The organism is Paenibacillus sp. B2(2019) (genome assembly GCF_008370385.1).
Lineage (GTDB): Bacteria > Bacillota > Bacilli > Paenibacillales > Paenibacillaceae > Paenibacillus_AQ.
Map to the genome: position 1 here is coordinate 230,687 of NZ_VTZR01000002.1, position 115,343 is coordinate 346,029.

At 43.1% G+C, this 115,343-nt stretch carries 86 protein-coding genes and 1 pseudogene (2 of these 87 running past the window's edge); 62 read left to right on the forward strand and 25 right to left on the reverse strand.

What is annotated here, in order from left to right:
- Positions 1 to 1,681, forward strand: partial view of an adenosylcobalamin-dependent ribonucleoside-diphosphate reductase gene (locus PAENI_RS01405; protein WP_149644001.1) — the 3' portion only. Its footprint begins 950 nt before the window's first position; 1,681 of the gene's 2,631 nt are visible here — the last part of the coding sequence; its start codon lies beyond the left edge, outside the window; the stop codon is at positions 1,679 to 1,681.
- A 199-nt stretch (positions 1,682 to 1,880) separates the two neighbouring features.
- Positions 1,881 to 2,255, forward strand: a complete 375-nt coding sequence (locus PAENI_RS01410) for a hypothetical protein (protein ID WP_149644002.1) — start codon at positions 1,881 to 1,883, stop codon at positions 2,253 to 2,255.
- A gap of 134 nt (positions 2,256 to 2,389) precedes the next feature.
- Here PAENI_RS01410 and PAENI_RS01415 read toward each other — a convergent pair whose 3' ends face one another.
- Positions 2,390 to 2,788 carry a cytidine deaminase gene (locus tag PAENI_RS01415; protein ID WP_094875058.1) on the reverse strand — a complete coding sequence of 133 codons (399 nt, stop codon included), beginning with the start codon at positions 2,786 to 2,788 and terminating at the stop codon, positions 2,390 to 2,392.
- Positions 2,789 to 3,055: 267 nt separating this feature from the next.
- Here PAENI_RS01415 and PAENI_RS01420 point away from each other — a divergent pair, with 267 nt between their 5' ends.
- Entirely contained in the window at positions 3,056 to 4,015 is a 960-nt protein-coding gene (locus PAENI_RS01420) for a methylenetetrahydrofolate reductase (RefSeq protein ID WP_262495469.1), read from the forward strand.
- 360 nt (positions 4,016 to 4,375) lie between these two features.
- Complete coding sequence (locus PAENI_RS01425; protein ID WP_149644003.1) at positions 4,376 to 6,364, forward strand: elongation factor G; 1,989 nt, start codon at positions 4,376 to 4,378, stop codon at positions 6,362 to 6,364.
- A gap of 15 nt (positions 6,365 to 6,379) precedes the next feature.
- Here the strand turns inward: PAENI_RS01425 and PAENI_RS01430 are convergent, their stop codons facing one another.
- Positions 6,380 to 6,718 (reverse strand): winged helix-turn-helix transcriptional regulator, encoded by a 339-nt coding sequence (locus PAENI_RS01430; RefSeq protein ID WP_149644004.1) that lies wholly within the window; start codon positions 6,716 to 6,718, stop codon positions 6,380 to 6,382.
- 152 nt (positions 6,719 to 6,870) lie between these two features.
- Here PAENI_RS01430 and PAENI_RS01435 point away from each other — a divergent pair, with 152 nt between their 5' ends.
- Positions 6,871 to 7,782, forward strand: coding sequence for a DsbA family oxidoreductase (locus tag PAENI_RS01435; protein ID WP_149644005.1), 912 nt, complete (start codon positions 6,871 to 6,873; stop codon positions 7,780 to 7,782).
- A 146-nt stretch (positions 7,783 to 7,928) separates the two neighbouring features.
- Here the strand turns inward: PAENI_RS01435 and PAENI_RS01440 are convergent, their stop codons facing one another.
- Positions 7,929 to 8,825 (reverse strand): AraC family transcriptional regulator, encoded by an 897-nt coding sequence (locus PAENI_RS01440; RefSeq protein WP_149644006.1) that lies wholly within the window; start codon positions 8,823 to 8,825, stop codon positions 7,929 to 7,931.
- A 141-nt stretch (positions 8,826 to 8,966) separates the two neighbouring features.
- Here PAENI_RS01440 and PAENI_RS01445 point away from each other — a divergent pair, with 141 nt between their 5' ends.
- From PAENI_RS01445 to PAENI_RS01465, 5 genes are all read left to right on the forward strand, one after another.
- Complete coding sequence (locus PAENI_RS01445) at positions 8,967 to 9,587, forward strand: DapH/DapD/GlmU-related protein (protein ID WP_042186958.1); 621 nt, start codon at positions 8,967 to 8,969, stop codon at positions 9,585 to 9,587.
- On the forward strand, positions 9,584 to 10,936 hold the full coding sequence (locus PAENI_RS01450) for an MATE family efflux transporter (RefSeq protein WP_149644007.1): 1,353 nt from the start codon (positions 9,584 to 9,586) through the stop codon (positions 10,934 to 10,936). Before PAENI_RS01445 ends, PAENI_RS01450 begins: the two co-directional genes overlap by 4 nt.
- A gap of 28 nt (positions 10,937 to 10,964) precedes the next feature.
- Positions 10,965 to 11,348: a VOC family protein gene (locus PAENI_RS01455; protein WP_042186963.1), complete on the forward strand. Its 384-nt coding sequence runs from the start codon at positions 10,965 to 10,967 to the stop codon at positions 11,346 to 11,348.
- 12 nt (positions 11,349 to 11,360) lie between these two features.
- Positions 11,361 to 12,008 carry a sugar O-acetyltransferase gene (locus PAENI_RS01460; RefSeq protein ID WP_262495470.1) on the forward strand — a complete coding sequence of 216 codons (648 nt, stop codon included), beginning with the start codon at positions 11,361 to 11,363 and terminating at the stop codon, positions 12,006 to 12,008.
- Positions 12,009 to 12,198: 190 nt separating this feature from the next.
- Positions 12,199 to 12,681, forward strand: a complete 483-nt coding sequence (locus PAENI_RS01465) for a DinB family protein (RefSeq protein WP_149644009.1) — start codon at positions 12,199 to 12,201, stop codon at positions 12,679 to 12,681.
- 132 nt (positions 12,682 to 12,813) lie between these two features.
- Here PAENI_RS01465 and PAENI_RS01470 read toward each other — a convergent pair whose 3' ends face one another.
- Both PAENI_RS01470 and PAENI_RS01475 read right to left on the reverse strand, forming a co-directional pair.
- Complete coding sequence (locus tag PAENI_RS01470; protein ID WP_149644010.1) at positions 12,814 to 14,424, reverse strand: response regulator; 1,611 nt, start codon at positions 14,422 to 14,424, stop codon at positions 12,814 to 12,816.
- A gap of 30 nt (positions 14,425 to 14,454) precedes the next feature.
- Positions 14,455 to 16,233, reverse strand: coding sequence for a sensor histidine kinase (locus PAENI_RS01475; protein ID WP_262495471.1), 1,779 nt, complete (start codon positions 16,231 to 16,233; stop codon positions 14,455 to 14,457).
- Positions 16,234 to 16,584: 351 nt separating this feature from the next.
- Here PAENI_RS01475 and PAENI_RS01480 point away from each other — a divergent pair, with 351 nt between their 5' ends.
- The 4 genes from PAENI_RS01480 (at position 16,585) to PAENI_RS01495 (ending at position 26,614) form a co-directional block, all read left to right on the forward strand.
- On the forward strand, positions 16,585 to 17,928 hold the full coding sequence (locus tag PAENI_RS01480; protein ID WP_149644011.1) for an ABC transporter substrate-binding protein: 1,344 nt from the start codon (positions 16,585 to 16,587) through the stop codon (positions 17,926 to 17,928).
- A 72-nt stretch (positions 17,929 to 18,000) separates the two neighbouring features.
- Positions 18,001 to 18,939: a carbohydrate ABC transporter permease gene (locus PAENI_RS01485; RefSeq protein WP_076283100.1), complete on the forward strand. Its 939-nt coding sequence runs from the start codon at positions 18,001 to 18,003 to the stop codon at positions 18,937 to 18,939.
- Between the two features lie 15 nt (positions 18,940 to 18,954).
- On the forward strand, positions 18,955 to 19,794 hold the full coding sequence (locus PAENI_RS01490; RefSeq protein WP_081392974.1) for a carbohydrate ABC transporter permease: 840 nt from the start codon (positions 18,955 to 18,957) through the stop codon (positions 19,792 to 19,794).
- Positions 19,795 to 19,951: 157 nt separating this feature from the next.
- Entirely contained in the window at positions 19,952 to 26,614 is a 6,663-nt protein-coding gene (locus PAENI_RS01495; RefSeq protein ID WP_149644012.1) for an S-layer homology domain-containing protein, read from the forward strand.
- Between the two features lie 104 nt (positions 26,615 to 26,718).
- Here the strand turns inward: PAENI_RS01495 and PAENI_RS01500 are convergent, their stop codons facing one another.
- Entirely contained in the window at positions 26,719 to 27,555 is an 837-nt protein-coding gene (locus PAENI_RS01500; protein WP_081392972.1) for a helix-turn-helix domain-containing protein, read from the reverse strand.
- Between the two features lie 189 nt (positions 27,556 to 27,744).
- Here PAENI_RS01500 and PAENI_RS01505 point away from each other — a divergent pair, with 189 nt between their 5' ends.
- The 5 genes from PAENI_RS01505 to cls all read left to right on the forward strand — a co-directional run bounded on the left by PAENI_RS01505 (position 27,745) and on the right by cls (position 35,552).
- Positions 27,745 to 28,890 carry a DUF2264 domain-containing protein gene (locus tag PAENI_RS01505; RefSeq protein ID WP_149644013.1) on the forward strand — a complete coding sequence of 382 codons (1,146 nt, stop codon included), beginning with the start codon at positions 27,745 to 27,747 and terminating at the stop codon, positions 28,888 to 28,890.
- Between the two features lie 38 nt (positions 28,891 to 28,928).
- Positions 28,929 to 30,746: a heparinase II/III family protein gene (locus tag PAENI_RS01510; protein WP_149644014.1), complete on the forward strand. Its 1,818-nt coding sequence runs from the start codon at positions 28,929 to 28,931 to the stop codon at positions 30,744 to 30,746.
- Between the two features lie 45 nt (positions 30,747 to 30,791).
- A complete protein-coding gene (locus PAENI_RS01515) occupies positions 30,792 to 31,928 on the forward strand; it encodes a glycoside hydrolase family 88 protein (protein ID WP_149644015.1) in 1,137 nt (378 codons plus the stop codon).
- Positions 31,929 to 31,939: 11 nt separating this feature from the next.
- Entirely contained in the window at positions 31,940 to 33,820 is a 1,881-nt protein-coding gene (locus PAENI_RS01520; RefSeq protein WP_149644551.1) for a DUF2264 domain-containing protein, read from the forward strand.
- 277 nt (positions 33,821 to 34,097) lie between these two features.
- Positions 34,098 to 35,552, forward strand: coding sequence for a cardiolipin synthase (cls, locus tag PAENI_RS01525; protein WP_149644016.1), 1,455 nt, complete (start codon positions 34,098 to 34,100; stop codon positions 35,550 to 35,552).
- An 86-nt stretch (positions 35,553 to 35,638) separates the two neighbouring features.
- Here cls and PAENI_RS01530 read toward each other — a convergent pair whose 3' ends face one another.
- A complete protein-coding gene (locus PAENI_RS01530; protein ID WP_149644017.1) occupies positions 35,639 to 36,427 on the reverse strand; it encodes a YheC/YheD family protein in 789 nt (262 codons plus the stop codon).
- Between the two features lie 103 nt (positions 36,428 to 36,530).
- Here PAENI_RS01530 and sbnA point away from each other — a divergent pair, with 103 nt between their 5' ends.
- Both sbnA and PAENI_RS01545 read left to right on the forward strand, forming a co-directional pair.
- Complete coding sequence (sbnA, locus tag PAENI_RS32915) at positions 36,531 to 38,804, forward strand: 2,3-diaminopropionate biosynthesis protein SbnA (protein WP_316502723.1); 2,274 nt, start codon at positions 36,531 to 36,533, stop codon at positions 38,802 to 38,804.
- A 31-nt stretch (positions 38,805 to 38,835) separates the two neighbouring features.
- Positions 38,836 to 39,801: a 2,3-diaminopropionate biosynthesis protein SbnB gene (locus tag PAENI_RS01545; protein WP_149644018.1), complete on the forward strand. Its 966-nt coding sequence runs from the start codon at positions 38,836 to 38,838 to the stop codon at positions 39,799 to 39,801.
- Positions 39,802 to 39,874: 73 nt separating this feature from the next.
- Here the strand turns inward: PAENI_RS01545 and PAENI_RS01550 are convergent, their stop codons facing one another.
- Positions 39,875 to 40,756: a LysR family transcriptional regulator gene (locus PAENI_RS01550; RefSeq protein WP_149644019.1), complete on the reverse strand. Its 882-nt coding sequence runs from the start codon at positions 40,754 to 40,756 to the stop codon at positions 39,875 to 39,877.
- A gap of 183 nt (positions 40,757 to 40,939) precedes the next feature.
- Here PAENI_RS01550 and PAENI_RS01555 point away from each other — a divergent pair, with 183 nt between their 5' ends.
- Complete coding sequence (locus PAENI_RS01555; protein WP_149644020.1) at positions 40,940 to 42,304, forward strand: MATE family efflux transporter; 1,365 nt, start codon at positions 40,940 to 40,942, stop codon at positions 42,302 to 42,304.
- 53 nt (positions 42,305 to 42,357) lie between these two features.
- Here the strand turns inward: PAENI_RS01555 and PAENI_RS01560 are convergent, their stop codons facing one another.
- A complete protein-coding gene (locus tag PAENI_RS01560; protein WP_149644021.1) occupies positions 42,358 to 44,103 on the reverse strand; it encodes an SGNH/GDSL hydrolase family protein in 1,746 nt (581 codons plus the stop codon).
- Positions 44,104 to 44,341: 238 nt separating this feature from the next.
- Here PAENI_RS01560 and PAENI_RS01565 point away from each other — a divergent pair, with 238 nt between their 5' ends.
- Complete coding sequence (locus PAENI_RS01565; RefSeq protein ID WP_149644022.1) at positions 44,342 to 47,197, forward strand: glycosyl hydrolase 115 family protein; 2,856 nt, start codon at positions 44,342 to 44,344, stop codon at positions 47,195 to 47,197.
- A 55-nt stretch (positions 47,198 to 47,252) separates the two neighbouring features.
- Here PAENI_RS01565 and PAENI_RS01570 read toward each other — a convergent pair whose 3' ends face one another.
- The 4 genes from PAENI_RS01570 to PAENI_RS01585 all read right to left on the reverse strand — a co-directional run bounded on the left by PAENI_RS01570 (position 47,253) and on the right by PAENI_RS01585 (position 53,293).
- Positions 47,253 to 48,032, reverse strand: coding sequence for a helix-turn-helix domain-containing protein (locus PAENI_RS01570; RefSeq protein ID WP_149644023.1), 780 nt, complete (start codon positions 48,030 to 48,032; stop codon positions 47,253 to 47,255).
- A 94-nt stretch (positions 48,033 to 48,126) separates the two neighbouring features.
- Entirely contained in the window at positions 48,127 to 48,747 is a 621-nt protein-coding gene (locus tag PAENI_RS01575) for a TetR/AcrR family transcriptional regulator (RefSeq protein ID WP_149644024.1), read from the reverse strand.
- Positions 48,748 to 48,802: 55 nt separating this feature from the next.
- Positions 48,803 to 49,993: a pectin acetylesterase-family hydrolase gene (locus PAENI_RS01580; RefSeq protein ID WP_188114452.1), complete on the reverse strand. Its 1,191-nt coding sequence runs from the start codon at positions 49,991 to 49,993 to the stop codon at positions 48,803 to 48,805.
- 168 nt (positions 49,994 to 50,161) lie between these two features.
- Positions 50,162 to 53,293, reverse strand: coding sequence for an alpha-mannosidase (locus tag PAENI_RS01585; protein WP_149644026.1), 3,132 nt, complete (start codon positions 53,291 to 53,293; stop codon positions 50,162 to 50,164).
- 248 nt (positions 53,294 to 53,541) lie between these two features.
- Here PAENI_RS01585 and PAENI_RS01590 point away from each other — a divergent pair, with 248 nt between their 5' ends.
- The 15 genes from PAENI_RS01590 (at position 53,542) to PAENI_RS01660 (ending at position 73,835) form a co-directional block, all read left to right on the forward strand.
- Positions 53,542 to 55,356 carry a sensor histidine kinase gene (locus PAENI_RS01590; RefSeq protein ID WP_081382735.1) on the forward strand — a complete coding sequence of 605 codons (1,815 nt, stop codon included), beginning with the start codon at positions 53,542 to 53,544 and terminating at the stop codon, positions 55,354 to 55,356.
- Positions 55,356 to 56,924 (forward strand): response regulator transcription factor, encoded by a 1,569-nt coding sequence (locus tag PAENI_RS01595; RefSeq protein WP_149644027.1) that lies wholly within the window; start codon positions 55,356 to 55,358, stop codon positions 56,922 to 56,924. The genes PAENI_RS01590 and PAENI_RS01595 overlap by 1 nt, the downstream gene beginning before the upstream one ends.
- 328 nt (positions 56,925 to 57,252) lie before the next feature.
- A complete protein-coding gene (locus PAENI_RS01600) occupies positions 57,253 to 58,134 on the forward strand; it encodes an ABC transporter permease (protein ID WP_042193664.1) in 882 nt (293 codons plus the stop codon).
- 19 nt (positions 58,135 to 58,153) lie between these two features.
- The gene (locus PAENI_RS01605) at positions 58,154 to 59,077 is read left to right on the forward strand and encodes a carbohydrate ABC transporter permease (RefSeq protein ID WP_076283087.1); all 924 of its coding nucleotides are present in this window, start codon (positions 58,154 to 58,156) and stop codon (positions 59,075 to 59,077) included.
- A gap of 85 nt (positions 59,078 to 59,162) precedes the next feature.
- Positions 59,163 to 60,668 carry an ABC transporter substrate-binding protein gene (locus PAENI_RS01610; RefSeq protein WP_149644028.1) on the forward strand — a complete coding sequence of 502 codons (1,506 nt, stop codon included), beginning with the start codon at positions 59,163 to 59,165 and terminating at the stop codon, positions 60,666 to 60,668.
- A 123-nt stretch (positions 60,669 to 60,791) separates the two neighbouring features.
- On the forward strand, positions 60,792 to 62,111 hold the full coding sequence (locus PAENI_RS01615; RefSeq protein WP_149644029.1) for a glycoside hydrolase family 125 protein: 1,320 nt from the start codon (positions 60,792 to 60,794) through the stop codon (positions 62,109 to 62,111).
- Positions 62,108 to 65,257 carry a beta-galactosidase gene (locus PAENI_RS01620; protein WP_149644030.1) on the forward strand — a complete coding sequence of 1,050 codons (3,150 nt, stop codon included), beginning with the start codon at positions 62,108 to 62,110 and terminating at the stop codon, positions 65,255 to 65,257. The genes PAENI_RS01615 and PAENI_RS01620 overlap by 4 nt, the downstream gene beginning before the upstream one ends.
- Before the next feature lie 45 nt (positions 65,258 to 65,302).
- Entirely contained in the window at positions 65,303 to 68,056 is a 2,754-nt protein-coding gene (locus PAENI_RS01625; RefSeq protein WP_262495472.1) for an alpha-mannosidase, read from the forward strand.
- 149 nt (positions 68,057 to 68,205) lie between these two features.
- Complete coding sequence (locus tag PAENI_RS01630) at positions 68,206 to 68,967, forward strand: IclR family transcriptional regulator (RefSeq protein ID WP_149644031.1); 762 nt, start codon at positions 68,206 to 68,208, stop codon at positions 68,965 to 68,967.
- Entirely contained in the window at positions 68,967 to 69,740 is a 774-nt protein-coding gene (locus PAENI_RS01635; RefSeq protein ID WP_149644032.1) for an SDR family NAD(P)-dependent oxidoreductase, read from the forward strand. The genes PAENI_RS01630 and PAENI_RS01635 overlap by 1 nt, the downstream gene beginning before the upstream one ends.
- A gap of 36 nt (positions 69,741 to 69,776) precedes the next feature.
- Complete coding sequence (locus tag PAENI_RS01640; protein WP_149644033.1) at positions 69,777 to 70,688, forward strand: fumarylacetoacetate hydrolase family protein; 912 nt, start codon at positions 69,777 to 69,779, stop codon at positions 70,686 to 70,688.
- A 28-nt stretch (positions 70,689 to 70,716) separates the two neighbouring features.
- A complete protein-coding gene (locus tag PAENI_RS01645; protein WP_149644034.1) occupies positions 70,717 to 71,577 on the forward strand; it encodes an amidohydrolase family protein in 861 nt (286 codons plus the stop codon).
- Between the two features lie 3 nt (positions 71,578 to 71,580).
- A complete protein-coding gene (locus PAENI_RS01650; RefSeq protein WP_149644035.1) occupies positions 71,581 to 72,351 on the forward strand; it encodes an SDR family NAD(P)-dependent oxidoreductase in 771 nt (256 codons plus the stop codon).
- A gap of 26 nt (positions 72,352 to 72,377) precedes the next feature.
- Positions 72,378 to 72,701: an L-rhamnose mutarotase gene (locus tag PAENI_RS01655; RefSeq protein WP_149644036.1), complete on the forward strand. Its 324-nt coding sequence runs from the start codon at positions 72,378 to 72,380 to the stop codon at positions 72,699 to 72,701.
- 36 nt (positions 72,702 to 72,737) lie between these two features.
- Positions 72,738 to 73,835: a mandelate racemase/muconate lactonizing enzyme family protein gene (locus PAENI_RS01660; protein ID WP_149644037.1), complete on the forward strand. Its 1,098-nt coding sequence runs from the start codon at positions 72,738 to 72,740 to the stop codon at positions 73,833 to 73,835.
- A 239-nt stretch (positions 73,836 to 74,074) separates the two neighbouring features.
- Here the strand turns inward: PAENI_RS01660 and PAENI_RS01665 are convergent, their stop codons facing one another.
- Positions 74,075 to 74,512 carry a MarR family transcriptional regulator gene (locus PAENI_RS01665; protein ID WP_231573481.1) on the reverse strand — a complete coding sequence of 146 codons (438 nt, stop codon included), beginning with the start codon at positions 74,510 to 74,512 and terminating at the stop codon, positions 74,075 to 74,077.
- A 260-nt stretch (positions 74,513 to 74,772) separates the two neighbouring features.
- Here PAENI_RS01665 and uvrA point away from each other — a divergent pair, with 260 nt between their 5' ends.
- From uvrA to PAENI_RS01680, 3 genes are all read left to right on the forward strand, one after another.
- A complete protein-coding gene (gene uvrA, locus PAENI_RS01670) occupies positions 74,773 to 77,277 on the forward strand; it encodes an excinuclease ABC subunit UvrA (RefSeq protein ID WP_149644038.1) in 2,505 nt (834 codons plus the stop codon).
- Between the two features lie 264 nt (positions 77,278 to 77,541).
- Positions 77,542 to 78,555: a LacI family DNA-binding transcriptional regulator gene (locus tag PAENI_RS01675; protein WP_149644039.1), complete on the forward strand. Its 1,014-nt coding sequence runs from the start codon at positions 77,542 to 77,544 to the stop codon at positions 78,553 to 78,555.
- 20 nt (positions 78,556 to 78,575) lie between these two features.
- The gene (locus PAENI_RS01680) at positions 78,576 to 79,106 is read left to right on the forward strand and encodes an HAD family hydrolase (protein ID WP_149644040.1); all 531 of its coding nucleotides are present in this window, start codon (positions 78,576 to 78,578) and stop codon (positions 79,104 to 79,106) included.
- A 135-nt stretch (positions 79,107 to 79,241) separates the two neighbouring features.
- On the opposite strand, the gene PAENI_RS01685 is transcribed toward PAENI_RS01680, so the two are convergent.
- From PAENI_RS01685 to PAENI_RS01695, 3 genes are all read right to left on the reverse strand, one after another.
- The gene (locus tag PAENI_RS01685) at positions 79,242 to 79,811 is read right to left on the reverse strand and encodes a YdeI/OmpD-associated family protein (RefSeq protein WP_149644041.1); all 570 of its coding nucleotides are present in this window, start codon (positions 79,809 to 79,811) and stop codon (positions 79,242 to 79,244) included.
- Positions 79,812 to 79,814: 3 nt separating this feature from the next.
- The gene (locus PAENI_RS01690; protein ID WP_149644042.1) at positions 79,815 to 80,330 is read right to left on the reverse strand and encodes a DinB family protein; all 516 of its coding nucleotides are present in this window, start codon (positions 80,328 to 80,330) and stop codon (positions 79,815 to 79,817) included.
- Between the two features lie 79 nt (positions 80,331 to 80,409).
- The gene (locus PAENI_RS01695) at positions 80,410 to 81,321 is read right to left on the reverse strand and encodes a helix-turn-helix transcriptional regulator (protein WP_149644043.1); all 912 of its coding nucleotides are present in this window, start codon (positions 81,319 to 81,321) and stop codon (positions 80,410 to 80,412) included.
- A gap of 212 nt (positions 81,322 to 81,533) precedes the next feature.
- Here PAENI_RS01695 and PAENI_RS01700 point away from each other — a divergent pair, with 212 nt between their 5' ends.
- Genes PAENI_RS01700 through PAENI_RS01715 form a run of 4 tightly spaced genes read left to right on the forward strand, consistent with a single transcriptional unit; the run spans position 81,534 to position 84,448 of the window.
- A complete protein-coding gene (locus PAENI_RS01700; RefSeq protein ID WP_149644044.1) occupies positions 81,534 to 82,160 on the forward strand; it encodes a TetR/AcrR family transcriptional regulator in 627 nt (208 codons plus the stop codon).
- A gap of 1 nt (position 82,161) precedes the next feature.
- Entirely contained in the window at positions 82,162 to 83,016 is an 855-nt protein-coding gene (locus tag PAENI_RS01705; RefSeq protein WP_149644045.1) for an ABC transporter ATP-binding protein, read from the forward strand.
- Positions 83,013 to 83,726, forward strand: coding sequence for a fluoroquinolone export ABC transporter permease subunit (locus PAENI_RS01710; RefSeq protein WP_149644046.1), 714 nt, complete (start codon positions 83,013 to 83,015; stop codon positions 83,724 to 83,726). Before PAENI_RS01705 ends, PAENI_RS01710 begins: the two co-directional genes overlap by 4 nt.
- Positions 83,723 to 84,448: a hypothetical protein gene (locus tag PAENI_RS01715; RefSeq protein ID WP_149644047.1), complete on the forward strand. Its 726-nt coding sequence runs from the start codon at positions 83,723 to 83,725 to the stop codon at positions 84,446 to 84,448. Before PAENI_RS01710 ends, PAENI_RS01715 begins: the two co-directional genes overlap by 4 nt.
- Here the strand turns inward: PAENI_RS01715 and PAENI_RS01720 are convergent, their stop codons facing one another.
- The 3 genes from PAENI_RS01720 to lacZ form a co-directional block, all read right to left on the reverse strand.
- Entirely contained in the window at positions 84,449 to 86,191 is a 1,743-nt protein-coding gene (locus PAENI_RS01720) for a helix-turn-helix domain-containing protein (protein WP_262495473.1), read from the reverse strand.
- A gap of 53 nt (positions 86,192 to 86,244) precedes the next feature.
- Entirely contained in the window at positions 86,245 to 87,270 is a 1,026-nt protein-coding gene (locus PAENI_RS01725; protein WP_149644048.1) for an ABC transporter substrate-binding protein, read from the reverse strand.
- 289 nt (positions 87,271 to 87,559) lie between these two features.
- Entirely contained in the window at positions 87,560 to 90,673 is a 3,114-nt protein-coding gene (gene lacZ / locus PAENI_RS01730; RefSeq protein WP_149644049.1) for a beta-galactosidase, LacZ type, read from the reverse strand.
- Between the two features lie 116 nt (positions 90,674 to 90,789).
- On the opposite strand from lacZ, the gene PAENI_RS01735 reads away from it, so the two are divergent.
- From PAENI_RS01735 to PAENI_RS01745, 3 genes are all read left to right on the forward strand, one after another.
- Positions 90,790 to 91,611, forward strand: a complete 822-nt coding sequence (locus PAENI_RS01735; protein ID WP_149644050.1) for an AraC family transcriptional regulator — start codon at positions 90,790 to 90,792, stop codon at positions 91,609 to 91,611.
- A gap of 207 nt (positions 91,612 to 91,818) precedes the next feature.
- Positions 91,819 to 92,724 (forward strand): hypothetical protein, encoded by a 906-nt coding sequence (locus PAENI_RS01740; RefSeq protein ID WP_042187039.1) that lies wholly within the window; start codon positions 91,819 to 91,821, stop codon positions 92,722 to 92,724.
- Between the two features lie 197 nt (positions 92,725 to 92,921).
- The gene (locus PAENI_RS01745) at positions 92,922 to 95,303 is read left to right on the forward strand and encodes an alpha-L-arabinofuranosidase C-terminal domain-containing protein (RefSeq protein WP_149644051.1); all 2,382 of its coding nucleotides are present in this window, start codon (positions 92,922 to 92,924) and stop codon (positions 95,301 to 95,303) included.
- Between the two features lie 106 nt (positions 95,304 to 95,409).
- On the opposite strand, the pseudogene PAENI_RS33170 reads toward PAENI_RS01745, so the two are convergent.
- Positions 95,410 to 95,504 (reverse strand): annotated as a pseudogene (locus tag PAENI_RS33170) (alpha-L-arabinofuranosidase C-terminal domain-containing protein); the annotation flags it as partial.
- Positions 95,505 to 95,714: 210 nt separating this feature from the next.
- Between PAENI_RS33170 and PAENI_RS01755 the strand changes: the two are divergent.
- The 9 genes from PAENI_RS01755 (at position 95,715) to PAENI_RS01795 (ending at position 104,166) form a co-directional block, all read left to right on the forward strand.
- Positions 95,715 to 96,002, forward strand: coding sequence for an ArsR/SmtB family transcription factor (locus PAENI_RS01755; RefSeq protein WP_149644052.1), 288 nt, complete (start codon positions 95,715 to 95,717; stop codon positions 96,000 to 96,002).
- Positions 96,003 to 96,130: 128 nt separating this feature from the next.
- Complete coding sequence (locus PAENI_RS01760; protein WP_042187045.1) at positions 96,131 to 97,141, forward strand: LacI family DNA-binding transcriptional regulator; 1,011 nt, start codon at positions 96,131 to 96,133, stop codon at positions 97,139 to 97,141.
- Between the two features lie 276 nt (positions 97,142 to 97,417).
- Complete coding sequence (locus PAENI_RS01765; RefSeq protein WP_042193674.1) at positions 97,418 to 98,359, forward strand: ABC transporter permease; 942 nt, start codon at positions 97,418 to 97,420, stop codon at positions 98,357 to 98,359.
- 14 nt (positions 98,360 to 98,373) lie between these two features.
- Positions 98,374 to 99,261, forward strand: coding sequence for a carbohydrate ABC transporter permease (locus tag PAENI_RS01770; RefSeq protein WP_149644053.1), 888 nt, complete (start codon positions 98,374 to 98,376; stop codon positions 99,259 to 99,261).
- A 120-nt stretch (positions 99,262 to 99,381) separates the two neighbouring features.
- The gene (locus PAENI_RS01775) at positions 99,382 to 101,019 is read left to right on the forward strand and encodes a type 2 periplasmic-binding domain-containing protein (protein ID WP_149644054.1); all 1,638 of its coding nucleotides are present in this window, start codon (positions 99,382 to 99,384) and stop codon (positions 101,017 to 101,019) included.
- Positions 101,020 to 101,103: 84 nt separating this feature from the next.
- The gene (locus PAENI_RS01780) at positions 101,104 to 102,447 is read left to right on the forward strand and encodes a glycoside hydrolase family 30 protein (protein ID WP_149644055.1); all 1,344 of its coding nucleotides are present in this window, start codon (positions 101,104 to 101,106) and stop codon (positions 102,445 to 102,447) included.
- Positions 102,448 to 102,561: 114 nt separating this feature from the next.
- Positions 102,562 to 102,990, forward strand: coding sequence for a hypothetical protein (locus tag PAENI_RS01785; RefSeq protein WP_149644056.1), 429 nt, complete (start codon positions 102,562 to 102,564; stop codon positions 102,988 to 102,990).
- 128 nt (positions 102,991 to 103,118) lie between these two features.
- On the forward strand, positions 103,119 to 103,550 hold the full coding sequence (locus PAENI_RS01790) for an RrF2 family transcriptional regulator (protein WP_149644057.1): 432 nt from the start codon (positions 103,119 to 103,121) through the stop codon (positions 103,548 to 103,550).
- Positions 103,551 to 103,791: 241 nt separating this feature from the next.
- Positions 103,792 to 104,166 (forward strand): DoxX family protein, encoded by a 375-nt coding sequence (locus PAENI_RS01795; protein WP_149644058.1) that lies wholly within the window; start codon positions 103,792 to 103,794, stop codon positions 104,164 to 104,166.
- Between the two features lie 91 nt (positions 104,167 to 104,257).
- On the opposite strand, the gene thiD is transcribed toward PAENI_RS01795, so the two are convergent.
- Both thiD and PAENI_RS01805 read right to left on the reverse strand, forming a co-directional pair.
- Complete coding sequence (gene thiD / locus PAENI_RS01800; protein ID WP_042187061.1) at positions 104,258 to 105,070, reverse strand: bifunctional hydroxymethylpyrimidine kinase/phosphomethylpyrimidine kinase; 813 nt, start codon at positions 105,068 to 105,070, stop codon at positions 104,258 to 104,260.
- Positions 105,071 to 105,202: 132 nt separating this feature from the next.
- Complete coding sequence (locus PAENI_RS01805) at positions 105,203 to 106,039, reverse strand: DUF4850 domain-containing protein (protein WP_149644059.1); 837 nt, start codon at positions 106,037 to 106,039, stop codon at positions 105,203 to 105,205.
- 212 nt (positions 106,040 to 106,251) lie between these two features.
- Between PAENI_RS01805 and PAENI_RS01810 the strand changes: the two genes are divergently transcribed.
- Positions 106,252 to 107,346 (forward strand): glycosyltransferase family 2 protein, encoded by a 1,095-nt coding sequence (locus PAENI_RS01810; protein ID WP_149644060.1) that lies wholly within the window; start codon positions 106,252 to 106,254, stop codon positions 107,344 to 107,346.
- Between the two features lie 64 nt (positions 107,347 to 107,410).
- Here PAENI_RS01810 and PAENI_RS01815 read toward each other — a convergent pair whose 3' ends face one another.
- Both PAENI_RS01815 and PAENI_RS01820 read right to left on the reverse strand, forming a co-directional pair.
- Positions 107,411 to 109,021 (reverse strand): response regulator transcription factor, encoded by a 1,611-nt coding sequence (locus PAENI_RS01815; RefSeq protein WP_149644061.1) that lies wholly within the window; start codon positions 109,019 to 109,021, stop codon positions 107,411 to 107,413.
- A gap of 18 nt (positions 109,022 to 109,039) precedes the next feature.
- Positions 109,040 to 110,701 (reverse strand): sensor histidine kinase, encoded by a 1,662-nt coding sequence (locus tag PAENI_RS01820; RefSeq protein ID WP_081392998.1) that lies wholly within the window; start codon positions 110,699 to 110,701, stop codon positions 109,040 to 109,042.
- A gap of 314 nt (positions 110,702 to 111,015) precedes the next feature.
- On the opposite strand from PAENI_RS01820, the gene PAENI_RS01825 reads away from it, so the two are divergent.
- From PAENI_RS01825 to PAENI_RS01840, 4 genes are all read left to right on the forward strand, one after another.
- Entirely contained in the window at positions 111,016 to 112,620 is a 1,605-nt protein-coding gene (locus PAENI_RS01825; protein ID WP_149644062.1) for an extracellular solute-binding protein, read from the forward strand.
- A 79-nt stretch (positions 112,621 to 112,699) separates the two neighbouring features.
- On the forward strand, positions 112,700 to 113,623 hold the full coding sequence (locus PAENI_RS01830; protein ID WP_149644063.1) for an ABC transporter permease: 924 nt from the start codon (positions 112,700 to 112,702) through the stop codon (positions 113,621 to 113,623).
- A 17-nt stretch (positions 113,624 to 113,640) separates the two neighbouring features.
- Positions 113,641 to 114,564: a carbohydrate ABC transporter permease gene (locus PAENI_RS01835; protein WP_076283054.1), complete on the forward strand. Its 924-nt coding sequence runs from the start codon at positions 113,641 to 113,643 to the stop codon at positions 114,562 to 114,564.
- Between the two features lie 45 nt (positions 114,565 to 114,609).
- Positions 114,610 to 115,343: the 5' end (the start) of an extracellular solute-binding protein gene (locus tag PAENI_RS01840; RefSeq protein ID WP_149644064.1), read on the forward strand. It continues 871 nt past the right edge of the window; the window shows 734 of its 1,605 coding nt (coding positions 1–734); its start codon is at positions 114,610 to 114,612; its stop codon lies off the right edge, out of view.

Genomic DNA, 115,343 nt, shown 5'->3' on the forward strand with positions numbered 1-115,343 from the left:
TATTGAATCCGCTTGGAAATCCGCTGAGCCAGGCGTTGTGTTCATGGAATACTACAATCAGATGTCCAACAGCTGGTATTTTAATCCGATCATTTGTACGAACCCATGTGGGGAGCAAGGACTGCCAGGCTGGGGAGTCTGCAATTTGTCTGCTGTGAACCTGTCCAAATTCTACGATGAGAAGAATCATGATGTAGACTGGGAAGATCTCGCGACTACGACGCGTTATTCCGTACGTTTCTTGGACAATGTCATTGATAAGACGCCTTATCATTTCCCGGAAAATGAAGCGAATCAGAAAAACGAACGCCGTGTGGGTCTCGGAACGATGGGTCTTGCTGAGCTGATGATCAAATTGAACATCCGTTACGGTAGCCCGGAATCTTTGGCGTTTCTGGACAAGCTTTACGGCTTTATGGCTCGTGAAGCATACCTTGCTTCTGCAGAGATTGCTGGTGAGAAGGGATCCTTCCTAGCTTTTGACACAGAGAAATATTTAATGAGCGGTTTTATGAAAAATATGCTCGAAACGTATCCAGAGGTTGGTGAAGCGATTCGTAAACATGGCATGCGTAACGTTACAGTGATAACACAAGCACCTACAGGTAGCACAGGTACAATGGTAGGCACCTCGACAGGTATTGAGCCTTATTTCGCCTTTAAATATTTCCGTCAAAGTCGCCTTGGCTACGATGAGCAGTTCGTTCCAATCGCCCAAGAATGGCTTGAAGCTCATCCAGGTGAAGAGCTGCCAGACTATTTCGTGACTTCGATGGATTTGTCAGCTAAGGATCATATTCGTGCGCAAGCAGCGATTCAACGCTGGGTTGATAGCTCGATTTCCAAAACTGCAAACTGTCCATCTGACTTCACAGTAGAAGAGACGGCTGAGCTATATGAAATGGCCTTCGATCTGGGCTGTAAAGGGGTTACGATCTACCGTGATGGTAGCCGTGATGTGCAAGTTCTGCAAACCTCGAAGAAGGAAGATGCAGTAGAAGAGGTAGCTCCAGCAGTTGAAGTTGCAACGACTCCTGAAGCAAATGTTGTAGCGGCAAGCCCAGCACCTCAAGCTCCTACTAAAGAGCTGGATAAACAATACAAGAAACGTCCGCAGGTTCTGCGCGGCGCAACCTATAAAATCAACACACCTTTTGGTATGGCGTATATTACGATCAATGATCTAGATGGCACACCGGCAGAAATCTTCCTGAATGTAGGTAAAGCAGGTTCTGATGTCTTTGCGATGGCAGAAGCACTCGGTCGTGTCTGCTCCTTGTTCCTCCGTTATGGAGATCATGGTGAGAAGGTAGAATTGTTGATCAAACATCTGAAAGGTATCGGCGGATCAGGTGCAATCGGCTTCGGTGCGAATCGAGTAGAATCCATTGCAGATGCTGTAGCTAAGGCATTGGAGACTCATGTACTGAATAACGCTCATGATGATCATTTGCCTGCACCGATTGCAGCAACTTTGGAGCTAGAAGATTTCAATGAAGCTTTAAATGCGGAGTTGAAAGCGAGTGTTCCGTCGGCTACGGAAGATGGACACGGTGGTCATCATGGGCATAACCACGCTACGGCTTCCCGTGACCTTTGCCCCTCCTGCGGCAGCGCCTCGCTGATTAATATTGAGGGCTGTAAGACTTGTGGCAATTGCGGGTATAGTCGCTGCGGGTAAACGGTAGAGCCAATAAATGTTTTATGGGAAAACTAGAAATGTGACTATGCATAGCTACTAAAAGCAAGCGATCATCGAGAGGAAGTGTTAACCTTTTATCTCAATGGATCGCTTGTTTTTTTATTTATTGATGATGTTATAAGAAACAAAAGAAAAAAGAATCAAAAATTATAGATAATCATTGAGAGGTTTTAACTATATGAGTTTGATAATTAGTGTAATTCAAAAGGGAAGTATAATTGTAGATACTAATTTTTTGGAGGAGCAGGTACCCGCACCACATAATAATTTGTTTGGTTTCGAATCATGCAGAAAAACTCTCTGGGGAAATGATTTAATTAGTGAACTCGGATGTGAGTTAATATATTCTTTAAAGAATACGAATATTTTTGCATTTGATGAAGGAATAGAAAAACTGGAAAGTGAATTCCTTATTTTGCTTGATAATTTAGATACTATAGAACTACATACAGACTATGATAAAGAATTTATTGAATTTAGGGTAAGAAATGCTTTGGAAATGATAAAGGTAGTACTTAAAGAAAAAGATAAGGTTGGAATTGCGATTTGGTAAGTCACAACGTATTTGCGCGGTGTGTTTGGTCTGTGAACTCTGTGTTCTGACTAAGCTTTTAAACACAAAAACACGCGTACTTGTCTAACACAGGTACGCGTGTTTTTGATATTCCACTATGGTAGGTATTATTTTTACATATCTAAATTTTTGAATGCGTAAGGCAATAAATCCCTTAAACTCAGCTCTAAGATTTCTTTTTTCTCATTGGTTAAATAGACAGGCATGTCGGGCAAACAGAATTCCGATAATACTTGTCTGCAGATACTGCATGGCGGCAGAAAATCCATTGTGTCACCTGCTACAGCTATAGCCTGAAAATCACCTTTAGTATAGCCCTTTGTAATAGCTGTGAAGATTGCTGTTCTCTCTGCACAGTTAGTGGCACCAAAAGATACATTTTCTACATTTACTCCATTAATAATATTTCCATCTTTAAGTAATAAGGCTGCTCCAACTGGAAATTTAGAATAAGGGGCATAAGCAGCTTTCTTTGTGTTACGTGCGCTTTCCATTAATTCTTCTTTATTCATAATACTCACCCTTTTTAAATAAGAATGAACCTTTCGGTCCCCTTATCGCCAACTTTAAGGTTGGCAGGACTTCTAATATTATAGTCAGACCAAATGGTTGTCAACATTAAAATCTAGAAGTTCCGCCTCCATGATGTACTACTCGATAAGTACCAATAGGGAATCATAGCTTTAAAATATAACTAGATATAGTAAATATAAGTTATACATATTAAGCCTGCCATGGTAGCCTTAACTTAAAAGAGACGTGTAGAGGAGTTTTTTATTTTGGGAGCGGCAGAGAGTACATTTAAACAAAAAATATTGAGCAAGAAACCTGGTATTTTAACATATGGGATGACACCACCGAAGGCAAGCCATTCACCAGAAAAGATATCAGAAATTGCACAGAAACAGGTTGAAAGACTTAAAAACGTTGATTTAGATGCTTTAATTCTTTACGACGTTCAGGAGGAAGCAGAAAGAGTTGATCATGAAAGACCTTACCCATATTTACCAACGATTGATCCGGCTGTCTATGGTGATAAATATCTAAGACAAGTGGAGGTCCCGAAAATAATTTATCGGTGCGTCGGTAATGATACAAGAGCTTCGTTCGCGGATTGGATTAAGACTGACGAAAGTGAAGACAGATTTTCCGTGTATGTGGGCGCTTCATCAAGTAAGCAAGAGGTGAAATTGAATTTACCAGATGCTTATAAGCTAAGCAAACAGTTAAATAGTAATTTGAATTTTGGAGGAGTTGTCATTCCTGAAAGACATATAAAAAAGAATGATGAGCATATACGGGTTGTCGAAAAGATTAACAATGGATGCAACTTTTTTATCACTCAGGCAACTTATAATGTAGAGGCGTCAAAGAATTTATTGTCTGATTTATATTATTATTATACAAATAAGGGTTTTGAAATGGTTCCTATTTTATTTAATCTTGCACCATGTGGCACAGCGAAAACATTACATTTTATGAAATGGTTGGGGATCAGTATCCCGGGATGGTTAGAAAACGAGTTGAAATACTCGAACGACATTTTGGATAAATCAATTCAGCTATCTCAAAAAATATTTGAAGAACTATTTGAGTTCGGGCTGGAGAAGGGAATTCCAATTGGATGCAGCATTGAAAGTGTTTCAACAACTAAGTTGGAAATTGAAGCATCCATTCAGCTTGCTAAAGATGTAAAGGCATTTCTAGATAAAAAGCTGTTGAGTCTAGAGAGTAGATGATTAATTGTTTTAAGGAGATTAGAAATATTAACGTTATCGCATTGAATTTTATAACAGTGAATTCTCGTTTAAAATGAAAAACCACAAAAATTAACTATTCATTGAGCCGGTAATCCTTTCTGTTAAGGGTTACCGGTTTTTTTATAAGTTAATAGGGACATAATCATCATCTCAATAGCTTGTCTAGTATCTTTCTTGCATTATTGTAGCTAAATCCTTCATCGAGGGTGGTTATGTCATTGGATAATATGGGATCTTCGGGCGTTACCGCATGCTGTCGGTGGTGAGAGATTCTGTACAAGCTACTAGATTTCGGCTACGATTCTTATATAACAGATTGACTGAATGGATGGTAGAAATATGTATTGTAAACTGTCAGAAGCATCACCAATCACCATCGGACTGCTAGCACATGTTGATGCCGGCAAAACCACCTTCGCAGAGCAGCTCCTATACCATGCTTCCGGAATTAAGACTCGGGGGAGAGTCGATCATCAGGATGCCTTTTTGGATAGTCATGAGATGGAGCGGGCGCGGGGGATAACGATTTTTGCTGACCAGGCGGTGATGAAATATAACGAACAATCGTATCAGCTCATTGACACACCGGGGCATGTCGATTTTTCAGCTGAGATGGAGCGCGCTTTACAGGTCATGGATTATGCGGTAGTCATCTTAAGTGCTGTGGAGGGCATTGAAGGGCATACCGAGACGGTCTGGCAATTGCTACAGGAATATGGCATACCCACTTTTATATTTATTAACAAAATAGATCGTACCGGTGCTGACGTCCAGCGTGTGCTAAAAGCATTAAGGCAGCAATTTTCGCCGGATATGTTGTATTTGGCAAAAGGTCTAGATCAGAGCATGCTGCCTGAAGAGGTCATTGCAGCCGTTGCTGAGCGAGATGAAACCTTGATGGAGGCATATCTCGAAGACAACATTTATCCTGGGCAGGTATTGGCTACGCTGAAACAAATGGTTAAAGAACGGGTGGTTTTTCCCGTTATGAGTGGAGCAGCTCTATTGGATCAGGGGATTGCGGAATGGATGCAGACGATGCAACTACTAATGGAATCGACTTATGAAGTAAACGCAGTGTTCAGGGCACGAGTATATAAGGTGCGTCATGAGCTGCAAGGCACGCGACTGACTTTTATGAAGATATTAGCTGGAAAGTTACGGGTACGGGAGGATCTCTGCTATAGCACTTCAGAACATGAGGAGTTAAGCCAGAAAATCACTTCTATTCGTATCTATCATGGGGGGAAATATACTTCATGCGATGAGGCCTCCGCGGGACAGCTTGTTGCCGTTACGGGCCTAACCGATGCAGCCATTGGACTGGGTATAGGTAATCATTCAGATCAAGTAGAATCCCGTCTTGTGTCAGCGTTGAAATCCAAAGTTGTATTCAATTTGGGGATATCATCCAGAGAAGTGCTACGCTATTTCATGATCCTGCAAGCCGAAGACCCTACGCTGCAAGTGACATGGGAGGACAAGCTGGAGGAGATTCATGTTCATGTGATGGGAATGATCCAGCTAGAGGTACTTCAGCAGGTGGTGTTAGACCGCTTCCAACTCAAGGTATCGTTCTCCAAGCCAGAGATATTATACAAAGAGACGATCGCAGACATTGTGATTGGTTGTGGGCATTTCGAACCTCTTAAGCATTATGCAGAGGTGCATCTCCGGCTTGCGCCTGCGAAACGTGGTGAGGGAATTACATATCGCAGTACATGCCATGTTGAGCAGCTCAGCACAGGGTATCAGCATCTCGTCGGTCAGCATTTACTTGAAAAGGACCATCGTGGAGTTCTTACCGGCTCTCCCGTCACCGATCTGTATATAACGCTCTTAACCGGGGCAGCGCATCAGAAGCACACTCATGGCGGTGACTTTCGGGAGGCGACACTGCGGGCACTGCGGCAGGGATTGGAGCAAGCGAACAAGATTCTACTGGAACCCTATTATCAATTCAAAATCAAAGTCGATGCAGAGCTTATCGGACGCGTAATGTCTGATATACAGCTGGCCCATGGTGAATTTGACCCGCCAGAAATGCTAGGTGAATCGATGTTTATTCAGGGACGTGCGCCTGTCGCAACGTTCATGCATTATGCAGTAGAGCTTGCCTCATTCACGAAGGGCAAGGGAGCAATCTCGATGAAGTTAGGCGGTTATCAGCCATGTCATAACCCAGAACAGGTCATCGCAAGGATTGGATACGACCGCAGCGCTGATCCTGAGTACACCTCCAGCTCTATGTTCTGTGCAAAGGGAGCGGGATATAGCGTTCCTTGGGATGAAGCGCCTTCGTATATGCATTTGGAGATTCAGGAATAGGAGTGAGAAAGCAGTCTAGGAATTACCCTTCACCCTAATATTTCTTTGTCCCCATTCAACAACGGATTCAATTAAAGGCACTAATTCTTTTCCAGATGAAGTTAGAGAATACTCAACTCTTGGTGGCACTTCGTTATACTGCTCCCGATGAATGATTCCATATTCTATAAGATCCCTCAGTGAGTTGGTTAAGGTAGTCCCTGTTATTCCATGCAGTCTTCTTTTTAACTCGTTATAGCGTATGTTGTCGTTCTCACTAAGAATGGCTAGGATCGGGAGGTTCCACTTTCCGCTGATTACATGGAATGCGAAGGTTGCAGGACATAATTGATCAAGTCTAAATTCGTATTTCATACATAACTCCTGTCCAATAGTATTATTAAAGATACTTAGTATTAAAAATAAACGTACTTGTTTGAATTTGTATTGGTATTATAATACTCCCATACAAAGAACTTCTACAAGAGGGCACTTTCTTTGATTCTCCAGCGAAAGGTGATTTATATATGAATAATTCAAATATGATGTGTGACCTTAAAACCGGTGTCTGTGGGCCAGGGGATGAAGAGCAAATGGAAATAATCGACTTTAATCTACAGTCCCCCAAAATCACACTTTACTATGCAACTGATCCGATCTGTTCCCACTGTTGGGCGCTTGAGCCGGTACTCAATCGTTTTATTCTGCAGTATAGTCAATATTTTAACGTGAAGACGATTATGGGTGGTTTGCTTTCTAGCTGGCATGGTTTTGCAGATGTCTCCAATGGCATTCAACAGCCTTCAGATGTTGCGGAGCATTGGAGAGAAGTCGGTTTACATTCACGTATGCCTATCGATGGTTCTTTGTGGAAAAACAATCCGATTCTTTCTTCGTACCCGCCATCTAGAGTATACAAGGTTATACAAAATATATATCCGGGTAAAGAAAATGAGTTTTTGCGTCAGGCAAGAGAAGCTGTATTCGCCTTCAATCAGAATATTGGAGAGGAGAAAACATTAGTTGATATAGTCAACAACATTGGGCTAAATGGCGAAGAAATAGTGGCGGATGCTGCTCTTGGATCGGCACAAGATTTGTTAGAGCAGGATTTTGAGTTAGCAGGCAGACTTGGTGTACGTGGATTTCCAACCATTATCTTGGTGAATGAAGAAAATAAAGGTGTTAAAATTGTGGGGGCACGATCATTAGAAGCCTATGTCGACGGACTTCAACAAGTTTACAATGGAGATGTAAAAGCTGAAAATGTTCCACCTCTCTCTGAACTTATCAAGGAAGGAAACATTCTGTTCTCCAAGGAAATTGAAGTGTTGTATGATATTGAATCTAGTGATATGGAGTCATTTATAGCCACGGAAATGATAGAGGGGTCATACAGTATTAAGCGTGTTTTAGGTGAATCATACGTTGTATCTTAATTATAATGAAAGAAGCCAATAACCCAAGATATCTTTGGACTTATTGGCTTCTTTGGCATTCGCTTTGATAAACCAAATAGAGGAGAAAATAATGGGAAATGATAAATTAAATATCGGAATGATCTTGGGAAGCACCCGTCAACAAGCTAATTTGAATGGGAAGGTGTTCGAGATTTCTTTCGGTAATTCTGAGGCGTCAATCCAGTCTCATTACGAAAAACTGATGAAAAATAGCTCGCACTTTGAAATCCGCAGTTCATCGCAATTTCACTAATCGATCGATTAGTTCCTACCAGCATGTCAGAGCTCTTTTGGATACGATATCGCACCAGATAAGTATTAGGCGTTTGGCCGATGTATGTGCCAAACAACTCGCAACATCTGCTCCTGCAAACAGACCCAGCGGTAGCGATGTCATTCAGGGTTACTCTAAGGTCAAAATGATGATGAATAAATCCTGTCATTTTCCAAACGGCAATCCATGACTGGTCATCATTTATCTGCCCAGGAATCCTCTGTATATGATCTCCGACGTCTGCACAAAGTGAAGTAGCCAGTGAAAGAAGACGTAGTGGCTTGCAAGGAGTGCTGTTCATTTCTTCATAAATCCGATGTAAGGAATGCAGGATTTCCTTTCCCCACGTGCTTTGCGAAGTAATCATAATATAGTCCTCAGTATTAGAACCGAATTTCTCATCCCAATATACTTTGCCTACATGTGTGTTTATTCCGAGTAGTGAAGGATGAACAGCAACGACAATGAATGTACAATCCAATTTATTGGTGGAGAAACCATAATGCATACGCTTGCTATTAACGAATATTCCGTTACCTCGTTCAATCAGTACAATTTCTCCGTTTACAAAATACTCCATCTCCCCATCTAGCACTAAAATAAATTCCAAGTCCGGATGCCAATGGCATGCTGCTGCATATTTATCGAAATGATTAAGTGCTCCTTTTCGTACGTATAGTGGAAAATCAGGAAGATTATAATTTAGTTCTTCCGATAAATCAGAGAATACTTCCAGCTCTGCACTCACAATCACATCTCCCTCAAACAAAATACGATTTTAATAGAATTATATTTGATTTCGGTGGATAGGACTACTCAGAAATTATACAATTTTGATATTGCACGACAATAATACAAAATCCAAAAGATATTATAAGGAGCCAGAAATATGACGATGAGAGAACGTATTGCCTCCGGTAAACTATTTACTGATTACTGTGAAGGACTGCCTGAAGACAGACTACAGGCAAAAAGAAGAATGCATGCCTTTAATATAACAGCGCCAGATAATCTAGAAAAACGTACACAACTCATGCAAGAGATATTTGGTAAAGAAACAAAGGTGTGGATCGAGCCGCCCTTTTACTTTTGCTATGGTACGAATATTGAGATTGGAGATGGAACGTACATTAATTTTAATTGTAATTTTGTTGACGACACTAAAATTATTATCGGAAAAAATGTTATGTTCGGTCCATCTGTAACGATTGCTACAGTGGGACATCCAATCCATCCAGATTACAGAGGATATATGTATGCTGATCCGGTGAAAATTGAGAACAATTGTTGGATCGGGGCGAATGTTACAATTTGTCCAGGGGTCACAATTGGAGAAAATACCGTTATTGGTGCCGGCAGTGTTGTAACAAAAGATATTCCGGCTAACTCTATTGCTGTTGGTAATCCATGCAGGGTGATGCGCACCATTAATGAACACGACCAAAAATACTATTACAAAGACAAAGAGATCACTAAGGAAGATCTGGATGAAGAAGCACGCTTGAGATGAGAGATAAGCATTTCAATCGTCAATTGCTTAATTTGGTCATTCCGATTGCTTTACAAAACCTCATTTCATCGTTAGCCGTGACAATAGATATATTCATGTTAGGTTTTATAAACCAGTCTACAATGTCTGCTGTATCGTTGGCTGGGCAAATTACATTTGTTTTAACACTGTTTTATATGGGATTGGCTGCAGGAGTAGGTATTTTGACTGCTCAGTATTGGGGAAAGAAAGATTTAATGACAATTGAACGAGTCTTTAGTATCGGATGTACGATGTCTATTATTATATCCGCTATCTTTTTTGGGATATCGCTGTTAATGCCGGATCAATTAATGAGGTTTTTCACAACTGACGTCGAGTTAATTCAATATGGATCGAGTTTCTTGCGAGTGATCTCGTTCTCCTATCTGATAAGCGGAATATCCCAAATGTACTTTAGTGTCATTAGAAGCATGGAAAATGCCCGTGTGAGTGCCTGGATCAGTTCTATGTGCCTTATATTGAACATTCTCTTGAATGTAATAAGTATTTTCATACTTTATCCGGGTAATTCAGAAAAGGCTGTAGTGGCAGTTGCTTTCTCTACAGTTTTGGCACGTATCGTTGAATTTGGTTGCTGTATCATCCACTCGATCAAATCAAATATAAAGTTTAGGTTACCTTTACGTGACATGGTTCAGCGTAATTTGATTAAGGATTTTTTGAGGTATACACTACCCGTCCAAGGAAATTATATTGTTTGGGGATGCGCATTAACTGTGACATCTGCAATTATTGGACATGTCAATGCAGATATGGTCGCTGCAAATTCAGTTGCCTCGGTCGTTAAGAATCTGGTTATTGTATTATGTGGAGGTATTGCAAGTGGTGGCTCCGTACTTGTTGGCAAATATCTAGGCAATGGCGAAATTGAAATGGCTAAAAGAGCTGGGAAAATATTAAATGTATATGCTATCTTGTTTGGCATCGTTGCAGGTATTACTTTGCTATTACTGAAGCCTATAGTGTTTCTACTTGTCAATTTGGATGATCAAGCACAAATATATTTGAGTGGAATGCTTCTTGTCTGTGCTTATTGTTGTATTCCGAAATCGATAAACTCCACGACGATTGGAGGAATATTTGTTGCTGGAGGAGATTCTAGATTTGGCTTTTGGTGTGACACGATTGTAATGTGGGGCATCATATTACCATTAGGATACATGAGTGCATTTGTGTGGCATCTCTCCCCTCTAACGATATTTATTATCATCAATTTAGACGAGGTTATTAAAGCCCCGATTGCCTTAATGCGTTATTTTAAATTTAAATGGCTTAACGATATTACGAGGAATTATGTTCAAAACTAATACATGTAGTGACGGAAAGGAGATTTTTATGAAAATTGAACATATTGCTATGTATGTACAAGATTTAGAAAGCTGCAGACAATTTTATAGTCAATTCTTTAATGCGAAGTCAAATCGACAATACCATAATCCCAAAACGGGATTAAGAACCTATTTTCTCACGTTTGAGGGTGGCGCGAGATTGGAGATTATGAGCAGACCGGATATGGTAGAAGGAGTTCATGATCTCTTGCGGACGGGCTTAACTCATTTAGCTTTCAGCTTAGGCAGTAAGGAACAAGTCGATCTGCTAACCAAGCAATTGGCAGAAGCGGGATTTAGAACGTTAAGTGGACCACGGACCACAGGTGACGGATATTATGAAAGCAGTATTTTAGGGCCAGAAAACATTCAAATTGAACTTACTGTCTAAAAACTAAAAGAGGTGAACAATTTGACAGAAGAAGAACGAATATTCAAAGGGATATTATACAATCCAGGTAACACAGAACTAAAGCGTAAAAAGCTTCTCGCCCACAATTTGAGTAGTCAATATAGCCGAACATTTGAGGATCAGACAGAGGAGCGGGAAGCGATATTGTCACAGTTACTTGACAGCATAGGGGAGCATTCTTTTATCCAGGGACCCATTTTTTTTCATTATGGTGTTCATACAAAAATTGGTGATCACTTTTTTGGAAACTATAACCTTACAGTCCAGGATGATGCACAGGTTACGATAGGTGATCATGTGAGCTTTGGACCTAATGTAACAATCGTTACGCCTATTCACCCATTCGTTGCCTCCGAGCGTAGACAAATGCTTGATCAAAATGGTGATGCTGCGTCTTTATGTTATGCTAAGCCTGTTAGCATTGGTAACGATGTTTGGCTCTCAGCAAATGTAACGGTATGTGGAGGTGTTACGATTGGTGATCGATGCGTAATAGGTGCAGGTAGTGTCGTGACTCAGGACATCCCAGAAAATTCTTTTGCTGCAGGTGTGCCGTGTAAAGTAATCCGTAAAATAACCAATCAGGATAGCATGCGCCATAAACCGGAAATACTTTCAGATTGCGATTTAATCGAGTAGAAATGTAACATCCCAAAACCATAAACCAGATTTTATTATGCGAAAATCAGTAATACTCAGAAAGTCCCCTCAAGTTAAGTGAAAAATATGCTGGTCCTTTAGACTATTTGTAACAGGTCATGTGACAGGTTATAATTTAATTGGTATGACTAAGTAATCGTTGCTTAACGACTAATAAAGGGGATTTCAGATGTACAGAACAGTTCAAGATTTTCTAGGAGAATGGACAAGCGCTTCTGCAGGGACAATTCGCGTTCTTGAATCACTTACCGATGACAAATTAGATCAGGTAATTGTTGAAGGTCACAATTCATTAGGATGGTTAGGTTGGCACTTGGCAACCTGTCCAATGTTTTTTGGTGGTCAGGTAGGGTTAACACTTACTCCAGTAGGCAATCCGAAGGAAGTTCCGGCTCATGCGGCTGTGATTGTTGACGCTTATAAGAATATCGCGGCTAATATTGCTTCTGAGGTTGAGAAATTAACGGACGAGCAAATGGTTGAGAGTGTACAGACCTTTGCTGGATTAATGCCTCGTGGTGCAATGCTTAGATCGCTTATAGATCACCAGACACATCATCGTGGTCAAATGACTGTTCTCTTACGTCAAGCAGGTCTTCGTGTACCTGGCGTAATTGGTCCTACTAGAGAAGAACAAGCTCAAATGAAATAGTTACTTGTGTTTACGATAAAAATCTCGTTTCCTAGACATTTGTCTTGGAAACGAGATTTTTTGTTGTCGGACGGAGTGTCACTATTATTGCTAAAGAATGCTGTTGCTTTTTGGAGGGGCCGGCGATCACTATCAGCCTGCTTCAATTTGTTGCATATATTCTCTGGGTGAAATCCCCGTCACTTTCTTGAAGACCTTACTGAAATAGAAGGCACTTTCATAACCGAGTTTTTGGGAAATTTCGTAAATACGACCTTCACCGCGCATCATCATTTCCTTGGCCACAGTGATTTTAGTTTCCGTGATATATTCTACATAATTGACCTTAGCGACTTTGGAGAACAGATGGCTTAAATAGTTTGGACTGAAATTGAAGACATCTGCTACTTGATTCAGTGAAAGCTTAGTGCCGAGATTTCTTTTGATGTATTCCTGGACATTTTTGACGATTTGTTCTTTATAGCTTTGTCTTCGAGTAGAGAGAATTTCCGAGCAGCCATCACGGAACTGAATCAACCAGCCGGCGATCTCTTCAATCGTATGCATCTGATAGATGGCCCGGTATCCTTCCGGCTCATTTTCGAAGATATGCTCTACAATGTTTTCTCCATCCGCAAGAAGCGAAGTGGCCATATACAGAATATTGCAGGCAGCATCGGTGGCGGGCACCAGTAAGTCAGGTCGGTCTTCGAAGATTTCAATCATTTTGGAGATGATGGTGTATAAAGCAAGGGTATCTAGTTCTTCAAAAGCACGGCGGATCTCCGAACGAGATTCAGAGAAATCAAACAACGGATGTTCCTGCTCTAGAGGTTCATTCTCATCGAAGAAAACAAAAGACCGTTCTTGCACGGCAACTGGCAATGCCTTTCGAGCTGCTAGGTAGCTCTCCCGCATTAAATAAGGGTCCTCGACGGCAAACCCTATGGCACCAATAATCGTTACATTGAAATAGTTATGTAATACGGATGCCATGTCGGTAAGTTGCTTCTCAATGTCAGACATCCAGTGACGGGGATCGACTTCGGGGACAGGTAGAGCAACGGCGAAATTACGTAAGTCAAGACTGGTTACATAACAGGGTTGTATAGAAGTAAGCGTGTCCTTTGCCATTTGCACAGTGCTTGAGCATAAGGCAACCAGCTTATCTCCACGGGGAGGAACAGTGTCTGGGCCCAGAATGCGGCAAGTACAGACTAGGTAGGCGGGCTCGGAAAACTCTAACGCCAAATCCTCTTTCTGCAGGAGATACTGGTTCTTATTCTCGAACAGGTTATTGAACAGACGAATGAAGAATTTATCACGCTGCGCCTGAAGGTTGCCACGGTGAACAAGCTTTGGGTAGCTTTCCATCGTCTGGTAACTCTCTAGAAAGGAAATAGCCTTTCGGATGGATTCGGCCAGTGCTTCCGGAGTGAGTTCCAGCTTTACTAGATAATCCGTGGCCTGCACCTCTATAGCTGCGCGTGCGTATTGAAATTCTTCATAACTAGTCAACATAATGAATAGCGGAAGTCGACCATATTTTTGGCGAATCGAAGCGGCAACCTCTAAACCGCTCTTAATTGGCATTTTGATATCGCTGATTACGATGTCCGGGCGGAGAGTGTCAATCATCTCTTCTTCTTGAGCACCGTTGTGCGCGATACCGACAATCTCTATATTATATTGCTCCCATTTCAGCATAGACTGCAAGCCGATACAGACAAGAGCTTCGTCGTCGGCAATTAATAATTTAATCAATTTGACCACATCCTTGCTAGATTTGCCATTCTACTCTTTTTGTATAAATGGTAGAAGGATTTTCATTAGAGTATACTGGCCCATTTCACTCTCAATCGAAAGACCGTAATTCTCCCCAAAGGCTAGCCGTAAACGCTCATTTACACTATGGAGTCCAACGTTCTCGAAAACTCCCCTAGTTCCATCCTCCGAATCACACAGAATGGTGGAGATTTGTTCTTCCTTTATGCCTACACCGTTGTCTTCAATCGTGACCAGGATATCGGCAAAGCCGCTTTTTTTCACCGTGATGAGAATATCTCCTCTACCTTTGGGCTCGATGCCATGGAAGATAGCATTCTCAACCAGAGGTTGTAACGTGAAACGGGGAATCAGGCCGGAGAGCAGTTCCTCATCTTCAATTTCCTTCACCATCGAGACTGTACTGCCATACCGGTATTTCTGAATCAGAAAATAGTCATCGAGCAGGCTTAACTCATCTTTCAGTGGCATTAGTCTCCGGTTGTCTTTGGCGATGCTCCGCAGCAGTCTGGAGAGTGAAGTAGTCATTTCTGCAATGCCGGTAGCATTCTGAATCGTAGCCATCCATTTGATCGAATTCAGTGTGTTGTACAAGAAGTGGGGATTGATCTGACTTTGCAGCATCCTGTACTCTAGCTCCTGTTTCTGCTTCTCGTCAGCGAGCCGGCTATCCATGAGCGCAACAATGTCCTGTGAAAGGCGGTTGATACCCCGACCAACATCACCTAGTTCACTGTTCCATTCGATATTGCGGTCCAGCAAGAAGTTGCCCTGGGCAATCTTATCAATTCGCTTCTTTAATTTCTCTACCGGGAGACTGATGTTACGGGTTAAGTACAAAGTAATAATGCCGCTTAAGACGATGACTAGTAAACAAACGCCAAGCATTACCAGAATCCATATATTTGCTTTGGGGGCGAATTGATCATTGGATAAGGTCTGCGACAGAATCACTCCACTACGAACGGGATAAGAGACCACAATTTGGCTTTCTTCATCCTCCAGCTTGATCATGGACAGCTCGGTTTGTGGACCGACAGGCTTATCATCGGTATAGGCCACAGGTTCATAAGGCGTAGTCATTGCAGTTACTTTATCGCCAATGAGCTGATAATGATGATTGCCGAGCGTCAACAGCATTCGGGAGTTCTTAGGCAGGGAATACCCCTTCAACTTGTCGGTAATTAAGGAAGTATTGGCGAGTAAGTAGACCGTTCCAATCCGAGCAGCCCCATCTCCGTAAATAGGTAGAACAAAAGGAATTCCGTTCGTGGTGGAGAGCGGGTCCTTAATTACTTGTTCCCACTGCTCCACAGCATCTTTATTTAGTCCGGGAATTTGACCGATATTGTGTACAGTAAGTGGAATTGAAGTGCTGACGGAATTATCCACCTGCAGGAACTTTCCGTTGTTACCCGTAACAATCAAGCGGCGGACATAGCTATTGGAGCGATTGATCCGAAAGTCCTCCTGCATGGAGTTAAATACATTAACAGCATCCTTGGCGCTTGCCTTCGGAGATACAAAATAATCAGTGAGTAATGTATTGGTGGACGAGTTGGTGCTATTGGTCATCGCTAATGAGGAGAGATTAATCAAATCTTGTTCAATAATATGGGAAACTAGCTGCAGGTTGAACTCAGTCGCCTGGATGGTTGTTTTACGCTGATAATAGGTAATCAATTCATAGCTGAAAAAGGATAGCAGAGCGGCGATTAGTAGCGCAAAGAGGGTCATGATCAGAATAATGCGGCTCTTAATGGTTGATTTTCTTACCGTATTGAACACTCCTCTACAAAATGCAGGAAAATATAAAGCGGTTTCAAAAATATCTTTCAATTAATGCATGTTCAAAGTTAATCTTCTATTTATAATATGCTTAACTAGTTTACCGATATCCATATTAACACCATAGCATATTCCTGTGATTCCATACAGTGGAAGGCAGAGGAGCTGAGAAATTTACATGTTTTAAATAGGATTTTACAGGTTTGAAGCGAGGAGGAAGAGAAGAACAAAGAAAAGTGAATGAACTGAGTTTGAAAATACATGCCATTCTAGATGGGAAAGTCTTAAACTTTGAAATAGATCGGATGAACCGATCAGTGTAAACAATCAGAAGGAAAAGGGGATTTTTATATGAAATTGAAAAGATTCTATGGCATGACTTTTGCCACAATACTCTCCCTAAGTGCGCTAGCCGGATGTTCCGGTAATAACAACAACGAAGGCAGTGCTGCAACAGCTGCTCCAGAAACGAGCAATACTGCAAACGCTTCCGCTGAACCGAAACAGGATCCTGTGACCTTGAAATGGGCATTGTGGGATTGGGAAGCCACAGCATACTATCAGCCGTTGATCGATGCCTATAAAGCTGAGCATCCGAATGTAACGATCGAATATGTCGATCTTGGTTCTACTGACTATATGACAATGCTAAGTACACAGTTGTCCGGTGGTGCAGATCTGGATGTTCTTACGATTAAGGATATTCCTGGATACTCAAACCTCGTGAAACAAAATCACTTGGAGCCGCTCAAGGGATTCATGGGAGACAAAAACATTGATCCATCCGTCTATGGCGGTACTGTAGAACAGATTGAAGTGAACGATGAAGTGTATGCGCTTCCTTTCCGGAGTGATTTCTGGGTTGTCTACTATAATAAGGACTTGTTTGATAAAGCGGGAGTGGAGTATCCAAGTAATGATATGACATTCGACCAATATGATGAACTTGCTAGAAAAATGACCTCCGGCAGCGGTTCTGAAAAAGTATACGGAGCCCATTATCATACTTGGCGGAGCGCGGTTCAATTGTTCGGTATTCTTGATGGTAAGAACAACGTTGTCGGTGGAAACTATGATTTCCTGAAGCCAACCTATGAACGGATCTTGAAAGAACAGGAAGACGGTATCGTTATGGATTACGCCACACTAAAGACTTCAAGCACGCATTATTCCGGTGTGTTCTACAACAATTCCGTTGCGATGATGAACATGGGCAGCTGGTTTATAGCGACTCAAATTGAAAAGGTGAAGAGCGGCGAGTCTCAATCAACCAACTGGGGAATTGTGAAATATCCTCACCCGGATGGTGTGGAAGCCGGTACAACACTGGGTACAATTACTTCCCTGGCTGTAAATCAGAAATCCAAAAATAAAGAAGCGGCACTTGATTTCATGAACTTTGTGACTGGTGAAGAAGGTGCTACGGTCATTGCTTCCACCGGAACCATTCCAGCGATTAAGAACGATGAAGTTATCAGTTCTATTACATCCATTGACGGTTTCCCTACGGATGAGAACAGCAAAGCGGCACTGACTACGGTTCAGACTTATTTGGAAATGCCAATGCATGAAAAGAGTGCGGACATTGAAGTAATTCTAAACGAAGCCCACGATAACATTATGACCAAAAACGCTTCGATCGACGAAGGTTTGAAGGATATGAATACGCGCGTACAGCAGCTCTTGAACAATTAACCTGAAGAGAGTTGGTGAATTCTAAGGGCGGGTGAAAGCCCGCCTTTTATAGAAAGGTTTGGAGGAGAAAGAATGCAGAACGAAACCATATTGGATACAAAAAAAATCCCTAAACGTCATTTGTCAAAAGGTGTCCGGGAAAACCTGGTAGCGTACAGCTTCATTGCGCCGAACTTTATCGGATTTGCCGTGTTTACACTAGTACCCATGTTTTTCGCCTTTATCCTAGCTTTTGTGAAATGGGATGGGGCCAATCCAATGAAATATATCGGATTGGACAATTTCACCCGGCTTATTAAAGATACAACATTTCATAAAGCATTATGGAATACCATTGTTTACACTATTGGGGTAGTACCGTTCACCATGATTGTTGCGCTGGCGCTGGCGATATTGCTTAATCAGAAGATCATGGCCCGCAATTTTATGAGAACCGTATTCTTTTTCCCATATGTGGCATCCTTGGTAGCCGTTGCTGCCGTATGGAACTTTATCTTCAGCCCTACGATGGGGCCGATCAACAATATTTTGCATACCCTTACCGGTATCCCACTGGAGGATCTTCCCCGCTGGGCGGCGGATAAACACTGGGCGATGTTCACAGTAATACTGTTCACTGTGTGGAAAAACATGGGTTATTACATGGTCATTTACTTGGCAGGTCTACAGGGGATCAACCCTGAGTTGTATGAGGCTGCTGAACTTGATGGTGCTAACGCCTGGAGAAGATTCCGCAATGTGACGGTCCCTCAACTGGCGCCTACATCCTTCTTTGTGCTGATGATTCTAGTCATCAATTCGTTCAAAGTCTACGATATTTTTATCAACCTATTTGCCGGCGCTGATAACCAGTTGAACGATTCTACAAGGGTTATGGTTTATCAAATCTACAATACGGCGTTCCGTTCGCTTGATTACGGATATGCCAGCGCCATGGCCATTGTATTGTTTCTGCTGGTACTTGGCATCACCATCGTCCAGTTCCGCGGCGAGAAGAAATACGGACAATAGGAGGATTCAAAAGATATGGTGGGTACAAATAAAGGAATTAGAATCGGCACGATGGTGCTAGTGTATATTTTGTTGTTTGCTACGGTGCTCTGTATGCTTGTTCCATATATATGGATGTTGTCTTCTTCGCTCAAGCTGAACAAGGATGTGTTCTCATTCCCGATGCAATGGATTCCAGCGAATCCGCGCTGGGGAAATTTCGTGGATATTTGGACCCGTATTCCACTGGACCGCTTCATTTATAACACGGCGAAATTATCAATTATCGTAACGATTTTGCAGCTATTGACTTCAAGTTTTGCTGCGTATGCATTCTCCAAACTGCAATTCAGAGGGAAAAATGTTTTATTCCTTGGATATATTGCTACGATTGCGATACCTTGGCAGGCATATATGGTGCCGCAATTTATCTTGATGCGTTACATGGGACTTAACAATACTCATCTGGCAATCATTCTATTGCAGGCATTCTCGGCTTTCGGAGTATTTCTGATGCGCCAGTTCTATCAAGGTGTCCCAGATGAATTATGTGAGGCGGCCCGAATCGATGGCTTGAGCGAATATGGGATTTGGGCGAGAATTATGCTGCCACTATCCAAGCCGGCTTTGTCCACCTTGACGATTTTTACCTTTGTTGCCACTTGGAATGACTTCTTGGGGCCGATGATTTATTTGACGGATACGAAACTCAAGACCATTCAAATTGGACTACGAATGTTCATTTCGCAATATTCTGCCGAGTACGGTCTGATAATGGCTGCAAGTGTGGTTTCCATTATTCCGGTTGTGATTGTTTTCTTGGCACTTCAGAAGTACTTCGTTCAAGGCGTCGCAGCATCTGGTATTAAAGGCTAGACAGGTTTGAACCTGGCAGTTGCAGTTTTCGCATGCTGCCAGTTTTTTTTTAGCTTATCAATGAAATGAATGCGCTTTCTTTGTTTGCTGGGCGATAAAGTCAAATCAAGCATGAAACATGCCGAGAGACCATTTATAGCAAAAGGAGGATTAAAGAATGAGCAGAAAAAACTCCGTTCGAAAAAAGCTATTCTCAATGATGATGACCACTGCGCTTGTAGTTGGAATGTTTCCGGCACTCCATATGCCGTCTGTGTCTGCGGCTACGGTGGATACTATCTTCGCAGCCGCCTATATGGGGGCGAAGACATCTGCTGACACTACTTTGCCTGCTAGCATTGACATTGGAGGCCAGGCTGCGACTGTGAAATGGAATATAGGTGAAGATACCTTTGCCGTTCCTTATGACACAGTGACAGTCACGGGTACAGCGAATGGTGGGCCGGTTGTTGCCAATGTAGAAGTTATTCCACCTTCAAGGAATCCATTGGTTTACTTTGTGGATAGCGGCAGGGGGGGCGATTCCGTAGGTAATGGTCCTACTTCTTCGCCACTGTACGAAGCAGTCAATACGCTGTCCGGTAGCGCGTTGCTCAACCAGTCACCAGATCAGAAATATATCAGCGGAACGACTGCCTGGGGATTTGATGATTCCATAAACAAGGTGAAGAACTCTAAAGACGGAGGACTTACCGATCCTGCAACTGATCCATCCATATGGACAGTCGGACTTCGTGCCGACCCTACTAGCAATCATATTGTATATAAATTAATGGCTCCAGAAGCTGGAACCTATACACTCAGTAGTGGTTTCCATGATTGGTATGGCAGCCGCACTCGAGTAATACAGCCTCAGATCGAATATAAGGATACAAATGGGGCAACAAAGACGATCTCGTTTGCACAATTCAATACTAATGTGACTCCGCTTATTTCCGGCGAATTCACTATTCCCGGTGATATCGACGCTAATAGCCCCATGACATTGACCTATGCCTATGTTTCCGGTGAGAAACCAATTTTGAGCTGGTTCGCCGTTGCCAAGGGTGGGATTCAAAAAGAGATCGAAGATGCTCGGCAGAACGCAGCTTCCATGGTCAAGGTTCTACTCGACGGCAACGATATTAAAGCGGACAATGTCAACGGCCTAACGTTCAAGGGATTTGGCGTACTAAGTGCCAACAGCACCAGTGCCCTGTTGATGGATTATAAGGCTGAGCATCCGGAAGCTTACGCAGAAATGTTGCGGATTCTGTTCGGTGGAGAGCATCCCATTATGACGCATGTGAAAATCGAGATGGGCAATGACCGTAACAACTCTACCGGCCCGGACCCGGCTACTATGCGTACGGCCGATGAAGAAGCCAATATCACTCGGCATCCCGGATTCCAGCTTGCGGCTGACGCCAAGGCTACGAATCCGGATCTCAAGGTCAGCATCCTGCGATGGAGTGCTCCGGCCTGGGCAAGCAACAACGATAAAATCTATACCTGGTATAAAGATACAATTCTTGCTGCTTACCGTGAGTATGGCTATATGGTCGACTACGTCAATCCCCATATCAACGAGCATACGCCGGATTTGACCTGGACCAAACAGTACGCTGAGCGTGTTAAAACAGATAACGAAGGTTTTGCAAGCCCAGTAGAGCAAGCGCTCTATAACCAGATCAAAGTTGTGATCTCTGATGAAGTAGGGATTGGTTCATTTGGCGGCAGTATGGTAAGCGACGCTTCTCTAAGGGATGCGGCTCCAATCGCCGGATATCACTATAACACTGACGACGACAGCGCAGGCAATTTCAAAAAGCTCGCAGAACAATATGATATTGAAGTATGGAACAGTGAGGCGCAGTCCACCTTCAGTAACTCTGCCTTCCGTCCCAACAATAATGTGAAGGACCCTACAGTGGAAGGAACCGGCATCGGCGGTGTTGGCAGTCCACTGGAGATGAGCAATACGATTATTAAAGGATTCGTCAATTCCCGCCGGACGCACTTTATTTATCAGCCGGCCATCGGCTCCTTCTACGAAGGTGGACAATATTCGTTTAAGGAACTACTTAGCGCACGTGATCCGTGGTCGGGATGGATTCATTATGATGCAGGTCTTGTTGCTCTGCAGCATTACAGCTGGTTCGCCAATGTGGGCTGGGAGAACGAGGATAATACGGCAGGGATTTGGAGAGCAGTTCCTAAGGCTAGCTCCACGGGTGCGACAGGCACTAACCCTGTTAGCGGTCGCAACGGTTCTCCTAGCTATATGACGCTTGCTTCACCTGACAGAAGCGATTTTTCAACCGTTATCGTGAACGATAGCGAATATGCCAAAACCTATAAGCTTCAGACGGTAAATATGAACTTTGTGGGTAATCCCTCATTGGAAGTATGGGAGACTCGTGCGGCAGACGCGGGCGAAGCTTTCAACAGCAATTATATGAAATATCTCGGGGATGTCGCTGTTGATGGCAGTGGGGTTTATACCATTCATGTCAAACCATATTCGACATTGACTGTGACCACTCTGAAGAACAAGGACAATGAGGCGTATCAAACACCGTTACCTGTAGAAGGCGACCGCATCGTGCTTGATACCGACGCCACAGGGAGGATTCAAAATACAGCGGACAATATCCTGTATGCCGATGATTTTGACTACTCCAATCAATCCGTTGTGAAGATCGGGGCAGGTGGGCAGAATGCTGGCACCCAAAGTTATATTGAATCTCGCGGCGGCTCTAAAAGTGTGATACCGCGCTATACGCATGACCGCAACGGTGCATTCGAAGCGTATCTTCCGGACGGTTCTGACAACTATGTTCTGCGCCAACAGCTGGATACGGAAATTATGGGGCTGGGTGGCACTTGGAACGGTGGAGATCCCGTAACAGCTATAGGTGATAACCGGTGGACAAATTACAAGGCCAGTGTAGATGTTTCGTTCGAGACGAACAGTACGCAGGGCGGAGCCAATTATGCTGCGATTGGCGCACGGTATCAAGGAGGCGGCATCTCTCACACTATAAACGGCACACCTTATGTACTGAAGTTCTGGTTTGACGGAGGTTGGCAGCTGCTGGTCAATAATAGCGCAGTAGCGAGTGGCAATGTAGTGAGCGGTTCCGGTGGAGTAAAGCTGGATGGATTTAACACCGCACATGATGCCTGGCATAACATTGCCATTCAGGTTGCAGGCGATAAAGTGACTGCCTATTTGGACGATGTGAAACTGGCTTCTTATACTGATCCGAACCCTGAATTGTCTGGTCGGGTAGATTTAGCCAGTGGATATTATCATGTTCGTTTCGATAATCTGAAGGTCGAGACGATTGACGGCTATACGCCATACTATTCCGAATTACTGGATAATCTTGAAATGTATGATTTGGCTGCTACACCAAACCCTAAATTAAAATACGGCGGTTTGTGGAGTCATCAAAACGGGGCTGGTATGTATATTTATCAGCGTTCCCTATCTACCAGTCAAGGTGCAGCTGCTACGATGGAATATTCTTTTGAAGGCACCGGGTTAGATATTCTGGGACCGAATAATGGATCGGCTAAGTTAGAAGTGACTGTTGATGATGAAATTGTCACACTGTCAGCCGATACGATGGCCTCTAAAGAACTCTACCAAACGTACACGCTTCGCGGACTTAAATATGGACAGCATAACGTTCAGATAAAGGTATTAAGCGGTACTTTGGTTGTGGACGCGGTGGCCGTTGTTTCCGGTGAAGTAAAAGGTGCAGCGGACACAGCTGCTCTTCAATCAGCGGTAATAGCGGCGAAAGAAGTTACCAAACTGGATGAATATTCGGATAGAGACTGGCAGCTTTTTGCAGCTGCACAGAACACCGCCCAAGAAGCACTAGACAATGCTGCTGATTTCAGACTGGATCAGGAAGGAGCTGTGCAACTCGCGGGACGTCTGATCTCTGCCCAGAACCAATTGACAACAGGGGATATACGGGAGCTTGCTGCTCCTCAGGATATTGCCACTTATGTCGGGAAACTGCCGAATCTTCCAGATAAGTTGGAGGCTACCCGAGAAGATGGATCCAAATTGCAGGTGTCTGTGAAGTGGAATTTAGACGCGGTCAGCTTCAACACACCCTATGAAAGAGTAGCTGTAACCGGCACTTATGGCAATCTAAAAACCACTGCTAATGTGGAAGTAGTGCCAGAAGGTCTCGTGTACTTTTTGGATGTCGGTGTTTCGGCGGATGTCGTCACACCACCCTATACGGTGATCAAGAATTTCGTGGGCGACAGCCTTCTGAATAGCACCGCGGATCAACTATCAACAGGCGCTGTGTGGGGTCATATCAATACAGGGGCAAATTATAATCTCAAAGGGCTTGGCGGTGCCGTGGTTATCACGGATAAAACTCAGACAGGTGTCTACAGCTCGAATACAAAGAATACACCTCTGATCTACACCCTCCCTCTGAGCGCAGGAAAGTACACGATTACATCGTTCCATCGGGACTGGTGGAATATGAGCAACCGTACGATGGATATCACGCTTAGCTACACTGATGCTGAAGGGAAGACAGTGAACGAAACGGTCAAGACCGGTGTACTCGCAGGTCCTAATGGCGTCACGATCACTCATAACTTTACGCTGCCGGTGAGCGGCGTCGTGAAATATTCGATAAACAATACGAACAGTCAGGCATCTGTGATCAGTTACTTAGCAGTGGCGAAGGACAGGTTCAGCATTGTCAATGAGCAGGCTGTAAACGAGGCTAAAAGTATTATAGAAGGTGCTGCATATAGCGTGCAGAAGGAAACAGCTAATAGCGAAGACGAAGTCCGGACCTGGCTGCTCCAAACGATGAACGGTTTAATCGGGTTCAGTGATACGGGGGTTACGATGGGTGATATCACCCTATCTTCATTCCAGGAAGCTACTGATGACACAGCCGGCAGCTTCAGCTTCACAGTATTACTGAACAAGGGCGAGGCGAAGGCAGAAGCTGCGGCCAGCGGAACGATTAAGCTACCGGAGCCAGATATGAAGCAGCCGGAGATTACCTTGATAGGTGAAGCCATAGTCAATCTGCAGATCGGTTCTGAATATACGGATGCCGGAGCCACTGCGTATGACGACCAAGACGGTGATATCACAGACCGCATCAATACAACGGTCAGCAGTGAAGTGTATGGTCTGACTGAGTTAGATACAGCGCAAGCGGATATCTACACCTTCCATTACAATGTCAGCGATGCCGCAGGCAACACGGCTGCGGAAGTCACCCGAAAAGTAATCGTATCGGAAGATCCAGATGTACTGAAGCCGGTCATTACACTGCTTGGTGAACCATCTGTTCAACTGGACAATGGCGCAAGCTATACAGATGCCGGAGCCACCGCAATGGATAACCGCGATGGCGATATTACAGAACGTATTGTGGCGACGCTTACGAAGGATGGGAATCATACGGAGACGCTAGATACCTCATTAGCAGGCACTTACATTTATCATTATAATGTGAGCGATTCCGCGGGCAATACGGCTGTTGAAGTTATAAGAATAGTTACAGTGGGAGAAGCACAGCAACCGCCGACTTCAACACCAACGGTAGAACCAACACCGACAGTTGAACCCACAGCAAATCCTACACCAACACCTGTACCTGAAGTAACCTCAGGGCCGGTGTCGACCACAGCACCGACGGTATCGCCAACACCAACACCGCTGCCGCAGACCACGCGGATTCTTAACAGTGACGATTTCACGGCTCCGGTTGGAGGGGGAATAACAGTTCAGCTCACAGAAGCTACTGATTCCGTACTGCTTCCTGTGGGAGTGTCAAATATCATCGGAGTGAACACGCTGCGTCTCGTATGGAATACATTTGCTATCCAACTGACCCCAGAAGCGCTAAAGAGTATCCAGGAGAAAGCTGCAGGAGGTCAAGTGGATGGAGCACGAATCAAACTCTCGGCCGTGAAGGCATCCAGAGTTGCCGTGGAACAGCTTATGAATAACCCAGCTGTCAACGGCTCGGTTCAGTTATCTGCTGCATGTGATGTAATTAACTTCAGTTTGGAAGTTATTAGTACGAATGGCACTGCCGTACCGGTAGCCCGTTTTGACAAGCCACTGACGCTTACCTTCATAGTAGATTCAGATTCCAATCCTAATTTGCTCGGCATCTACAATATAGCCAGGAACGGAGCTCTTGAATTTATGGGCGGAACGCTAGCTGATGGAAAATGGAGTACGGAAATACAGCATTTCAGCCAGTTTGCAGTCCTGGAATATGACAAGACATTCTTGGATGTCAGTACGGATAGCTGGGCTAGCGATGTTATTAAGATAATGGCGGCTAAACATATTATCCAAGGTATTTCCGATACTGAATTTAATCCGCAGGGGAAAGTGACAAGAGCACAATTCGCGACCATGATTGCAAGAGCACTAGGCTTAGAGGCGGGAAGTCATTCAACGTTTGTTGATGTGGACTCCAGTGCTTGGTATGCCGAATCCATTGCAGCCGTAAGCGAAGCGGGTATTGTGCTCGGACGTAGTTCGGATTCATTCGCACCGGACCGCAGCATTACCCGCGAGGAAATGGCCGTAATGATCGTTAGAGCTTATGAATATTTACAAGGCAGCAAGGTAAATGAAGTTTCCGCAAGCTCGTTCAGTGATTATTTCCTGATTCATGTCTGGGCACAGAAATCAGCAAGTTTCGCTGAGCAGGCAGGGCTGATAAAAGGACGAGGCAATATGCAATTCGCACCGCAAGAGATGATGACCCGTGCCGAAAGTGCGCAAGTCATCGCCAATCTGCTGGGATATTTGTAAGCCGCACTTCCATGAACCTGGCAGCTGCATTTAGCGGGTGCCAGGTTTTTTTATAAGTTCAAAGAAGGGTTTATACAATTGCGAGGCGTCGATAAGTGGCAATGTCAGCTTTTTTTGCCGTATTTTCCAGGTGGAATGCCCGTGATGTTCTTGAAAGTACGTATGAAATTGGCATAGTCATTGAATCCGGATAGATAACAGGTATCGGATACGGAGTTTCCGGCGGATAGGAGCTGTTTGGATAAAGCGATTTTTTTAAGCAGGACGTAACGGTAGATCGTACCTCCTGTCTGCTGCTTGAACAGGTGACTAAGATAATATTTATCGATGTTTAATTCACCAGCGATCTGCTCTAGCGACAGATTCAGATGCAGATGGTTATCGATATAGCGCATGGCCGATTGAATATGCGATGAAATAATACTGGGTATGGTGGAACTAGTACGGCTATATAGCTCATTAATGAGGACCAGAATCTGGATCAGATAAGTTAAAGCCAGAACCTCACTGCCGTATTGAGGATTCTCCAAGATTGCAATCAGGCGAAAGGCAAGGGCCATGTACTCTGCAAGCAGTGTTTCATCCATTTGTGCGAGATTCTGCTCTCCAGGCTGACGGTTCTGGAAACAGGCGAGCAGATTTGTGGTTGCGGTGCAGAAGGGATATACAAGTGGAGCTTTGAAATGAATTGTTAATCGTTCGTAAGGCTCCGGAGATAAATTAATGATTTTATGAATCTCGTGATTGTTGAATAAGAGCACATTGCCACGTTGAAGCGGATAGCTGTACTGATCCACAAATCCGTTCACCGTGCCGCCTAAAAATAGGAAGATTTCAAAGTGATCATGAATATGAAAATCTTTGGTGGGTGAGATCGGTGAATTGCCGATGCCCGCCAGTATGTCGCCTTCGAACGGCTGATAATACTGGGCATGTTTCATCCGGATAACCCCTTTCAGATTAATAGCAATAAACGCAATAAATAATCATTAATCGCAAAGACATTGCAATAATACAACACTAAACTATAGAAGAAGATTACGCAATAAACCAAGTATATAGATGGTCTGAACATGAGTAGTAGGGATCTGCATCTGCTGAATAGACGCAATTGAAAGGGTGGATGGTGTATGAATAGTACGAAACACCGCAAATATTGGCTGGATACGATGCTACAGATCGGGAACCCAGTACTTGACGCTTTGTCGCAAAGAAAATTAAAGGAACGGCTGCCCACCGAGTTTCATAGTGACAGGAGCAAGTTTGCGCATTTGGAGGCATTCGCCAGGTTGGCCTGTGGAATGGCCCCATGGCTAGAGCTTGAAGGGCTGGAGGGTGAAGAAGAAGAGCTCAGGGCTCGTTATGTCATATTGATGCTGGAATGCATCGATGCCGCTGTTGATCCATCATCACCTGACTATATGGATTTTAAGTCCGAAGGCCAACCGTTGGTCGATGCGGCATTCCTCGCTCATGCGTTGGTGCGTGCACCGAAGCAGCTTGCCGGGCGGCTGAATGAGCGGGTCAAAGGTAATTTAATAACAGCCTTGAAGCGTACGCGCCGGACTGCACCCAGCGGGAGCAATTGGCTGCTGTTTAGCGCAATGGTTGAAGCAGCTTTGTATATACTTGGCGATTCAGAATATGACCGGATGCGTGTTGGTTATGCGATCCACATGTTCATGGATTGGTATAAAGGAGATGGTATCTACGGGGATGGCAAGGACTTTCACTGGGATCATTACAATAGCTTTGTCATTCAGCCGATGCTTGTGGATGTGGTTACACTTTTTGAACGGGACTCGGAGCAATACTCCGTATTGAGGCCATTGATTCTGGAGCGGGCACAAAGATACGCAACTGTTCTGGAACGGATGATTGCGCCGGACGGAACGTATCCGTTTATCGGGCGCTCTATCGTTTACCGTTTTGGTGCGTTTCAGCTGCTATCACAAGCGGCGCTACAGCATTTTCTGGAGGATGCGCTATCACCCGCACAGGTACGCTGCGCCTTGACCGCTGTAATCACACGGACTATGGGGTTTCCAGGGACGCTGGATGAGGACGGGTGGCTACGTCCGGGGGTGTATGGTTACCAGCCCGAGCTTGCGGAGAGCTATATCAATACGGGAAGTCTCTATTTATGCGCTTCAGTATTTCTTCCTCTGGGGTTACTTCCTTCAGATCCTTTCTGGGCAGGGACAGAACTGAAATGGACAGCACAAAGAATCGCAGCCGGAGAGGATGTTATGAGAGATCATGCCTTGAGTAGATAGGGGGATCTGATCTAATCGGTCAAAGGGAGGGGAAAAGCATGAACAGACAGGAGCTTTTCGGAATTGTCCAAGAAATGAAGCCAGCAAATCTGAGCTTGTATTATCCTGATGGAGAGTCGGATGCTTTTTGGAAACAAGCCTTATTATCCGAGACATTAAAGGAAGATATCAGCGAAATCCGCGAGGAGGCTCAAAGATTAGACAGCCAGCCTATATCAGAGCTGACGGATACGCTATTTTCAATTTTTGCGCGCACGGGTTCGAGGTTGGAATATGAACGGGTCTATTTCGAACGGAGAAGAAGGCTGAATACATATGTATTTATGACCTTGCTTGAGCCGGATAATGTCAGACTTCTGGAGAACCTGGAAAATATCCTATGGTCTATATGCGAAGAGTACACATGGTGCCTGCCAGCCCATCTTCCTGCAGAGCATAATACAGAGAATATTGATCAGTTTATTGATCTGTTCTCCTCGGAGACCGCTTTTACCCTTGCCGAAATTTCTCTATTACTGGGAGAACGACTTCCGCTGCTTCTTCGATCCCGAATCAGACATGAAGTAGAAAAGAGAATATTTCGACCTTTTATTGAATGTGGTCCTTATGAATGGGAGACTGCACGTCATAACTGGGCAGCAGTGTGCGCAGGGTCGATCGGGGCAGCCGCCTTATTGATGTTGGATGATCCTGCTGCGCTGACGAATATCCTGCTGAAGACAGAGCGCAGCATGAGCTACTATCTGGAAGGCTTCGGGGATGATGGGGCCTGCCTGGAAGGTCTGAGTTACTGGAACTACGGATTTGGCTATTTCACGTATTACAGCGATCTTCTCCGGGTTAGAAGTGAGGGAAGAGTAGACTGGTTTGCAACGGACAAAGTGCGAAGTATCGCTCAGTTCCAACAGAAAATTTTCATCGGTGGCAATTTTGTCGCCAATTTCTCTGACTCAGAGCCTCGAATTCACATACATATGGGCTTGTCCCATTATTTAGCTGATACCTATCAAGAAGTAGAATGTCCTCCGCCTGTGCTTCGCACCCCTTACGCTAAGGATCACTGCAGCCGCTGGGCTCCGGCTTTTCGAAATCTCATCTGGAGAAGGACCAGCGATGAGAAACAGGATCAGGATTGGGGAGTCGCCAGTTATTATCTTCCTGATGCGGGATGGCTTATCTCGCGTTATCAGTCCGGAGGAAGTTCGTTCGGCTTTGCGGCTAAGGGAGGGCATAACGCTGAACCTCATAATCATAATGATCTGGGACAGTTCATTCTGTTAGGTGGAGGCGAAATCTATGCAGCTGATCTCGGCAGTGGAGAGTATACGGCTGAATATTTTGGGGCTGGCCGTTATCAATATGATTGTAACGGCTCGCAGGGACATTCGGTTCCTATCATCGGCGGCCAGTATCAACTGGCTGGCAGGAAGCATAGTGCTACAGTTCTGTACGCGTTGGCTGCGGTTGAAAAAGATGAACTGAAGCTGGAGCTGTCTCAGGCATACGAAGTGGAAGAGCTTCAATCCCTGATCCGCTCTATGGTTTGGTACAAGGGGCAGCATCCTCGCTTGGAGTTAATGGACGAGTACCAGTATAACGGTAAGTCAGTGAGCTGGACAGAGCGGTTCGTTACCTTGCGTCGTCCGAAAATGCTGCGTTCTGGTGTTGTGCTGCTGCCCGGAACTGGAGTAGGCGGAGTGGAACTGACTTATGATGTTCAGATCGTTGAGCCAGAGATTACTGCACGTGAGTACCGGGATCATTTTGGCAGGGATACGGTCTGGCATACGCTAGACTTTCATGCTCTTCAGCCCGGTTCTGAAGGAAAATTAGTATTCACCTTTCAATTTATATAAATGATGAAAGAAATAGTGAACCATTCTAAGAAGGCGGTGTTTGAAATGAATATAACGGAAAACCCAACTTGGCTGGATGAAGCTTGGAACAAGGCACTTGAAAAGACAAGATGTAACAGTGGAAAGATCGGTGCAGAATTTCCACACGCGAGTCAAGATGGTAAATACTTGCTTGAAGCGCCGAACTGGTGGACAGCAGGGTTCTGGCCGGGAATGCTTTGGCAGTTTTATTCTGAAAGTGGGGACGAAAGCCTTAAAATGATCGCGGAGCGCTGCGAAGAGAGACTCGACGAGGTACTGGACGGCTACGTTAAGCTGGATCACGATTTAGGCTTCATGTGGATTCTTACCAGTGTGGCAAATTATAAGTTAACGGGTAGCGAAGCGTCGCGAATTCGGGCATTAAAGGCAGCTAACTACCTGGCAGCCCGCTTCAATCTGAAAGGACATTATATTCGGGCTTGGAATCCATGGAGTGAAGGGGAGGACAATAGCGGAGTTGCTATTATCGACTGCTGCATGAACACCAGCCTGTTGTTCTGGGCTTCCGAGACAACAAGTGATCCCCGCTATCGTCATATCGCAGAGGCGCATATGGATACTGTGCTGGAGCATTTTATCCGACCGGACGGCTCCGTGTACCACATCGTCAAATTCAACCCGGAGACGGGTGAAGTGGTGGAGAAGCTTGGTGGGCAAGGCTTTGCGCCCGAATCGGCTTGGTCACGCGGCACGGCTTGGGCTATTTACGGCCTAGCGCTCGCCTATCATCATACGGGAAAGCAAAGCTACTTGGATGCATCCAAGCAGGTAGCGCATTTCTTCTTGACCCGACTTCCGGATGATCACGTTCCACATTGGGATTTCCGCGCTCCCGGTGAAGTCGGCGAGATACGTGATAGCTCCGCTGGTTCCTGCGCAGCGAGTGGATTGCTGCTGCTAGCCGACCAGGTGGATGATTCGGAGTCCCATGTGTACCGGAACGGGGCTATAAGAATAGTGGAATCTCTCTACAGGAATTATGGCAGTTGGGACAATGCGGACGAGGAAGGGTTGCTGCTTCATGGTACAAGTAACTACCCTGAGAACCGGAATATAGATGTTCCTCTTATCTACGGTGATTTTTTCTATGTCGAAGCACTGGCTCGGCTTAAAGCAGCAGGACCCTTCTATTGGGAATAGGGGGGATTATGATGAACAATGAGAAATCTTTTTCTCGTATTGGCGATAATCCGCTAAAGACCCGTGAGGATCTGGTGATCGCTCTTGAGCAGCTTACGGATCCACTTCGGCCGTTCTACAGTAAAGGTGGCTCACGACTTAAAATTGGCAAAACAGGGGCGAGCTATTCGGCAGCAACTGCTGAAATGGAAGGTTTCTCGCGGGTGTTGTGGGGTTTGGTACCCCTGCTCATTGGTGGTGGAGACAGCAAACTCTGGGACATCGTGCTGGATGGCATTCGGCATGGCACCGATCCTTCTCATGAAGAATATTGGGGAGAGGTGAAGGACTACGATCAGCGTTTGGTCGAAATGGCGGTCTTCGGCATCGCATTGGCAGCCATTCCGGAACAGATTTGGTTGCCGCTTGCTCCGAATGAGCAGGATCAATTATACCGTTGGCTGAATCAAATAAACGCCCATCCTTGCTATGATTGCAATTGGCTGTTCTTTAACGTTCTAGTCAATATCGGATTCCGCAAAGTCGGTCGTCACTACGACGCAGGACAACTGGAGAGCAATTTAAAGCGCATGGATGATTTCTATTTGGGAGAGGGCTGGTACAGCGACGGAATTAATGGTCACAGCGATTATTACGTACCTTTTGCTATTCATTACTATGCACTGCTGTACGCAAAGCTGATGGAACAGGAAGACCCCGAACGTTCCCATGTGTTCAAAGAACGGGCTCGATTGTTTGCTGCTGAATTCATCGGCTGGTTCGCACCCGACGGCTCCGCACTTCCTTATGGGCGTAGCTTGACTTACCGCTTTGCCCAGTCGGCATTTTGGAGCGCCTTTGCCTATGCAGACGTTGAAGGATTTTCTGCTGGTGTGGTAAAAGGTGTGGTGCTACGAAATCTGCGTTGGTGGTTCAGTCAGCCGATTGTTGACGCCGATGGCGTACTGACCATCGGATATACTTACCCGAATCTGGTCATGGCGGAGAATTACAATGCTCCCGGATCTCCGTATTGGGCGTTAAAGACTTTCTTGCCGCTGGCTCTAAGGGCGGATCATCCGTTCTGGAAGGAAGAGGAACTGCCGCTACCGTCCATTCCGGCTGTCATGGTTCAGAAGCCTGCACATCTTGTCATCGTCCGCGAGCACGCTTCCGGTCATGTAGCGGCCTTCAATAGCGGACATTTATACACGAATGAACATACCCACACCTCGGCCAAATACGAAAAATTCGTGTATTCAACAGGCTTCGGCTTCAGCGTGCCCCGCTCCGAATGGGGGCTCTCCCAAGGAGCGTTCGACGCTATGCTTGCGATGAGCGAGGTCGGAGACAACTTATACCGGGTACGACGCCAGAATATAGAGTCTGAGATGATAGACAACGTCCTACGTTCCGTCTGGAAACCGTGGGCCAATGTCGAGGTTCAGACTTGGGTTGTCGCCGGACTGCCTTGGCATATTCGGATTCATCGAGTCGAAACTGGACGGTCGCTGGATACCGCAGAGGGTGGATTCGCACTTGGCCAAGAGAATGAAATGCTATCGAAGATCGATGTGGCTGGTGCGATGGCCTCCACTGCTGGGGGAACCAGCGCAATCAAGGATTTGCTAGGTTGTCGGAAGGGTGAGCTGGTCTGGCCGAACGCCAATACGAACCTGCTTTACCCTCGAACGGTGCTGCCGATGCTGACGAGCACCCTTGAGCCGGGAATTCATTGGCTCGCTTCGGCCGTCTATGGTTGTCCTTCAGAGGGGGCTTTGGATATTCAGGCTGATCAAGCTGATGAGGTCCTCAAGCATTCACCTGAGCAAGATTTGAAAGTTAAGTTCAGCGAGGGAACGTTAACCATTGTCACTCATTTTGGGAGAGAAATCGTTCTTAATATACAATGAGTTGTTTGAATATTTCTCACACTAATTGAAAAGTCACAACAACAGCCCTGATGCAGAACTACTGCATTAGGGCTATTGTTTTTATGTGGATTTTTATGATTTTATCTTTTAATTATTGAGTTTTTTATCAAATGTTTTCTTAGATGGACAATTATGCTATAGTACTCTATCTAGTCATTTACAGAAGTATTGATTTATCAGACGATGAATAAACTGACTTTTGGCAAAACTAGAAATACCGACATCTATAGAAAGATAAGAAAGGCAGGAACTCCTTATGGACAACGGCAGTCTGGTCACGTGGATACTTTCATTTGTTATGATTATAAACATATTGCTCTCTGCTGGTTTTTTATTTTTTGAGAGGAGAGATATTGGTTATACGTGGGCGTGGCTTATGGTTTTTTATTTCATTCCCATTTTGGGTTTTATTATTTATCTCTTTCTTGGTCGTAATTTAGCAAAAAAGAATTTCTTTGGCCTTTCAGCTGAAGAAAGTAAATATCTACAATCAACTGTAGATCATCAATTGGCTACATTAAAGGATCAACGCGAGAATCAGAACGCTTTGTTAACGAAATATGCTGATTTAATTCATATGAACCTTGTTTCATCGAATGCGCTAATGACAACAGATAACGAGATAGCTATTTTTAACGATGGTAAACAAAAGTTTGACTCTTTATTTAATGATATTAGAAATGCCAAAAAAGAGGTCAACATTCAATATTACATCATCCAGCCTGATGATTTAGGGACAAAATTAAGAGATGAATTAACTAAAAAAGCCAAAGAAGGCGTAAAAGTGAGGGTTCTCTATGACGAAATCGGCTCCAAGAGACTTTCTCTTAAGTTCTTTAAAGAACTACTTTCTGCTGGTGGAGAAGTAGAGGTATTCTTTCCATCACTGCTTAGACCGATAAATTTTCGAATGAATAATCGAAATCATAGAAAACTATGTATCATCGATGGGGAAATTGCTTATATTGGTGGATTTAATGTGGGAAATGAATACTTAGGGATAGATAAAAAGTTTGGATATTGGCGGGATACACATTTTAGAATGAAGGGTGGTTCCGTTAATCAAATTCAAGGCAGGTTTCTTCTGGATTGGAAACATGCCCGGAAACACGAGCAGGTAAGCTTCGATCAATTTTCCTTTACTACTGGAAGTCATGCCGGATCAAGTCCCGCTCAAATTGTGTCTAGTGGTCCTAACTCGCTAGTTGAGCATCTGAAAAACATGTATATTAAGCTGATCTTGAACGCCAAACGGAGTGTGTATATTCAGACGCCATACTTCATTCCAGATAGTAGTTTTATGGATGCATGTAAGATTGCACTCCTGTCCGGTGTGGATGTACGGATTATGATTCCAAATAAGCCTGACCACCCTTTTGTTTACTGGGCAACTTGGGCGTATGCAGGTGAATTATTAAATTATGGAGCGAAAATTCTGTTATATGAAAATGGTTTCTTGCATGCCAAGACGATTGTGGTAGATGAAGAAGTAGCGTCCGTAGGGACAATGAATATTGATTCCCGGAGCTTTAGACTCAATTTCGAAGTTAATGCAATTGTTTATGATGAGCAAGTTGCTAAACAGCTTCAAGAATTGTTTCATGAAGATAGCCAGTTAAGTACAGAGCTTACCCCTGAGCGTTATAAAGAAAGGTCCCTTATAATCAAATTTAAAGAGGGGGTTTCTCGTCTTTTTTCGTCCATTCTCTGAATACACAGACCCTATACTCCGTACAAAAGGCGAGCTGTGTACTTGTAAATGCACAGTTCGCCGCGGCACATGGATTCTACTATGCTTCACACGACACCCTGTTTTGATTTCATGCACTTAAGATTGTATGTGCGACCGTATACTTTTGCATATCTGACAATTCGGTCAATCATACGGGTGTCTTTCAGCTTAGTAAACGGGCACGGATCAGGAGCGGTATTCACTTCCAAGATCCATGGCTTGAGACGTTGATCTAAGGCAATATCTACACCGATTTCCTGAAGGCCGGGATAGACAGTGCTAAGCTGTCTGGCGGATTTCACTCCAATTTGCTTCAGGGATCGGATCAATATTGTACAATTCTCTGTGCTTGTGTAGGCTTTCAATAATTCCTCAACCGGATAAATCGTTCCTCCTTGACTCCCGTTTGTAACTACTTTGCGAGGATGCGCCACGCGTCCTGCAACCCCTGTTGCTTCCCACCCACCTTTAGAATTTCGCTGCACCATCACCCGGATATCGAATGGGCGGCCATCGTACACCAGCAGCCTGATCCCCTTTTGAACTAAATAGGACTTCCCTTGGGCTTCTCGTAAGAGGGCCCGATATGCCGTGTCGTAATTAGAGAATTTGTGTACGTGGGTACCGGACTGATAGCTGTATTGTGCACGAGTAAGTTTAACCCGTATCACGCCCTGTCCTAAAGATCCGCAGCAAGGCTTAATGTACACCATCTTATATTTTTGTAGCATTTCATAGAGAGTGTTCTTATCCATTTTTTTTGTAAGCGGGACATGTTTATTTAATTCTTGATTTCTAACCAGCACCCTTGTCTTCGTCAGCTTATTGGATATACGACTTATCTGCTTCATCATTTTGTCCCTCCGTCTCAAAAGTCCATAGGCTATATTACGGTAATGCCTCAGCTTTTGATTGGGCAACCACCGAATCGTAGAACACACTGAAAGAACTCTACATATGATTATGGTAGGTATTTATCTATGGGCTGCAGCTTGCGGTCAACAGGAGGCGGCCATCATGCTGCTCGACAAAGACAAATTGCAGGATAAGTTACTTGAAGTAATTGAGGCATTTCCCTGGTATAAGGGGCTGATCGGCGGCGAAAGAGCGAATTATAGCTTAGAGACGCTTCCGCTTATGACGTCGACAACGCTAGATACCTATTATTATAATCAACCTTTTGATCCTTCTTTGACCGTATATAGGACGTCGGGTACAAGCACTGGCCGTCGAAAAGCCATACTTTACTCTAAGGAAGACGATATGCACTATATAGATATTAAAACGAAGCTGTACGGTGATCTTATTGCGGGAAGCGGATGTGTTAGCGCTTTGGCGGATATGGGTACTGGGCATGCGGCGAACACTGCGCTGTCCATTTTTGAGCGGTTAGGATTGGAACATCATTCAATTCCCTTCGAATTGCCGATTGAGCAGCATATTGAACAGCTTCAAACCTTCAAGCCTGACTTACTCTACACAATGCCTTCCATCCTTGATCATATCGTACATGCTACTAGTGATCTGCGTGTTTTTGGAATCCGTAAGATTATTTTGGTTGGGGAAATCGCTTCATTAGGGTGGCAGCGGAATATGGCCCGTCTGTTCGGTCTTGAACCGCGCGACATCATTGATACGTATGGCTCTATTGAAATAGGCACGATTGCTTATTATTCACATGATCTTGGCAGGTATATTTTTGCTGATGGGATTTTTGCGGAAGGGGTCGGGGCGCAGGAGATTGGCGAAGAACTAAGTCCGCTTAGTAATGATGAAAGTGTTCTTGTTCTTACCTCCATGGTTCGCAAAATGCTGCCAGCTATTCGTTTCGTTACCTATGACGTTGTAAGGGACTTTAGGTCTGTGATGATAGATGGTGTGGAGAAGCAGAGCTTTAGTTCCATCGTCAAACGGGTAGGTCGGGAGCTGAAGCACGGGGAGAAAATCAGCCTGTACGATATCGAACAGGTCGTATTCCGACATATTGAAGATGCGATCATTCGGGTCAAAGTGAGGAAGAACGCGCTGACCGTTTATATCAAAAGTAAATCTGCGGATAACACCATTGTCCCGAAGATCAAAGAGGAAATTAGGGAATGCATTCCGGAAATCGGCATGATGATTCGAAACCATCTGTTGGATGATATTGAGGTCATTACAGTAGGCAAAGACGAGCCGATGGACAGCGGAAAGGTTAAGAACAAAAAGCTATATTACCAGAAAGATAAAGATCGCGCAGAGATGGACTTCACTGACGGTATTTTGTCGACTATCGGAAAAACACCCTTAATCAAGCTGAAGAGCTTGTTCTATAAAAGTGAGTTTGACGTCTATGCAAAAATGGAGCTGATGAACCCGGGGGGAAGCGCCAAAGATCGTCCCGCCCTGCGGATGATCCAAGAGGCATGGAAGGAAGGAACAATAGGCCCGGGAACCACCATCATTGAATCGAGCTCTGGTAATATGGCGATCAGCTTGGCCATGATTTGTAAGTATTTGGGGATGCGTTTTATCAGCGTTATTGATCCTAGAACCACGGAAACGAATCTGCAAATTCTGAAGGCGTTGGATGCCAAAATCGACTATGTCGCCAATCCCGATCCCGTAACAAGGGAGTTTCTTCCTGCCAGACTGAAACGTGTGCAGCAGTTGTTGGCGGAGATACCGGGCAGCTACTGGCCGAATCAGTATGCGAACGCAAATAATTATTTAGCCCACTACCATACGACAATGAAAGAAATCGTGACTGATCTTGAACGATTGGATTATTTATTTTGCAGCGTTAGTACATGCGGAACCATACGGGGTCTTGCGGAATACGCAAGAGATCACGGACTTCGGACCAAGATCGTGGCTGTCGATGCAGAGGGAAGCGCGATTTTTGGCGGAAATAAGAGTACGCGGCGCTTCCCGGGACTGGGTGCCGGCATCGTGCCACCTTTCTGCAGAACAGATATAATCGACCATATCGTGCATGTCTCGGATTCAGATATAGTAAAAGGTTGCCGGATGTTGGCGCAGAACGAATCCATCCTGGCTGGCGCATCCTCCGGGGGAGTCATTGCCGCCGTTAAGCAGATGGAGCCAGGATTGACTCCGGGAGCTGTCTGCGCAGTCATACTGCATGATAAGGGAGAGCGTTACCTCGATACCGTATATTCTGACTCATGGATTCAGAACCAATTCGGTCAGGAACTGTTGGCTGAATGTGATGATCTCACTGAGATGTAAGAAACGATATGTTTCATAAGGAGGTGACGGTATGCTGTACTTAAATGATCGAGATATACGGGCAGTAGGTGTTGATTGGCCTATTCTTGTGGAATCGGTAGAGACTGCTGTGGGTATCATCGATTCAGGTGATTATGTGCAGCCGATAAAGCCTTACCTAAGGTATAAGAGTCCACAAAACCGGATTATTGCAATGCCCGCTTACGTAGGGGGAGAGGTGAACGCGGCAGGGATAAAGTGGATTTCTAGCTTCCCAGATAATATTGAGGCTGATCTTCCTCGCGCGCATAGCATCATTGTATTGAATGAACCAAGTACAGGCCGGCCTTCAGCCGTCTTGAATTCTCCGCTTCCCAGTATTATTAGGACGGCTTCCATCAGCGGACTGATGATTCGTTACTTTTTGCTGGCGCGTTCAGTGGAGCGGATTCATCTAGGCATTATCGGCTGGGGACCGATTGGGCAGTATCATTGTCAAATGGTTACGGCTTTGTACGGGGATCGAGTCGAACGTATCCGGATTTTCGATATCAAGGGAGTAGACTTATCAGGAGTCTCATCTCTCTATAGAGATAGGATGGAAGTGGCTGAGACGTGGGCGGGCGTTTATCAGCATTCGAATATTTTTATTACTTGTACTGTATCTGAACATCGGTATATCGATCTGTATCCTGAAAAAGGTAGTCTTCTGTTGAATGTTTCACTGCGCGATTATAAGCCGGAGGCGTTAGCTTCGTTAAAAGCCATTATCGTCGACGATTGGGATGAAGTGTGCCGTGAGAATACGGATATTGAGCAGCTTCATTTGGAGCAGGGGCTCACTCGTGCTGACACCCAGATGATTACCGATGTTGTCTTGCGCCACAGCCTAGCTGAATTCGGTGAAGATGAACCGATCTTCTTTTGCCCGATGGGGATGGCCGTCTTTGATATCGCTACAGCGGTGTATTACGTGAACAAGGCGAGAGAAAAGGGGATAGGGACCGAGCTGGAGTAAGGAGAGCAAGAATGAGAGCAATTCTGTCCATATAACAGCGATAACCCGCTTATTGAGCGGGTTTTTCATTATGTTATGCATCATAGGTATCTTTTATAAATTGAATAAAATGTGCAGTGGCCGAGCTGAATAAATTATTTTTTTTCCAAGCCAAAACATGACTTGTAGTTCGTTCAGGTTCAAATGGAACAAAACAGGTACGTTCACTTTCCCGGATAGAATATGAGCCACTCACACAAATGGCGTAGCCAAGCTTTCGTTCTACTAGAAGCATGGCGTTTGTCAAAAGATTATGTGAGGCAAAGATACGAAGACTCTCATTCTCGACCCCAAGCCAGCTTGCAATCTCATTTTGCACAATGGTACGTCGAGGTAGAATTAGCGGTAAAGTAAGAATATCCTGAATACCAATAGAAGACTTTTGGGCGAGAAGATCATCTCGTCGCATCAGAATTCCCCACTGTTCCTGATAAGGCAAGCGAATATAATCATATTTTGCAGCTTCAATGGGCTCTAATAATATACCTATGTCAATATTACCTCGGTCCAGCTTCTCCCGAATATCATCCCCATCCGCACTATACAATTCATATTGTACCCTAGGGTGTCGATTGGAAAATTCCTCTAATAACTCCGGCAACGCCCTGGATACGGTGGACTCCACACATCCGATAGAAACTACTCCACCAAGCAAATCTTTTTGTTCTGCCAAATCTCTTTCTGTTTTATCTAGTAGTGAAACGATCTCTTTTACTCGCTGTTGAAACAGAAGTCCACTGTCTGTTAGAGTAATCTGCCGTTTTCCCCGAATAAACAAGCGGGTATCCAATTCTTCTTCCAGATCCATTAGCTGTCTGCTTAGAGTGGGCTGGGTAATGTGAAGGATTTCTGCTGCTTTTGTTATATTACCTATCTTAGCCACTGTTAAAAAATATCTGAGAACACGAACATCCATGATTGTTCATTCCTCCTCTGTCATTACTACATTTAATAATAACATCTAGAATTCCCAGATTAAACGATACATATTAAGCATGATACGCAATCCATCATAGGCATTAGATTTTCAATGCTATAGAAACTACCATGGAAGTATGAGTTATATGACTTAAAACGACTACAAAATGGAGTTAAACAAATGAGCAAACTAGAGACTGCAATCACGAAACCAATATTATTTTCCAATCTACAACTAAAGAAATTATTTCTCCCCTTAATGATAGAGCAATTATTAGAAGCTATGATGGGATTGGTGAATTCTGTCATGGTAGCCTCTGTTGGGGAGTCAGCAGTATCGGGTGTATCTTTAGTAGAAATGGTAATGTTACTGTTGATTAGTATATTTGCAGCGCTCGCTACTGGAGGTACAGTAATTGTGGGTCAATATCTTGGAAGTAAGCGGGAGAATCAGGCTAGAGAAGCAGCGAATCAATTAGTTTGGTTTGTTGGTAGTGTGGGGCTAGTGATTATGGTTTTGATTTATTTGCTGAAAGGATTTATTTTACATGGTTTATTTGGAACGATAACAAATGAAGTGTATGGACACGCGAATACTTATTTATTAATTGTTGGGATTTCAGTTCCTTTTTTAGCGCTTTATAATGCAGGTGCAGCCGTATTCAGAACGATGGGGAACTCCAAACTACCCATGCAAATAATGTTGGTTGTGAACCTTGTGAATATAGCAGGGAATGCCTTGATGGTATATGGACTTGACATGGGAACGGCAGGTATCGCTATTCCAACGTTATTTTCCAGAATGGGGGCTGCAGTTTGTATTCTTGTTCTAGTATCTAACCCAAAGAATCTCTTATCTCTGAAAAAGACCTTGCGGCATAAATTTGATGGCAAGATGATCAAACAGATGATGAGAATTGGTGTACCTTATGGACTGGAAAATGGAATGTTTTATATTGGACGGCTATTGATGTTGAGTTTAGTCTCCACCTTTGGAACAGCGGCTATTGCAGCAAATTCAGTTGGCAGTACGATCGCTTCATTGCAAGCGTTACCTGGAATGGCTATTGGATTAGGAATGTCTGTTGTGATTTCGAGATGTGTGGGTGCTGGCGAGTACGCTCAGGCTAGGTATTATACAAGGAAGATTATTGGTATGATCTATGTGGCACAGATTGTTAGTTCTGTTGTAAGCCTAGCTTTGTTTCCAAGCCTACTACGCATGTATCATTTTTCAGAGGAGGCGGAGCAATGGGCAACCATGATCGTATGGAGCCATGCAATCGTCATGATGCTGATATGGCCTTTTGGAAATGCACTGCCAAGTGTTTTTCGGGCGGCAGGAGATGCGAAATTTCCTATGGTCGTAAGCATGATTACTATGATTTGTTGTAGAATTGCGTTCGCTTATGCACTAGTATATTGGTTTCATATGGATATGTTTGCAACGTGGATTGCAGTCTATTGTGATTGGTTGATTAAAGCGGCATTGTTTATTTGGCGGTATATTAGTGGGAAATGGACAAAATTCCAAACGATACAATAAAGACAGCCCTGATGAAGAATACATCGGGGCTGTCTTGCAACTGGTGCAACTGATTAAAGGGTATAACCGAAGCCTAGTATAGTAAAACACTTATCCTGATCTTCGGGCACCATTTTTATTTCTATCTGGTGCTCACTGCTAGCTTCGTTTTGATATAGAATTACCGGATTGCAATGTGTCCAGTTGTTCACGTGAGGATCAGCCGTAACTGCAAGGCTGCCGTCTACGAAGATATCCGCCTTGCCGAATTCGCTGCTGCCGGAATCCTTGTATACGAGGATGAGATTTTTACTCGTTATTGTCAGCTTGAAGCTTTCTTCTCCAGACGCTCTTGAATGCATCCAATTATGAGGGAATTCGGGAGTACCGTGAGAGTCAGCATCCATTTCTACCCGCTGCAAATCGGTATCAATCCCCGAAAATCCGCCTACTTCGATCTTACCTGCGTCAATATAGTTTTTTCGATCCAGCAGGAGGGTTCCTGCAAAATCATTCCCGATAACCGGTCGTTGATCCAATAAGATCTCATCTTCATTCATTAGTGATTTATGGGTTTCGGTGAATAAATAAGCGAGACAATCAGCCATTACCCGGTGACCCTCATTTGTCGGATGATAGATATCATAGAAAAATTGCCGTTTCGAGATGATGTTGCCTTCAGCTTTACTCAGGCGGAACTGCTCGGATACGGCATCCTTTACACTAACCATAGGAAGATTATAATGGCGGCCAATGGGGGAGAGCCGATCCTGCAGGTTCCAGTCATTCATAAACACACTGAACAGAAGGATTACGGCTGGCTGATGATCGGCGGAAAGTGTTTTTAAGCATAAGCTTTCAAAACAATTGCCTTTCGTTTCATCCCCTTCGTCGTTTACCGCAAATTCTACTACCACGATATCTGGTGTTACGGAACCGTCTCTAAGAATATCTCTTTCATAACGGATGACGCCAAGCTCGGAGGGTGTTCCGCCTACCCCAGCCTTCACAAAGCGGATGTTCTCGCCACCATTTGTGCCGAATAAGTCTTTAAATCTTAAATACGACTGATAGGCATAACATTCCGTGTGTATCGGCTTAGCACCGGCTCCTTGAGTAATGGAACCTCCAATATAAGCGATCGTGACTTCCTCGCCTTTTATAGCCTTATTTATGGCAGCTTTTAATCTTTTATTATTGCCAGCGTGCAGCAAGGATTGTGTAATGATCTTTTGGTACTCATTCGATTCAAAAGCAACTGGTGGTTCAAGGATTAGCTCTGGAACAGAATAGCCGTCATGCAAATAAAAAATAACACTCGCAATCGCCAGTTCGCCTGCGTGATTAAATTCAAAAGCAAATTTTCCAAGCACATCATCTTCTTCAGAACCCGGATAATCTGCTGCTAACTTCAAAATAACCTCTGAACCATCGGCGGGGCAGGGTACACGTAAATAACTGCCGGTTTCATATTTACTAGTTTTGCCCCAGTGCTGCAATAAAAAAGTGACTGGATCTCCCTGCGCGTTAGTCCTTCTCACGGATACTCCGATACTATGGACCAATTTGCGAAATCCAGTGCTGCTCCCCAGAAGCTCCAGAATTGCCTCGTCTGTAACACCGCCTATAAATTTGGCCTTATCGATCAGATAGTTACCTTCTAGATAAACTTCCTGTGACGGTTTGCCTTCGGCTCTTGCTGTTGCTTCAATTGCTGTTTCATACAGCACAAAAAAGCCGTTTCTACGATCAGCCGGGTCCTTTGGAGCCTTCGGACCTTCAATCTGTTGGCCTGCAATAAATTCGTTATTTTTTTCCATATGGATCATCCTCGCTTTGTAAGGTTCTCTTATTATGGATGCGCTTGCAAATGAAATGATTCTGCTACAGGGGAATACCTGTTAACAGTAACACCAAATATCTAGATTGTTCAACCGATAAACAAAGTTTCATTTAATAATTACAAAAACTTGCTAGTTTACACATGGAAGTTGAAATCGCTTACTTATATAATGTGCCTAGTCATACGAAAATAGGATGCTTAAGGGGAGAATAATCATGCCTACGCAGGAATTAAACCTTGTGAAGCAGGGCAAAGCTGCTAAGATTTACGTAGATCCCAAAGGGAAGGATTATGCCGGTTTGCGCCGCGTGGCTCAGTCTTTTGCAGCAGATGTTAAACAGGTAACAGAGATTGAACCTGAAATACATACACAATTGAAGGCATTGGATGGAACCGTTGTAATCGCTGGATCGATCGGCAGTAATGAGCTTATTGATCGTTTAATTGCGGAGGGAACAGTGGATGTGTCCGTCATCCAAGGGAAAAGGGAATGTTATAGGATTCAGGTAGTTGAAGAACCGACAGCAGGAGTGGACAAGGCGCTCGTCATTGTGGGAAGCGATAAACGCGGGACGATGTACGGGATTTATTCTATCTCTGAAAAAATTGGCGTTAGTCCGTGGAAATATTGGGCAGATGTTATACCAGAGAAAAAAGCAGATTTGATCTTACCTGATAGCCAGCTACATATGATTTCCAAAGAACCTTCGGTTAAATACAGAGGGATTTTTTTGAATGACGACTGGCCGTCCTTGGGCTCTTGGGTAGCTCAAAGATTTGGTGATTTTAATGAAGATTTCTATGACAAGGTGTTTGAACTAATTCTTCGATTAAAGGGGAATTATTTATGGCCAGCGATGTGGAGTGCCGAATTCAGCCTTAACGGTAAAAGCAATCCAATCGCCAACGCCCAGCACGCACAGGAATACGGCATTATAATGGGAACCTCCCATCATGAACCTTTATTTCGGGCAGGCAGTGAATGGCAGAAGGTATACAACCAATATGGAACAAGTAACTTATGGGATTTTGCCCGAAACAAACAGGCTATTACGGATTTCTGGGAAGATGGAATCAAACGGAATCAGGATTTTGACAATTTAATTACATTAGGGATGCGGGGAGAAAGTGATTCTGCGCTGGAGGGCTCCGACCAGGAGAATATTGACCTACTGAAGGACATCATCCTTACGCAAAAAGAATTATTAAAGAAATATAATCTTGAGCACTCGCCCCAAATTCTAGCCGTATACAAGGAAGTGGAGAAGTATTGGTATGGCACTGCTGAGGTTGAAGGCTTGAAGGACTGGGAAGTCCTGAATGAGGTTACGATCCTGCTGGCAGATGATAACTTTGGCAATCTCCGCAAAATCCCAACGGAACACGAACGCGATCGAAGTGCAGGGTGGGGGATGTATTATCATTTTGACTATCATGGTGGTCCACATTCCTATGAATGGTTAAACACGATTCCGCTGGAGAAGGTTTGGGAGCAAATGTGTATGGCATTCGACTATGGCATCCGTGATGTATGGATTGTGAACGTCGGGGATTTGAAGCCTATGGAATTGCCTATTTCCTACTTTATGGAATTGGCCTATGACTTTGAAGCTTGGGGTACTGGAGCGATTAACCGGACTGTGGAATATACCAATCGTTGGGTAGAGCAGCAGTTCGGATATGCACTGGAACATGAGACATGCCTGGGCATCGCGCAATTGCTGAGTGAGTATACCCGAATGAACGGCCGCCGCAAGCCAGAGATTATTTATCCGTCAACCTTCAGTCCAATCCATTACAATGAGGCACAGAGAGTGCTGAAGCAGGCGATTAGGATAGAGAATGCCGCTGACCAATACTATGCTCTTATTCCTGAATTATTAAAAGATGCGTACTACCAGCTTGTATATTTCCCTGCTGCTGCCTCAGCCAATGTGCTAAAAATGCAAATATATGCTGGACTTAACGAGCTATATGCTGGACGAGGCAGTGTATTGGGCAATACCTACGCTGCTCTGACTCATGAAGCCATCGATAGGGATAAACACCTGGAGCAGGTTTATAATAACGAAATTACAGAAGGAAAATGGCAAGGAATGATGAGTTCCCCTCATGTCGGGTATGTTCACTGGAATGCAGAGGGGTGGAAATATCCAGAGGTGAGCACTTTGATTCCTGACAAAGGTTCTATAATGATTATTGATGTGGAAGGTACGGAGCAAGCGTATATTTCGGGTACGGCAAAGCTTCCTGTATTTACAAATCTGCAAAAAGAAAACTATTGCATTACTATCAGCAACGGTGGAGAAGCGGGCTTTGAATATCAGGCAAGTAGCAGTGCAGCTTGGATCAAGCTTGAGAAAACATCGGGGTGGATCAAGGCTGGGGAGACCTTACAGGTTTCTGTAGATTGGGAAAAGGTTCACGAGATATCGACGGGTGAAATTACACTCTCTGGTGCCGGGGGCATCGTTAAGGTGAATGTAGCTGTGGACTGGACTGACATTCAGGATGTGCCAGCGATGACCTTTATCGAGACGCATAATAGAGTGTCCATTGAAGCGGAGCATACCTCAAGTCGTGTTGCACAATCAGGGGTGGAATGGAAGACCATTGCTAACTATGGGCGTTCTTTATCCTCGGTTAAAATGTTTCCGGATACGGTATCTTTTGAACAGCCGGAGAATGCGCCTTATCTGGAATATCAGGTTTTAGTACAGCAGAATGCAGATTACAGCTTAACCGCGTATATTGCTCCGACAAACAACCTGTCACAGTTCAGTGGATTAAAATATGCGGTAGGCTTCCATGCACAGACGCCAGTGATTACTGATGCTTTACCTACGGATTTTGCGGGCGGCAATCATGATAACGAACCGTGGTGCCGCGCGGTTATGAATAATATCCATACGGTGACCACAAGTCATGCGTTAACAAAGGGGATTCATACCCTCCGCTTTTACGGATTGGATGCAGGCCTGGTCCTGCAAAAGCTTGTGTTGTCCGCTGCGGAGCTGCCTTATTCCTATTTGGGTCCGGAGGAGAGCTTTCATACTAGGGGGACGTACTAATTCATAGTTAGATCTAATTTGAGGGTTGAATCTCCGAATGGTTCAGGGTCCTCCGTTATTTCAAGGCAGATGACGGAGGATAACCCTTGATATTTTTGAAAACATTACTGAAGTAGGCGACATCTTGATAACCACAGTGCGCTGCTACTTCGGACACATTGAAGCCACCTGCGGACAGAATCATCTCGGCATTGCTCACCCGTACTTTGTTTATAAATTCTTTATAGGTGGAACCAGTGTTTTGCTTGAACAGCTTGCCAAGATATACAGGATTTAAGGCAACCAAATCAGCTAGTTCCTTGATCGTAACTTCCTCCGAATAATGATCCATAATATAGGTCATTACTTTTTGGATTCTCAGATCGATCAGAGGTGTCTCTTGATGGTGGGTTATGCTTAACAGGCGATACACAATCAGTTGAAAAATGGCTCTGGCCTTCATTTTATAAAAAGGCTGTTTGCCCATCCATACATGCGAGAAATCTTTGATGTCCGCTAGGATCTCTTTAGTTCTCCAGTTTTTGGTTACGGTCTCAAAAGGGAGCTGCACATGATTGTCCTCCCCCTCCCAGAAGAAATTAAATGCAAAAGAACGCATGGGTGCCTCCTTAAAAGTCTGCGCTTCCCGAATACTTCCGGAAGGTGCATAGAGCATATCACCAGCTTCAACCGTAAATTTCTCCCCATTAATAAAATAGTTCGATTTCCCTTCCACAATGAAGGTAAGGTCATGGAAATCAATTTTGCTCCTCGTTATCTCCCAATCCGGGAAGGATCTGCGGTCGACGAACAAAAAAACATTCGGAACTAGATTCTCATATTTGCCAATGTCCATTTCAGCCATTGCTCCTTCCATATAACTAGAGCCGTACGAATACCGATTGGTATATTATACCGAAATGAAACCTATTACGAAAAGACTCTTTTAATCATCGGGAATGCCGTACGCCATGCATAATGAAATCCTTGAATTGTCGGTCCGTTGCCCGGTCTTCCTCCGTAACCACACCGCCCCGCTGATGCGTAATAATAACGGCTTTTTGTAAATACATGAAATACAGGTGGGTGGACTTCTGCAGAATGTTCAGCCACTTATTTTTTTCCTCTGGATCCACTGCTATTGTGTCAAGCAGTATAAGTCGCGAATACCAGCCTTCCATAGCCTTCTTAAAGTCAGGCAGTTCTGCAGGATTCTTAGAAAGCGTGCTGTAGTAAACTCCAAAAATGGCATCATAGTAGATCAGTGATTCCTGATGATCTCTTAAAGCCAAATATTTATCCAGAATGTTCTCCAGTGATTGTACCGGCTGTTCAAAATCAAAATCAAACAGCAGCTGTCCAAACATCCGCTCCAGGTTAAGGACATAGATTTGAGCGGCTAATTCTTCTTTGTCCTTATAATGATGATACAAAGTGCGCCGGGAGACCCCGGCTTGTTCTGCAATTTGAGCCATATCCGTGCGCTCAATACCTTGAGCACAGAACAAGCTGAGCGCTGTATCTTTAATGATCTCCCTTGTCATTTGCATCTGCTTTTCACGCAAATTCATTAATTTTCTCTCCTGCCTTGTGCGAGTATTTCGCTAATTCTGTGCTAATTCTGTGCTATTTCTGAGCTGGCTTCGACGTCATGAGGAACTTGCTGCCCACTGAATAGGGTTTCTGATGGTTAACTGCATCACCTAGCCATTTCAGAAGCTTTACACCATCTTGTTCAGCCTGAAAGAAGGTCTCTCTGGTTGCAAAAGTGTGCGGGGTTGTACCCGTCTTAGCATTTAGCCCATAGTCGGTCAGATAGTAATAATAATTAGGTAAAGTGGCAGCCAAAGAAGATACAGATTGCCGCATTTCCTGTGACCATTCATTAATAATGCGTTGATCTCTGGGCCCCTTGTAATCGTTGATGTTGTTCTGAAAGTGGATCAGAATCTCGTCAAATACCGAGTAGGATTGCAATATTACCGTATTCGCAGGCAGTAGATGACCGTTCGCTTTAAATGCTGCCCCGATGATATCCGCTTCAGGGGTATACCCAAAATTCTTAACGAAGTCTGCCTGCCATTCCTTATTCACAACATTTGGCCACTTGTCTGATTTCAGGAAGGAACTGTCTGAATATTGGAAGATCTCGGAGTCTTTGTAATGAGAGGCGATCTCCGGAGCCCAGAAGGCGGACCCGAATCCACCAGCACTTTCACCTGCAATTAGCAGTTTGCCGGGCTTTTCCACGTTGGCATATATCCAATCAAGGCTGCTTCGCACATTATTGCTGCCGTTATAACGCATTATAAAGGTGCTGCCGTCCTCTTTTTTATATTCAGCCGTACGGTTACCGATATGGAAATCACCCGTCGAATAGGGAAGGTAGACCACATTCCATCCATGAAAAGGATTGGCAGGGTTATCCGTATCCATCATGCCTCTCAGCAATGTCAGCATATAGAAGGGGATGTTCTGGAAATAGTTGCCCGTATCTCCACCTTTAATGAAGTTCATTAGCTTGATTGGGTGCGCGGCGCTTTGGGCATCCCAACTGGCCCCTCCCCCGGAAAAAAAGATGATCCAGTTATTAGTCTCTCCCTTTTTATTCCAGATAAAATACTCTGATTCATCACTTGAAATGACATTTCCGTCCAGCTTGATTTTATTCCACTCATAAGGCTTCACTTCCGTGATTACGGGGGTGGTGGTGGCCGGTCTCTTGATCACAAAAGCGCTAATCGCAAGAATAGCAATCAAAGCAAGGCTCAATAATCCAATGCATGTGAATATCGTAATTTTCCCCATTCTTCTCATATACATCTCTCCCTTAATTGGAGTATACGCTACGTTAACTCATTGCGCAATGTGTATACTTAAATTCAAAATAAACAATCATAATCGAAAAACGGGGTGTCCTCGCAGCCTTTTATACATGGCTACAGGGACACCCCGATTTTGTATGTTACTTCATTTAATTAGATTCTACACTTCGATTTCAAATGTTCTAATTTCGTAAGGTTCAAGTACAAAGGTAATGACAGGTTCAGTGTGAACCTCACCTTCAGGACGTTCCATTAGATTACACTCTTGCCACGAAATAATGTTCAAGTCGCTCGTCATATCAATCTGCTGGCGGCTTCCGGAATAGTCGTGAACACGTACAACTAATTTTTGACCATCTTCAGATTTCTTAAGGGCAGATACCATAACCGTATTCGTAGAAAGACGAATCATGGACTTTGTTTCTACTTCAGCTTGCCCCGTGGTGCTCCGCAGTGGATTGTTGATGGACCAGGCTTGACGGACGGTATCACCTTGTAGCCAATCCCCAGTATGAGGCAGGATAGAGTAGGTGAATGAATGTTCGCCTTGATCCGCATCAGGGTCAGGGTGTGTTGCCGATTTGATTAGGGATAGACGCATCACATTATCCTTGATGTCGTAGCCATATTTGCAGTCATTCAGCAAGCTAACGCCATAACCACGATCTGATAAATCTGCCCACTGATGACCCACAGTCTCGAATCTAGCGTAATCCCAGCTAGTGTTCCAGTGTGTTGGACGCTTAACATTACCGAACTGGATATCATAAGTGGCTTCGGTAGCTCGTATCGCAACAGGGAAGGCTACTTTCATTAGCTGTTTTTTCTCATGCCAGTCTACGTTCGTCACGAAGTCGATACGACGATGCCCAGCGTGTAAGATCATTTGCTGTTTAATCGTGGAATCCATATAGCTCCATGTGAATTGCACAATACAACGCAATGAACCATTTTCTATGACTTCAATGCTAGTGCAGTCGATCACTTCGCGCATTTTTTGCTGATAGTAGATGTCAATGTCCCAAGCTTCATGTGCTAATGGTTTATCCTCAAACACTTGGAACACATTACCGTGACTTCCATTAGCTAATACTTGACGCTGTTCGTGTTTATCATAGATGGATGACAATTGACCTTGCTCGTTCCACGCTATTTCAAGGTGAGGCGTTGAAATTCCTGATTCATTCAGCTTGAATGGAGTGCTTAGTGGCTCAGAATTCACATCTGCCACGAAGGAGATGGTGGTGTATCCGAGAGAAGGAATGTCGGACACTTCAATGATCCAACGGTCACCTTCACGCTGAGCTTGTAATGGTTTACCTTCTGTGTTTATCCAATGTCCTGTTTCCATGCCAGGCTCTATAGTAATTTCTACGAGCTCAGTTAATTCCCAAGAAGCATTGTTCCAGATGGTATATTTACCGGCTTCACTTCCGTTCACTAGTGCCTTCGTAGATTGTTCCCATACAGATTGACCAATGGCTTCGGCTTGAGCATATTCAATCGTACTGTCTTCGTACACTTCACGAATTGAAGAACCAGGAATAATATCATGGAATTGGTTACGTAAAATAATTCTCCAACCCTCGTCTAAATCGGACTGACGATAGTTCGACCAATCTTCAGACACCACACTTTGCAGTGCGTTTAGCCATTCCGCCTCGCGGTATAGCAGTTCAAGCTTGCGGTTCATCCGCTTATTGTAGGCTTGGCTAGTGTACGTGCCACGGTGATATTCTAAGTAAAGCTCACCATCCCATACATGGACATAACGATCTGTATTAGCAACGGTTTCTTGCAGATTACGGAAGTAATCTCCTGCTGTTCCTGTTTCAATCTTCGGTAGTCCTGGGAGATCGTTGAGTCTGCGGCGCATCTCTAGCATTTCGCGGTTAACCCCGCCGCCGCCATCACCATATCCGTAAGAAAGTAATAAATTGCGATTCACTTCTTTATCCCGGTACGTATCCCAAATTCCTTTTACAGTCTTAGGAATGATGCGGCCATTATAAGTGTAGAACCAAGAATCTTCTTCAGACCAAGGCTCTGGTGTTGTAATGAAGTGTGTTAATACTTCAGTGCCATCAATACCACGCCATTGGAAGGTATCATGTGGCATGCGGTTATATTGATTCCAGCTAATTTTCGTGGTCATAAACGTATTAATTCCTGATTTTTTTAGAATTTGTGGCAAGGACCAGCTGTAGCCAAATACGTCAGGCAGCCATAAATAATCACATTCAACACCAAATTCATTACGCAAGAAGCGAGTACCATATAGCAATTGACGGACAAGAGACTCACCTGAGGTCAAGTTACAATCTGCCTCGAGCCACATGCCACCGCCAGCTTCCCAGCGTCCTTCAGCAACACGTTCACGAATCTTCTCATAGATTTCTGGATAATCGTTTTTGATGTATTCATAGAGCTGAGGTTGAGTCTGTAAAAAAGTATAGTCAGGGAACATTTCCATCAGACGGAGTACGGTCGAGAAGGAACGCGCACATTTCTCACGGGTATGCTTCAATTGCCATAACCAAGCTACATCAATATGGGTATGACCAATACAGGTAACAGTAACTGGCGAAGACTTTTCCATTTTATTAATTTCATCACGCAAATAATTACGAGCTTCCTCAATCGAAGCGTAGAAGACCTCTGAACCTGGACGAGACCAGTCAATCAGAAGAAACGAGCGGTCTACTGTACTTAGCAGCTGTGTATATTCTGGTGTTTTTGAATCGAGTACGTTCAGCGTCTCAACTACAGCAAGTGCAGTAAAGTAGAAATCATCCGTTGCATCGTCCAGCCAACAAATTTCTGCCATACGAATGCCATGTGTTTGATCTTTTTTAGGACCGCCACCTTCTAGACCCGACCATAAACGGAAGGTAAGTGGAAGCTGCGTACCTACCGTTTCATCCGGCAAGAACACTTCTGTATGATTGGAATCTACACCTTGATAGGGTTTACCATTGTAAAAGAATAAAGATTCAAAGCCGGAGTTGTTTCCGGCACCTGTCTCGCCAAAATCAAATCGACCCAGTACCCTGCGTCCTGCCCAAGAGGCGGGTACGTCTATCTGTGTCGTTAGCCATAAATACAAATCGCGGCCTTTCCAGGTATCGCCAACCTGTAGCTTAGACCATTCTCCATCCACGGGTGGTTCCGCTGCAATTTCACCTTGTTCGTCAATCATAGAATTGAAAAAAGGAATGTGTATTCGATCCCGGTAACGATATTCGGAAATCTCGTTTAGTTGGGAGTTGAGTTTACGTTTGGTTAGAAACATGAGTAATAGCCCTCCATTATCTTGATGGGGGACGAGGATTATAAGACTTATAGGGTGATTACAGGTTTGTTTGGGGGGTAGAAACCAACTATAGACGATTTTTAGCGAGATGTAAACTCATGATAAAGAAAAAGGTTGCAAGGAGGAAAGATTTACATCTAAAAATGAATGCGCTCCCATTGCACAAAAAGAAAGGTGGTGTTAAGCTTCTAATCCTAAAGGCTAGATTTTGAAGGAAGGTGAATTTGTTGAATATAAAGAAATTTTATCAAAATCATTTACGAAAAAAACTGTTTAATAAAATTTTAGCTATATATTCATCCATCATCATTATTACGCTTATTGCCTCTTCCATTACCGTTTATAAATACTATGAACAGACGATCACGCGTCAACATGTTGATGCTAATCGAGAGGTACTGGATTACGTGAGTTTATATATGAATCAGCAGTACGAAGGGATTCAATTGGCCATCCAGCAAATTTATAGTGATGCTTCTGTAAGTGAGGATTTGTCCTACTTTTTGCAACATGATTATGGAGATTATCTTAAATATCGTTTAGATCAGTTTGCTGAAATTGGGAGCTTTGTACCCCATACATTCGATACTTACTTCAAAACGTATTTGAATCAGAAAAGTGGTATCTCTGACGTTATCTTATACAGCACTGAGAAAGAATTTTATTATTTATATAAGAATAATACACGACAGCTCTACAAAAGAGATATAGATATTTCGGAGCAAAAATCACCCATACCCAAGAATGGTTGGGTTTCGCATGAAAAAAAATTATTACTTAAGGAAATAAGGGAAGACAATAACAATTTGTATACGATGACTAGGGAGCTTAAAGATCCGATTTCATTGAAAACGATCGGTATGCTCATTATAGATTTTGATGCTGAACTTATTTCAAAATGGCTTGGTACGAAAGGTACAGAGAATAATGGTCAAGTGTTGGTTCTAACACCAAGCGGTGACGTCATATATGATTCCTTAGGAAGGTATATGGGACAGCAGTATCCGCATATCGCTGGTCTTTATTCAGACAACTGGACTGCACTGGATGGATTATCCAAAGTTAACTTAAATACAACGAATAGCTCAGGTCTTATTGTGGCAGGAATCATTCAGAAGTCGCAGGTCAATAAAGAAATGGTGGTAGTACGAAATTGGATTATCGGGATTACGGCAGCACTAATTGTTGCGGCAATGTCCATTACATACGGAATAATTTTACGTTTCTCTAAAAAAGTGAAGATCATTGTCAAATCTATGAAGCGCTTACAGGAAGGCGACTTAAGCACGCGCATTCATCTTAACCGGGAGGATGAATTGCAGCTTATTGCCAACAATTTTAACTATATGTGTGAAAGACTAGAGCTGTATATTAATAAAGTTTACATTTCAGAAATTACGCAAAAAAATGCAGAACTCGTTGCTCTTCAATCGCAGATTAATCCGCATTTTTTATATAATACGCTTGAAGCTATAAGGATGCGGGCTATTTCGCAAGGTGCGAAGGATGTAGGTCAGATGATTTACATTTTATCTACGTTATTCCGAACGATGATTAAGAAAAGTATGGTTGTTACCATCGCTGATGAGATTGAATATTGCAATCTATATCTTGAGCTGTTTCAGATTAGGCATAAAGATAAGCTTCAAATCGAGTCGCGAATAAGTCCAGTGGCTATGAATTGTTCTATCGTTAAACTGCTGATTCAGCCGGTCATTGAAAATTATATTGTTCACGGATTCAGGCCCGAACGCTCCGATAACTTAATCCGCATTGAAGTAACTGAATCAGACGGTAGCATTCAAATTGCTATTAGAGATAACGGAAATGGGATTATTCCCAGCAAGCTAACGGAACTTCAAAAAACACTTCAAGTCAGTATGCGAATGGATGCACCACCTTCCTCGCTTGGACTATGTAATGTGAATGAGCGAATTAAGCTTTATTATGGGATTGAATATGGATTATCGATTGCTAGTGAGATCGGTGTAGGAACAACAGTCATCATGAATATACCAGTGGTAAGGGAGAGTATTAAATAATGCACAACATACTTATTGTGGATGATGAACCTCTTATTCTTGAAGGATTACGTTCAGTGATCGAATGGGAAGATTATGGACTAAGAATCGCAGGGCAAGCGAGTAATGGGGAAGAAGCTTTAGAATTTCTGCATAGCCATAACGAAGCCATTGACATATTAATTACAGATATTACGATGCCAAAGCTGACGGGACTTGAACTCATTCAACAAATTAAGTCTTTTGATTCAAAAATGAGATTTATTATCTTAAGCGGCTATGAACAATTTGAGTATTTAAAAGCTGGAATGAGTCTAGGCATTGAGAATTATATTCTTAAACCCATTAATATAAAAGAATTGGAATCGACCATTGAGCAAATTGTTGAGGTCCTCAATCAAGAGGATGTTGAACAATTTCATGCGAAGGAGGATCAGCAAGTTTTACGTAACAATATTCTAAATCGTTGGGTCACTGGAAATATAGATCGACAGGAGCTATTGCATCGTTCAAAAGTCTTAAATATTTCTCTGGACTGTTCATGTTTTACGGTGGCTGCGATTCGGCTTATTACGGAACATGAAGAGGATGAGGGTCAACTGCACCCTAATCAACTTATGGAAGAATGTTATCGAATCGCTGTGCAGTCCGTAGCAGAGCGCGGAACAGTTATTGTTTTTATAGATATGGAAGGTGATCTTGTTCTTATTGTTGCGGAGTCGGCTGAAGATGAGAACAAAGAAGAAATGTATTGCATGCTGCAACAAGTGCAATGTGAGATTATGCATGAATTAGGAAAGTCTGTCTGGATTACGATAGGAAGTAAGGAATATACTTTTCAAGAAGTACCACAAAGTTATAAAAAAGCGAAAAGTTTATATGTGGATCATCTGATGCTGCCGGGCTACCCGATTATAGATGTGGACCAACTGTCGAAGATGGTGTTACATGAGGAAAAGCTCGAAATTGATTATGAAGCATTTACTAAACTATTATTATCTGGAGAGCGTGAGGCGGCAAATCAATTTATCGCAGAAACATTCCAAAAGCTGTTCGGATGTGGCGTGATTACACGCATTGATAATTACAACGTGGCGATTGAATTAATGTTGATCGCTAAGAATATGGAGAAAAACTGTAATTTCAGTGCTGTGTTTAATCCTTTGCTACGCATCCATACCATTGAGCAGTTGCTTCATCATGTGCAGGAAAGTGTGAATGAAACGCTGGACCAATTATCGCTAGTGAGTGATGAACTCAGTCCGAATATGAGATATATGGTGGATCAAGTGAGCAAACATTATAGAGAAGAACTATCTCTGAAGACGCTCAGTCAGCGAATGAATATGCATCCTACTTACTTGGGACAGCTATTTCAGAAGGAGATGGGGCGAAGCTTCTCTGATTATGTGAATCAATTCCGAATTGAAAAAGCAAGACAACTGCTGCTTCAAACTACGTTATTAACCAATGAAATAGCAGCTGAAGTAGGGTATCTAGATCCAGCGTATTTTTATCGCCAGTTTAAAAAATCAGCAGGCATATCTCCAACAGAACTTCGAAATATGTATAAAAAAGAAAAGGCGTAGAATTTAGGAAATGTTCCCGGGTATCACGTTCAAGTGGAGGGTTCACGAACGTTGGTCACGGGAATGTTTCCTTTTTTTTGTTCAAATCTTAAGGGATTTGAAGCCTCACGGAGGTCGTTTTTTCTTGCGATCTTTAATTTTTACATATCATTCTGGAGTTTTTCAACTTTATGAAACCGCTTTTATAGCGCAGAATTAAAGATAGTTAAAGGGGCAAGGAAATAAGATCGAAAGGGTATTACGGGGATTGTTTGGGGATAGAGAAGGGGGATGTGGAATAGTGTCTGCATTTTTCAAAAGCTTAAATAAGGATAAAGTACTGTGGTTTATGGTATTACCAGGGACAATATGGTTCCTAATCTTTTGTTACTTACCGATGTTCGGAACCATTATTGCATTTAAGGATTTCAAGATTCATCGGGACGGATTCTTTGCAAGCGTTTTAAATAGTAAGTGGGTTGGCCTTGAAAATTTCAACTTTTTGTTCTCGACAGAGGACGCCTATATTATTACAAGAAATACGATACTGTATAACGTGGCGTTGATCTCTCTCGGTTTAGTTCTTGCGGTGGGCATTGCAATCACCTTGAACGAACTTGTGAACAAACGGATGGCCAAAGTTTATCAAACGGCGATGTTTATGCCTTATTTTCTTTCTTGGGTTATTATTAGTTTCTTTACATTCAGCTTCCTAAGTGTAGATAAAGGAATCTTGAATCAAGTGATTGTTTACTTCGGAGGCGATCCTGTTTCCTGGTATGGGGATACTCGCTTTTGGCCATATATCCTAATTTTCATGGGAATTTGGAAATCAATTGGTTATTCAAGTGTTGTTTACTTAGCGGCTATAGCGGGTATCGACAAGTCCTACTATGAAGCGGCAATGATTGATGGGGCCAGCAAATGGCAGCAAATTAAGTTTATTACACTTCCTTTGCTTAAACCTTTAATGGTAACGCTAACTATTCTAGCGATTGGTGGTATTTTTAGATCTGACTTCGGTCTATTCTATCAAATACCTCGGGATTCCGGTGTTCTATACTCCGTAACGAATGTTATCGATACTTATATCTATCGAAGCATGAGTACGACAGGAAACCTAGGGATGAGTACAGCAGCGGGTCTATATCAATCGATCGTTGGATTTATCATGGTAATTGTAACGAATTCTATTGTGAAAAAGATCAGCAAAGAAAACGCGATATTCTAGAAAGGAGTCAATTGACGTTATGGAAGTATTCAAACGTAAGCCGAAAGAAGTCGACAACAACGCCATTACTCCTTTTTGGAATGTGGTACTCAATATTGTGATTGGAGTTTTCGCTTTTACCTGTGTGTTTCCGTTCTTGTTTGTCATAGCCATTTCTTTTACAGATGAGAAAGTACTCGCTTTAAATGGATTTAGCTTAATTCCAGAAAAATTTAGTATGGCGGCGTATCAGTTTATTTTTAACACAGGTGATCAGTTATTTCGTTCCTTTGGAGTTACCTTACTTGTTACTGTACTAGGTACGCTCATTAGCTTATTTCTAATTACAACTTACGCCTATGTTCTTTCTCGAAGATCATTTCGCTATCGTAATTTTTTCAGCTTCTTCGCCTTCTTCACGATGTTATTCTCAGGCGGAATGGTTCCAAACTATATTGTGGCCACACAGTTTTTACATTTGTACAACACGATATGGGCTTTAATATTGCCAATAGCGATGAATGCCTTTTTCATTCTAGTGATGCGGACCTTCTTCCAGACTTCAGTGCCTGATGCACTCATTGAAGCAGCCAAAATTGACGGTTCAGGGGAGTTTCGGACGTTCCTGCAAATTGTACTTCCGATCTCATTACCGGGGATTGCAACGATTGGATTGTTCTGTACGCTGGGCTATTGGAATGATTGGTTTAATGCGCTGCTGTATATAGATGATGCGAGTCTTGTACCGCTCCAAGCGATGCTGATGCGAATTCAGAATAATATGGAGTTTGTTATCCAGAACAGCATGCAGATGGGATCAAGCTTTGAGATTGCTGCGACATTGCCGACAGAAACCGTTCGTATGGCGATGGTTGTACTGGCGACCTTGCCTATAGCACTAGCGTATCCCTTCTTCCAAAAGTATTTTGTAAAAGGCTTAACTGTGGGCTCTTTAAAAGAGTAACACTACTAAGATGTATTTATTCGAATCGCTAGAACAGGAGTCGATATAAATAAAGAGTTAATTAAACTAAAGGGGGAAAATAGAAATGAAAGTGAAAAAAAGTTTAACGCTCGCTCTTGCTGGAACAATGCTTTTGTCTGGCCTTCTTGCTGGATGTGGTTCGAATAATAATACAAATGCTGCTAAAGAAACAAACAATTCAGCGGCAGCAGGGAGTACATCGGAATTAAAGCCATATGAGCTGAAGATGTATTTAATTGGTGGACCTCAAAAGGATTTGGATCTTGTATTAAAAGAAGTTAATAAATATACCCAAGAAAAAATTAATGCGACGTTGAACATTACGATGTTCGATTGGGGTGATTACGATAAGAAGATGCAAGTCATTACCGCTTCTGGTGAGCCTTATGATATTGCTTTTACCTCTTCTTGGACAAATGATTTCCGCCGTAACGCAGCTAACGGTACCTTCTTGGGTCTGAACGATCTGTTAGATAAGTATGGAAAGGAAACGAAAGAAGTTTTGGACCCACGTTTCTTAGAAGGAACTAAGATTAAAGGTGAGATCTATGGTGTTCCTGTAAATAAGGAGCTTGGACAGCAATGGGTATGGCGCTTCAATAAGAAATATGTTGATAAATACAACATGGACATTTCCAATATTCGTACGTTGGATGATCTAGAGCCACTTCTTAAAACGATTAAAGAGAATGAGCCTGCGGAAATTACACCGCTAGCTGTTCCTAAAGGCTTTAAACCATTCATGCCATTTGACTATGTACTAGGTGATGAGCTACCTATCGGTGTCTATATGGATTCCACAGATGGTAAGGTTGTTAATATTCTGGAGACACCTGAACTTGCAACATCGTTAGATACGATGCGCAGACTTTACACAGCAGGTTACTTACGCCCAGACGTTGCAACACTTGAAGGTATTGATAACATTAAGACAGGTAAATGGTTTGCCGATCGCGAAATCACACAGCCTTATGCAGAAAAAGGTTGGTCTCGTTCAGCAGGTTATGAAATTGTAACTTCGCCTATGCATGAGCCTTATGTGTATACACAGTCCGCTGCAGGTTCGATGCACGCTATTTCCGTAACCTCAGGTGATCCTGAACGGGCTATGATGTTCTTGAATCTTTTGAATACAGATAAGTACTTACGCAATTTGCTCAACTATGGTATCGAAGGCACTCATTATAAGAAAATTTCCGAGAATGTCATTGAAGATCTGCCAGCTATGCAAGATAGCTATGCAATGCCAGGCTTCACGCTTGGAAATATGTTACTGACTTATCTGCATGCTGATGACCCTGCTGATAAATGGGATGCTTTCAAGAAGTTTAATGATTCATCAAAAGAAGCCCCTACCTTCGGTTTTGCATTTGATCCTACACCTGTAAAAACAGAAGTAGCGGCCATCAACAACGTAACTAAAGAATTTATGCCAGCGCTATACACAGGTTCTGTTGATCCTAAAACATATCTGCCAAAAGCAACCAAGAAATTTAAAGAAGCTGGACTGGATAAAGTCATTGCTGAAGTTCAAAAGCAGCTTGATGAGTGGAACCAGACAAAGAAATAAGCTTTGAACGTAACAAAACGCCTACGATTAATCTAAAGGTAACGCAAATAGGATTAGTGGAGACGGGCAGCTATGCTGCCCGTCTCTCTATCTATACTCATTTTTATCAAGAGGAGTGGAAATATGGAACAATTCAGACTGCCAACCATCTCAATGCCGAAGCTTCCGCTTCCACAAGCGATTCAAGAAGTATTGAACGAAGCAGAGGAGAAGTTAGCTCATCGGCCTAAACTATTGCAGCTTTTCAAGAACTGCTTTCCGAATACACTTGAGACTACGACTAAGCTCATGGATGATGGAACAACATTCATCATTACTGGAGATATTCCAGCTTCCTGGTTGCGAGATTCTGTGGAGCAGGTTATGCACTATGTGCCATTTGCGAAGAATGATCCGGATCTTCAACGTATCATTAGCGGTTTAATTAAACGACATATTCAGTATATACATATTGATCCGTATGCCAATGCGTTTAACGAAACAGCGAATGACTGGCATTGGAGCACTAGCGATATTACGGAAATGTCCCCTTGGGTGTGGGAACGTAAATTCGAGATCGATTCTCTCTGTTTTTCCATGCATCTGGCTTATGCCTATTGGAAAGAAACGGGGAAGGCTGATATATTCGACGCCGGATTTAAGGCAGCAATGGTCAAAATATACAACTTATTTAGAACAGAGCAGCGCCATGCTGAATTATCTCCTTACAGCTTTACGCGTAATAATGGAATTCCTGAAGATACGTTACGCAACAACGGCCTTGGTATGCCTGTAAATTACACGGGGATGGTCTGGTCCGGGTTCCGATCAAGCGATGATGCTTGCGACTTCCATTACAATATCCCGGGGAATATGTTCGCCGTTGTTGCATTACGTCATATGCAGGAATTCGCAGAATGGGTATTCCGTGATCTTGAATTTCTAAAAGAGCTTAAAGCATTAGAAGCGGACATTGATCATGGAATCAAGCTGTATGGTATTTATCGTCATCCGAAATTCGGACCAATCTACGCCTATGAGACCGACGGCTACGGCAACTACTGCTTGATGGATGATGCGGGAACACCGGGGCTCATGTCGATTCCTTATCTCGGCTATGTTACAGCAGATGATGAGATTTATCAGAATACACGCCGATTTGCGCTGAGCAAGGAGAATCCTTTTTACTTCGAAGGAACAGCAGCGAAAGGGATTGGCAGTCCACATACTCCGAAAGATTATATCTGGCATATGGCATTGTCTATGCAAGGTTTGACGGCTTCCACGAAGGAAGAGAAGCTGGACATGCTTGCGATGCTAGAGGCAACGGATGCGGGGACTGGTTTTATGCATGAAGGATTTCATGTCGATGACCCGAATATATTCACTAGAAAATGGTTTGCCTGGTCCAATAGTCTGTTCTCCCAACTAGTCTACAAAACTATGAAGGAAGGACTACTATGAGCAGACCTGTAATCATATTCTATGATTCTGATTTCCCAATTTCCAATTCGATTCCTAGTGACGCGATTAAATCCATGCGTGAGTTCGGTATGATCGTGAATGCGAATCAGCTTGCAGCAACGCTTAAGGAAACCGAAGGTGGATGTTTCATTAATCTGCATGCACCCTATTTCCCAAAAGCGGCATGGATAGATATTCTTGGATATTTGCAAAGAGGTGGTGGACTGATCAGCATTGGAGGTGCCCCCTTCAAACAACCCGTTCGCTGGAAAAATGAACAATGGCATGTGGAAGCGGAACAGACCTCTTATCATCAAGAGCTGTCTATTCATGAGGTACTGCGTGTTGATTGTTCTCGCAACCAGTCCTTGCTTGCATCAGATGTCATTCCTCTGCTTAAGGGGCAAGAAGCTCTTTTTATAGCGAGTGAAGAGACATGGAACCTTGTGCCACATACGACGAAGACGAGTGATTTACCCCATCAAATGGGGTCAGCAGGTCCGATGAGTACACGGATTTACCCGCTTTTGAAGGGAATTACGCATGAGGGGCGGGAAACTGCTGCTCCAGTAGTTCTTTGGGAGAATACGATTGGTTTATTTGCAGGCTCACGCTGGCTGTTCGTAAATACGGCTGCAACGGCTTCTTTATGGAAGGAAAAAGGGCTGTCCGCGATGTCTGAGTGGGTTCGTTTCTGTAGTAAGGGTGTAACGGAAATGTGGGTTAAGCCAAATTACGCGTCATATGAGTCAGGAGAACGGGCTTCTCTGACACTTCAGATTCAGCAGCTTGAGCGGGTAAAACCTTCTTTGCGAAATGAAGACAAATGGAAGTTAACAATGCATGTTGAGCATGAATCCGATCCCTCCTTACATTGGTCCCATTGTTTAGAGATGAAGGCTAATGCTGAGCTTAACATCGTTCGGGTGCCTATTCCTCTGGAAATTAGGAGTGGTCTGTTCCAAGTGGTCTGCGAAGCGGAAGCCAGTGATGGTGAGGTTCGCATTCTACGTCAAGGGTTCTGGGGGCATGCCCCTGAACTTCTGGCAGCAGGTGAACCGGTAACGAGTGGAAGAGATTATTTCATAAAAGATGGGCGTCCACTACCTGTTGTGGGAATGACTTATATGACGAGTGATGTGGCACGGAAATTTCTATTTCTGCCGAACGTTGGGGTATGGGATCGCGATATGGGTCAAATGCGGAAGGCAGGGATTAACTGGATCCGAACAGGAATCTGGACTGCTTATCGTAATGTGATGCAAGACGATGGTCATGTTTCAGAAGAGGTACTGCGAGCGATTGATGCCTTTATCATGACGGCGAAGAAGCATGATCTTCAGGTGACTTTCACGTTCTTCTCCTTCACACCGGAAACGTGGGGTGGGGTAAATCCTTATTTGGACCCACAAAGTGTTGAGGCTCAGAAGCGTTTCATTCGTTCTATTGTATCTCGTCATAAAGCGTCTTCGAATGTAGATTGGGATCTTATTAATGAACCGTCGATGTTTGATCCGGCACGGATTTTCTCGGATGGTCCGAGTTCATGTCATGATCGCTTCGAGCAACAAGCTTTCATAGAATGGCTTCGACATAGACATGGGGAAATCGAAGTACTACAGGAACGTTGGAATATGACACCCGCACAGCTTCCGGACTTTGCATCGGCAGGGCTGCCAGAAGCGAAAGAGATGAACTTCGATGTTCAGGATATGCACAGTGCTAAAAGAGGGACGCGTTGGCTTGATTATTGCTTGTTCTCCATGGATATGCATAACCGGTGGGTGAGGCAGTTATATGACACCATTAAGGAGCAATGTCCAGATCAGATGGTTACGGTTGGGCAGGATGAAGGGCTAGGGGCGCAGCGACCTTCGCCGTTCTTCTACGAGGAGGCGGTGGATTACACCACTGTTCATTCCTGGTGGTTTAATGATTATCTGGTGTGGGATGGTATCTTTGCCAAGACGCCTAATAAGCCAAACCTAATTCAAGAGACTGGCGTCATGTATGTAGAAACTCCTGATGGACGAGCCAAACGTTCGGAGCTAGAGCTGCGAAATCTACTCGAACGCAAATATGCCTATGCGTTTGGAACTGCTGGTGCGGGGGCCATACACTGGATTTGGAATACGAACTTCTATATGGATAATGCGAATGAGTCCCATATCGGAGCATTGAGAGCAGATGGAACCGAAAAGCCAGAGGCGGATGTCTCTTATGACTTCGGGAAGTTTATAGAAGGCATTCGTGACGTATTTGGAGATCGGAAACTGGAAGAGATCGCTGTGGTGTTTCCGTATTCGAATGATTTCTCTAACCGGAAGCTGGCTTTCGCTGCTACAACAGAGCTTACCCGTATTCTTTCATATGATCTAAAGATGCCTTTTAGAGGGGCTTCTGAATACCACCTAGATGATTTGGAGAACCATCCTGTGAAGCTTATTATACTGCCAAGCGCGCATAACTTCGATGATGCAGCGATGGAAAGGTTGTTACACATCGTTGAAGAGACAGGTGCGGTATTGCTTGCTACAGGCCCGCTCGACATTGATGCTTACTGGCGTTCTTCAGAGCGCTTAAGTGATATTCTTGGCAAGCGTGAATTGCGTAATGTGCGCCGTGAAGAAGTGCTTAGCCTTCAAGGCCAAGAACTCCCCGTCTCCTTCGGTCACCGAAGGATTGCTGAGGTATCGAAGGAAACGATGATTCACGAATCCGGCGGAAGCGGAAGCTCTACTATAGACTCAGTCATAAACATCCCGCTTGGCAAGGGTCGACTCCTATGGAGTCCACTGCCCGTTGAATTGAGCGACCGAAGTGATACTACTTCTGCACTGTATCGCTACGCGCTCCATGCTGCTCATGTGGAGTGTGACTTGGAGTGGATTAGCGGAGGGGACTTAGTAGGTATCTACGGACGGAAATTGAGCTTTGCTACGGGGGCTCTCTTCACCTTCGTATCGGAATATGCTCAGGATGCGAAAATCGAGGTGAAGGATTCAGCCACTGGCCTAACCTACGCGTTCTTGTTGGAACAGGAACGTTCAGTCCTGTTTGCTACGGACTATAAAGGTGATCTTCTTGGCGTGTATCGCCAGCAGGAAGTCGAAATCCATATAACTTATCCACATCTACTACATTAAGGATCTTAGTAGAGAGTACGTATTGCATATAAGGAGGTCTTCACATTGGATAGCTCAAATAAATCTATTAAACCTCAGACTGCCCATATTATTTCTCATACTCACTGGGACCGGGAATGGTATCTTCCATATGAAAAGCATCATGTACGCCTGATTAAACTGGTCGATGAATTGCTGGATCGATTGGATGAGGATGGTGAATTTAAGAGTTTTTATCTTGACGGACAGACAATCATTCTGGAAGATTATCTTCAAGTTCGTCCCGAGAATCAAGATCGTCTACAAAAACATATTACGGAAGGTCGTCTACTGATTGGACCTTGGTATATTCTGCAAGATGCTTTCCTTACCAGCGGAGAGGCAAATGTACGTAATATGCAGATTGGTCATCAGGATTCGAAGCGTTACGGTGAACCTTCTAAGATCGGTTATTTTCCGGACACCTTTGGTCTAGTGGGTCAGACTCCACAATTAATGAAGCAATCAGGCATCAATAATGCCTTTTTTGGAAGAGGTGTAAAGCCGACTGGATTCAACAATACAGTATCGGACGGTGGATATGAATCTTCGTTCTCCGAGCTGATATGGGAAGGTCCGGATGGATCGAAAGTGCTTGGAATTCTATTTGCGAATTGGTATTCGAACGGAAACGAAGTGCCAGTGAATGAAGCGGAGGCAAAAGAGTTCTGGGAGAAGAAGTTAGCAGATGCTCGGAAATTTGCCTCTACAGGCGAGTTGTTATTCATGAACGGCTGCGATCATCAACCAGCTCAACTGGATTTGCCGGAGGCTATTGAAACTGCGAAGCGGTTATATCCAGATATGGAGTTTATCCATTCCAACTTCCCTGATTACCTTAAAGCTGTAGAGGATGTAATGGATCACAACAATTTGTCGACCGTAAAGGGCGAACTGCGGAGCCAGCACACTGACGGATGGGGGACGTTAGTGAATACCGCATCTGCTCGTGTCTATTTGAAACAGATGAATCAGGGAGGGCAAGTCTTGCTTGAAAAGGTGGCCGAGCCACTCGCTTCATTCGCACATGTATTGGGCAAAGATTACCCTCATCATCTGTTCACCTATGCCTGGAAGACGCTAATGCAGAATCATCCTCACGATAGCATTTGTGGCTGCAGCGTGGATGAGGTACATCGCGAAATGGTAACCCGGTTTGATAAAAGCCGTCATGTAGCAGAGACCATTGTTGATGATAGTAAGCGCATGATCGCTGAAGCTGTGGATACGTCCGGTTTTGCAGCATATGGTGAAGAAGTGCTTCCGTTAGTAGTCATGAATATGACAGGGGGGAGACGCACGGGTACAGTGAGCATAGAAATTGATGCGGCACGTCTATATTTGCGAGAGGGTTTCTCTCTAGAAGAAACAGCCAGCCGTATGAAAGATATTGACTTAAACGGTCGTGAATTAGTAGACGATCAAGGGAATGCCATTACATGCCAGATGGAGGATTTGGGTCTTCAGTTTGGTTATGATTTGCCTGACGATAAATTCCGCCAGCCCTATATGTGCCGCCGAGTAAGACTTACCTTTGAAGCTGTGCAAGTTCCGGCGCTGGGTCTTCGTGCATATGCGTGGGTTCGTCGTGCTAACGCAGGGTTGCCTATAGCTCCTGAATCTTTGCTTCAAGGGGATCGGGTGTTGGAGAATGAGGCCATCAAAGTAGTGATCCATGATAATGGTTCATTTACGCTAAGTGACAAAGCCAGTGGCATGACCTACCGGGATCTTGGTGTGTATGAGAACACAGGTGATATCGGGAATGAATACATGTATAAACAGCCAGAGGGTGAACAAGCTTTAACGACCAAGGGACTACAGGCGAATATTTGCGTTCTGGAAAATACACCTTATCGAGCATCTGTGGAAATTAAGCATGACTGGGAGATTCCAGCCTCAGCAGATAATAAGCTGGACGAGGAACAGCGTGCCCTTGTGTACTACCCGGAGCGGAAAGCGCAGCGCAGTAGTGACACAGTCATTCTTAAACTTCGTACCGTAATTAGCTTGGAGCGGGGCGGGAAGGGGCTGCATATCGAAACGACGATAGACAATAAAGCCAAAGATCACCGGATTCGTGCGCTATTTCCGACAGATTTGAACGCCGCCACACATCATGTGGATTCGATGTTTGAGGTTGCGGAGCGGAATATTGAGCCAGCTACAGAATGGATGAATCCGAGTAACACGCAGCATCAGCAGGCCTTTGTTGATATCAGTAATGAAACAGCCGGTCTAACTGTCGCTAACTTTGGATTAAATGAATATGAAGTGCTAAGAGATGGTCGTAACACCATTGCGATTACATTACTCCGTAGCGTGGGTGAACTGGGAGACTGGGGTTTGTTCCCAACTCCAGAAGCGCAATGTCTCGGAGAGCACGTTGTACGTATGGAGCTCATCCCACACACAGGAGATGGTATAACCTCAGGTGCTTTTGCTGAAGCTTATCAATTCCAGATTCCTTGGGTCGTATGTCAGACTGATGTACATGAAGGAGCGATTGCTCCGGTGTATACTCCATTCGAATGGGAGAGTCAGGAGCTCGCATTTTCCTCTCTAAAAATGAACGAGCAGACTGGAGACCTACTGCTTCGCTGGTACAACATGAGTCAGCAGAGTACCGACCTGACCATCCGTTCAACGATACCGCAGCAGTATTTCTATAAGACGTCGATCCTGGAAGAGGAGAGCCACCCACTCTCTAGCGAAGAGAAAGGTAGTTCGGCCTTACAGATCGGTCCATGCGAAATTGTAACGATTGGTATTCGGAGATAATATGAATATAAAGACGATAGTTAACCTAAGCAAGCTTAGGAGCTATCGTCTTTTTTTTGAAAAAAAAGATTGCCAAATATAACTAATAAAATTAAAATTAGTTTGTATAGAAAACTTGGTTTTGTATAATGTTTGAAGGAGGTGCTCACATGGACAAAAAATATTGGGTGCCTGCTTTGGAGAAAGCAGACGGGATTCTACGCCTTGTATCAGAGGAACCCTATAAGCATCGATTAATTGATTTATCCAATCAGCTTGGTATCCATAAGAGTTCTATGTACTCTATTTTGCAGACTATGGAAGTACTTGATTGGGTGAATAGAGATACTAACGATACTTATGCCGTTGGCTCCGCTGCGGGAAGGTGGGGAGATTCCTACTTGCAAGGTCAGGACTTAATCTCATCATTTCACCGAGAAGCTACCGCCACAAGAGATCGTCTGCAAGAGACAGTTCAGTTGGCCAGACTTGAAGGTAATGAAGTGTTGTATCTAGCTAAGGAGGAAGCGCCGACTATGGTCAGGCTAGCATCCGGCCCCGGTATGAAGTTCCCTGCTCATGTGACTGCACTTGGAAAATTGCTCCTGTCGTTCATTGATGATAAAGATCTGGATTCATTGTACCCGATTCAAGAATTAACGAGCGCTACAGAGTATTCATTGAAAACGAAGGCGGATCTGGTTAAGCAACTGCGAATCATCCGCGATGAGGGGATTGCTTTCGATGAGCAGGAAGTTATCGTTGGGTTCAGCTGTGTTTCAGCCCCGATCCTATCTAAATCAGGTGAGGCTATCGCAGCAGTGAGCTGTACCATGCAGCAGCATATCTGGGAGAAAAAGAAGGATGTTGCGGAGGCTGAAATTCGTCATTTGGCGAATCGGTTATCGCTATACCAAGGAGGCAATCATTAATGAGATTAGCCAATAAAGTCATCTTAATTACGGGATCAGGTTCAGGGATCGGGAGAAGCACGGCATTGCTGTTTGCTCGTGAAGGTGCAACTGTAATTGTGAACGATTTAGATGAAGCTAGAGGTATAGAGACTTTGAAGGATATTCATGCAGATGGAGGAAAAGGTCATTTCATCCATGCGGATGTGACCCATGCTGAATCTGTAGAGCAGATGGTAGATCAAATCATTGAACAATATGGTCATATAGATGTGCTTTTTAACAATGCAGGGATTAGCGGAGTAGGCGCTTTGCATGAAGTTGAACCGGATGCATGGGAACGGGTAATTCAGGTTAATATTCGGGGGGTATATTTGCCCTCCAAATATGTGCTTCCTCATATGATGAAACGAAAATCTGGCAACATCATTAATATGTCCTCTTGCGTCGCAGAAATCGGGCTCGCCAGAAGAGCTTCTTATTCAGCTACCAAAGGAGCGGTATTGGCCCTGACGAAATCCATGCAAGTAGATTACGCAGCATACAATATTCGTGTAAATGCCCTTTTACCAGGTACAATCCTAACACCGTTCGTTGAGAATTACTTAAAAACCTCTTACGATAATCCGGAAACTGCGATTGCGTCAATAAAGAAGCGTCAGCTTAGTGAAGAGCTCGGCTTACCTGAGGATGTTGCCCAAGCCGCCTTATTTCTCGCTTCGGATGAATCAAAATTTATGATGGGTTCTCCTCTCTATAATGATGGAGGCGCAACTTTTGGGAAAAATGCCTGAACAGCATTAAAACGATAAAAGGAAGGGGAATTAATAATGAAGTTATTAACATTCGTTAACAATGGTGATTACCAATTGGGGGTCGTAACAGAAAAAGGGATACTGGATGTTGCAAGCGCTTTAATAGATTTGCCTACACAGCATGGGTATTCCGTACCTATGACCGTTCACGAAGTCATTGACGGTGGTGAGGCAGCGGCTTCGAGGTTGGATCAATTCACAACTCAAGCACTGGATATGGCTGGAGAAGACTGTTCATACCTATTAGATGAAGCGAAGTTGACGCTCGGTCCATGCGTGACTCATCCAAATAAAATTATCTGCGTCGGACTTAACTATCGCAAGCATGCGGTGGAAACGAACGCAGCGATTCCTGAGTTCCCGATATTGTTCAATAAATTCAATAACACGTTGACGGGACATGGCGACGATATTCCCGTTCCAAGAGTGACGAAAAAAGTTGATTACGAAGCAGAGCTTGTTATCGTTATCGGCAAATCAACTAAGTACGTTACGAAAGAGGACGCGTTTAACCACGTATTTGGTTATTGCAACGTAAATGATTTGTCCGCACGGGACTTGCAGCTAAGGACTCAGCAATGGCTGTTAGGCAAGTCATGTGATAAATTCTCTCCTCTTGGACCTTATCTAGTTACAGCGGATGAAATCGAAAACCCGAATGATTTAGAGATTAAATGTACAGTCAACGGAGAAATCCGCCAGCACTCCAATACGTCAGATATGATTTTCCAATGCGATGAGATCGTAAGTTATATTTCGCAACATATGACGCTTGTTCCTGGAGACATCATTCTGACTGGAACACCAGAAGGCGTCGTCCTCGGTTATCCGGTAGATCAGCAGATTTACCTGAAGGATGGTGATATCGTCACGATTGAGATTGAGAAGCTCGGCAAGCTGACGAACCGGCTCGTTATGGAAGACTGACAATGTACTCAATTTATGAGGTGAAAGCATGAGAATTGATGCGCATCAGCATTATTGGCAATTAAGTCGAGGAGATTACGGATGGCCTACACCAGAAGTTCCAATACTATATCGAGATTTTATGCCTGATGACCTGACAGAATCATTATTACGACATGGAATCACGAAAACGATTGTTGTTCAAGCAGCGGCTACTGTTGAAGAAACTGAATTTCTACTAAGTTTATGCGAGACCCATGATTCAATAGCTGGTGTTGTGGGCTGGTTGGATTTAGAGCAGGACAATTTTGCGGAAACCTTTGAACTTTTGCGTAAATATCCTCATTTTATTGGCCTCCGATTAATGCTTCAAAGTATTGATGCTGATGAATATTTGCAACGTCCTCATGTTATTCATCATTTAAAATGGTTAGAGACGATGGGATTCCCTGTTGATTTATTGATCCATGCTGCACAATTCCCAGCCGTATTGAAATTGCTCAAGCTTGTGCCAAATTTACATGCGGTCATTGACCATATAGGTAAGCCACAAATTTCCCAGCAAGAATCCTCACCTTGGCAAGAGTGGGTTACGGAGGTCGCGCAATATCCGCAAATGTATTGCAAGCTTTCAGGTATGGTTACCGAAGCAAATATGGCGGCCTGGGTAGAATCTGACTTTAACTTTTATATAAAACACGTCATACATGCATTTAGACTAAACCGAGTCATATTCGGTAGTGACTGGCCAGTGTGCCTGCTTGCAGCAAGCTATGATCAAACAGTAAGCATTTTGTTAAACAATTTACCTGAAGCGCTTACAGAGCAAGAATTAGACGATGTTTTTGGCAATAATGCGATCCGCTTTTATCAATTGGAGACATCACATTTTATTGAAACTGGAGTGTAGCCTATGCAATTACAAGGGAAAGTCGTTATTGTTACAGGCGGTGGCTCCGGGATTGGCGAAGCGACTGCCAAATTATTTGCCAGTGAGGGTGCTAAGGTGATCATTGCGGACTGGAATGAAGCTGAAGCTAAAAGAGTAGTTGAGGATATTCATTCAGTTCATTGTGGGGATTCTGTTGCTTATGCTGTGAAAACAGATGTTTCATCGGAGCTAGAGGTTAAACAATTGGTAGAATGGGTCCTAAATAAGTTTGGCAAGATTGACATTCTATTCAATAACGCAGCTGTTGTATTGCCGAAGTGCTTGGAGGATATTTCTGAAACAGAATGGACTCGTACCTTGGATATCAATTTGAAGAGTGTCTATTTGATGATTAAATTCTGCATTCCTTCGATTAGAGAAAACCGTGGCTGCATCGTGAATATGGCTTCATTAAGCGGATTGGTAGGCCAAAAGCAAAATCCGGTATACTCGGCTTCAAAAGGCGCAATTATTGCAATGACTAAAGCATTAGCGTTGGATTATGCGAACGATGGAGTTCGTGTCAATTGCATATGTCCAGCAGGTGTAATGACGCCTTTATTAGAAGAGTGGATCGGTCAACAGCCCAATCCGGCAACTACAGTACAAGATTTGATCGATATGCATCCATTGGGAAGATGTGCTTCAACGGAAGAGATAGCTAGAGCCGTGTTGTATTTAGCGAGTGATTTATCCGGATTTGTTACGGGTGTAGCGCTCCCTGTTGATGGTGGAGCAGCCTTAGGTTATTAATGAGTTATTGGAAAGGGAGGGGCGGAATGACTCGATATGGGAGTGTTATTCATGTCAAGGATGAGAAGCTAGAAGAATACAAAGCGTTACATGCATCTGTATGGCCAGAAGTGTTGGATAGATTAAGGAAATGCAACATTAAGAACTATTCCATTTTTTATAGAGACGGCTACTTGTTCAGTTATTTTGAATATACAGGGGCTGACTATACGGCTGATATGGCCATCATGGCTGCAGATCCTCGCACACAAGAATGGTGGAGCTTAACAGATCCTTGTCAGTATCCTGTGAAGTCTGCACTAGAGGGTGAATGGTGGGCGAGTATGGATGAGGTTTTCCATTTGGATTGAGTAATCATTTCATTTAAAGCTAGGGAGATGAAAAATATGAAAATTACTAACGTAGAAAGCTTCGTCTTACACGTACCGATTACACCACCAATAACGGATGCAATTAATGTTGCTACGCATTGGGGACTTGCAGGCGTTCGGATTTTTACAGATGAGGGTTTTGTGGGATATGGGTATACAGGAACTTGTGCACATGGTGATGATATGATCGTTGATACGATTGATCGTTATTACGCTCCTTTATTAATTGGCAAAGATCCGTTTATGGTAAAAGAGATTTGGGATGAGCTGCGTTTTGGCAAAATGCATTGGATTGGTAGAGCGGGCGTCACTCATATGGCGTTGGCTGCAGTAGATATTGCACTTTGGGATATTATGGCGAAGGCATCCAACAAACCGCTGTGGCAGTATCTTGGCGGACATAAATCCAAACAAATAAAAGCTTATAATACAAACGGCGGCTGGTTGAACTGGTCCAAAGAACGTTTGATTAAGGACGTTACTGAAATTGTAGAGCAGGGCTTTACTGGAGTCAAAATTAAAGTGGGTAAAGCAGATTCACATGAGGACTATGATCGTTGCAAAGCTGTTCGTAAGGCGATAGGAGATCAAACCATCTTCATGATCGATGTGAACCAACAGTGGAATATCAATACAGCGATGACATGGGGGAAGAAGTTAGAGGAGTTTGATTTGTTCTGGTTAGAAGAACCCTTAAATCCAGATGACATCATGGGACATAAGAAACTGGCCGATGCATTAAATGTACCTATTGCGTTAGGTGAACATGTCTATACGAAATATGCATTCCGGGATTATATCCATCAAGGGGCACTCGAATATTGCCAAGTAGATGTAACACGTGTTGGTGGGATTACGGAATGGCAACAGGTTGCAGGTTTAGCCGCTTCATACGATATTCCGATTTGTCCGCATGTTGGTGATATGGGGCAAATTCATCAGCATTTGGTTGCAGCAACACCAGGTGCGATCATGCTGGAATACATTCCTTGGATACGCCATATTTTTGTGGAGCCGGCTACTGTAGTTAATGGGCACTACATACTTCCTCAAATGCCAGGTGCATCAACGGAGATTATACCAGCGCTGTTTGAGCAGTATCGCGTGAGATAATGAAGTGATGGAAGGGGTTCATAAGATCACTCGCAAGGGTCTCTTCCTGTTAGCGGACTTTCTGTATCCGAACAATCTTGCTTTGATTATCGTCTTTTAAATGATGCTTTAAGCCTACGCTCATAAGTGCTTGATCGCTATACAGTCCTTCCAGTCCGTAAATTCGGAACATGAACAACAAACCCCGCTTTATGCATGTTATATGCAATAAGCGGGGTTTGTTGTTTTTAGCATTTGAGTCAAGAAGAAGACTTACTACGCGTTGGGGAACTGAGATGATCAATCTGCTCGTCTAGAACGGTGCTTGCTTTGCCTAAAAATTGTGAAATGAGGGCCAGTTCTTCATCCGTATAGGAAGCAGCCAATTTAACCATAGCGGTATGAAGTGGCATGTACGTGTCAATGACATCTTCTTTATTTTCATACAACGGGACAATAATTACTTTACGGCGATCATTAGGGTCATTTTGTCTGCGAACGTATCCGTTTTTTTCGAGACGATCTATTAATGCAGTAACGCTACCTGTGGCAAGTCCAGTTAGTTTGGACAGCTCTCCAGCGGTAATGGGGCCTTTTTCACGCAGGATATCCACAGACAAAAAATCATTATTGTATAACCCAAGAGAGGCGGCTACGTTTTGCTGGTATACCACCGTTCGGGTTCCCAGACCACGCATGAGTAAGGTAAATTGTTCTTGCTCTGGTGTAGGTTGTGCTTGTTCATGGCTTGACAAAGGATAACGCCCCTTTTAAAATCTTTATATCTCGTTAATCAAGATATTTGATTATGAAGTTATTTTAAAATGTGTTATTTTACAAATACATTCTATCGAATTAAGCATACTTTTGCAAAAAAAGTAGTATGACAGCATTCGTAAATGGTTATGGATAAGAGATATATCTATGTGTGCTTGCTTTAATTGAGAGGGGAATCATTGTGAAAGAAGCTATTGTTATTAAAGGTGCACGAGAGAACAATCTGAAGAATGTCTCGCTCACGATTCCTAAGTATAAGCTTGTTGTTCTAACGGGACCTTCGGGATCAGGAAAATCGACGTTAGCTATGGATACACTTCAGCGGGAATGCCAAAGACAGTATTTAGATTCCATGGGCATGACTTCAGATACGATCAGTAAACCAAAGGTCGAGTCCATTGTTGGACTGTCTCCATCCATTAGCGTTGGACAGCATGTTACGAATCGTAATCCACGCTCGACAGTAGGGACTGTAACTGACATCTATACCTTTGTCAGGTTTATTTTTTCTAGACTAGGGGAGCGGATTTGCCCTTCTTGCAATGGTAGCATACCACCTTCTTTTGAAGCGAGGGGGCTACTAATAGAAGAAGACGAGGAAATGGAAGGTCAGTCGATGGGCTGTCCGCATTGCGGAGCTGAGCTTGAGAAACTTGGCATGTCACATTTTTCCTTCAATAAGCCGGAAGGGGCTTGTGAAGCTTGTGGTGGACTTGGGTCTGTGGCGACTATAAATGAAGCAGCGGTATTTAATCCAGAGCTTAGCATGAAAGAGGGGGGAGTAGCTTCTCTGAATGGCGTTCATCGGGATATACAGATGCGGATATTAGTAGCAGCGGGAAAACATTTCGGATTTGTGTTTGACCCGGATCAACCGTTGAAGGATTACGGTGAGATTCAGCGTGATTTGCTCTACTACGGGGTGGAGAGTGAAGCTTTTAAACGCCATTTCCCTAATATTAAGCCAATCCAAGGGACGAAGTTTGAAGGTGTTATACCCGGTTTGTGGCGGCGGTATAAGGAGAAGGAAGGTGAGGCTGGTGCGCAGGAGAAAGATGGCGGATTTTTTCATGAGCAGCAATGCCTGGAATGCCTAGGAGCTCGCCTGAAAAAAGAAGTTCGTCTAGTTCGAGTAGCTGACGCATCGATCATAGATGTATCCGACTGGTCGCTTAGTGAGGTATATGAGTGGACGAAAGGACTGGAGGCGGCACTGCCTGCCGAAGGTCTACATCTACTTGAGCCGATCCTTCATGATATGCCTACTAGACTAAAGCGGATTATCGATGTTGGCCTAGGTTATCTTTCCATGAACCGGCAGACAGTCTCTTTATCTGGCGGGGAAGCACAGCGCCTGCGTCTAGCATCACTGCTGGGTTCAGGGTTGACCGGTGTGTTATACATTCTGGATGAACCGACGACGGGACTTCATCCTCGAGATACAGTTGGCCTTATTCGTGTGCTTCAGGAGCTGCGTGATCTGGGGAATACCGTGCTCGTTATTGAACATGATATTGAGATGATGCGTGCTGCGGATCATATTATTGATATGGGTCCGGGTGCTGGATTGCATGGTGGAATCGTTGTTGGTGAAGGTAGTTTAGAAGATTTGATGGCAAGCGAGCTTTCGGTTACAGGAGCTTATCTCAGAGAAGAGCGTCTCGAAGTTCCCACACGTATTCGCCGAAAAGGGAACGGAAAGCAGATCACTATCCGGCAGGCACAGTACCGGAATATTGATATTCAAGAAGTCTCCATTCCACTTGGTTGTCTTGTATCTGTAACAGGGGTTTCGGGTTCGGGTAAGTCCACGCTTATATTTGATATCCTTGCGCAAGGAAACTCTAATGGTCATGAACAAACAGGCTGTAAGGAGATTACGGGTTTAGGTGAAGTCGGGAGCATTGTGATCTTTGACCAATCACCCATGGGTAGAATGCAGCGTTCTAATGTAGCGACCTATACCGATGTATTTACACATCTGCGTCAGTTATTTGCGGCTTTGCCAGAGGCGAAGAAAAGAAAACTGACCTCCAAGCATTTCTCCTTTAACACACCGGGGGGACGGTGCGAAACCTGTCAGGGACTTGGTGTATTGTCCGTAGACATGAACTTTCTGCCTGATCTAGAAATAAAGTGTCACGCCTGCAAAGGAAGAAGGTTTACGGATGAGGTCTTACAGGTAAAGTATGATGGCTTCTCAATCTCAGATCTGTTGGACATGTCTATACAGGAAAGCTTGCCGATTCTTAAGTCGGAGGCCAAAATGGCCGGTATTATTGAGACGTTATGTGAGGTGGGTCTTGGATACCTTAAATGGGGACAATCTGTCAAAACCTTATCAGGCGGCGAGGGACAACGGATCAGGCTGGCCAAAGAGCTGAGCAAGCCATCTAAAAATCATACGCTCTATTTGCTCGATGAACCAACGACAGGTCTACATCCGTCAGACATCAAGCAACTTCATACCTTATTGAGCAAATTGGTAGATACGGGAAATACGGTTGTTGTTGTGGAGCACAGCTTAGAACTGATTCGGGAGTCTGACTGGGTGATCGACATTGGCCCTGAAGGGGGCACAGTTGGAGGTAAGCTTGTAGCTGAAGGCACACCGGAGCAGGTCGCTGAAGTACAGGAATCTTATACAGGGATGTTTTTGAAACGGATTCTGGCTGAGGGGCTTTAATCCATTTTAAATCAGATATCCATTTGGAAAAAAGAGAGTGCCCCGAAGCCATACAATTCATGGCTTCGGGGCACTTCTTTGTGTGTTCCGGCGTATTCACCAAGCCTAGCATTGAGCGGCAGAAGACGAAGCATCTAAACCTCCAAGAAAAATGAATTGAATTTATTGCTGTCGTCATAGTAACATTAGGTTAAGCGCTTAACTTATGTGAAGGGAGGATGCAAAGACTCCAATCCACTTAATATTTATAATGAGGTTAATGCCATGAAAATGACCACGATATATGATGTTGCCAGGGAAGCGGGCGTATCAATTGCTACCGTCTCCAATGCGATTAACGGTAAAGGAAAAGTAAGCAACAAGAAGCGAGATGAAATCCTTGAGGTGATGAAGCGGCTGCAATATCAGCCCAGTGTCATTGCTTCGGCACTAATGGGGAAGAAGACCTATACCATTGGTCTTCTTATTCCAGATGTCTCGAATCCCTTTTTTTCCGAGATAGCTAGAACCGTAGAGGATCTGGCACACTCCGAGGGGTATAGTGTTATTGTGTGCAGCACAGATAACAAAGATGAACGTGTAGAGAAATACATTCGGCTGTTGGAGCAAAAAAATGTTGACGGTATTCTGATCGGAACAGGTGTGGGAAATGCGGATATCTTGGCGCTGCATGTAGAGAAATCCTTCCCCATAGTTATGATCGCTCGGGAGACCGTAGGCATAGCTGTTCACCGTGTATTGAACGATGACTTCAAAGGAGGCACTATTGCCGCAGAACATTTGCTTGAAAAAGGTCATCGCAAGATGGCAGTTTTGTCCGAGGATTTCAATGTAAGCAGCAGCTTTGAGCGGGTCAGGGGTTTCCGCTTTGGATTATTTGAGGCTGGTATTTCACTGGACCCGAAGAATATCTTCGCGTGTGAGTCGAATATCAAAGACGGCAAACGGGTAGCATCCGAGATTCTCCGCGGCGCGGAGCGTCCTACAGCATTATTCTGTTGCAACGACTTGCTTGCCATCGGCGCACTCCAGGCTGCGAAGGAAGAGGGAATATCTGTACCGGAACAGCTCTCTATCATTGGTTTTGACGACACCATTCTGTCAACCGTGACGAATCCAACGTTAACAACTATTGCTCAACCGATGAATCAGATGGTGAAGATGGCATTTGATTTACTGATCGGCAGTCTGGATCATACAGATGATATCAAGCAAAGAATTGTATTGCAGCCTGAACTGGTGATCCGAGAATCCACAGGCAACTCACCCATTAAATAAAGAGGACGGTTATTGAGAACATGGACGAGAAAAGGTTAATTATCTTTTTTGACAGCGGAGATACCATTGTTGATGAATCGACTGAAATTAGGGATGAAGAAGGAATCGTACGGAGTGCGGATCTGATTCCGGGAGCAGATATCACGATTCAAACCCTGCATGAGAGAGGATACACGCTTGCTCTGGTTGCAGACGGTGATGCGCAATCCTTCAAAAATGTATTTAAGCAGCATGGACTAAACGATTATTTCAGCGCCATGATTATTTCCGAGAATATCAAAGCAGTCAAGCCAAGCCCGCGCATGTTCAAGGCAGCTATTGGTGCGCTTGATTTGTCTGAAGCGGATTTCTCCCGTACCGTTATGATTGGCAACAATCTTAGCCGTGACATGAAAGGGGCCAATGCGCTAGGCATCACCAGCATTTTTCAGAGCTGGACGCCCCGTTATTCCCATGAGCCGGCAGATGAGTCTGAGCGTCCGACGTATACAGTTAGTGATCCGCTGCAATTGCTAGAGTTGATTGAGAGGCTGAACGCTGAGCTCAAGTAAGCTGGAGGTCGTTCATTATGCTATTTTTCCATATTTAAATACAAAAAGAGAAACCCAAGGTCATGAGAATGACTGGGTTTCTCATCTTTTTAATCAATCTGCAAGAGTTACAAAGCAATCTTATGATCTAGCAGCTTAATAATCTAGAAGCCGTCCATAATCATGCCATTGACCGTACATTTTATTTTCTTTAGTGTTTGTTATAAATTTATCTAATTTACGCTTAAATAATTCTGGTTGATGTGTATTGCTTTGTATCGTGTCGATCCTGACTCTTTTATAAAGAGCGGGAAAGGTTAAGAAGTTCTCATATACCTGCTGCTCCTCTTTTAACCTTTGTTCTATAACCCTATCGACTTTAAAAGAAGCGAGGTTCATATCCGGAAGTACCTTTCTTCCTTCGTCACTCATTAACCCCAGTTTATCGAGGCGGCGGACACGTTCTTTATTTAATTCTGTCCAAGAGCTTCGTTTGCTTCTGGGAGACAGTCGCTGCGCCAGCTCCGTTTCAGAAACTTTCTTTTTCACTCCATCGATCCATCCAAAGCACAAACATTCCTCAACCACATCCAAATAAAGCAATGTTTCTGGGTTTGGCGTCATACTTACGAGTACCCAACAAGATTTTTCAGTCTTACAATTTTCCTGAAGCCAAGCTCTTAAATCTTCTCTCGATTTCACTGTAATTAGATTTTCAATCTGCATAAATTAAATAGCTTCCGCAGACATCTGATACCAAAAAAGGGAATAGTCATTCATGGTGGAAGCGTGTCCTAACTGACGTAACATAGTAGATATATTACCTCTATGATAAGTCCCGTGATTGGCGGCATGAAGCACAATTTCTGATAGACGTGTTTGCCGGATTCCAGCGAATGGGTTATCAAGTAGAATAGTCTGCTCCAAATCGGTTTGGTTTTGTAACCATTTTTTGTATTGTTCAGATAGCTGGGCAAAAAGATTAGCGTATTCATCAACCGAATTTAGAATGCTCATATTTAGCGGGATACTTTTTTGAAAAGCCTCAGGCATACCAGTGCCTGTTAAAACCAGATACCACATCGTATCAACCGCATAGATATGGCTAAAGGCATGAGCGATGGTGGGAAAAGAGCTATTCACTTCTTGATTTAGCACAGAGGGAGAGATTTCCTTGATTCTTCCCAAGATCGTTTGGTTCGCCCAAATGTGGTAATTAAACATTTCTACTGGATGATTGGTCATTGTATGATCTCCTTTTGAGTTGTGATAGATTATTTTGTAGCTGTTGTTAATATAAAAGAAGAAGTATGACAGCAGACTGTCATACTTCTTCATAAAGATTTAGGGTATTTTGCAGCTGCTTTTTTAAGATACCTCGCAGTGCAAGAGGCTCGAGGACTTCAGCGCCGCTGCCGAAACTTAGCAGAATTGACCATAGCCAGCGGGCTTCCAATGGTTTATACACAGGAATTCGCATCGTCATGCTCTCATCGGTATGAAATTCCTTATCCACCTGGTGAAATTGATCCAGCGCTTCTGCCAAAGCCTCAGGTCCCACCCGGATTACGACTTCCTCAACCTGATCGGCCCTGTTTGAACAACCGGCCTCTATGGGTACCTCATGTTGTGAATGAAAGGTATTCTGTGTCAGAAGCAAATTCATCATCCGGGATAGCCGGAACTCTCGATAATCCTGTCGTTCCTGGCAATAACCATAGATATACCAGTTGCTATATTTAAAATGAAGCTTTACTGGTTCCATATCACGGGTTGTGCGTTCGTTTTTTACATTGATGTAATCAAAACGGACGATATTTCGTTCCGTAATAGCCGTACGTAAAAGAGAAAGTGCATCGGGATCCATACGTCGAGTTTCAAAATCCACCGCTAGACTAGAAGTCTGTTGTTCTGTTCCAATCGTTTGCAGCCGTTCAATGGTTCCTTGCGCTTGCTCGTCTTCAAACACGGAAGAGAGACTGTTCAACACGGTAATCAAAGAAGTGATATCATACGACCGGAGAAGGCTTTTATCCATTTTATATCCGTCCATGATGCCATATCCGCCTTTAGTTCCCTGATACGATACGACCGGAATGCCTGCGGCACAAATGACATCGATATCCCTATAGATAGTTCTCTGGGAAACCTGAAACTCTTCAGCGAGCTTGGAGGCAGATAAAACTTCGTGGTTCAACAGCTTGTAGATCATAGAAATCAAACGTTCCAATTTCATTTGTGTATTCCCACCCATTAGTCCATTTCGTGTTACTGCATGATTATAGCATAGATTTTTCAAGCTAATTTGGGTGAGGATTTTGGTGGTATTGCACAGGAAAGTACTAATTGTACCTCACAGAGAAAAAGATTGACAAAATATGGTTGGCGGGTTAACTTGTGAATATAAAATAAAATTATTCATAAAACCATAAAAGCGAGTTGAGATGTATGCCTAAGAAATTCACAGAACAAGAAAGAGAATGGATTAAACATAAATTGTTGACAGAAGGTCGCCGCTGTTTTGAAGTACATGGCATTAAAAAAACTAGTGTTGAAGAATTAACAAAAGCTGCCGGGATTGCGCAAGGTTCGTTTTACATGTTCTTTGGATCGAAAGAGGAATTATTCTATCACATATTGCTTGAAGAGGAACAACGAATTCGTAGTACAATGTTCGATTCATTTAGCGTAGGCGTGCCTGTAAACAAGGAAGAAATCAGATTATTTTTACTGAAATCTTTCCGCATGATGGAAGAGAGTCCGATCGTCCGCCAGATGTTCGTAAGAAGCGAAATGGAGCAGCTATTAAGAAAGTTACCTAATGAGTTGTTGGAACAAAATTTTACAGAGGATAAAGACTTTTTTATTCCTTTCATTCAATCATGGCAAGCCGAAGGTATCATGGTTGGGATTGACCCGGAATTAATCGTAAGCATGATTCGCTCTGTAGTCCTCCTGTCTTTGCATAAGGAAGAGATCGGTGATGAACGCTATCAGGCAACTATAGAGCTTTTGATAGGGGTTCTGGCTGAGGGGATGACTTCTTTGAAAGAGAATAAGACTGGGGGAGTATGAAATGATCGAAGTGAAGGAGCTTCATTTTACCTACCCAAAAATAAAAGAGCCAACCCTTAGTGGACTTAACTTTTCCATACCTCAAGGAGAAGTGTTTGGTTTTCTCGGTCCTTCGGGAGCGGGTAAAAGCACAACACAAAAGATACTAATTGGAGTCTTAAAAAATTATCTCGGCAGCGTTAACGTAATGGGCAAGGAAATAAGAAATACCGGACCGGAGTATTTTGAGCGAATAGGGGTAGCTTTTGAGTTTCCAAATTTCTATTCGAAGTTTACTGCGCTGGAAAATTTGCAGCTATTTCGCTCTCTGTATTCAGGGAGAACAGCGGAACCGAGGTTTCTCCTGGAGCAAGTAAATCTCACTGAAGCTGCAAATTTGAAGGTCTCCCAGTTATCGAAGGGGATGAAGATGCGGCTGAATTTCTGCAGAGCACTCTTAAATAACCCACATATTCTATTTCTGGATGAACCCACTTCCGGGCTCGACCCTGTTAATGCGAAACGAATGAAGGATTTAATCCTGGAAAAAAAGGCAAATGGGACAACTGTAATTATTACAACACATAATATGCAAGCCGCGGAGGAGCTCTGCGACAGGGTCGCTTTTATTGTAGACGGTCAGATTAAGTTGATTGATTCTCCTCGGGAGCTTAAGCTTCTAAATGGAAAAAAACGAGTGCGTCTGGAATACCGCCATCATAATGAAGTTAGAAATGAGGAATTCTCACTTGATGATATAGGGGAGAACGAATATTTCTTAAAGCTTGTTCGTGAGCATCCAATAGAAACCATTCATTCGCAGGAGGCGTCTTTGGAACAAATATTTATTGACGTAACTGGGAGGCAGTTAACATGAGATTCAGATCTGCGTTTGCCTTTGACATCCGGTTTCAATGGCGGCATGGGTTTTATTGGATCTACGTCATTATCTGTGCGTTTTATTTGGTATTGCTGCATCATATTCCTGATCATTATCGAGAACAAACGATGTTGTTATTGACCTTTAGCGATCCGAGTGCTTTGGGGCTTATTCTCGCAGGGGGGATTGTGCTGCTGGAAAGAGACCAGGGCATCCATGATCCTTTATTTGTTACTCCGATTCGTGTTAGGGAATATTTGCTTTCAAAAGCAGGCTCATTATCTGTACTCTCCCTGTTAGCCGCTTGGGTTATTCATGTAATAGCAAGCGGGATTCCGCAATCCCCGTTTGGCTTTTCTACTGGAATCATTCTAACGTCAAGCTTTATGACGCTATTGTCGATTGGAGTTGTGGCTCGTTGCCAGACAATTAATGGTTTCATTCTACTCTCACAAGTATTCGCATTGCCTTTTATACTTCCTTTGCTTGGTTATTTTAAGGTGTGGAACTCCAAACTTTTTTTATGGCTTCCTACGGAAGGAACACTTCGCTTGTTGAGTTCGGGAACCTCGGCTATGTCATTTGGCAATTACATCTACTCCATATCGATATTACTGCTATGGAATGTTGTGATGTACGTATGGGCAAAAATGTCCTTCGAAAATCATGTAATGATGCGCATAGGTAAGGGAGGAGCAGGAAAATGAAGAAGTATCGTATGCTTTTTATAAGCGATATCCGGCATACTGGTTTGGACCCAGTGCTTATGGTCGGCATCTTTGCTCCTTTAGCACTTCTAGTCGTCTCAAGATTTGGATTTCCAATGATAGCCGATTGGCTTACGAACGGTTATGCTTTAGATTTATATAAATATAGTAGCTTTGCTGCGATTTTTTTAGTCATGACCTTTCCCATGCTAACTGGTATGATGACAGGTCTTTTAATGCTTGATGAAAGAGATGAGAATGTCATCTCTTATTACGCGGTTACACCATTAATGCGCAGAGGGTACATGGTGTATCGTCTAGTTCTTCCATCTCTACTCTGTACATTTCTTTCATCGCTATTTTTTATAGTCTCCGGCTTATCTAGCTTCCAATTAGAGCATATATACATCCTTATACTATTAGCATTTGAAGCCCCTTGTTTTGCATTATTCCTAGCTTCTTTCGCTGCAAATAAGGTAGAAGGTTTAGCTTTATCAAAGATCGGTGGTCTGTTTATAGCAGGACCAATCGTAGCTTATTTTGTTCCATCACCATGGCAATTTATCGGTGCGTGGATTCCAACCTATTGGCCTGCTAAGTTATTTTTTGTTATAGAAGCTTCTAGTGGTTTTATTGTGCTTGCATACTTTATGGTGGGAATTCTATTTCACTTGAGTCTTCTGAGCATCATGATCAGGATTTTTATTAAAAGAGCTGATTGATTAACCTCTTCCAAGCAGCTTAGGCAACAGCGTTAGAAGCTTTTCACGTGTTAAAGCATCTCCATAGTTCCATTTGCTTCCGTCAAGCAGATAAGCTTGCCCCTTACGTACAGCGGGTATATTCTTCCATAGTAAGCTGTCTAGTAGTTTCTCCATAGCAACTCGCGAGTCTTGACGTTCCGGAATAAGCATAAAGATATGATCTCCGGCGTAGAAAGGCAGCCTTGCTGGATCGACCTCTGCAAATCCTAACTCTCCATCGAGAATCGCTTTGATCTCATCTGTGGGCTGTAAACCGTTAGGGGCATAGAGAGCAGTAGACAAACCGGACATTCCCATAGCATATAGATGATTTCCGTGGTCATAAATCAATGCAGAAGCTGTTTCTCCAGGTCGAAGAGTATTCATATAAAGCTGCTGCCACATGGCAGCATTTTTTGCTGCGAATGAATCCAGCCATGCTTCTGCTTCGTGCTGCTTACCCAACCAGCTTCCAAGTGTCCGCATACGGTGTTCAAGTGGAGCAAATGAATCAAAGGTAAGTGTCGGGGCGATGTCGACGACTGCTCGATAGGCCTTATCATCTGAATTAGCTATAATAATTAGGTCAGGATTTAATGAAGCGGTAAGCTTCGGATCCAGAGGAAAGCCAACGTTAGAGAGCTTTTTAAGTCGATGTTTATAGACTCTGTTCCATGCAAAGACTTCATCTCCTCCGATAGGCTTTATACCTAATGCGAGCAGGTCGCCAAGCGTCTCACCATGGTAGACAATGCGCTTTGGATGCTCCGGAATATCCACCACATGACCAGTCCAGTCTTCCACAGTAAGCTTCCGACCTTGCTGATGCGCATATTGTCCTGGTGTAATTCCAGTCTTTTGACGAAACCGGCGACTAAAATAATATTCATCGGAGAAGCCAACTAGTCGAGCAATCTCACGCAGCGGTTCAGCGGATTCCAGAAGGAAACGCTTCGAATGGTTAATTCGCAGTTCGGTCAGGTAATCGAGCGGTCTTTTTCCGGTAAGCTTTTGAAAGATCGGAGTATATTGCCACAATGTTATCCCTGCGAGCTCAGCCAGTTGCTTCACGGTGATACTCTCCGTATAGTGATCTTGCATATATTGGATGGTCTTTTCCACGGAATCCGCGGGACTTGGCACCTGCTCGGAAGGATAATTATGCTCAAAGAGTAAGAGCAGCAATTCTTGGAATTTTAATTGCCGCTTAAAAAAATGCACATCATCGGCATTTTTTTTGCTCATAAGCAGATCTTCCGCAAGGCGGATTACCCTAGTGAACGGGTGGACAATTAGCTCCTGCCTACCCGGAAGGAGTTCCTCTGAATAATATTCGGGAAACTCGGCATTATTAATTGCAGTAAAAGTGATGAGATAATAATAAAGAGTCGTCTCTTGATTGTCCGTGCTATAGGAAGTTCCAGGAGATAGGAGATAACACGTATCTGTAGTCAGTGTTATGGTTTGATCGCTAAGGATCAGCTGTCCACTACCGCCAGTGAATATTAGAAGTCTATAAAAGTGAGTTGTAAGAGTCTTAGAGTAAGAGCCTGCCGGTTGAATATGTAGTTCCGCATCAGTCAGCTGAAACAGCAACGAGCGGAGCGGTGCAGCGACGGGTAATGTTTGCAGCAAGAGGAAGCCTCCGTTCATTTGGTGAGAATCATTATCAATTAATTCATTGTATATAAAATAAAGAAGCATATCAACAGCTGTTGACATGCTTCTTGCAGTTTTCTATCAGCTAAGTGCCAAACGCTTCATGAAGGTGAAAATTATTTCATATTCAAAAGCTGTGGGAGTTCACCGAGCAGCCATTCTCTTGTTGTTGCATCACTTGAAGTCTTCATAATATCTTGAGTATAGACATATCCGTTCTTGACGGCAGGGAGACCTTTCCAGATCGGACTCTTTAATAGAGTAGCTGTGGATTGCTTGGCTTCATCGGCCACAGGAGTTAGAATGAAAATCCGATCTCCGGCATATTCTTTAAGCACTTCCATGGATACTTCCTGGAATCCCATACCTTCATCAAGTACCTTCTGAATCGCTGGGGTTGGCTTGAAGCCATTCTCTCCATAAAGGACTTGCGAAAGTCCGGTCGTCGCCATAACAAATAGTCTGTCACCAGGATAATAAGTAAAGACCGAAGCTGTTTCTCCTTCTTTTATGCCCGCTGCCTTTAATTGTTCCCACATGGCATCTTCACTCGTTTTATACTTAGCCAGCCATGCCTCTGCTTCGGTCGTTTTCCCAAGAATTCCACCAATATCAAGCATCCGTTCATTTAGTGGGGCAAATGTATCAAATATTATCGTGGGTGCGATTTTGGACAGCTGCTCGAAATCAGCTTCATCAGTTCCTGCATAGATAATCAAATCAGGCTGAAGTTCCAGCGTCTTTTCAAGATTGATAGGGAACCCTACATCTTCGACACCTTGTAGCTGATCTTCAAAAACCTGACCCTCACCCATGGAAAGTGGATATCCTACCGCTTGCACACCAAGTGCGAGTAGATCACCATAGGTTTCTCCTGAATAAATCACGCGCTTCGGGTTAGCAGGTATTTCTACGGTATGGCCTATGTAATCCGTGTAGGAGCGAGTAGTTGCCGCAGTTTCATTAGTGCCCTTGTCGGATGTTTCTGGAGAAGGTACAGTGGTAGCTGAAGTATTATTTCCGGCTGCGTTCGACGCATTGTTCTTGGCTGGTTGTTCTCCTGAGTTTCCGCAGGCGAGTAGTAATGTGGTCATCAGAAAGAGTACACATAATACAGCGAACGGTTGTCTTACCTTATTCATATAATATTGCCTCCCTAAAATATGTAGCGATCACCAATAATGATAATCATTCTCGACGAAAACTATCATAAATTAAAGTCTCCTTTTACTCAATGGACAAAACACATTAAGGCTATTTGATTTGTACAAGCCTATTGTTATTGGAGTTGATAGCCAGAAAAAAAGTTTGATAAGGCTAAGAAGTCATTGAGGAGCACGCAAAACTCTGTCGGTGAGATTGAAATAAATAGAACAAGGCCGTCTTGTTTGGTAGGAACCAACCAGAGACGGCCTTTTTTAATAGATGAAATTAGAGAAGAGAAAGGGTGAAACGGAATGCATATGGGCGATTAGCCGGCAGAGTGAACTCTTCGTGGGTTGGTGCACCCCAGCTGTCGTCACCCCCAACTCCCATTTGCTTGTAGTTGACTCTCAGTACGCTTTTGTTCGAGACTGGCAATTTATATACGTGATCATGTGCTTCCAATTCCTCGGGTTTCCAAGGCAGAGCATTAATCTCCATAGGGATTGCACTATCAAAATAAAGTCCTGATCCGTCGTTGCCATCTGTAATCGAAGCAAATCTGACATCCGTCTTATTGCCGCACTCCTGCGGTCTGAGATAAGGGATGAACTGGTCACTGACTTTGCCCGTATAGCGGCCAAGTGGTGCTCCGGTCTGTCTGTCCCAATAATTCTCGTGGGGTCCACGGCCGTACCATGAAAGGGTATCGAGTCTTCCAGCAAGCACGAACATCATTCCGAACTCAGGAATTTCTGGCAGATCGCTACTACCCGGATTCAGTTCTTGCAGGATCTCTAAAGATCCGTCAGGGCGAATCTCATACTGAATCAGAAGGGTGGAGTACGGATTCGTTGGCAGAAGGTAAGTGGTGGAAACGAAACAGAGATTTCCTTCAGTTCTATATACCATGCTCAACAGATTCCGCTCATTAGAAGCCTGCTTCCACACTGCACAGCGCTTTGGCAATCCATTGCCAAGATCATTATCCGTGACCGCTCTCCAGAAGTTAGGTCTTACGGGCTCAAGCAGATGTTCTTTACCGGCAGCATGGTATGAGTTTAGCTCACCAGTTGTTGTATTAAAGTTTAGAGTGAAATTCCCACCCTGTACGGTCAATGCACCTTCATGTTCCTGCACATGTAACGTTCCATCCGTTGTCTTTGGAGCCTTTGCCACGATACGCGGGGACAGAATAAACTGTTCCCAAGCAATTTCGTGTTCAGCATCAGCCCAAGAAGTTTCTGAACGCTGAATAAAGGAGAGATTCAGAATAGCTTCATGATCACATCTATGTGAAATCAGTTCATAAGGGATAGTGCATTCAACGATTTCTCCTGGTGCAGCAGAGATTTGCAGCAAACCTTCTTGCGCAGTTACTCCGTCTAAAGAAACTTCCCATTTAAATTCGTACTGTTCAATGTCGGTAAATAAAAAGTTATTATGAATCTGAAAGAGACCTTCACGGATATTTAAAGCAGTTACTTTAATATTTTGATAGCATTTTTTGACCTCAAATAGCTTTGGAGTAACCGAACGATCGGCAAAAAGTAATCCGTTTCCGCTAAAGTTTCCATCATGTGGCGACTCACCAAAGTCACCGCCATATGCTAAATATGGGACACCTTCGGATGTTTTGGTTCGGATAGCCTGATCCACCCAATCCCAAATAAATGCACCTTGAAATACATCGTACTTGTCAAACATATCGGTGTATAGGTGTAATCCACCGCAAGAATTCCCCATAGCATGGCTGTATTCGCAGATGATGTAAGGCTTCTGAGGATGACTTAGCGCATATTTTTCAACATCGTGCGGTTTAGCATACATAGTCGACTCTATATCACTAGCTGCTTCTGACTCTCTGCAATGGAAGATCCCTTCATAATGAACAGGTCGTGTTGGGTCAGCTTCTCTAAGATAGTCATGCATGGCGATAAAATTATCACCACCGTAGGACTCATTCCCCAGTGACCAGATGATAACCGAAGGATGGTTCTTGTCTCTTTGCATCATGGAGTTGCAACGGTCAATCACATTGGCCCGCCATTCCGGTTTGCTAGCAGGTACATTTCCCTCATGTATACCTTGTTGCCCATACTGCCAAGTACCGTGCGTTTCCAGATTGGTTTCATCGATTACGTAAAGTCCATATTCATCACAAAGCTCATACCAAACAGACTGATTCGGGTAGTGAGAGGTCCGAACCGCATTAATATTATGTGTTTTCATCAGTTTGATATCTCGGATCATGTCGTTTTTGGATAGCGCACGTCCTGTGTCACAAGAGAACTCGTGCCGGTTAACGCCTTTAAGTACGATTCTTTTGCCGTTGATCTTCATAAGTCCGTCCTTGATCTCAAAGGTACGGAATCCGACCTTACAGCTGACCGTTTCAGTAGAGTTTCCTTTATCGTCAATCATGGAGAGAACCAATGTATACAGATACGGTGTCTCAGCACTCCACTTATAAGGATCTTCTACATGCTCAGAAAGCTTGAAATGCTGAACGCCCTCTTGATCTATGGAAGTGACTGTAGATACTGGTGACTCCCATACAGGTTGATCCTCTTTATTGTATAGCTGCATTTGGAGTGTATAAGGGTTTAGTTTCTCGTTAAAATAATTCTCCACTTTGATGTCTACGTTTAAATTCGCATGTACGAAAGCTTCATCTAGCTCGGTTTTAACGAAAAAATCAGCAACATGAACAGAAGGGGCCGTGTACAGATAGACCTCCCGGAAAATACCGCTAAGCCGCCAAAAATCTTGATCCTCCAGCCAACTGGCATCACACCAACGATAGACCTCGACAGCTAGTTTATTATCACCAGCAATTAAATAAGGGGTAATATCGAACTCGGAAGGTGTAAAGGTGTCTTCACAGTAACCAACCCGTTCTCCGTTTACCCATACATAGAAAGCGGATTCAACCCCCTGAAAGCTAAGGTATACAGGCTGATCGATCCAAGATTCAGGTACAGTAAAGGTTCGGATGTACGAGCCTACGGGATTATATTTTGTCGGAGCAAAGGGGGGCTTGAGATCAGGTTCAGATTCCGCCCAAGGATATCGGACATTCGTATATTGCGGGTAATCATACCCATGGAATTGCCAGTGCGAAGGTACAGGAATCGTAGCCCAATTGCTGGAATCGAAATCAGCTTTATAGAAATCCACGACCCGTAGATCCGGTGTTTCGGAAAAAGAGAACTTCCAAATACCATTAAGCGTTTTGTAGTATGGCGAGGCTTCTTTATCTCCCACCAGGGCTTGCGTTAGATTGCTATAAGGGATCATGGAAGCATGTGCATCCAAGCGATTTAGTTCGAAGATTTCCGGATTATTATTCCATTCTGGATAACCGTTTGCAGGAGGCTGGTAAACAAATTTTGCTCGCATGAGTAAATCTCCTTTATAATAGTGATGTTATTATATTCATATTATAAATTGGAGTAATGGTAAGAGATATAAAAGATTTTTCATCCAATATAACAAAATATGAAACGGGTGATCAGATGGAGAGTAAAATAATCTTTTGCCAAACGGAAGATACAAATATGCTGCCGCTGTATGCTACAACCATTGGATTTTGGGAGCATCAGGCAGAAACCTTACGTCCTACCGGATTTCCGGATTATCAAATACATCATATTCACGAAGGCAAAGGCGAACTTGTCATTCAGGAGAAGCGATATATTGTGGGTTCAGGGGATGTATTCTTTTTGTTCCCGAATATTACGCATTCGTATGCGCCAATCAGCAGTAAGTGGAAGCTGTCATGGATTTCATTTAATGGTAGAGAGGCCGGTCAAATGCTGCTGTACGCAGGAATCCGCGAATCAGGCCCTGCAAGGTTGAAGGAGGATAAGTGGCTAAATCCTTTAAAAGAAATGCTCAACTTGTCAGATAGTAATGAACTGGAAACGAATCTGGAACGATCCAAACAACTATACGCGCTGCTGCTGGATTTAAAAAGCAACCTAGTTTCTCCTCTAAACGAGGCTCTTGAATTGGAGCGAATTAAACCGGTATTGCGACATATAGAAAGGAATCTTCATAGGACCCTCCCATTAAAGGAACTTGCGGAGGTTATTGCAGTGTCGCCACAGTATTTATGCAGGCTTTTTCAAAAAACAATTCATGATCGACCTGTAACCTATATCAACAAGCAACGTATTAACTTGAGTAAACAGCTAATGTTCAATGAACGAGATAAAAAAATGTATGAAATTGCTCAGTTAGTGGGCTTCGAAAATGCCAGCTATTTTTGTCTAGTGTTTAAGCGGTTGACTGGAATGAGTCCAGAGCAATTTAAACAGCTGCATGGTTTGGACTAGAGTAATAGAGAATGCCTCTAAGCCCTATGATAAACGCTTACTTGTTAGCGTCTAGCACTCCATGATATAGTTTAATTGAGTTCATATATTGTATTTTTCACGAATCCGCTCATTTTTTTGCAATATGTGTATGTCCAATCTAATTTAATACATAGAACCAAATTTACGATCAGATATCTAGCTAAGCATCAGGAAGGAGTCATCAATTTGAATGAGAAGTTAAAAGAGGCATACGAACGTTTGGACTTGCCTGTAGACATTACCCGGGAGGAACTGAATAAAAAGTTTGATTTGCATTTGAAACGCCGTAAATCAAATTCCTCAGAAACTGAGGCTGCAGCCTATGAAGAAGAATTTCTGGCTTACAAAACGATCTTAGACGGCTTAGATCAGCAGGAAATTCAGGAGGCAGAGGACAAGCGGCTAGAGAAATGGGGAGCATTTTCCGGCATAGCGCGTAAATCGGAGAATTTTTTTAGGCTATACAAAGTCCATACATTTGTATCTATCGTTGTGCTGTTAGTGCTAATCTTTGGAGGTAACGCTCTTTATAATCAATATCAAGCAAAAAAATATGAAGCTTCACTCCCGCCAGTGGATGTAACTATCATGTTCCTAGGAAACTATGAATCTCAAGATCCATCAGGTAAGGATGAAGAGCTTAAACAAGAGATCGTCAATCGTTATCCAGCTTGGAAGCGGGTAAAGACGGAAGTCGTATATCTTCCCTCAACAGGTGGAGAAGGTGGAGGCGCGTTAGACATGACTTATATCCAGCGCGCGATGGCGATGCTGGCGGCGGATCGTCCGAATATTCTTATTTTGGATGATGCTACTTTTGATTGGATCGGACAACAGCAGGGACTTAAGAATCTAGAGCCGTTTGTTAAATCAGCGGGACTTCCTTTAGATGATATTCGTTTGAAACGTATAAAAAATACGGAGAACGGTGAAGAATGGATCACAGGCGTAGATATCACAGATACGAAATTTGCTACTGACCTTCCAATTCATTCACGGAAGATGATCATTGGGGTGTTTGGAGAAGATGAAGATAAGAACAAATCAACTGATTTTGTTGAGTTCTTAGTAGGGCAAATGACTGCCAAATAAATGAGTATGTATAAATGGACCAGTGTTATAAAGGCCGATGTTGTATGGATTCTCATACGATATCGGCTTTTTTGTTGTACATTCAAAGCATCTGAATTGACGAATGTGAAGTGAACTCACTATAATGATTCATATAGATACGAACTAAGTAATATAAATATAAACTAAACTGAATTTAACAAGGGAGTGATGAAAGAGTGAAGACAGAAGGAACTCTGACAATACATACACAGAAGTGTGGTGCAGCAATAGGTGATTTATTTGGAATCTTCTTTGAGGATTTAAATCATGCGGCAGATGGTGGACTTTATGCTGAGCTAGTTCAGAATCGATCCTTTGAATTTGATCCGATAGATCGGGCCGATTATCATGCGTTAATGGCTTGGGAGCCTATAGAACGTGGAGATGGGAAAACCGTAATCACCGTGGAAGATAGCGAGCCCTTGAATGATCGTAATCCACATTATGTAGCCATTGATATTGTGGCTGAAGGTGACGGCGTTGGGTTGATGAATCTGGGATTCAATAGTGGTATTCCAGTAAAAGAGGGCGAGAATTATAAGTTCTCGGTATATGCTCGTCGGGAGACAAGCTTTGACGTACCCCTTATCGTATCCATTGAAAGTACAAATGGTATCATTCATGGTGAAGCGGAAATCGCTGTGAATCACTCCGAATGGACTCGATACGAAGCAGTTATTAAGTCTAAGGCTACAGATACTAGTTCACGCCTTGTAATCGTTACCAAAGGCAGCGGGAGGGTATATCTGGACATGGTTTCTCTGTTTCCGGAGAAGACCTTTATGAACAGACCTGGGGGCATGCGTGAAGATATTTCACTGTTGCTCGCCGACTTAAAGCCTAAATTCATGCGGTTTCCGGGAGGTTGTCTGGTACATGACGGTTCCTTAAATCCAGATGACAGAGATTCTATGTACAGATGGAAGAATACAATTGGGGATGTGGCACAAAGGCCGGCAAGGCGGAATAACTGGTCCTACAATCAGACGCTTGGGTTAGGATACTTTGAATATTTTCAGTTCTGTGAGGATATTGGAGCTAAGCCGATTCCCGTTCTTCCGGGCGGCTACGATCCGCATCATAAACGTATGGTGCCACTGGATGAATTAATGCCCTGGGTTGAGGATGCACTGGATTTGATTGAATTTGCTAATGGGGACATTTCATCGAAGTGGGGAAGGATACGTGCGAACCTTGGTCACCCGAAACCTTTTAGGCTAGAGTATATCGGCATCGGCAATGAAGAGGTAGGTGCACCCTTTTTCGAGCGATATCCTTACTTTCATCAAGCCATTAAAGAGAAATATCCGGATATTAAGGTCATTAATTCGAGCGGTCCATTCTCTGCTGGTAAGGAATATGAACGGGGCTGGACATCGGCAAAAGAGAATAAGTCTGATCTTGTAGACGAGCATTATTACTGTACACCTGAATGGTTCCTGGCGAATCATCATCGTTATGATGACTTTAAGGCCGACGAACCGAAAGTGTTCTTAGGTGAATATGCTTCATGGGGAAATACCTATTATAACGCATTAGTGGAAGCGGCTTTTATGACGGGACTTCAGAACAACGCTCATGCGGTTGGTTTGGCATGTTATGCTCCTATGCTCTGCAATGTGGATTATATCAACTGGAAGCCGGATCTAATCTGGTTTAATAATCATGAAGTGTACGGAACTGCGAACTACTATGTTCAAAAGCTATTCATGAACCATCAGGGAGATCACCTACTGGAGATAAAAGCGAACGGCTTCACAGTACCTGAGGAACGCAAAGCTGAAGCGATCACAGGAGCGATTAGCTTGGGTGTGGATGCATCCGCTGCTCGATATTCAGAAATCACACTGGTCAACAATGTTACGGGAGAAGTGAAGACGTATTCTGAGTTGTCAGAAGAAGTATCAAACCTGCCTGATCCTGCTCAGAACGGAACGGCCAAACGAACACTAGAGCTTGGAGAGACGGAGTGGGAGAGCTATACCTTGAATTTTAAGGCTACTAGAACCGCAGGGAATAAAGGGTTTGTGTTCTATTTTGGTAAAGCAGATGATCAGAATCATTTGTATTGGGAACTAGGTGGCTGGCAGAATCAGGATTCCATTGTGGCATCAATTATTAACGGGAGAAACTCTGTGCTTACACATTCTATGTTTACAGTTGAAACAGACGTAGAATACGATCTGAAGCTAGAAGTATCAGACAGACATATTCGTACTTATATTAACGGAGAGCTCATCAATGAGACGGAGGACAAACTTCCGGTCATCGAACCGCTTTATTACACAGCAAGCATGGAGGATTCCACAAGGGATATCATTCTTAAGACAGTGAATGTACAAGAGAACAGCGTTTCTGCTGAGATTATATTAGAAGAGATGGCAAAAAAGGACTTGTCCATCGAAGTATATGAACTGTCGGGATACCAGCTTGAGGATGAAAATAACTTCGAGAATAAAGAGCTTGTCTCTCCTAAGCAAACCAAATTTACGACGATGGTCAGCAGTTTTTCTTATGAGTTCCCTAAACAATCCGTAACGATTTTTAGAATAAAATAAAAGCTAAAAACGCCCCTCCGAATCCTTAGTGTTAAAAAGGTTCAAAGGGGCGTTCATGTCCGGTTGTATAGCTGTTCACCCACAGACGATCACATTCTAGGATATTCTCGGTTATGATAGGTGCAATATCATTAATTGCTGGCCGATGCAGACCATCTTTACACGGTTCACATGTTTTAGTAATGTAATGAGACAACAGCCACGACCAGTGTTCTTCTAGTGTGTATACATCTTCGAACTCTAATTTTCTTCTTGCTCTTTTTCTTAGCTTGAATATAATCACAGGTAGTAGCTACACTGCATCCATACTTATCTCGCTTATGTTAAAATAATGATTAATATTATTGTTAACTAAGAAATTGATTTGTGAATACATAAAAATACTAATTCAAAGGCATAGGAGACAATAAAATGCACTTAACTACAGATACAGAATCGCTTCGAGTCTATGAAGCACTTGCAAGTGAAGTCAGGTTAAGGATTATCGAACTACTAGACCGAAAAGAGATGCATATTAAAGAACTGGCTGCCGAGCTCTATCTAAGTAGTGCGATGGTTAGCACCCATGTTGCCAAGCTGCAAAAAGCAGGCCTGATTAACTCTAAAATGAGACGTGTGGATGGAGGGACATATAAGTATTGCTCACTGTCTACGAACTGCCTGCAGATTAAATTATCAGGATCTCGGGGAATCTGCTAATCAGATATTGTAAATGATACGAAATAGAGAATTAATAAAAATAAAAAAAACATATTGTAATGAAAACGTTTTTATGATAATTTAAATCTATAAAAACGTTTTTATTTGTAAAGGAAGATTGAATCGTTATGGAAAAGGTAACTATCAAAGACGTTGCTAGAGAGGCTGGAGTTTCCATTTCTACAGTTTCCAACGCACTAAATGACGTTGATGTATTAAATCCGGAGACCAAATCACATGTGCTTAAGGTCGCGAAGCAATTAAATTATGTTCCAAACCTAAATGGCAAGCTCCTAAGGAACGGAAAAACTAAAATGCTAGGTTTTTTCACGACAAGTGTAGCAGGACCGTACTTCTATAAGCTGGTGGAGTCCATGTCTCGTGAATGTGATCGGTTAGGTTATGGTTTAAATGTATTTGTTACAAAGGATAAACAAGTAATTATGAGCAATATTCTAGGCCGACGTGTGGATGGTGTCATTATCTACGAAGAGCTGAGAATAGATGAAGAAGAAATTGCCGCAATGGTAAAAGACAAGATCAAGGCTGTGTTTCTGGATCGACCACTTAAGAATGAAACGATGGGAAGCGTAATCTTTAATTCGTTTGAATCTGCTTACGAAGCAACTAAATATTTAATCAGTCTGGGACACAAGAAAATTGCTTACATATCTGGTGTAGATGAGATGTATGACAGTGTTCAGCGGAAAGAAGGATACTTGGCCGCTTTGCGTCAATATCAGCTTCCGACGAACGAAGAGTATATTATACAAGGATATTTTGAGGAAGAGAGCACCTATAACGCTATAAAGTCTCTAGTTCATTTAAGTCCTGAAAAAATGCCTGATGCTTTTTTAGCGGGGAATGATTTGAGCGCCATTGGGTGTATTCAAGCTTTGAAATCGAATGGATATGAAGTCCCGTTGGATATAAGCGTTATGGGGTTTGACGATATTGATATCGCGCAGTATTTCTCACCGCCATTAACGACGGTAAGAAATCAAATTGCCAGACAAGGTATTCTATCCATAAATCACCTGGTTCGCATGATTCAGAAGAAGGAACAGGGCGAAATGATGAAACTGCCAGGTGAACTAATTGTACGCGGTTCTACTCAAGTGAAGATTGATCGGTACTAACGCTTTCAAGAAGGGCAACAAGATAGTATCCGATCATTTTTAAATATAAGAAAGTATAAGTTTGCACCTATACTTTATATCTTATATTTCTCGCTTAAACGCATATCGTCCTGATAAGGACACTGAAGGCGTTTATGCTTGATAATTTTATTGCTTTTAGGAGGTTTTTTTTAAAAAGAAATAAAAACGTTTTTATTGTTATGGGGATCATGATTTGGAGGGGAGAAGAAAAACGTGGATAAATTAGCCGTAGTGCCAGTGAACGGGAAGAATCCAATGAACAGTAAGAAACCTATGGGACAGAGGGTCAAAGAATTTGTGATTGATTATAAGAGGCAATGGGAGATTCAGTCCATGGTCATCCCGGGAATCATTTTTATGATTATCTTTTGTTTCATTCCTATTTACGGATTAACGATTGCTTTTAAAAGCTACACCGTAATAGACACGCTCGATTCTGCACCATGGGTGGGGCTTGATAATTTCAGAATTATTTTATCAGACAAATATTTTTGGGATGCTGTAGTCAATACCTTGGGGATCAGCTTTCTGAAATTAGCTATAGGTTTTGTTATTCCAATTATTCTATCCGTCATGATTTATGAATTAAGCGGTGGACGCTTTAAGAAAATAGTACAAACAATCTCTTATTTACCACACTTTTTGTCCTGGATCGTTCTGGGCGGGATGTTGATTGCTTGGTTCTCTTCCTCCGGTATGTTTAACGAAATCCTGCTCAATTTGGGGATCATTTCGAAACCGGTAAATATCTTGCTTGATGCGAACAAGTATTGGTGGATTGCAACGTTATCGGATATTTGGAAAGAGGCAGGTTGGGGAACAATTTTATACTTAGCCATCATGTCCAAAATTGATCCTACTTATTATGAAGCTGCCAAAATAGATGGGGCAAGTCGTATGAGACAAATTTGGAATATTACCCTTCCTAATATGAAGCCAATTATCAGTTTAAATCTGATTCTGACTGTAAGCGGTTTATTAGGATCGAATCTGGATCAAACATTGGTCTTGATGAATTCTCAGAACCGTGCCAAAGCAGAGGTAATCAATTCTTATGTATATCGTATGGGTATGACGCAAGGTGACTTCTCTTATGCTACTGCTGTTGGTTTAGGTGTCTCCATTGTTTCTGTGATCCTACTGATTAGTGCCAACAAAGTGTCCAGCAAATTAAATGATAATCAATCAGTTCTGTAGAAGGAGGCATTTTTGTGAATCGTACGGTAGCTAAAGAAGATCTCGACAGTCGAATCTTTAACACTATAAATATTATTTTACTCTGCATCTGTACAGTAATTATCGTTGTTCCTTTATGGAATGTGGTCATATCCTCCTTAAGCTCAGGTAAGGCGCTCGCGGAAGGTGGATTTATATTCTGGTCTACTGATTTCTCCTTAGAGAATTACCGCGCAGTATTTAATGACGAGACGATAGGATTAGCCTTTATAGTCTCCATTGCCAAAACGTTCATCGGTGTCATTACCCACGTATTCTTTTGCGCGATGATCGGTTATGGCTTGAGTAAAAAATACATACGTGGCCGCAAGCTATACGTTGCCATGGGTGTAATCACCATGTTCTTCTCAGGTGGTATGATTCCAACGTATTTATTGATTAAATCACTCGGTCTATTGAACAGCTTTTGGGTTTATATTATCCCGGCCTTGTTCAGTTATTATGACGTAGTTATTCTAATGAACTTCTTTAGAAACGTACCGGATTCACTTGAAGAGTCAGCCAAAATCGATGGTGCAGGTGACTGGCGTATATTCCTGAAGATTTTTATCCCTCTTTCCATGCCGGCTATGGCTACGATCGCGTTATTTAACGGGGTTGGGCAGTGGAATGACTTTATGACCACCAAATTATATATTACCGATCAAGCACTCTATCCGCTGCAGATGAAGCTCTATGAAATTATCGTTCAGTCGCAAACGCAATCCATGCAAAATGTCGGCGGATCTGCGATTATCGAAACTACTACTAAAGGGGTTCAACTAGCAACAATTGTCATTACAACTTTGCCGATTGTTGTGATGTATCCAATATTACAGAGGTACTTTATTTCAGGAATGATGATGGGGGCGGTGAAAGAATAGAAAGATTGGAGGGATTTTATAACAAACACTTATGTACGAAATGATCCATCGGAAGTGTAGCTTGTACTATCAGTTCTACACTTCCGTTACTACCAAAACTTTTTTAGGGGGAAACAAGGGATGAACAAAGCATTTGGGAAAAAAGGACTCAAACTTTGTACTGCGCTTATGGCTGTTGTATTGGTATTTACGGGTTGTGGATCGAAGGGTAGTTCTGATAACTCCAGCAAAGAATTAAGCTCCATTGAAGGGCGATATACAATTGACCCAGAAACACCAGCTTGGAAGCTTGATAAAAAAGAAGAAACTACGGATCTCACTTGGTATGTAAATGCGGATTGGTGGAACACAGACTTTGGTAAGGACCTCGTTACTAAAAAGATTAAAGAGGACCTAAACATCAATATTAAATTCATTACTGGGGACGACACGAAGTTAAATACTATTTTTGCCGGTGGCGAAATGCCGGATATGTTGACTATCTTTGATTCGAACTCACCAGTGGTACAAAAAGCCGCAACTTGGGCATTGCCTTTGAATGACCTGGCGGATAAATATGATCCTTATTTCAATAAAGTAGCAGCAAAAGATACGATGAACTGGTTCCAATTAGCAGACGGTAAGACTTATGGCTATCCTAACTATTCTAATACGCAAAACGATTTTGACAGCGGTAACATTCCTGCTAAAACGGCATTTGTAATCCGCAAGGATGTTTACGAAGCGATTGGAAAACCAACCATTGGAACTCCTGAAGAATTCAAGAGTGTTATGCAGCAAATCAAAAAGCAATTCCCGGCAATGATTCCTTTTGGTTTTAACTCTATTGGCACAGGCACTGGTTCTTTGGGAGATGTTCTTCAGGATTTCATCGGCGTACCGATGGAAACCGAAAATGGTGAATTCTACAACCGTAACCTAGATGAGGATTATCTGACTTGGTTGAAAACATTAAATGAAGTCTACAGAAATGGTGACATCAGCGATGACAGCTTTGCAGATGACGGGACGGCATTTGAAGAAAAATTGAAATCCGGTAAATATGCAACGCTGATGCTCGATGGAACACCTCAACAAAGTGGTAATCTGCAAATCTTCATGACAGAAAATCCAGACAAAGAATATATCGCTATTGATGGACCGCAAAGCACAGTTGGACATGAGCCAACGTTGAATCAGTCAGGAATTACAGGCTGGATGATCACCTATGTCACTAAAAAGGCTAAGGACCCTGCCAAAGCGATTCAGATCTACACTTATCTATTGAGTGAAGAAGGACAAAAGCTTATGAACTATGGTATTGAAGGGGAGACCTATAAGGTTAACGAAGCGGGGAAAATTGAATTTTTACCTGAAATCAAAGATCTTCAATTGAATAATGCCGATAAATTTAAAAAGGATTACCGGATGGGCGAATTTATGTTCTTTGGACATGACCGCGATAAAGCTCTAAGTAATGACGCATTTGCAGATTCTATTAAACAAATGCAAGAGTGGGGTAAAGGAAAGCTGAAACCACACTTTATTCTTGAAAATATCAACCCGGCTCAAGGAACGCCTGAAGCTCGTAGTCTATCTGCAATCGATACAAATTGGAACACTACGCTTGTGAGTATGATTCGTGCTAAGGATGAAGCAACATTTGATAGCACCTTGGCTGCTTACAAATCATTCTTGAAGGATAACAACTGGGATAAGATCGCAGAAATTCGCACTGAAAAAATGAAGAACAACAAAGAAAAATTAGGTCTTAAATAAGGAAAAGGCTGGATGGGGCCCCTTTACTGGGGCCTTATCATACAGAAACATAGCAAAATATATAGAAAAGTGGAGGGAAACAACATGACAAAACTTAAAATTTATCAATCTACAGGGGAAAATGAATTGTTCGTAGAGCAAACGCTAGAACAATTGACTCCAATGGCTTCAGATGAGCCGGTCACTACTGTAAACCTTGATGAGAATCAAACCTTTCAGGAAATGGATGGCTTCGGGGCATCCTTTACGGATTCATCCGCATATTTGATTAACCAAGTCCTTGACAATGAACAGAAAAAAGAAGTCATGAGCAAGCTTTTTGATTCCCAAGATGGAATTGGCTTGTCCGTATTAAGAAATCCAATGGGAGCATCGGATTATGCTAGAGATATTTATAGCTATAACGATATGCCTGCTCAGGAAACCGATACAGAATTAACTCATTTCTCCATCGCACATGATGAAGCTGATATTATCCCTTTGTTACAACAAGCGCTGGAACTTAATCCTGAGATCAAGCTGATGGCTTCACCTTGGAGTGCACCAGGTTGGATGAAGACTAGCGGATCTATGATCGCCGGTGAACTTAAACATGAACATTACCAGGCTTATGCCGATTATTTTGTACGATACATTCAAGCATTTGAAGAGCACGGTCTGCCAACTTATGCGGTAACACCGCAGAACGAGCCTCTTTTTGAACCAAAGCACTATCCAAGTATGTTAATGCTGCCTGAGGCGCAAAGAGATTTTATTAAAAATTATTTGAAGCCTAGCTTCGTGAAAAACAACATCCATACAAAAATTCTCTGCTATGATCACAACTGGGATCGTCCGGATTATCCACTCACGGTGCTCGATTATGCGAAAGATGAAGTGGACGGTGTTGCCTGGCACTGGTATGGCGGGAATGCGTCAGCACAATCAGAGGTGCTGAAAGCTTTCGCGGATAAAGAAGTGCATTTCACAGAAGGTTCTGGTGGCGAATGGATTCCTCCGTTTGAACAAGCCTTCTCGAATGTCATGAGAACAGGGATTGATATTCTCAGAAATCATAGTAAATCCTTTGTCTTGTGGAATATGGCCTTAGATGAGAAGAACGGTCCAACTGTCCCGGGCTTTGGTAAAAGTACTTGTCGCGGTATTGTGACGGTCAACCAAGAGACTAAGGAACTTACGTATACACTGGACTACTATGCACTGGCACACTTCAGCAAATTCATTCGCCCTAAGGCTGTACGTATTGACGCTTCCACTAATCAAGAAGTGATTCGTTCCGTAGCTTTTAAGAATACAGATCACTCTATTGCGGTTGTTCTGTTCAACAATAGTGAAAAGGCTGAGAATGTAGCTGTGAAATTGCAGGGTAAGGATGATTTATCGTTACGTTTAGGCTCTAAAAGTGCTTTATCTGTTTTGATTAAATAATATGTGTATGAAGTGCTCGAATTTAGATTCGAGTACTTTTTTTTGCCAAAAAACGCATAAAAAATCAGTGTTCGTGAATCTTAAACGCATACCTATAGCGAGGAGATATGAGCATTGAATAGAAGGTTTGTGCTGACGCTGCTAGTTCTGTGTTTGATGATTACTGGTGGCTCTAGTATTTATGCGGTTAAAAGTATGCTACCTGTAAAGAGTGAAACAACCAAATGGGCAGTGGAGCTCCATAAAAGTAAACTGCCTTCGCTACAGCCGGAAAAATATAAGAGCTACGAGCTATTAGTCACAAATTTGAGTGAAGATACGATAGATGTAACCTTTGAGTTGTATCGACCAGTACAAGACGCTAATCAGGAACAAATCATCTTAGCTGATCCATTTAGCTATGATATGAGACCGAATGAGACGGTTAGCTTTAGTCAATTTTTTATAAAGAGTGGGGCAAAAGAACTGGAAGTCGTTCTCTCGTGGAATGATCAGAATAGACGTAAGCATAAGCAAAGTATTAAGTTTGCGAATTTTGAATAATCAAACATAGAAACGCTAAATATTACAGGGTATATTCCATATGGAATGTGCCCTTGTTGGTTTGCTCGATCCCTTGTTTTACTCTATAATGTGCTTTATATAATTGCAGTTGAAAGGGGAGATGGGGCATGAGTACAGCTAATCGTGGAGTGAACATCGGACCTCCCCGTTTTAAAATAGCGGTACATTCGATCGTTTGGCTGGCTAAAAGCGGGAGCATCCTATCTAGTGCAATGATTGCAAGCCAAGTCAATTCACACGCAACCTTTATGCGTAGAGTGATGCAGTCTTTGGCAACTGCGGGAATCGTGGAGTCCAAAGGTGGAAGAGAAGGCGGGTACGTTCTTCTGAAATCTGCCGATGAGATTACACTGGGAGAGATTTATGAGGCAGTTAGTACAACGGCGGAGGATTTAGAAGTGGATATGGCCTGTGGAGCAAGTGCTTTGCTCGATGTAGAGCTTGAAAAAATTCTCCAGGAGACAGAACAACGGACCATTCAATATTTACGCCAATATACGATTACTAATGTGATGGAGCGGGTAGAGTTTTTTTCTTAATATTTTAATTTTCAATAAAAAAGGCACTGGTAAAATATTTATTTAGCTACTATAATAAAGTGAGTTGCAGTCAGCACTGCAATTTTATTTTGTAGGTATTGTGCTTGAGGTGAGCACATATAATAGCAAGGGGGAATAAACGAAGCGGAGTAGCGTAAGTAACATCTATTGTTTAGCAGTGAATTTATTTTCTTTAATATGTGCTTACTGTAGTTGCAAATTAATTTAGGGAGTGATGATCATGAATATTGTATCCATCGTATTACAAAGCTTGTTGATACTTGCTTTCGTTATGGCAGGGTCGGGAAAAGTAGCGGGTTCAAAAATGCACGTGGATAACTTTAAAAAATGGCGTTTACCACAATGGTTTCGAGTAGTAACGGGTCTAGTTGAGATTGTGGCTGCGGCAGCATTGGTTGTTGGCTACTGGGAGCCTAGCTGGGCAGCAGCAGGCGCACTTTTACTTGGCGTTACAGCTATTGGCGGAACTCTGGTTCATATACGCGAAAAAGATTCGTTCAAAGAGACGTTTCCGATTATCCTGCTTGGCGTGTTAGCAATTATTGTGTTTTTCATCCATCTTTCCGATCTGGCTGATTTTCCAGGGTTTAAGTAATTATACTCGCACAATAAAAAAATGGCAGTTCAGTGCTGAAATACAGCATCCGGACTGCCATTTTTGTTTCAGGATCTGTAGCTTAGGGGTTCTAACGTTCTAAACGATAGCCACCATGAAATACAGGACCCACATATTCATTGAACGCAAAGCCATTGCGAATGGCTGCGGAGACAAAATCTTTAGCTTTTGCTACAGCTTCATGAACGGACAGACCGTTAGCTAAACCGCCTGTAATGGCAGCGGCGAAGGTACATCCAGCCCCATGATTGTGAGCAGGCTCGATTTTGGCTGTTTGAAATACGGTGTACTCAGCACCGTCGAAGAAGACATCAATCGCTTGATCGCCCCCGAGTGCTTTGCCGCCTTTAACCACGACATTACTTGCTCCGAGCTTATGAATCAGACGAGCAGCTTCTTTCATATCCTCTAGGGTAGAAAGTTTGCCAAGACCTGAAAGAACACCAGCTTCAAACAGATTTGGTGTAACCACAGTGGCAAGTGGCAGCAGTAAATCACGAATAGCCTCCGCGCTGTCTGGGTTCAAGACTTCATCTTCACCCTTGCAGACCATGACCGGATCAATCACTACATTGGTCTGTAGATTTTCTTTGATCGCTTGCTCAGCAACACGCACAATTTCAACACTTCCCAGCATACCCGTCTTCATGGCATTTACTGGACCACCTGCGAAAATAGTTTTTAGCTGCTCAGCAACAATGGAGGCGTCAATTGGATAAACATTATGGTGCCAGCCGTTGTCCGGGTCCATTGTAACAATAGTTGTCAAGGCACTAAAGCCGTAGGTACCATACTCTTCAAATGTTTTTAGATCCGCTTGGATGCCTGCGCCACCACTGGAGTCGCTGCCTGCAATAGTTAGAGTTTTAATAATTTGAGTCATGGTAACGTCCCCTTTATATATGTCTGAATTCATAAACAACGCATTGCATTGATTATAACAAAAAATAGCACCTACGTCTTTCTAAATGCAGAAGCAAAATTTGAAAATACCTTCATCAAGAATTTCACATGATTAGTCTGACTTTTCACCGTTTGGGTCAGCAATGAAAAGTGGTCCTTGATGATCTATAAAAAACTTCATCAGGGTCTCTACCACTTCCTGCTGTGGGGCTGTTTGCGATTGATGTATTTCAATATTGCGAAACAAATAACCCCATTCACCTTTATCGTAATACGCGACACCCTCGGCTTGATAGCCGTTTGTGTCTGCTGGAAGTGTATATCTGACAGTACGGGCTTCAGCTCCTGCCGGGCCTAAAATATGCCGTTCGCTGAACTTAAGAGGATTATAAATTGTAAATCCCATCTCATCGGCCCATTCGGCTTTATTCGGAAAATAAGTCCCTATTCCAGTGATGGCACAGCCTATACAACCCCAAGCATTATCTGAATAATTCATGTTTTGTTCCGGATTGTTTGGATCCTGGAAGGTAACCCCATAAGAACCGTTAGCACCGACAACCGCGGTGGCCAGCCATCCAGCAGGTGCGAGTAAAAGATAACCTCCACCGATATCGGGGCGGTAGACCAGCGTTGCTTCGACTTGGTTTTTCACTTTTTGAGATAAGGCAAAGGTCATTTTAGGAATAGGGGGAGCTTCTGTATTTACAGTTCCGTCACCGCTATCAATACTTAACTGCGCCAGCGTGGTATGCAGTGGAATGAGGAGCGGTTCATTATCGGGATCGCTGCTTGGAAATTCGAGCACATTTTGAGAGAGGGGGGATTCATTATTTGTTTCATTATTAGTAAAGCCCTTATATCCAATCAACAGTACTATTGCCATTACGACAAATAATATTGAAGCTAAGATCCAGCTGCTTCTAACGCGTCTTCGTTTTGATTTCATATATCGTCACCTCCTTTGATCATATCTATATAGACCTATGAATGAAGTGGAAAGTTTCTTATGAAAATAAGAAATTATAAGATTCACACTATACATAGCCCTTATTTTCTGAAGTTCTTCATTATCGGCTGGGATAGATAGGGATTCCATTTCACTAACTCTGCATATCAATATAGAAAGAAATTTTAAACCAAACGCTTAGGAGGGCGAGTATGGTCACGATTAGCTTATGTATGATTGTACGAAATGAAGAAAAAAGCTTGCACAGATGTTTGTCTAGCATTGCAAGTCTTGTAGATGAAGTGGTTATCGTGGATACAGGCTCGACGGATAAGACGAAAGAGATTGCATTGTCCTTCGGAGCTGTGATTTATGATTTCGAATGGATCGATAACTTTAGTGCCGCACGTAATTTTGCCTTCAGTAAAGCTACTCAGGAGTACATTTTGTGGCTGGATGCGGATGACTATATAAAAGAAGCGGATCAGATTCTGTTCAAAAAGCTAAAAGAGATTTTACCAAAACATATCCATAGCGTGAATATGCAGTATAATTTGGCTTTTGACGAGGCGGGAAATGTCACAGCTAGCTTACGTCGGAATCGGCTTGTTCGCCGGAGCTGTAATTTTCAATGGATTGGCCCAGTACATGAATATTTAGAGGTAAGTGGTCCTTCATTCAGTAGTGATGTCTGTGTTACCCATGAGAAGGATAAGGAATATACGGACCGTAATTTGCGGATTTATCAAAAAAGAGTGGCCGAGGGTGAAACATTCTCTCCAAGAGATCAGTACTATTATGCAAATGAATTACGGGATCATGCTTTAAATGAAGAGGCTTGCAAATACTATGAGCTGTTTTTGACGGGTGGGCAAGGCTGGATAGAAGATAATTTTCAAGCTTGCTTAAGGCTTGCCGAATGCCGGGAACGCCTGGGGGATAAAGAAGGTGCATTTGAAGCGTTATGCAGAACGTTACAGTACGATAAACCACGTTCAGAGTTCTGCTGCCGACTTGGGGCCCTTCTTCTGGAAAAAGGGCAGTTGCAACCAGCGACATATTGGTATGAGCTTGCGATAAATCTGCCAAGGGATAACGATTCGATGGGCATGAAAAATGGGATTTTCTATACCTGGCTGCCGCATCTTCAATTGGCACTCTGTTATGATCGTCTCGGCCAACACGAGTTAGCAAATCATCATAATGAAACGGCGCTGAACTTTTATCCGTCTCATCCTAGCATGTTATATAATCGCACTTATTTTAAAAATCTGCTTGGCGATAAATATGTAGCGATTCAAGCTTAACAAAAATGCCCCCAGTCGTCATGATAATGACTCTGGGGGTTTTCGTCGTTAAGACACCCTCTTTTTAATATGCTGGATTGTATTGTTGTTCTTTTTTGTAATCGTTGGGAGGGAGTCCAACCTCTTGTTTGAACAGCTTAGAGAAATAGGAGTAGTTGTTATAGCCAACCTTGTTTGCGACAGTATAAACAGACATATTTGTGGTTTCCAATAGATGCTTTGCAGCCGCGATTCTAACTTGGATGACGTAGCTGCCTAATGAAACACCAGTTTCTCGTTTGAATATTCTTGCCAGATAATCAGGATTGAGGTAGACAATTTCGGCCAAATCATTTCGTGTCAGATCATCACCGTAATGCGAATGAATGTATTGTTTGATTTCCTCCGCGACGGATTTGGTCTGTGCGGCAAACTCACGGTATTTCATCGCTGTAGTCACTAAATATTTAAGATATTCTTCCATATCCTCGATCGAGTTCAGAGAGTGCAAGGATAATTTATCGTTAGTTTTGCCGGAGTATAGTTTGTGTGACCGTATCCCTTTGAGGTTGAGAAATGAATAGACTAGCTGAACAATATCTAAGCGGAACAAGCTAAGGACAGAGGTCTCCAGAGTTCTATTGTTAAGCATAACCCTTAGAGATTTCGTAACTTCCTCAAGAAAAGTAGTGAATTGATTCTGGTTCAGCAGCTCTTCCAAATAGACAAGATCCGGTGGCGTATAGCCAGTTTTATTTTGATAGAGATAGGCTTCCACTAAAAAAGTCTGATTTCTGCATCTCGTAATTTCCTCATCCATGCGAAGCGATTGTTTCAGAACATTCCCCACATGATTCAGTTTATCGTATAAACCAATATTGCAGCAGACGTCGCATTTTAAATAAGGAATCGCCTTTTGAATAAAGGAAGAGCATAATTCTTCAAGCAAGGGTGTGTCTGGCATCTGGTTCCATTTTAATATGGCGATCCAATTATAATCTTTATATTCCAGAATGCTCTCGATGGTAAAGCAAGGACTCTGTAACAATTCATATAATACGTTCAGCAGAGCAAAATCAAAAAGATCCTTCTCTTCTTTTCCCATACTGCCGTTGTAAGGAAATAGGTTGAAGATTAAAGGCTGCAGAGTGTCACTCATTTGATAGGAGAGGTTCTGTTCCTCAATGGCAAGGGTGATGTCCGCTAATTTAATCGGAAATGATGTGCTTCCACTAACCAACTTTCGCCAAAAATGCTCGAGAATCTTCGCCTGGTTTTTTTGCCAAAAGTAACCGCCTTGAATGGCTTTTTCATTTCTTTGCTGCTCTTTTGCCTGTGTGACAGCTTTGTGGATAATCAGCATCAGCTTATCAAATTCGATGGGCTTCAGAAAATATTCAAAGCTTTGCAATTCAATGGCTTTCTGGGCATAGTTGAAATCCGCATAATTAGTAAGAAGTATAGTCTGAATACTATAATTCCCTTCGCGAATCCATGCCAGTAATTCCAATCCGCTACCCTGAGGCATTTCAATATCCGATATCAGAATTTGAATAGAATGCTTTTCTATTATTTCACGTGCCTGAGCGACATTATTTGCTGTATAGACAGTATCAATGTGTAACGATTCCCAATCTATTCTCTTTTGCAATGCAGCAATAACATAAAAGTCATCATCAACAAGCAGTACATTCATAGTTAGCTCTCCATTCATTTAGATTTTTTTAGGAAGCTCTGGAAGAGATAAGATTACACTAGCGCCGCCGCTCTCCAAATTGGAAAAGGTGATAGTTGCTCTTTTTAAATAGAGATATTCCAGCCGTTTAAGCGTATTCATAATGCCGATCTGCATACCGTTGCTTTGATCCAAGGGCTCACCAAGATTAAGCTTCTCTAACACTTGCGGTGGAAAACCGGGACCGGTGTCGGTGAGCTGGATAACGAGCATGTCTTCCTCTTCAATCCGTAATCGCTGGACTGTAAGCCTGATCTCTACTTCATGTTCTCGTGAAATCGCATATTTAATAGAATTTTCAATGAAGGTTTGCAGCACTAATGGCGGAATTTCCACACAGCTTGCCTGATCCTCTTGCTCAATATTGTAAATAAATGCATCCTGATAACGTTGCTTTTGAATCTCTAGATAGGTTCGGACATGCTCGATTTCATCCTCCAGCCGAACAAAATTCTCACCATTTTGAAAAATATAACGGAAATATTTCGACGTAGACAACGTCATATTCTCAATTTCTTTATACATTTCAATTTGGGCCATGCTATAGATGCTGGTCAGGCAATTTAAGAAAAAGTGGGGCTTGATCTGTAGCTTCATATAATCCAGTTGTATCCGCTGCTTCTCCAGTTCCTGCTCGTACATAGCGATTTTGAAGGTTTTGATTTGATCAACTAAATCTTTAAACTGTGTGTTTGCTTGTTCCAGCTCTATAATCTCACTGCTTTTGAAATCTGCGGGTTGCCCAGCCTCATTAATGAAAGCAAGGTTCTCAGAGAAGCTTTGAATCGGGCCTAGTACTCTTTTCTTGAAAAACAGCAGAACGATGCATAAAGTGGAAGTTACAATGAAGAAGAGTAACATTATAAGCAGCTGAGCAATGATTATTTTTTCGAATATGCCATATTTAATGACCATTTTAGTGCTGAAGGTGGTGTCCGAGAAGGCGCTGTTGATTGTTGTACGCGATTGCAAAAGATTAGAGAAGCCTCTCTCTTCCGTTATCAGCTTTCCGCTGTTCGATATGGGACTCGATAAAGGCTGTTCATTCTCATCTACTAGAGAAACATAACCATTGGCACCCAGATTAATTTGGCGTAGAGGACGGATCAGATTATCGGCGGAGATCAGTCCAATTAAATAACGATTGTAATAGGGAACGATATTAATCACGTAGTAGTGGTTGTTAACAAGGATAGGTGTCCATTTGGAATAAAACTTCTCATACATCTCCTTATCATCAATATAAGAAATAATCTTCGTTTTGAGCTGCCTGTAATCCGTATAGGTCACACTGATCGGTGCACAATTTAAAAAGTAGTTCTCATTTTTCAAATAGTAGAAAAAGTTGTACTCATGTCCGTAGTTTTTTTGCAGCTCGGTAAAGCGTTTATGCAGATTATCATTTGCCTTCAAGAACTCGATACTGTTGACCCCGTAAGTATTCATCGCAAGCAAGCTCTCATCGTTCCCTAGCGTCCAGCCCATATAGTGATTAATGTAAGCAAAATCATGATTGATACGATTAATGTAGAGTGCCGCAGTATCCTGTAAATTTCGAGTGGACTGCTGCTTAACGATAGAAATGGAAGTAATGCTGATCGCTAAATCCAGAATGAGGACTGTGAACGAGACTGCCATCATGACTTTTATATAATGACGAATGGGGTAGGTTTTGTGCTTCGCTGTTTTTTTGTTCATAAAATCATTATAAGACCTCTGCAGGAAAAATACAGGAGAACTCGCTAGCGATTTACCGCAAAGTCCGGAAAGCACATACAGAAGTCGGGATACTGTTATTAAGTCCCTTCAAGCGAAGGCTTTTGATTTTGTGTTTTTTGTAAGCGGATTCAAAGGTCTGGATAACCGTCTTAAAGGGTCCGGAATACGAAAAAATAAGACGTTATGATTAAGCTATTCAGATAATCTTTGATTAATTGAAATGGGGGATTAAGAGGATGAGTCAACACAGTAAGAAAAAGACGGCAAAGAAATGGACTGTGGGTCTGCTGGCGGCGGCTATGGTATTTGGTATTGCTGGCTGCGGCGGAAAAGACGGGAATAATGCTGCGACTAGTGAGACGAGCAGTTACAACAAAGAAGGTCTGCCAATTGTTAATGAGCCTGTAACACTTAAGGTGCTGACCGTACGTTGGGGAAGCATGGGAGACACGTTTACGCAGAACCAATGGCTGAAGGATCTAGAGAAAAATACAAATGTCAAAATCGAATGGCAAGTGATGTCCTCCAATGACTGGGCCGAACAGAAGTCCATTCTGCTGGCTAGCGGTACACTTCCAGATATTATCCTCGGAAATCAAACCTTCGGAGATTCTGATATCGTTAATAATCTAAGCTTTTTCCGGCCGTTAGATGATTATATTGAAAAAAATATGCCAAATCTTAAAGCGGCCATGGAAGAAACGCCTGAGTTGAAAAAAATCAGCACTTTTCCTGACGGGAAAATCTATTCACTGCCAACAAGACTTCCATCGCGTCCGAAAAGCTCTCGTCAGCCTGTGATTAACAAAACTTGGCTCGATAAATTGGGCCTGAAGGCTCCTGAAACGATTGATGAGTTATACAACGTGCTAAAAGCTTTTAAAGAACAAGATCCAAATGGAAATGGCAAACAAGATGAGATTCCATTTATTGAAATTGGTAATGATTTGATCAGTCCTTTCGGAATTGCCGACTTGAATAACAACAATATGATCATCAAGGATGGAAAAGCGATATATTTCCCTGTTTCGGAGGAGTTCAAAGAAGGTCTCAAATGGGAAAATAAATTGTATGCGGAAGGGTTGCTAGACAAAGAGGTATTTACACAGGATGACACGATGAGATCAGCCAAGTTCCAAAATCCGGATGCTCCTATTGTGGGCTTTACTTACCAGTGGACCCCGGACGCTGTATTTGGTAAATGGAGCGATCAATATGTGACGATTCCGCCGATTGCTGGACCGGATGGTAAACGTTATACGATTGGTAATCCAATTGGGATGAATCTTAATCGTAATGAATTGCTGATTACTACTTCGAGTAAGTATCCAGAGGTTGCTGCGCGTTGGGCAGATCAGTTCTACACGAACGAAGCGAGCATTCAGAATTTCTGGGGTGCAATTGGAACTGTAATTAAGAAGAATGATGACAGCACCTATACATTGATGGATCCACCTGCTGGAACCAGCGCAGATGCCTGGTACTGGGATCAGTCTCTTCGAGATTTCGGGCCGAAATATGTGAGCCCGTCCTTTGAACAGAAAATTGTTCTTAATCCTGAAAGTGGGGATGGACTGAAGCTGCAGCTAGATAAGCTGGGTAGTGAATTTGTAACAGAGCCTTTCCCTAACGTTATGTACACCTCCGAGGAGTTCGAGGAGCTGCCAACCTTGACCACGGATATCGACGGTTATGTGAATACAATGCGCGCCCAATTTATTAGCAAAGGCGGAATTGACGAAGGCTGGGATGATTATGTCAAACAGCTAAATAAAATGGGGCTTGAAAAATTAGTTAAGATTCGCACAGATGCGTACAGTCGTTACATGAGTGTGAAATAAACTATTGATCTTTCGAAAAAGGTGCTGCCCTGCATAAATTTGTAGGGTAGCATTCTCTATTTAAAAAGGAGGGGATGTCATGAAATCTGATCCAATTCGTTTGAATCGGAAATTCGGACAAATCAAACAAAACTGGGGTCTGTATACGTTGCTTTTTCCTGCAGTAGTCCTTACGTTATTATTCGCTTATAAACCAATGTATGGGGTGCTCATTGCCTTTAAGGATTATAGCCCGGCATTAGGAATTGGCGGAAGTCCGTGGGCCGGATTCAAATACTTCGAGAAGTTCTTTAATTCCTATCAATTTTCAGCAACCATTAAAAATACGCTAGTCATCAGTGTGTACAGTCTGATTACGTTTCCGATTCCAATTATACTGGCGCTGATGGTTAACCAGATGAGACCAAACCGTTTTAGACGATTTTTTCAGACCGTATCCTATATGCCACACTTTATCTCCACGGTAGTTATGGTGGGCTTAATGATGATTTTGTTCTCACCTAGCACCGGTCTGCTGGGGAATATGTATAGTCTTTTTGGAAAAGAAGCGCCTGATCTCATGGGCTCTGCCGGGTTATTCAGTAGTGTGTACGTCTGGTCGGATGTGTGGCAACATGTTGGCTGGGACAGTATTATCTTTATCGCTGCGCTCTCCGCTGTTGACCCTAGCTTGTACGAGGCCGCAACCGTGGACGGCGCAAGTCGGATGCATAAAATTCGTTATATCGATATTCCGATGCTGATGCCAACAGCGATAACATTGCTTATCCTGCGGGTCGGGGGACTGCTTGGGGTTGGATTTGAAAAGGTGTACTTAATGCAAAATGACTTGAACATCACTTCAAGTGAAATTCTGTCTACTTATGTCTACAAAATTGGTCTGCTCAGCAGTCAGTATAGCTTTTCGTCGGCGATCAACCTGTTCAACACGGTCATTAATTTTATTTTATTGATCATGGTCAATCAGATTTCTAAAAAATTAAGCGAAAATAGCTTGTGGTAGAAGGGAGGAGCATTGAAATGGGAGGTTTAGAGACAGCGACTAAAGGGAATGTAGGAAAAATAAAGAAGAATCGCTCCTCAGATACTATAATGGAAATTGTGATGTACGTTATATCGGCAATTTTTCTAATCATCCTGATCTATCCGCTGTATTTTATCGTCATTGCTTCGTTTAGTGATCCTTCTGCGGTTGCTGGAGGTCAAGTTTGGCTATTTCCTAAAGGGTTTACTTTTGATGGTTATAAAGAGCTGCTTCGTCATGAGAATATTTGGATCGGGTATTGGAATACCATTCTGTACACGGTGGTTGGGACTGCAATCGGTTTAGTAGTTAATATCTCAGCTGCCTATGCGTTGTCAAGAAAGGACCTTGTGGGGCGAAAATATATTTCGCTGTTTTTCATATTTACAATGTTCTTTAACGGGGGGTTGATTCCTACTTTTTTAACGGTTCGTGATTTCCATCTCTATGATACTTTCTTGGTTATGGTACTGCCTTTTGCAGTTGGAGTCTTTAATATCATAGTGGCACGAACTTTTTTCCAGACTAGTATTCCGGGCGATTTATGGGAAGCAGCGCAAATTGATGGTTGTGGCAATCTCCGTTATTTTGCACTGATAGTTTTACCGTTGTCGAAGGCTATTATTGCAGTGTTAGGTTTATGGATCGCTGTAGGTTATTGGAATTCATATTTTAATGCCTTGATTTATTTGAAAAATCCTAATATGTATCCTTTGCAGCTGATCCTGCGAAATATTCTGATTACCAATCAGATGCAGTCTGGTATGGGGACCGGAGAAGCCGCACAAATCGCGTTACGTCTCGCTAATATGATGCGGTATTCGGTTATTATCGTGGCAACTGTTCCAATTATGTGTGTATACCCATTTGTGCAAAAATACTTTAACCAAGGGGTAATGATCGGCGCAGTGAAGGAATAAGCTCTTCTACTTTTCAACTAACATTTGTGAGGGAGCAAGACCGTAATGAAAAAGCAACCCAAAAACAGTATCAATAGAACAATTACCGTCATTCTTCTAGTGACAACGTTGCTTGCTGGCCTTACAGCCTGTAAAGGGGATAAAGGGGTAAACTCTGTTGAATCTGATCCGGGTCAATTTCATAAAGAAGGTTTGCCAATCGTGGATAAGCCCATGACGTTGAAGGTTCTAACGGTTCGGTGGGGAAGCATGGGAGATAACTTTATCCAGAATCAATGGCTGAAGGATTTGGAAAAAAATACGAATGTCAAAATCGAATGGCAGGTGATGTCTGCTAATGATTGGAGTGAGCGGAAGTCCATTATGCTGGCAAGCGGTACACTTCCAGATATCATTTTAGGGAGTGAGACCTTCGGAGATTCGGATATCGTCAATAATTTAAGCTTATTCAGGCCGCTTGATGACTATATCGAAAGCTATATGCCTAACCTCAAAGCAGCCATGCAGGAAGAGCCTGAATTGAAAAAAATCAGTACTTTTCCTGACGGGAAAATCTACTCTTTGCCTGCAAGATTACCTTTACGTCCTAAAAGCTCACGCCAACCCGTGATTAACAAAACCTGGCTGGATAAATTGGGATTGAAGATTCCCGATACGATTGATGATTTATACAACGTGCTAAAAGCATTTAAAGAACGTGACCCTAATGGGAATGGAAGGCTGGATGAGATACCTGTTATCGAAGTAAGTAATGATCTCATCAGTCCCTTCGGAATCAC

What these genes read in the sequence shown, in the direction of transcription:
- PAENI_RS01795 (WP_149644058.1), top strand. Translation starts at nt 103,792, where the DNA reads ATGAATATTGTATCCATCGTATTACAAAGCTTGTTGATACTTGCTTTC.
- PAENI_RS01485 (WP_076283100.1), top strand. Translation starts at nt 18,001, where the DNA reads ATGCAGAACGAAACCATATTGGATACAAAAAAAATCCCTAAACGTCAT.
- PAENI_RS01500 (WP_081392972.1), bottom strand. Translation starts at nt 27,555, where the DNA reads ATGAAACATGCCCAGTATTATCAGCCGTTCGAAGGCGACATACTGGCG.
- PAENI_RS01620 (WP_149644030.1), top strand. Translation starts at nt 62,108, where the DNA reads ATGAGCAGACCTGTAATCATATTCTATGATTCTGATTTCCCAATTTCC.
- PAENI_RS01650 (WP_149644035.1), top strand. Translation starts at nt 71,581, where the DNA reads ATGCAATTACAAGGGAAAGTCGTTATTGTTACAGGCGGTGGCTCCGGG.
- PAENI_RS01690 (WP_149644042.1), bottom strand. Translation starts at nt 80,330, where the DNA reads ATGACCAATCATCCAGTAGAAATGTTTAATTACCACATTTGGGCGAAC.
- PAENI_RS01455 (WP_042186963.1), top strand. Translation starts at nt 10,965, where the DNA reads ATGAAAATTGAACATATTGCTATGTATGTACAAGATTTAGAAAGCTGC.
- PAENI_RS01680 (WP_149644040.1), top strand. Translation starts at nt 78,576, where the DNA reads ATGGACGAGAAAAGGTTAATTATCTTTTTTGACAGCGGAGATACCATT.
- PAENI_RS01480 (WP_149644011.1), top strand. Translation starts at nt 16,585, where the DNA reads ATGAAATTGAAAAGATTCTATGGCATGACTTTTGCCACAATACTCTCC.
- PAENI_RS01820 (WP_081392998.1), bottom strand. Translation starts at nt 110,701, where the DNA reads ATGATGGCAGTCTCGTTCACAGTCCTCATTCTGGATTTAGCGATCAGC.
- PAENI_RS01705 (WP_149644045.1), top strand. Translation starts at nt 82,162, where the DNA reads ATGATCGAAGTGAAGGAGCTTCATTTTACCTACCCAAAAATAAAAGAG.
- PAENI_RS01425 (WP_149644003.1), top strand. Translation starts at nt 4,376, where the DNA reads ATGTATTGTAAACTGTCAGAAGCATCACCAATCACCATCGGACTGCTA.
- PAENI_RS01775 (WP_149644054.1), top strand. Translation starts at nt 99,382, where the DNA reads ATGAACAAAGCATTTGGGAAAAAAGGACTCAAACTTTGTACTGCGCTT.
- PAENI_RS01450 (WP_149644007.1), top strand. Translation starts at nt 9,584, where the DNA reads ATGAGAGATAAGCATTTCAATCGTCAATTGCTTAATTTGGTCATTCCG.
- PAENI_RS01495 (WP_149644012.1), top strand. Translation starts at nt 19,952, where the DNA reads ATGAGCAGAAAAAACTCCGTTCGAAAAAAGCTATTCTCAATGATGATG.
- PAENI_RS01545 (WP_149644018.1), top strand. Translation starts at nt 38,836, where the DNA reads ATGCTGTACTTAAATGATCGAGATATACGGGCAGTAGGTGTTGATTGG.
- PAENI_RS01505 (WP_149644013.1), top strand. Translation starts at nt 27,745, where the DNA reads ATGAATAGTACGAAACACCGCAAATATTGGCTGGATACGATGCTACAG.
- PAENI_RS01585 (WP_149644026.1), bottom strand. Translation starts at nt 53,293, where the DNA reads ATGTTTCTAACCAAACGTAAACTCAACTCCCAACTAAACGAGATTTCC.
- PAENI_RS01660 (WP_149644037.1), top strand. Translation starts at nt 72,738, where the DNA reads ATGAAAATTACTAACGTAGAAAGCTTCGTCTTACACGTACCGATTACA.
- PAENI_RS01555 (WP_149644020.1), top strand. Translation starts at nt 40,940, where the DNA reads ATGAGCAAACTAGAGACTGCAATCACGAAACCAATATTATTTTCCAAT.
- PAENI_RS01815 (WP_149644061.1), bottom strand. Translation starts at nt 109,021, where the DNA reads ATGAATGTACTGCTTGTTGATGATGACTTTTATGTTATTGCTGCATTG.
- PAENI_RS01825 (WP_149644062.1), top strand. Translation starts at nt 111,016, where the DNA reads ATGAGTCAACACAGTAAGAAAAAGACGGCAAAGAAATGGACTGTGGGT.
- PAENI_RS01665 (WP_231573481.1), bottom strand. Translation starts at nt 74,512, where the DNA reads ATGCGTGGTCTGGGAACCCGAACGGTGGTATACCAGCAAAACGTAGCC.
- PAENI_RS01640 (WP_149644033.1), top strand. Translation starts at nt 69,777, where the DNA reads ATGAAGTTATTAACATTCGTTAACAATGGTGATTACCAATTGGGGGTC.
- PAENI_RS01630 (WP_149644031.1), top strand. Translation starts at nt 68,206, where the DNA reads ATGGACAAAAAATATTGGGTGCCTGCTTTGGAGAAAGCAGACGGGATT.
- PAENI_RS01780 (WP_149644055.1), top strand. Translation starts at nt 101,104, where the DNA reads ATGACAAAACTTAAAATTTATCAATCTACAGGGGAAAATGAATTGTTC.
- PAENI_RS01410 (WP_149644002.1), top strand. Translation starts at nt 1,881, where the DNA reads ATGAGTTTGATAATTAGTGTAATTCAAAAGGGAAGTATAATTGTAGAT.
- PAENI_RS01445 (WP_042186958.1), top strand. Translation starts at nt 8,967, where the DNA reads ATGACGATGAGAGAACGTATTGCCTCCGGTAAACTATTTACTGATTAC.
- PAENI_RS01685 (WP_149644041.1), bottom strand. Translation starts at nt 79,811, where the DNA reads ATGCAGATTGAAAATCTAATTACAGTGAAATCGAGAGAAGATTTAAGA.
- PAENI_RS01830 (WP_149644063.1), top strand. Translation starts at nt 112,700, where the DNA reads ATGAAATCTGATCCAATTCGTTTGAATCGGAAATTCGGACAAATCAAA.
- PAENI_RS01560 (WP_149644021.1), bottom strand. Translation starts at nt 44,103, where the DNA reads ATGGAAAAAAATAACGAATTTATTGCAGGCCAACAGATTGAAGGTCCG.
- PAENI_RS01760 (WP_042187045.1), top strand. Translation starts at nt 96,131, where the DNA reads ATGGAAAAGGTAACTATCAAAGACGTTGCTAGAGAGGCTGGAGTTTCC.
- PAENI_RS01435 (WP_149644005.1), top strand. Translation starts at nt 6,871, where the DNA reads ATGAATAATTCAAATATGATGTGTGACCTTAAAACCGGTGTCTGTGGG.
- PAENI_RS01710 (WP_149644046.1), top strand. Translation starts at nt 83,013, where the DNA reads ATGAGATTCAGATCTGCGTTTGCCTTTGACATCCGGTTTCAATGGCGG.
- PAENI_RS01765 (WP_042193674.1), top strand. Translation starts at nt 97,418, where the DNA reads ATGAACAGTAAGAAACCTATGGGACAGAGGGTCAAAGAATTTGTGATT.
- PAENI_RS01430 (WP_149644004.1), bottom strand. Translation starts at nt 6,718, where the DNA reads ATGAAATACGAATTTAGACTTGATCAATTATGTCCTGCAACCTTCGCA.
- PAENI_RS01805 (WP_149644059.1), bottom strand. Translation starts at nt 106,039, where the DNA reads ATGAAATCAAAACGAAGACGCGTTAGAAGCAGCTGGATCTTAGCTTCA.
- PAENI_RS01615 (WP_149644029.1), top strand. Translation starts at nt 60,792, where the DNA reads ATGGAACAATTCAGACTGCCAACCATCTCAATGCCGAAGCTTCCGCTT.
- PAENI_RS01635 (WP_149644032.1), top strand. Translation starts at nt 68,967, where the DNA reads ATGAGATTAGCCAATAAAGTCATCTTAATTACGGGATCAGGTTCAGGG.
- PAENI_RS01810 (WP_149644060.1), top strand. Translation starts at nt 106,252, where the DNA reads ATGGTCACGATTAGCTTATGTATGATTGTACGAAATGAAGAAAAAAGC.
- PAENI_RS01515 (WP_149644015.1), top strand. Translation starts at nt 30,792, where the DNA reads ATGAATATAACGGAAAACCCAACTTGGCTGGATGAAGCTTGGAACAAG.
- PAENI_RS01465 (WP_149644009.1), top strand. Translation starts at nt 12,199, where the DNA reads ATGTACAGAACAGTTCAAGATTTTCTAGGAGAATGGACAAGCGCTTCT.
- PAENI_RS01510 (WP_149644014.1), top strand. Translation starts at nt 28,929, where the DNA reads ATGAACAGACAGGAGCTTTTCGGAATTGTCCAAGAAATGAAGCCAGCA.
- PAENI_RS01835 (WP_076283054.1), top strand. Translation starts at nt 113,641, where the DNA reads ATGGGAGGTTTAGAGACAGCGACTAAAGGGAATGTAGGAAAAATAAAG.
- thiD (WP_042187061.1), bottom strand. Translation starts at nt 105,070, where the DNA reads ATGACTCAAATTATTAAAACTCTAACTATTGCAGGCAGCGACTCCAGT.
- PAENI_RS01565 (WP_149644022.1), top strand. Translation starts at nt 44,342, where the DNA reads ATGCCTACGCAGGAATTAAACCTTGTGAAGCAGGGCAAAGCTGCTAAG.
- PAENI_RS01415 (WP_094875058.1), bottom strand. Translation starts at nt 2,788, where the DNA reads ATGAATAAAGAAGAATTAATGGAAAGCGCACGTAACACAAAGAAAGCT.
- PAENI_RS01655 (WP_149644036.1), top strand. Translation starts at nt 72,378, where the DNA reads ATGACTCGATATGGGAGTGTTATTCATGTCAAGGATGAGAAGCTAGAA.
- PAENI_RS01700 (WP_149644044.1), top strand. Translation starts at nt 81,534, where the DNA reads ATGCCTAAGAAATTCACAGAACAAGAAAGAGAATGGATTAAACATAAA.
- PAENI_RS01575 (WP_149644024.1), bottom strand. Translation starts at nt 48,747, where the DNA reads ATGAATTTGCGTGAAAAGCAGATGCAAATGACAAGGGAGATCATTAAA.
- PAENI_RS01755 (WP_149644052.1), top strand. Translation starts at nt 95,715, where the DNA reads ATGCACTTAACTACAGATACAGAATCGCTTCGAGTCTATGAAGCACTT.
- PAENI_RS01530 (WP_149644017.1), bottom strand. Translation starts at nt 36,427, where the DNA reads ATGATGAAGCAGATAAGTCGTATATCCAATAAGCTGACGAAGACAAGG.
- PAENI_RS01725 (WP_149644048.1), bottom strand. Translation starts at nt 87,270, where the DNA reads ATGAATAAGGTAAGACAACCGTTCGCTGTATTATGTGTACTCTTTCTG.
- lacZ (WP_149644049.1), bottom strand. Translation starts at nt 90,673, where the DNA reads ATGCGAGCAAAATTTGTTTACCAGCCTCCTGCAAACGGTTATCCAGAA.
- PAENI_RS01605 (WP_076283087.1), top strand. Translation starts at nt 58,154, where the DNA reads ATGGAAGTATTCAAACGTAAGCCGAAAGAAGTCGACAACAACGCCATT.
- PAENI_RS01600 (WP_042193664.1), top strand. Translation starts at nt 57,253, where the DNA reads ATGGTATTACCAGGGACAATATGGTTCCTAATCTTTTGTTACTTACCG.
- PAENI_RS01520 (WP_149644551.1), top strand. Translation starts at nt 31,940, where the DNA reads ATGAACAATGAGAAATCTTTTTCTCGTATTGGCGATAATCCGCTAAAG.
- PAENI_RS01610 (WP_149644028.1), top strand. Translation starts at nt 59,163, where the DNA reads ATGAAAGTGAAAAAAAGTTTAACGCTCGCTCTTGCTGGAACAATGCTT.
- PAENI_RS01570 (WP_149644023.1), bottom strand. Translation starts at nt 48,032, where the DNA reads ATGGACATTGGCAAATATGAGAATCTAGTTCCGAATGTTTTTTTGTTC.
- PAENI_RS01715 (WP_149644047.1), top strand. Translation starts at nt 83,723, where the DNA reads ATGAAGAAGTATCGTATGCTTTTTATAAGCGATATCCGGCATACTGGT.
- PAENI_RS01595 (WP_149644027.1), top strand. Translation starts at nt 55,356, where the DNA reads ATGCACAACATACTTATTGTGGATGATGAACCTCTTATTCTTGAAGGA.
- PAENI_RS01580 (WP_188114452.1), bottom strand. Translation starts at nt 49,993, where the DNA reads ATGAGAAGAATGGGGAAAATTACGATATTCACATGCATTGGATTATTG.
- PAENI_RS01645 (WP_149644034.1), top strand. Translation starts at nt 70,717, where the DNA reads ATGAGAATTGATGCGCATCAGCATTATTGGCAATTAAGTCGAGGAGAT.
- PAENI_RS01720 (WP_262495473.1), bottom strand. Translation starts at nt 86,191, where the DNA reads ATGTCAACAGCTGTTGATATGCTTCTTTATTTTATATACAATGAATTA.
- sbnA (WP_316502723.1), top strand. Translation starts at nt 36,531, where the DNA reads ATGATTATGGTAGGTATTTATCTATGGGCTGCAGCTTGCGGTCAACAG.
- PAENI_RS01490 (WP_081392974.1), top strand. Translation starts at nt 18,955, where the DNA reads ATGGTGGGTACAAATAAAGGAATTAGAATCGGCACGATGGTGCTAGTG.
- PAENI_RS01695 (WP_149644043.1), bottom strand. Translation starts at nt 81,321, where the DNA reads ATGAAATTGGAACGTTTGATTTCTATGATCTACAAGCTGTTGAACCAC.
- PAENI_RS01550 (WP_149644019.1), bottom strand. Translation starts at nt 40,756, where the DNA reads ATGGATGTTCGTGTTCTCAGATATTTTTTAACAGTGGCTAAGATAGGT.
- PAENI_RS01735 (WP_149644050.1), top strand. Translation starts at nt 90,790, where the DNA reads ATGGAGAGTAAAATAATCTTTTGCCAAACGGAAGATACAAATATGCTG.
- PAENI_RS01675 (WP_149644039.1), top strand. Translation starts at nt 77,542, where the DNA reads ATGAAAATGACCACGATATATGATGTTGCCAGGGAAGCGGGCGTATCA.
- PAENI_RS01790 (WP_149644057.1), top strand. Translation starts at nt 103,119, where the DNA reads ATGAGTACAGCTAATCGTGGAGTGAACATCGGACCTCCCCGTTTTAAA.
- cls (WP_149644016.1), top strand. Translation starts at nt 34,098, where the DNA reads ATGGACAACGGCAGTCTGGTCACGTGGATACTTTCATTTGTTATGATT.